This window comes from Halobacterium sp. R2-5 (assembly GCF_011734195.1).
Lineage (GTDB): Archaea > Halobacteriota > Halobacteria > Halobacteriales > Halobacteriaceae > Halobacterium.
Window position 1 is genome coordinate 710871 of record NZ_JAANTH010000001.1, and the last position, 107859, is coordinate 818729.

A 107859-nucleotide genomic window follows, 5' to 3' on the forward strand; every position below is an offset into this window, starting at 1 on the left:
GTACCGGACCGGTCTCCTGAACTCGCGGCGGTCGGCGAACGTCGACGTCCACGACGTCTGGGACGGCTTCGTCGGCACGCAGCGCGAGGTCGCGATGGCCGACCGGCCGGTGGACGTCGAAATCGGGCTCTCGGACACGCCGGACTTCGACGCGAGCGAGTACACGAACCCGGCGGCGAACGCGCCCTCGGGCCCGAACGCCAGCGCCGAGTCCGCGGCGCTCACCGAGAACCCCCACGTGCCGCGGTACGTCGAGAAGACCCTAGAGGACGACGACTGGGCGGCGGAGGGCGCGATGACGTACCTCTACCGCCGCGGGTTCGACGTCTACGACATCAACCGCGTGCTCTCCGTGGGCGCGCTCGGGCAGGCCGACCACCGCCGGCTCGTCCCGACGCGGTGGTCGATCACGGCCGTCGACGACACCGTCGGCCAGTTCCTCCGCGGGAAGATCCGGGACAATCCGAGCGTGAACCAGGTGTCTGTCCACGTCAACGAGTACATGGGCAACCGCTACTGGGTGATTCTGGCGCCGGGCCGCTGGGAGTACGAGCTCGTGGAGATGAAGGCCCCGGGCAGCATCTGGAACCCCGACCCCGCCGGCGACATCTGGATGGCCTCCGCGAGCGAGGGCTACGAGGGCCGCACGGGCTACGTCGACGAGACCGCGGGCGCGTACTACGCCGCCCGCCTCGGCGTGCTCGAACACTTAGACGACGTCGGCCGGCAGGCGAAGGCGCTCGTGCTCCGCGAAGTCAGCGACGACTACTGGGCGCCCGTCGGCGTCTGGCAGGTACGGGAGAGCGTGCGGAACGCCTTCGACGGCGAGCCCGGCGAGGGCGAGACGTTCCACGGCGCCGTCCGGGAAGTCGTCGACCACCTCCCGGTGTCGCTTTCGGACCTCCGCCGGAAGTCGAGCATGGTCGCGGGCGTCCAGAGCGACCTCTCGGAGTTCTCGTAGCCCGCGATTCGGGGGTTCGCTTAAGACGTCGCCGGGTGTAGGCTGCGTGTGATGCTCCCCGCATTCGTCGGCGGCCTCCCCGGCGGCATGGAACTCGCGGTCATGTTCCTGATGCTAGTGTCGTTCGCTGTCGTCGCGTTCGTGGTCGTCGCCCTCGGTAAGATGGCGTTCGGCGGCCGCGACGACGGGCGCGTCGAGGAACTGGAGTCCCGCGTCGCCGACCTCGAAGCCGAACTCGCCGAAGAGCGCCGGAACGACGACCAGTAGGGCGAACTCCGCGCCGTCGACCGCCGCAGTCACGGGTTTTTTCGCGGGTGCCGACGAACCCACTCCCATGAGTGGTACCTCTCCTGACGGGTCGAAGCCGCGCGCCGTGCTCGTCGCGTTCGGCCTCGCCCTCCTCGGCTTCGCGCTCGTCGTCCCCGCTACCATCCTCGTCACGGGCGTCTACGTCGGCGTCACGGGCAACCAGATCGGTGACGTCGCGGGGCTCGGCCTCGGCTTGATAGCCTTGCAGGGAATCGCGTTCCCGACGACGGCGTGGCTGTACATCCGGCGGCGCGGGCTCTCGTGGGACTACGTCTCCGTGGAGTTCCCGGACCTCTCGGACCTGAAGTACGTCGCCGCCGCGTACGTCGCCATCTTCGCCGCCATCTACGCCATCAGCGTCGTGCTCGCGCTCACTTCCACGGAGGCCGCGACGAACACGGGCGCGACCACCGCCCTCGAGAACCCCGGCATCATCCCGTACCTGATTCCGATACAGCTGTTGCTCATCGGTCCCGGCGAGGAGCTGCTGTTCCGCGGCATCATCCAGACGCGACTCCGCGAGCGGTTCGACGTCTGGCCGTCCATCCTGCTGGCGTCCGCGGCGTTCGCGCCGCTGCACATCTTCGCACTCTCCGGCGGGCTCTCCGCGGCGGCGGTCACCATCGGCATCCTGTTCGTGCCGAGCGTCGCGTTCGGCTACATCTACGAGAAGACCGGCAACCTCGTCGTCCCCGCGCTCGCGCACGGCCTCTACAACGCCACGCTGTTCACGCTGATGTACGTCGCCGTGACGTACGCGCCCGAGGCGACGTCCGACACGGCGCTGCTCGGGTTCTAGTCCGCGCTCTCCAGGTTTCCGAACGTCACGGGCGTGCTCGACGGCTTCCTCGTGTGGCCCATCTCCGGAATCGCGCGCTCCTCGCCGTACTCCTCGGGGCCGGTTTCTCACGGGTCGATTGGTAGCGTACCCGACAGTCGAACACCGCGAAGACAAATCCCGGCTGGCCAGCCACTCAGGGTACAGCCGTCACGTGTCCCAGTCGAACGCTCCGCCGTCGGTCGCCGCCGCGCCCCGCCGGGTCCCGCTGTCGGCGTTCGTCTCCGGGTCGACCGTCGCGCCGTCGCCGGCGTCCTCGGGCACGTCGAACTCGTCCAGCAGCGCCGCCAACTCCTCCGTGCGGCCCGCGAGGTCGTCCATGCGGTCCGCGACCTCGTCGGTCGCCTCCGTCTGCTCGGCGGCGCTGTCCGCGACCGTGTCGGCCTCGCTGGCGGTCTCCTCGCTCACGCTCGCTATCTCGTCGACCATCCCGACCGCGTCGGTCACCGACTGGGCGCCCTGTTCGGTCGCCTCCGATATCTCCTGGACGGAGTGGTTGACGTTCGCGACCTCGTCTACGATGGCGTCGAAGTCCCGGAGCACGCCCTCCGCCCGGTCGATCTTGCGCTCGACCTCCGCGTCCACCTCCGCGATGGCCGTCGAGGCGTCCTCCGCGCGCTGCGTGACGGTGTCCACGAGCTCGGAGATGTCGGCGGCCTGCTCGCGGGTCTCCTCCGCGAGGTCCTTGACCTCGTCCGCGACCACGGCGAAGCCATCGCCGTCCTCGCCGGTGCGCGCGGCCTCGATCGACGCGTTCAGCGCGAGCATGTTCGTCTCCTCCGCGATGTCGTCGATGAGCTCCGTGATGCCGTCGATGCGGTCGACCTCCGCGGCGAGCTCCTCGACGGTGTCGGCGACCGCCTGGCTCTGCTCGCGCAGTCCGCGCAGCGCCTCGATGGTGTCCTCGACCTCCGCCCGGCCGTCCTCGCCGCGGTCGGCGGCCGCCTGCGCGGTCTCCGCGACGTCGTCCGCGCTCGCCGCGATCTCCTCGACGGTCGCGGACACCGTGTCCATCTCCGCGGCGATGTCGTTCAGCTGCGTCGTCTGCTGGTTCGCGCCGGCCGCGATCTCGTCGACGCTCGCGCTCACCTCCGCGCTGTGCTCCGCGACCTCGTCGACCCGCGTCTCCGTCTCCGCGGACACCGCGAGGACGTCCTCGGAGAACGACTGGATGTCAGCGATCGTGTTCCCGAGCGTCGTCAGGAGGTCGTTGAAGTCCTCGACGACCGCGCGGTGTTCGGCCGCGACGTCGAGGCTGTCGGGGTCAAGGAGGGCGGTGAGGTCGCCGTTGCGGGCGGCGTCGGTCGCCGCCGACAGCGCGTCGACGAGCCGCTCGAGCTGCTCGGACTGGCGCTCCAGCTCCGCCTGCTTGGCCTCCAGCTCCTCGGTGTGGGATTCGAGGCTGTCGGCCATCGTCGCCATGCTGTCCCCGAACCGGCCGGGGACGTCGGCGTCCAGCGCCGCGTTCTCGAAGTCCTGCCGGGCGAGGGCGTCGGCCTGCCGGGACGCCGTCGCGAGGTTCGCCTGCATCCGTCGGAACGACGCCACCAGGCCCGCGATCTCGTCCTCGCGGTCCGACGACGGGATGTCCGCGCGCTGGAACTCGCCCGCGGCGATGTCGTCGGCGGCGGCTTCCAGTTCCACCAGCGGCTCGACGAAGTCCCGCTCGGCAATGAGGTACGTGTTGTAGAACGCGACGACCGAAAGCACGAGCGTCGCGGCGACTCCCGCGACCTGTACGGTTCCGGACGCGAACAGCGCGAACGCCGCCATCGACGCCGCGCCGGCGAACTGCAGACCGACCGCGGTCAGTATCTTCCGCTCGACCGACTCGGCCGCGCCGGCCAGCGCTATCGACTTCCAGAGTAGGGACTCGTACGTCGACCGAAGGGTCATGCCCGGGGCTTCGCGGAGTCACCTAAAAGCAGCCGGCGGCGATTCCCAGAGTCCGGGAGCTACTCCGTCGACACCGGGCCGACCTCGACGACCTCGCGAACGGCGTCCACGAACGCCTGGCGCTTCTGGAAGTACGTGGAGTCGACGTCCTCGAGGATGGATTCGAGCGTCTGCGGGCCGTCCGGCGTCCGTACGACCGTCTCGCCCTCCTTCCGGATTACCTCGCTCTTCTGCTGGCCCCACGTCAGCCGGGACGCGACGCGCGCCAGCGGCGCCCCCTCGACGGATTCGCCCTCGCCGAGCTCGACGGCGGGTTCCTCGTCCTCCTCGGTGTCGTCAGCCATACCCGGCGCTTCGTGAGGGGCTTGATTCAACCTTTCGAAGAGAGCGTGGGCGAGCGCAGCGAGCCCACGTTATACCGAGCGGTGAACGAAGTGAGCCGCGAGCAGCGTGAGCGAACCGTCCGGACAGCACCCCAACGTGTTCGAGCGAGCCGACTGTACTGCGCGCGGTGAGCGTCTGACGTACTGTTTTTACCCTTCGATAACAAGGGGCAGCCATGACCAGCCTGGGGGAGACCTACGACCGGCGCGCGGGGGAGGCGAGTCAGCGGCGCGTCTACCTCGGCACCGGCTTGTTCGCGGCGGGCGCGCTGCTCGTCGTCGGCGGGATTCTCGCCGGGGCGACGGGGCTCCTCATCAACAACGGCTTCGGGCAGTACGAGAGCCGTGAGATCGCCGTCATTCTCGCGGGCCTGGGCGTCCCCGCGGTGCTCGTCGGCATCTTCACCGTGCTCCCGGCGAACCGCCTGCAACGCGGCGCGGCCGCTGTCGGCGCGGGCTTGAGCGTCCTCGGCGTGATGCTGTTCCGCGCGACGTACCCGTACCTGTACGTGCCGAACTCGGGCGGCGTGCCGACGACGGGGACGCTGGCGTTCATCCTCGTCTACGCCGCCGGCATCATCACGACCTTCTGGTGTCTGTTCACGGCGGTCGCGACGTTCAAGACGCGCAACGACCCCGGCGGGACGGTGACGCTCACCGTCACGAAGGACGGCGAGACGCACACCGTGGAGGTGCCCGCCGACGACGTCGAGAGCGCCCGCGAGAAGCTCTCGTCCGGGAGCTTCGGCGGCGTCGGCGTCTTCGGTGGCGTCGAGGACCCCGACGAGCGAACGCGCGCGAACGCCTCCGAGCCGAAACCCGAACCGACGACGCCCGCTCCGCAGTCCTCGTCGCGGCAGCAGTCCGCGCGCGGCGCGTCGGCCTCCGTCTCGGACGGCGGCGCGACCACCGAGGACATCTCCTCCCCGCTCGACGACAGCGACTCGAAGCCGTCCGCGGGCGGCCCGACGCCGGACAAGTACTGCGGGAACTGCACGCACTTCGAGTACGCCGGCTCGGACGGCATGCAGCCGTACTGCGCGCTCTACGAGGAGGAGATGGACGACATGGAGGCCTGCGAGTGGTGGGAGCGAAACGACCAGTAGCTTAGCGTTCTGCGAGCCGCGCTTCGACGTCTGCCCAGTGGCTGCCCGTCCAGAAGTACTGGCCGCAGTCCCCGCACCGCCACACGGGCGACGCGTCCTCGGGGACGTACTCGGGCAGGTCGCGTTCGGAGTCGACGTCCCGGAGTTCGCCGTTGCACGCGCCGCAGCGCTCGCCCGGCGCCGGCGAGAGGTCGACGCCCGCCGCGCCGAGTTCTTCGAGCTGTTCGTCGACGTCCTTCGACTCGACGAGCAGCCTCTCCGGCGCTCGGTCGGCGAGCTGGCGGTCCCGCGTGACGACTACGCGGTCCTCGCGGGCGGCGAGGTCGAGAATCTCGTCGTCGGCCTCGATTCCCCGGTCCAGGCAGTACGCGGCGTCGTGGCCGCACATCCGCAGGACGCGCGCGAGGCTGCCGAGCATCGCGTCCACCAGTAGTTTCACGAGTCGAGGAACTCGCGGACGCCGTCGGCGTCGCGGGCGTTCAGCACGTCGCCGGCTTCCGCCCAGCCGCGACGCGCGGTGTGGACGCCGTACTCGACGTTCGCGTACTCGTTCGTCGTGTGAGCGTCCGTGTTGATGGAGATCGTCGCGCCGGCCTCCACGGCGGCCTGGACGGCGCTCCCCCAGAGGTCGAGGCGGTGGGGGTTGCCGTTGATCTCGAGCGCGGTGCCGGCGTCCGCGGCGGCCGCCGCGAGCGCGGCCGCGTCGAACTCCATCGCGGGGCGGTCGTTGATGAGCCGGCCCGAGGGGTGGCCGAGCACGTCCACGTGCGGGTGTTCGACCGCCGCGATCAGGCGCTCGGTCTGGTCGCCGCCGTCCTCCCCGAGACCGCTGTGCGGGCTCGCGACGACGATGTCGAGGTCCGCGAGCACGTCGTCGGCGACGTCCACGACGTTCCCCTCGGTGTCGATGTTCGTCTCGACGCCGTGGAACACGTCGATTGCGACGTCCTCGCGGACGGCGTCCACTTCCTCGATCTGCTCGCGGAGGTCGTCCCCGGAGAGCCCGCTGTCGCCGAACACGCCCGGGCCCTCGGCGTGGTCCGTGACGGCGACGAAGTCGTGGCCGAACTCCGCCGCGCCGGTGACCATCTCCGCCACGGGGAGGCTGCCGTCCGACCACTCCGTGTGCGTGTGCAGGTCACCGTTCACGTCGCCGTCCTCGATTAGCTCGGGGAGTTCGCCGCGCTTCGCAGCCTCCACCTCGCCGCGGTCCTCGCGCAGCTCCGGCGGAATCCACGGCAGGCCGAGCGCGTCGTAGACCGCCTCCTCGGTCTCGCTGGCGAGCAGGTCACCGACGCGCTGCCTCTCGTCGGTTCCCTCACCCCCGTCGGGATTCTCGACGTCTGCGGTGTCGAAGACGCCGTACTCGTTGACCTTCTTCCCCTGGTCGAGGGCGTGGTTGCGGACGCGGACGTTGTGGTCCTTGCTGCCCGTGAAGTACTGGAGCGCCGACCCGAACTCCTCGTCGACCACCACGCGGATGTCGACGCGGACGTCGCTCGTGCGCACGCTCGTCTTCGTCGGCCCCAGGTCGATCGTCTCGTCCACGCGGTCCCACTCCGTCAGCGCCTCGCCGACCGCCTCGCCGGCGTCGCTGGCGACGAGCACGTCCACGTCGCCGATGGTCTCCCGCCAGCGCCGCGTCGACCCGGCGACCTCCACGCGGTCGACGGCGTCGACGTCCGCGAGGAACGCCCGCACGTCCTCCGCGATCGGGCGGCCGTCCCCGAGCAGTTCGCGCTCCTGGGCTCGCCGCGCGAACGCGACGTGGTCGAGGATGTTCTGCTCGGTCTTCGGCCCGAACCCGGACACCTCCTGAATCTCGCCGGCCTCCGCCGCGGCCTCCAGGTCGTCGAGGGTCTGCACGCCGAGCGCGTCGTAGAGCTTCTTCACCGTCTTCGGGCCGACGCCCTCCACCGACGTCAGCTCCGTCATCTCCACGGGAAGCTTCTCGCGCTCCGCTTCGACCTCCTCGATATCACCGGTCTCGACGTACTCCACGACCTTCGCGGAGATGGCGTCGCCGACGCCCTCGATTGCCCCGACTGCGTCGGCGCTCTCGGCCGCGAGGTCCTCGATTGGCTCCGGGTAGTCCCGGATGTTCGACGCCGCGCGCCGGTACGTGTTCGGCTTGTAGCTGACGTCCCGGGCTTCGAGGAGGTCCGCGTACTCCTCTAAGACGCTCGCGACCTCGCCGTTCCGGCTCATCGCTTGATACCCCCGTCGTCGTCGTGGCCGAGCGCCTCCTTCAGGAACGAGAACCACCGCTTCTTGTCGGCGCGCTCCTTGGCCTCGATTTCGGCCTCGAGGCTCGTCGTCCCCAGCGACTCCAGGGCGTTCAGCGCGCGCTCGATGCCCACGATGGCGTCTACGAGGCGCTCGCCCTCCTCCCGAGTGATGTCGCCCTCCTCGAGGCGCTCGCGGCGCTCCAGGCGCTCCCGCCGCAGCAGCTTCTTCGCCTCCTCGACGTCCTCGCGGCGCTCTGCGGGCACGCTGTCGAGTTTCTTCACTTCGAAGACGAACTGCTGTAGCTCCAGCTCCTCGCCCTGCACGTCGAGCGTGTCGGGGATGGACGCCCCCACCGTCGCACCCTCCCTGTCGACGCGTTCGAGGAGCTGCTTCCGCTCGAACTCGCGCATACTACAGGTACCGGCGGCTCCCGCAAAAGCCCCCCGGCTGTCCGGACTTCCGTCCGCAGCTCCCGGGAAGACCGCGCCGACCTGCCCAGCAGTCGGGGTTAGTCGCCGAGTACCTTTACCGGCGACCGATCACTCGGAGGTACACGGACGAGACCACATGGCGACGATATACTACGCGTTCGTGGGCGTGTTCCTCGGCGGCTTCCTCGCCTACCTCCACACGCCCCGCCCCGGCGACCTCGACAGGCTCCTCCTCGCTGTGTCCGCGCTCGGCTTCTTCGGTGCCGTCTCGCTCTTGCTCGTTTAGCGCCGGGCCGGCTCGCTCGGCCGGCGGCACGCCGTCTCGAAACGCGGGCCGTCGCCGACCCAAAACGATAACCACGCGCCTGCCCAACCTCCGGCAATGGCGACGTGTGACCGGTGTGGCGAGCAGGAGTCGATGCCGTACCAGTGTCGGCTCTGCGGCGGCACGTACTGTTCGTCCCACAGGCTCCCGGAGAACCACGACTGTCCGGGCCTCGACGAGTGGGACGACCCCGGCGGCGTCTTCGACAGCGGGTTCGACGACAGCGTGAACGACGGCGGCCGCTCCGGCGGCGGGCTCGCGGCGAAAGTCCCCGTGGACACGGGGCCGGGCGGCGTGCTCGGCTACTTCCGCGGGAACGTCTCGTTCGCGCTGCTCGCGCTGATGTGGCTGACGTTCATCCTCCAGTACGCCGTGGCGCCCGTCCTCGACGTGCCGCCGTACAGCCAGCAGTGGTTCAACATCTTCACCATCAACACGACGGCGCCGCTGGCCGTCTGGACGTGGGTGACGTCGGTGTTCTCCCACGGCGGCTTCGGCCACATCGTGCTGAACAGCATCGTGCTGTACTTCTTCGGCCCCGTGGTCGAGAAGCGCATCGGCTCCGCGAAGCTCGTCGGGCTGTTCGTCGTCGCGGGCGCGCTCGCCGGCCTCGCGCAGGTCGGCGCGACGCTCGTGACGAACCCGAGCGTGCTCGGCGAGCCGCTGGCGTTCACGCAGAACGGCTCCGCGGTGCTCGGCGCGAGCGGCGCCATCGCGGCGCTGATGGGCGTGCTCACGGTGCTGAACCCGAACCTCCGCATCTACCTCTACTTCGTCATCCCGATGCCGCTGTGGATCGCGACGCTGCTGTTCGCCGGCTACTCCATCTTCGTCTCGACCGTCGGCGGCGGCATCGGCGCGGGCGGCGTCGCGCAGTTCGCGCACCTCGCCGGCCTCGGTATCGGCCTGCTGTACGGCGTGAAGGTCAAACGCGAGGGCGAGCGCGCGCCGAACCAGCTCCAGCTCGGCGGCGGCCCGGGCGGGCCGGGCGGGCCCGGCCGGCGTCGCTAGCATGGACGTCGTCCGCCCGGGGTTCCTCCCCGGCTCGGACCGCTCTCGGGAGGAGATGGAGGCCCTCCAGCGCGAGATCGCGGCCGCGGCCTCGTTCGGGGACGACTTCGAGTTCGACGTCGCCGACCTGGAACTCGCAGACTCACCGGTGGACGAGCCGACGGCCGCGGACAGCGTGAGCGAGCAGACGGCGCTCACGGCCGGCGACGCGCCCGTCGTCGTCGGTGTCGACCAGGCGTTCGTCGGAGACGACTACTCCGTGAGCGCCGCGGTCGCGATTCGCGGCGGCCGCGTGATCGAGCGCGCCGCCGGCCGCGCGGCGCTGCAGTTCCCGTACGTCCCGGGCTTGCTGTCGTTCCGCGAGGGCGACGCCATCGTGGACGCGCTCGAATCGCTGTCCGTGGAGCCGGACGTACTCGTCCTCGACGGCAGCGGCCGCATCCACTTCCGGCAGGCGGGCATCGCCACTCACGTCGGCGTACTCTTCGACGTTCCCGCCGTCGGCGTCGCGAAGAACCTGCTCTGCGGGACGCCCCGCGACCCCTTCGACGACCCGCTGCCGGAGGGCGCGCGCGTCGCCATCGAAGCCGACGACTCGATGGACGCGCCAGAGGGGACGGTCGTCGGGTACGCCTACCAGTCCCGGCAGTACCCGAACCCCCAGCAGCGCCACGTCAACCCCTTGATCGTGAGCCCCGGCCACCGCGTCAGCGCCGAGACGGCAGTGGACGTCGTCGCGGCGACCTGCACGGGGTACAAGCTCCCGGCGCCGACGCGGCTGGCAGACCGGTACGCGGACGACCTGAAGGACTGACGGCGCGATGCCGCCGACTCAACCCTTAACTGCCGGGCGCGCGACAGTACGCGCATGGAGAAGGTCGCGCTCATCACCGGGTGCTCGTCGGGAATCGGAGCGGCGACGGCGCGCTCGCTGCTCGAGGAGGAGTGGACGGTCGTCGCCACCGCGCGGGACGTCGACGACCTGGCGGCGCTCGCGGCGGAGGGCTGCGAGACCGCCGAGCTGGACGTGACGAAGCCGGCGCAGTGCCGGAACGTCGTCGACGACGTGGTCGCCGAGCACGGCCGGCTGGACTGCCTCGTGAACAACGCGGGGTACGCCCAGCTCGGGCCGCTGGAGGACGTCCCCACCAGGGAGCTCCACCGGCAGTTCGACGTGAACGTCTACGGCCCGCACCGCCTGATTCGCGCGGCGCTCCCGCACATGCGCGAGCGCGAGGACGGCACCATCGTCAACGTCTCCAGCGTCTCCGGGCGCGTCGGGACGCCGGGGATGGGCGCGTACAACGGCTCGAAGTTCGCGCTCGAGGGGATGAGCGACGCGCTCCGCGGAGAAGTGTCATCGTACGGCATCGACGTCGCGGTCGTCGAGCCCGGGCCGGTGGAGACGAAGTTCTCGGACCGCGCGGAGTCCGAGATCCAGGGCCTCGACCGCAGCGGCGCCTACGAGAAGCTCTACTCGTTCTTCGAGGACGCGAGCGCCGTGAACGGCATCGGCGCGGTCGGCCCGGACGAGGTCGCGGAGGTCATCACCGAGGCCGCGGTCAGCCCCGACCCGAAGGCGCGGTACCCCGTCGGGACCGCGGGCCGGGTCGGCGTGCTCGCGCGCTTCCTGCCCGAGTCGTGGCTGGACGCGGGTTACCGGCTGCTCCAGCGATTCTCGTAGGCACTCGTCGAGACGGGCGGCGCGGGACCGCTCGGCGACTGGCGTCCGGCAGTCGTCACAGCGACCGGAATCGTCTTGCCCGCGTGGCCCCGCGTCAGAACTGTCCTGATGATACGGAACCGGGAGGAGCTGGCGACGACAGAGGGCCGGGACACCGCACTCGCGTGTGTCGAGGCGGGGATTCGAGCTGCCCACCCGAAGTCGGTCGTCCGCGAGGCCGTGACTCGTTCTGGAGACACGCTGTCCGTACTCGGCGACGAGTACGACCTGCGCGAGTACACCGAGGTCGTGGTCGTCGGCGGCGGGAACGCCGCCGGCTACGTCGCGGCCGCCCTCGAGGACGTGCTCGGCGACCGGCTCGACCGCGGGGCTGTCGTCACTGACGACCCGACCCCGACCGAGTGCGTCGACGTCCTGCGGGGCGACCATCCGGTGCCGAGCGAGCGCGGGGTCGCGGGAGCGAACACCGTCCTCGACCTCGCCGAGTCCGCGACCGAGGACACGCTCGTGCTGGCGGTGGTCACCGGCGGCGGGAGCGCCCTCCTCCCGGCGCCCGCCGGGGACGTCACGCTCGCGGACCTCCAGGCGACGACCGACGAACTGCTCGCCTCCGGCGCGACCATCCACGAGATAAACGCCGTCCGGAAGCACCTCTCCGCGCTGAAGGGCGGCCAGCTCGCTCGCGCCGCCGCGCCCGGGACGGTGGTGGGGCTGCTGTTGAGCGACGTGAACGGCGACGACCTGAGCGTCATCGGTAGCGGGCCGACTGCACCGGACGACTCGACGTTCGCGGAGGCCGTGGAAGTCCTCGAAGCCTACGACGTGGCGGTCCCCGACCGCGTGGAGTCGCGCCTCCGTCGCGGCGCTGACCGGGACGACCACGCGGCCGACTGTCGAGACACACCGACAGCGACGGACAACTCTGAAATCGCCGCGGAGACGCCGACGAGCGGCGATTCCGTGTTCGACCGCGTCACCAACTACGTCCTGGCGAACGGGTTCACCGCACTCGCCGCCGCCCGCGAGATCGCCGCCGAGCGGGGGTACGAGGCGATGATTCTCTCCGCGAGCGTCCGCGGGGAGGCCCGTGAAGCCGCCAAGACCCACGTCGCGGTCGCCGAGGAGGTGGTCGCGACGGACAACCCCGTGTCGGCGCCGGCAGTCGTCCTCTCGGGCGGTGAGACGACGGTGACAGTCAGCGGCGACGGCGAGGGCGGGCCGAACCAGGAGTTCGCCACGAGCGCCGCCGCAGAACTGGACCTCGACGGCGTGACGCTGGCGGCCGTCGACACCGACGGCATCGACGGTGCGACCGACGCCGCTGGCGCCGTGGTCGACGCCGACACGGTCGACGGGGGCGCCGACGCGGCCCGTGCCGCGCTCGCCGACAACGACGTCACACCGTTCCTCCGGGAGCGGGGCGCACTAGTTCAGACGGGCGCGACCGGCACGAACGTCAACGATCTCCGCGTGCTGGTCGTCGAGGAGAGTCCTAACTCGGCCGACTAGCTGACTATCTGCTGTGTCGCTTCCAGATGGAGCTATCGTCTGGCTGGCTGCCGGCTGTGTGCCGACACGCGTTTGACCCCGTCGGCTGGGGGCGGTCGCACGAATCGCGTGGTGAACGTCGGCTGGGTGGTGGCCGCTACAGCACCAGGCCGACGACGTTCTGGACGACGAGAATCCAGACGATGCTGGCGACGCCGAGAACGAGCGTCCCGAGCGTCCACGCCTGGTAGGCGGTCGCCGCCTCCATGTCCGTGAACTCCGTGATGATCCAGAAGTAGGAGTCGTTCGCGTGACTGACGGTCATGCTCCCTGCGCCGATGGCGAGCACCGCGAAGACCCGTCCCCACTGGGTCGCGAGACCGAGCGGGTCGAGCAGCGACGCGAAGAGGCTGGCGGTCGTCAGGATGGCGACCGTCGAGGAGCCGAGTGCGGTCTTCATCGCGGCCGCGACGACGAACGCGGCGAGCAGGCCGATGCCGAGGCCGCCGAACGTGTCCGTGACGAACTGTTCGAGCGGGAGCGCGCCGAGCACTTCGCCGAACGCGCCACCGGCACCGGTCACGGCGAGGATGACGGCGGCCTTCTTGATGCCCTCGCTCACCCACTCGTCGGTGATGTCGTTCGTGAACTCGGGGACCACCGCGAACGAGATGAACACGCCGATGATGAGCGCGACTGCGGGGTCACCGAGGAACAGCAGCCAGCGCTGGAGCGCGCCGGTGACGAGTTCCGGGTTCTCGGCTTCCGGATACGCCGCGATGCTCCCGAGCGCGATGAGCGCGATGGGGACGACGAGCGGCGCGAACGACGCCGCGGGGGACGGCAGCGAGCCGTACTCCGCCTTGATGTCCTCCATGGTCATCTCGGGCGCCGGGTCGATGTGGTACCGGGACGCGACCCGGTTGGCCCACGCCGACGCGACGAACACGATGGGGGCGCTCACGACGAGTCCCGCGAGCATCACGAGACCGATGTCCGCACCGAGAATCCCCGCCGCTGCGATGGGGCCCGGCGTCGGCGGGACGAACACGTGGGTGACGTAGAGACCGCCGGCGAGCGCGACCCCGAGCGTGGACAGCGAGAGCGAGGAGCGCTCGGCCAGCGAGCGGTTCAGCCCGGAGAGGATGACGAACCCGGAGTCACAGAACACGGGGATGCTGACGATGCTCCCCGTGATCGCCATCACCTCGGTCGTGTACTCCTCGCCGACGACCCCGAGAATCGACTCCGCGATGACGATCGCCGCGCCGGAGCGTTCGAGCGCGGTGCCGATGATGGTCCCCGCGAGAATCACGATGCCGATGTACCCGAGGACGCCGCCGAACCCGTCCGTGACGAGGGAAGCCGCTTCGGCCGGGTCGACGCCCGCGACGAGCGCCGTGCCGTACGCCGCGATGAGCAGCGCGAGAAACGCGTGCAGGTTCAGTTTCGCGGTGGCGACGATGATGAACGCGACTGCCGCCAAGAGCAACAGTACCAGCGGAATTCCTGACAACATGCAACCGGTTTCATACGATTTATACGTATAAAATTGCCTTCAGCGGCATCGTTCAGAAACCGGAGTGGACTGGCGGTCGTCAGTCCAGACACGCCGCGACGACGCGGAGCGGGCGCTCCCCCCTGACTTCGTCGGCGAGCAGCGGTACGCGCTTGACGTCGTACTCGCGGAACAGCTCCTGGGCCTGCGAGAGCGCCGCCTGCTGGACTTCCCAGCGGCGCGCGCAGAACTCGCAGCCCTCGGGGTTCGGGGAGACGAACGCCTCCCCGGGCACGTCGACGGTGTCCGCGAGCGGCTCCATCACGCGGTTGACGACGACGGTCCCCACGGGGACGCCGAACTCCGCGAGCCGGTCGGTGAGCCGCTGGGCTTCGAGGACGCTCATCTCCTCGGGCACCAGGACGACGCGGAAGTCCGTTCTGGTCGGGTCCGTCAGGACTGCGCGGAGGCGTTCGACGCGCTCCTCCACGGCGTCGAGGTTCCCGAGGCCGGCCTGTTCCTCGTCGTCGTCGCCCTGTCCGAACATCCCCGTGAGGCCGTCCATCATCCCGCCGAAGCGCTCGCGGAACTGCATCATGCGGCCGACCATCGAATCCAGCACTTCCGGGAGTTCCAGCAAGCGGAGCGTGTGCCCCGTGGGAGCGGTGTCGACGACGACGCGGTCGAAGCGCTCGTCGTCCATGTACTCCAGGAGGAGCTGGACGGCGGCGGCCTCGTCGGCGCCCGGCATCATCGCGGCGTCGTCGTCGGCGCCGCCCGCCGCGCCGCCGAGCAGCTCGTCGAGTCCGCCCGCGAAGCCGCCGTCCTGCCCGAACATGCCGGCCTGTGAGAGCGCGTCGTCGGGGTCGATTTCGACCGCCCAGAGGGGACTGTCCTCGCGGACCTTCGCGGGGCGGCCGGGCACGTCGAACTCCAGGGTGTCCGACAGCGAGTGCGCGGGGTCCGTCGACACGACGAGCGTGGCGGTGCCGTCGTTCGCGCTCGCGAGCGCGGTCGCCGCCGCCATCGTCGTCTTCCCGACGCCCCCCTTCCCGCCGTACAGCACGTACTCCGCGGTCCCGCTCGCCACGCCGGGGTCGAGGGAGTCGACGGCCTCGACCTCGATTTCGTCCATGGGGGAGCGTCGGCGACCCAGCGGGGTCAAAGCGTCGGTTGGCGTGTCGGGCCGCTCGCGGCCTGTCCGCGAACGTATTGGCCAGAGAAGTTTTCCGATTGAGGTGTGTTATCTCTCTGCATGGAGGGCGTCCTGAACGAGCGCACGGAGACGGTGCACAAGAAGGGGGTGGAGAACCCCTACAGCCGGACGAAGTGCGGCGCCACGACCGACCTCGGCCACGACGAGCTCCGGACCGTCCCCGTCGAGCGCGCGCTCGACGACTTCGACGCCTGCCGCTGCGGCCGGTGTTTCTCCGACGCCGGCGGGTACTGAGCTACCGGTCGGCGAAGTAGTCAGCGAGGCGCTCGGCGGCTTCCTCGACGCGCGGCGTCACGAGCGCGAAGCGCAGCCAGTCCTCGCGAGCGGTGCCGAAGCCGGCGCCCGGCATCCCCGCGACGCCGGCCTCGTCGATCAGCTCGAACGTGTTCTCCAGCGTCCCCGGGAAGTCGGGGAAGCGCGCGAGCACGTAGAAGCCGCCGTCGGGCTTAGTGTACTCCGCGCCCGCGTCGTCGAGCGCGGACGTGAACGTCTCCACGCGCTCGGCGAGGCGCTCGCGGTTCTCCTCGTAGTAGCTCGGGTCGGTCTCCCGGAGCGCGTGCAGCACGGCGGCCTGCGCGGGCCGCGACCCCGCCACGTTCGTCAGCATGTGCCGGGACTTCATCGGCTCCACGTGGGCCTCGGGCGCGATGCAGTAGCCGACGCGGAACCCCGTGATCGCCAGCGACTTCGAGAAGGAGTTCACGACGACGCGGTGCTCGGAGTCGAACTCCAGGGCGGACGTGAACCGCCCGGAGAAGTCGAAGTGGTCGTACACCTCGTCGCTGACCAGAATCGCGTCGTACTCCTCGGCGACGGCGACCAGTTCGCGCATCGTCTCCTCGCCGTACACCGCGCCCGTGGGGTTGTTCGGCGTCGTCGCCATGATGCACGCGGTGTCCTCGCTGGCCGCCGCGCGTACGTCCGCGGGGTCGAGGGCGCCGTCCGCAGCCGTGCCGACGAACACCTGCTCGCCGCCGAGCATGTTCGTCTTCCCCGGGTAGTAGGGGTAGACGGGGTCGGTCATCACGACCTCGTCGCCGGCGCCGCGCTCCAGCGCGCGCCCCATCGCCAGGTAGTTCGCCCCGCCGCCGCCGTTCGTGACGATCACCTGCTCGACGGGCACCTGCCGGCGCGCCGCGATCTCCTCGCGGAGCTCGCGGAGGCCGTCGCTGGGCGGGTACTGGAAGTTCTGGCCGCCCGTGTCGGCGTACTCGTGGAGCCCCTCGGCGAGCGCGGGCGGCGACCCCCAGTCGGGGTTCCCCGACACCATGTTCACCACGTCGCGGTCCGCGTTCACCGCGTACTGTATCACGCGGAAGAACAGCGGCTCCTCGTAGTCCATACCCTCTCCTTCTCGCCGCGACACGTGGCTCTTTCGTCCCCGCGGGAGGCGGCGAACGTTACCGCTACTCCGCGGTTGATTCGGCCGGTCGCCGTGGGTTCGAGTATGGTCGACTACGCCGAACACCTCCGCGAGTACTACGACGCCGTCGACGACGACCGCATCGACGACTTGCTCGACTTGTTCGCCGACGACGTCGTCTACGACCGCCCTGGTCAGCAGTCCATCGAGGGCAAGGACGACCTCGAAACGTTCTACCGCGAGGGCCGCCCGCTGGAGGACGGCAGCCACACCGTCCACGACGTGCTCGTCGACGGGTCTCGTGCGGCCGTCCGCGGCACGTTCTCGGGCGTGCAGGACGGCGAGGACGTCGAGTTCGGGTTCGCGGACGTCCACGTCTTCGAGGACGGCCGCATCGCGAAGCGGTACACGTACACCGACCGCGACACCGTCTGACGCCACCACCTTCTTGCTCGCGCGCTCGGTATCCCGAGCCATGCGCGAGTACGCCGCCGACCCGCCGATAGAGGAGGAACTCAACGACGAACTCCCGGCCGCCGGCCATACCGTCGCGACCGCCGAATCCTGCACTGGCGGGCTCATCGGGTCGCTGCTGACGGACGTCTCCGGGTCCAGTGACTACTTCGACCGGTCGCTGGTGACGTACACGTACGACGCCAAACTCGACCTCGGCGTCTCGCGGGAGGCGCTCGACGAGCACGGCGCCGTCAGCGAGCCGGTCGCCCGGCAGATGGCGCAGGCGACCCGGGACGCCGCCGGCACGACGTGGGGCGTCTCCACGACGGGCATCGCCGGCCCCACGGGCGGCAGCGACGGGAAGCCCGTCGGCACCGTCTACATCGGCGTCGCGTACGCCGGCGACTGGGGGACGCAGACGTCGTACGCGGACGTCGAGCGCCGCGAGTTCGACGGGACGCGGACCGAGATCAAGGAGCAGATCGCGCGCCGCGCGCTCCGCAAGCTCGGCGAGCACGTCGCGGAGGCCCGGCCGTGACCGCGTCCCGTAACTGTGACGTGTCCCCGGACTCTCGGTCCGCGCGATGAACAAAGGCGACCACATCCTCAACGGGCTGCTGCTCGCGGTCGGGCTCGGGTACGTCCTCTACCCCGCCGGCGGCGTCGAGACCCTGCACACGATCGCGGCAGTCCTCATCCCCGTCGTTCTCGGTGCACTCTTCCCGGACGTCGACACGGACTTCGGGAAGCACCGCAAGACTCTCCACAACATCCCCGTGCTCGCGCTGCTGTACGTCTTCCCCGTCTACTTCGGGAACCTCCAGTACGTCTGGATCGGCGTCCTCACCCACTACGTGCTCGACGTCGTCGGGAGCAAGCGCGGCATCGCGCTGTTCTACCCGCTCTCCGACCAGGAGTACGGGCTCCCGGTCGGCGTCACCACGGTGTCGAAGTACGCCAGCACAGTCACGGTCGTCATCACGCTCGTCGAACTCGCGGCCATCGCGGTCGTCGTCCACGTCGCCCCGCAGTACGTCCCCATGGACGCGGTGAGTTCCGTCTTCTAGTAGACGGCGACGTCGTCGAACTTCCCGCCGTACGCGATGTGGCGGGGGTGGGTGGGCTCCATGCCCGAGAGGAGGAGCCGGTCGACTTTCTCCCACGTGTTCTCGTAGCCGAGGTGGAGCTGCTCGGCGAGCTCTCGCGCCCGGAAGCGGGCGTTGCGCTGGTGGTACGTCCGCCGGGACACGCCCGACTGGAGCGCGTCCACGAGGTCCGCCTCCGAGTCGATGTCGGCGTCGAACTCCGTCCAGACGCCGCCGACGGTCTCGGGCCGGTGGGCGTACGAGGACGCGAACGCGGGGATGCCGTAGGCGTCGGCGACCTTCCGCGCGCGCCGGTCGTGGTGCGGGAGGTGTTTCGGGTTGTACGTCTCCACGGCGTCGATTCTGTCGCGGAGCCGCTCGACGTCCGCGGCGGTCAGACTCACCGTGAGGAATCCCGGGTGGGGAGCGAGCACCGCGGCGTCCTGGCGGTCGAACTCCGAGATGGCGCCGTCGAGGGTCACGAAGTCCGGGACGGGGTCGTCGAGCCCGACTGCGAGCACGTGCTTGCGGTCCCGCCACGACCCCGTGAACACCTCGCGGCCGGGCACCACCAGCAGCTCGTCGTCAGAGAACGCGGCGGCGCGCTCGCGGAGCTCCGGCAGCCGCGTGAAGTGCGGCGCGTACACGAGCACGTCCACGCCAGCGGCCTTCGCGCGACGGACCACGTCGTCGTCGAGCACCTTCACGTGGAGGTCGACCCGTGTCGTCGGCACGACACGAACTTCGCGGGCCGAGGTTTAGCGGTTTACGGTTCCGGCCGATAAACTCCGCGTCCGATGTACGGCGTTCGCGGCCGCTTATGCTGGTGGCACCCGAACCACCGGTATGAGCCTGAACCTGCTCTCCGAGGACGTCGTGCCCGAGCACGCCCTCGACGTCAAGCGGGACGCCCGGGAGTTCGCCGAAGAGCACATCGCGCCGAACGCCGAGGAGTACTACCGGACCGGGGACTACCCCTGGGAGATTCTGGAGGCGGGGATGGACGCCGGCCTCGTCGCCCAGGACATCGGCGAGGAGTACGGCGGCCGCGGTCTCGACCTCGAACAGGTCCTGGCCATCGCCGAGGAGTTCTACCGCGCGGACGCCGGCATCGCGCTGACGCTCCAGCTCGCGAGCTTCGGCGCGGAGATGCTCGAACAGTACGGCACCGACGAGCAGAAAGAACGGTACCTCCGCCCGGTCGCTGAGAACGACCAGATCACGGGCCTCGCGGTCTCCGAACCCGACATCGGTTCTGACCTCGCGGGGATGCACACGACCGCCGAGAAGGACACCGCCGAGCAGAGCTCGGCGAGCTCTGAGTCGACTTCGGCGACTCAGAACGGCGACGAGTACGTGCTGAACGGCGAGAAGTACTGGATCGGCAACGGCGTCGAAGCCGACTGGGTGACGGTGTACGCGAAGACCGGGGACACCGACGACCGCTACATGAACTACTCGCTGTTCATCGTCCCCACCGATACGGACGGCTACGAGGCCGAGCACATCCCCGAGAAGATGGGGATGCGCGCCTCCAAGCAGGCCCACATCGTCTTCGACGACTGCCGGATTCCCGAGGAGAACGTCATCGGCAGCGAGGGAGCCGGGTTCATGATGCTCGCGGACTTCTTCAACCACGGCCGCGTCGTCGTCGGCGGGCACGGCCTCGGCCTCGCCGCCGCGGCGCTCGAAGAGGCCTGGGAGTTCGTCCACGAGCGCGAGGAGTTCGGACGCCACGTCGCGGACTTCCAGGCGGTCCAGCACGGCCTCGCGGACATGCGCCTGGAGTTCGAGGCCGCCCGTGCGCTGAACTACCGCGCCGCCCGCAAGGTCGAGAACTACGAGAACCCCGGGCTGTGGGCGGCGATGGCGAAGACGAAGTCCACGGAGGTCGCCGTCGACAACGCCGAACAGGGGATGCAGTTCCACGGCGGCCGCTCGATTCTCACCGACCGCCGCATCGCCCGGGTCTACCGGGACGCCCGCATCCCCGTCATCTACGAGGGGGCCAACGAGATCCAGCGCAACCTCATCTACCGGCAGTCCGGCGAGCAGTAGCGAGGCGGACGACGGACCGATTTTCGTTCCGGCAGACTGGAGGGGGTGACGAACACCCTGGGCCGACGAACCGGCCTCTCGGTGCGTCTATCGCCCGTATCTGGCGCCGGTTGTCGTTCGTTATCTCGTTGCTAACAGCGCTTTCGAGAGTGATAACGCGTCTGACGCGCGACCGACAATCACGGGACGCTCCGGGTTCAGTGGTTGCGAATGCGACACAAGGTTTATCTGCGCGGTCAGGTTACAGCTACCCATGTCTGCGTGGGAGTGCGCGATCGTCGGCTGCGGGTCCACGTTCGAGCGCGTCGAGGCGCTCCTCGCCCACCAGGTCGCCGACCACGACGCTCACGACTGCGAAATCTGCGGGGAGACGGTCCCCGAGGGCTACTTCGCGATCAAGCACGGCCTGCGCGAGCACACGCGCGCCGAGTACGTCCGATTCTACGACGGCGACGCCGAGGCGATCCGCGAGCGCGAACGCGTCCTCGACGACGTCGCGGAGGCGGTCGACCCCGCGGTGCTCGAGGACCTCCTGAGCGACGAGCCGGTGGACGCCGCCGACGCGACCGACGCCGCACACGCGACGACGAGCTGAGTTCTCGCCCGCTCCGTAAGCGATTAGGGGCGGCTCCGCGACCACGCGGTATGCGACTCGCACGACTCCGAACCAGCGATGGCGTCGTCTCCGGGGAGTACGACGACGGCGTCGTCGTCGCGGACGGCACCGAGCACGTCGTCGGCGAGGACGGTACGCTCGCGCCGCCCTGCGACCCGTCGGCGCTGTACTGCGTCGGCCGCAACTACGCGGAGACGCTCGACCAGATGGACTACGAGCGCCCCGACCAGCCGGACTTCTTCATCAAGCCGCCGGTCTCGGTGGTCGGCCACGGCGACGACGTCCCGTACCCGACGTTCACGGACGAACTGACGTACGCCGGCGAGCTCGCGGCGGTCGTCGGCGAGCGCTGCCACCGCGTCGACGAGGCCGACGTGCCGGACGTGCTGCGCGGGTTCACCATCATGAACGACCTCGACGCACTCGACCAGCCCGGGCGCACCGCGCGGAAGGCCTTCGACGCCTCCGGCCCGCTCGGCCCGTGGATCGAGACCGACGTCGACCCGCGCGGCATCGACATGCACACCGACGTCGCGGGCGAGCGACGCCAGGAAGCCAACACGGAGCTGATGCTGTTCGACCCCTACGAGGTCGTCTCGTTCCTCTCCGAGCGATTCACGTTCCAGTCGGGGGACGTCATCGCGTTCGGCAGTCCCGCCAACCCCGGGCTCGTCGAACCCGGCGACACCGTCGAAATCACGTACGAGGGCGTCGGCACCCTGGAGAACACCATCGTCGAACCGAACGGGGACTGAATTGCCTGCGTCTCCGTTCGTCAGGCCAACTGTGCGCCGCCCTCGACGCGGTTGTGGAACACGTCGTCGGTCAGCCGCACGTGCTCGACGACGCGCTCGTGAACTTCCTCGTTGGAGAACTCCCTGTCGTCACTGAGGTACGCGCATCTCGGATCCCACCCACAGGCCGGGCACTCCGAGAACAGGTGTTTGGGCATAGTTAGCACTACTCGCCCAGCAGTCAAGAGTGCTGTTACCAAGTAGTGACACCGCCCGATGAACGAAGAGGACGTGCGGTTAGCGCTCTTCGGAATACGCTCGCGGCTACGCCGCCCACGCTGCTTGAGAAGCGCTTTCAGCGCTCCTCGCTGGTCTCGTGAGCGATAGCGAACGAGACGTCGAAGAACGCGCTAGCGTTCTTCGGAATCGAGCACGCGAATCTGGTCGCCGCGGACCGTCACCGGAATCGGGACGGTCGCCTCGTACAGCTCGACGGTCACCTGGTCCTTGCTCTCGTCGATGCGCTGGACCTGGGCCTTCTCGCCCTTGAACGGGCCGGCGATGAGCTCGACGATGTCGCCCTCCGCGATGCCCTCGACGTCGGGCTTCGGGGAGAGGAAGTGCTCGACCTCGCTGATGCCGGACTCGCCGGGGACGAGGCTGCGCGCGTGCGGAATCTCGTCCATCACGCGCTCGATGATGGCGTGGTCGTCGGCTTCGACCATCACGTAGCTGGTGAGCGCGTCCGGCGCGAGCACCGCGTGAATCTCGTCGGCCTCGCGGTTCGCGATCATGCTGGCGACGGTCTGCTCCTGGCTCGCGGTCGTCTTGACGGCGTACACGCCCATTTTAGATCACCGAGGTGACGACTTCCATCAGCAGGAAGATGACGAAACCGAGCAGGCCGACCAGCAGGATGCCGGCGCCGGCGATCTTCGCAATCTGGGAGAACTCCTCCCACGACGGCGTGCTCGCCAGCCGGAGCACGCGCGTGTATGCGGAAAGCTCTAGGGGAACGTCCATACTCGCGTACACTCGGCGAGCGCTCTTTTATCTATTGATGCCGGGCCGCGCGAGCGGCCCCCTCCTTTATCGTTCTCTCGGGCGTATCTCTACGTACATGCCCGAAGAAGTCATCTTCGAGTCCGAGAGCGACCGGAGCCGCGAGGAGATCGCCGCCTATCTGCGCACCGTCGCGGACAACCTCGAATCCGGCGAGGGAATCACGCTGAAATCGGACGGCGACTCGTTGTCTCTCGACCCGCCGACGCACTCGACGTTCGAGGTGAAGGCCGAACGCGAAGGCCCCGAAGGCGGCCCGAAAGAGCTGAGCGTCGAGTTCGAACTGGAGTGGCCGGAGGACGGCGAAACTGAATCCGAGAGCGGCGAACTGGAAATCGAGTAGGGGAAGTGGTGAAGCCGCGGAAAGCCGTGCGGAGCGGAGCGCATCAGCGCGGCGAAGCCGGGCTGTTCACCGCCGGAGCGGGGCGGAGCCCCGCGGAGGCGGGTCTTTTTAGCGTAGCTTTTTGCGCCGAGCGGTGGGCGAGCGAAGCGAGCGCACCCGAGGCGGAAAAAGGTACTATTCCACGTAGTCGATGTCGTCGATTTCGGAGTCGCCGCCGTCGGGCTCCGGGGCGGGTTCGGGTTCGGGGTCGTCGCCGCGGCCGTAGATCTGGGGGGAGTCGACGCCGGTGACGACGACCATGGTGCGCATCTCGCCGTCGAGTTCCTCGTCGATGCTGGTGCCCCAGATGATGCGGGCGTCGGGGTCGATGCGGTCGTAGAGCTGCTCGACGACGCCTTCGGCCTCCTCGATGCTCATGTCGGGGCCGCCGGTGACGTTGACGAGCGCGGAGTTCGCCGAGGAGATGTCGACGTCGAGCAGCGGGGAGCGCAGCGCGCTCTTGACGGAGTCGGCGGCTTTGGCGTCGGAGTCGGCTTCGCCGAGGCCGATCATGGCGACGCCACCCTTCTCCATGACGGTGCGAACGTCGGCGAAGTCGAGGTTGACGAGGCCGGGCTTGGTGATGAGCTCCGTGATGCCCTTGACCGAGCGCATGAGAACTTCGTCGGAGACCTTGAAGGCCTCGCGGACGGGGAGCTTGCCGACGGAGTCGAGGAGGCGGTCGTTGGGGACGACGATGACGGTGTCGGCGACGTCGCGGAGGCGTTCGAGGCCGGCTTCGGCGTTGGTGCGGCGGACTTCGCCTTCCGCGGTGAACGGCGTGGTGACGATGGCGATGGTGAGCGCGCCGGCTTCGCGGGCGGCCTTCGCGACGACGGGCGCGGAGCCGGTGCCGGTACCGCCGCCGAGGCCGGCGGTGACGAACACCATGTCCGAGCCCTCGATGGAGTCCCGGATCTCGTCCTGGGATTCGAGGGCGGCTTCCTCGCCGACCTGTGGGAGCGAGCCGGCGCCGCGGCCCTGGGTCTTCTGCTGGCCCATGAGAATCTTGGTGTCGGCCTCGATGTCGACGAGGTGCTGGACGTCGGTGTTGGCGGCGACCAGCGACGCGCCGTGGATGCCCTCCTCGAACATGCGGTTGATGGTGTTCGACCCCGCGCCGCCGCAGCCGACGACGGTGATGCTCGTCTGGAGCTCCTGGAGCACGTCTTCGAGCTCGTCGTCGGTCATCTCCCCGGTGGGGACGCTGGCGGACGACCCCTCTGACGGGACGTCACCTGCTTCCGAGGCCGAGTCCTCGTCCTCGGCCTCGTCGATGGCGTCCTGCACAATCGAGTCCATTGTTGGGTAACGGGTAGCGTGTGAGGCTTAATTACCTTTCCCCTCCGCGTCGGACGGGCGGCAGACGCGCTCGCGCGTCCGCTCGCGGAACCCGACCGAAATGGTCGCGGTCTCGGTGCGGGTGACGTCGCCCGGTTCGACTTCGGCGCCGTCGACGGTCACCGGTTCCCCGGACGCGAGTTTGCCGAACTTCGGCCCTTCGGGGACGCCGAGGTCGCTGGCGGCCGCGGGGTCGAAGGCCTCCTGCGTGGCGGTGAGTGTGCCGTTCTCGCGGCCGACGTCGTAGTCGCGTTCGAGGACTCCCACGACGCGGTCGAGGAACGCGTCGTAGGCGGCGTCGTCGGCGAACGCGGCGGGGCCGGCGAGTCGGTTGCCGTTCTCCTCGGTGGCGTACGCGAGCGCCGTCTCGTGGGCGGCGTTCACGGCTGCCTCTGCGTCGGTCGCGTGGACGGCGTCGAGCAGGCCGGCGGGCAGGTCGACGACCGCGTAGCCGTCGTCGTACCCCGCGGCTCGCTCGCCGAACCGCAGGCCATCGTCGACCTGCCGGACGTCGCGTTCGAGACTGTCGACGAGGTCGAGGAGGACGCCGTCGCTCTCGCGGACCCACGTCTCGCTGACGACGCGGTAACCCAACTCGGCGACGACGCGCTCGACGGCAGGCTCGTCGCCGTCGACGACCGCGTGCTCGGCGCCGCTCGCGTCGAATATCCGCCGGACGACGTCTCGGTGGGCTTCGGGGTCGCCGAGGTCGTCGAGACACCAGTCGGCGGCGACGTGGCCGACGCCCCAGCCGGTCTCCTCGACGATGCGAGTGGGGCGGGGCGCGTAGTGCCCGCCGCCGAACGCGACGAGTGCGCGGTCAGAGCGGGCGCCGACGCCGCGCAGGTCGAGGACCGCTTCCGCGACCGCTCGGGCGCCCTCCGGGTCGTCCCACTGCTCGTCGCCGCTGCCGAGTTCCACGAACATCGACGGCGCGCTCACCTCGGTCGGGCCGTGGTGCGTGCACTCCATGCCGACGTCGTAGCCCTCGGGGGCGTGCTCGCGGAGCGCCGCGACGACGTCCCGGTGGGCGTTCGGGCACGTCTCGGCCAGCGAGCGGTCCTCGCCGCCGTACTCGGCGTCGCCGAAGTTCCCGGTGTGGTGGGCGGTCAGCAGCGCGCCGGTGTCGCCGGCGTGCCGCGAGACGACGACCACGTAGTCGGGGTCGTCGAACGCCGCCGCGGGGTCCTCGATGTCGATGTGGAGCTCGTCGAACTCCCGGAGCTCGAAGCCGTCAGCGCGGTAGACACCGCCGCCAACCTCCTCGAAGTCGCCGAGGTCGAGCAGGTGCTCGCCGATGTGTTCGGACGCGCTGTCGGCCCGGCTCACGACGATTCCAATCACGGCCGGGCCTACGCCGCGGCTCCTAAAACGACTGCCGTTCCCCGCCGAGTTCCCGTCAGTCCGCGCTCGCGCCGAACGCCGAGCGCGCGGCCTGCACGGTGGCCCGGAGGAGCCGGGCGACCGCCTCGCGGCGCTTCACGAGGAGGACGGCAGCGAGCGCGAGGTAGACCGCGGTGTACGCGTACAGCACGAGGATGCTGAGCTCGGTCGCGCGCGGCTCGGCGACCGTCCGGATGATGGCGAACTCGGCGAACACCTGCGTGAGGAACAGCACGAGCAGCGTCACGGCCTCCCAGACGGTGATGCGGAGGTTCGAGAGGATGGCGATGGCGAAGAGGCTCTGCGCGGCGGTGATCCAGATCTCGACGGCCTGCTTCTCGTCGAACGGGAGCGTACCGATGCTCCCCGACGCGATGCTGTAGACGACCGCGAGCGTGCCGATGAGCAGCGTCCACTGGTTGAGCTTCGAGGAGATGAGCGCGTTGAAACCCGCGGTCGAACGCGCCTTGTTCACGAGGTAGACGACGACGATGAGCTCCGGGCTCTCGGAGGCCAGCGGCGCGATCCACTGAATCATGAAGAACGGCGGGATGCCGGCGTTCTCGCCGATGACTTCCAGGCCGTGCGCGAACGGGTGGACGGCGGTGTAGATGACCGCGCCGGAGAACGCGAACAGGAAGAGGACGGTGGCGACGCGGGCGGCCTTCCCTAGCTCCTGGAGGTACCCGGGGACGCCGACGTGGTCGGTGTCGTGGGAGACGTCGCCGCGGATGATGATGGCGATGTAGGTGGCGAACAGCCCGACGAGCACGACGGTGTCGAGGACGTCGATGCCGCCGCGGAACGGCACGAGGAACGCGTACGTGGTCGCCGCGAGCAGGAACGTGACTTCGGTGGCGATGGCGGGGTCGAGGTTGACGACGCTGCGGAGGCCGCCGCGCTGGTCGACGGCGGGGTCGCGCGACGAGCGCGCCTTGTAGACGGTGAACAGCGCGACCCCGGACCACCCGATGCCGATGAGGATGCGGTTCGCGCCCGTCATGTTCGCGACCGCGAGGTTCGCGGCCTCGGCGCCCCGGGCCGTGCCGACGTTCGCGCCGGCGGTCCAGGCGTACAGCGCGTCGACGGCGTACTCGGGCGCGACCGCGAGCACCGCGAGCACCGCGATGGCGAACGCCGGCGGCACGTCCTTCTCGGCGGTCTCGGCCCCCCACGCGAGGAGGAACGACGCGCCGAGGACGGCGACGCCGCTGACCGCGACGGTCGTCATCTCGCCGAGCCCGTACGCGTCCGGGCCACCGGTCGCGAAGACGACGACCCACGGTGCGGTCAGCAGCGCTGCCACCACCAGCGCCGCCAGCGGGTGCCGCAACTGCTCTCGCAACATACGTACAGTGACCGCGATGCGCTCCCTAACGCTTGTGGTAGTCCCGGAACGCGCGGGGGTCGGCTACGGCAGCAGGAAGTAGAGGAAGCCGACGTAGCCGGCGAGCAGCGCCCCGCCCTCGATTCGCGTGATGCGCTCGCCGAGGCCCATGATGGCGAGCGCGGCGACGGTGAACGCGAGCATCACGGGGAACTCGTAGCTGACCGTCGCCGGCGTCACCGAGATGGGGACGATGACGGCGACGACGCCGATGACCGCGAGCACGTTGTAGATGTTCGACCCGACGACGTTCCCGATGGAGAACTGGCTCTCGCCGCGGACCGCGCTCACCAGCGAGGTCGCCAACTCGGGAACGGACGTGCCGAACGCGATGACGGTGAGGCCGATGAAGAGGTCGCCGAAGCCCCATGCCTGCAGGACGCCGCGGCCGCCGAGGATGAGCGCCCGCGACCCCACGAGCAGCAGAACGATAGAGCCGACGAGAATCAGGTAGTCCCGGGCGGTGGCGTTCGCGGCATCGTCGCCCATCTCGACGTCCTCTGGGAGCGCGACGTCGTCCTCCTGTTTGGACTTGTAGTAGAGGTAGCCCGTGAACGCGGCGAGCAGCGCGAGCAGGACGGCGCCGTCGAACGCGGCGAGGGTGCCGTCGAGGCCGAGCGCGACGAGCAGGACAGCCGCGGCGAACATGAACGGCCCGTGCTGGTAGAGGGTCTTGTCGTCGACCCGCATCGGCCGGACGACCGCCGAGGCGCCGAGCACGAGGCCGATGTTGGCGATGTTCGACCCGACGATGTTCCCGAGCGCGATGCCGTCGGAGGCGGTGAGCGCGCCGGTCGCGGAGACGAACAGCTCGGGGGCAGTGGTGGCGAACGCGACGATAGTGACCCCGACCGTCGCGGCCTTCACACCGTGGGAGAGCGCGAGCGTAGACGCCGCGGCGACGAGGAGTTCGGCGCCGACGTAGAGCAGCAGGATGCCGACGAGCAGTGTCGCGCCGTCGGCGAGGAGTGTGCCGGCCATATCGCGCCGTCGGCGCTCGCCGGCTAAAACCGTTCGGAGTGAGAACCAGTTATAAGCGACGCCGGAGTTTGTGGAGGCGTGCAGGTATTCGGACTCGTCGGGAACCCGGTCGAACACTCGCTGTCGCCGCCGATGCACGAGGCCGCGTACGACGACCTCGGACTGGACGCCCGGTACGTCACGTTCGAGCCGGACCGCGGCGATATCGAGGCTGCCGTCGAGGGCGCGGACGCGCTCGGCGTCGCCGGCCTGAACGTCACCATCCCGTTCAAGCAGGCCGTCCTCGACGTCGTCGAGCCGGACGACCTCGCGGCCCGCATCGGCGCCGTGAACACGATCGACTTCTCGGGTGACACGATCACTGGACACAACACCGACACGGAGGGCGTGCGCCGCTCGTTCGCCCACCACGACGTCCCGCTAGCCGAACGGGACGCCGTCGTCGTGGGCGCCGGCGGCGCGGGTCGCGCGGCGTCGTTCGCGCTCGCCGACGCGGACGCCGACGTCAGCATCGCGAATCGAACTGTCTCGACGGCGGAATCGCTCGCGGCGGACGTCGGACCGGCGGCGTCCGCGCACTCGCTGGACGCGCTCCCGGAGCTGCTCGCGGACGCCGACGTGCTGGTGAACGCGACCAGCGTGGGGATGGAAGAAGACGTTTCGCCCGTCCCGGCAGACGCGCTCCACGCCGACCTCGCGGTCCTCGACGCCGTCTACGCGCCGCTGGAGACGCGGCTGCTCCGGGACGCCGACGCCGCGGGTGCGACGACCATCGACGGCGCGTGGATGCTGCTGTTCCAGGGTGTCGCCGCCTTCGAGCTCTGGACGGGCCGAGACGCGCCCGTGGACGCGATGAACGACGCGCTCCGGGCGTCCCTCTGAGCGGGCGGCTTTAAGTGAAGTGGGGGAATATAGCCACCCAATGGGACTACTCTCGACACTCAAATCGCTACTCGGGATGGAGGATGAGGGCAACTCCGCCGGTAGTGGGGTGGACGTGACCGTCGAGCGCGAGCCGTCGGCCGAGTCCGAGCGAGCCGTCAAGGAACCGGACGAGGAAGTCGACTCGACGCCCGAGGCGACGGGCGACGAGACGGACTCCGCGGAGACCGAGTGGGAATCCGAGCCGGAAGACGAGCCGGCCGGCGAGTCCGAGGACGAGGAGAGCGAAGACGAGGAAACCGCGGATGAGGCGGCCGGTGGCGACGACGAGCCGGTCGCGACCGAAACGGACGCCAGCGCCTCGACGGAGTCGCTGGTCGACGAGGACCACACGGACGACTCGACGCGCGCCGCCGAGCCGGCCGAGGCCGCGGGCCCGGACGACGACGGCTCCGACGCCGTCGAGGGCGACTCCGTCACCGTCCTGAAGGGCATCGGGCCGGCGTACGCCGACCGGCTCTCGGACGCGGGCGTCGACACGGTCGCGGAGCTCGCCGCGGCCGACGTCGAGGACCTCGCCGAGCGCGTCGACCTCTCGCCGAAGCGCGTCGGCCGCTGGGTGGAGACCGCCCAGGACTACGAGTGATGGGCACAGGTGCCCGGTCCGCCGTCGAGACGTGCAGTACCACGTAGACGGCGAGCTCGTGGCCGCTGAGGACGCGACGGTGAGCGTCCGCAACCGCGGGTTCCAGTACGGCGACGCCGCCTTCGAGACGCTGCGCGCGTACGGCGGACAGGTGTTCGCGTGGGCCGCCCACGCCAGCCGCCTCCGTGCGTCCTGTGATGCGCTCGGTATCGACCACGCGCTCTCGGACCGCGACCTCCGTGGCCGCGTCCACGCGACGCTCGCCGCGAACGACCTCGCGAACGCCTCCGTCCGCCTGACCGTGACCCGCGGCGACCAGTCCGGGTCGTTCGCGCCCGGCGACGACGTCGACCCGACCGTCGTCGTCGTCGCAGACGAACTCCCGCGCGGCGGCGTCGGGGGCGAGCGCGCGTGGCGGTCGCCAGCGTCCGCCGCGACCGTCGCCGTCGAGCGCGTCGCCGACGACGCGCTCCCCGCCGTCGCGAAGACGAACAACTACCTCAACGGCGTCCTCGCGCGCATCGACGCCGGGGACGCCGACGAGGCGATTCTCCTCGACAGCGAGGGCCGTGTCACGGGCGGCGCCACGAGCAACGTCTTCTTCGTCGATGACGGCGTCGTCCACACGCCCAGTCTGGACCTCCCGGTCAACCCCGGCATCACGCGCTGGGCGGTCGTCGAGCTCGCCGAGGACATCGGAATCACCGTCGAGGAAGGCCACTACACGCCCCAGGACCTCCGCGCCGCCGACGAACTCTTCCTCACGAACACCACGTGGGAGGTCCGGCCCGTCTCCGAGTACGACGACACTACCTACTCGACGTGCAAGGTCGGCGCGCGGCTCGCCCGCGCGTTCGCCGAGGAAGTCGAGCAGCGGCACTACTAACGCACTTTTTGCTGCGCTCGCGGCCTCCGTCCGCTCGCTGGCAAAACTTGCGGAAAAAGCACTCCTCCCTCCAGCCGCGGGCTTCGCCCGCGTTAGTCGGTCGTCGGCCTCGCGGCTTCGCCGCGAGTGAACCGCTCGCGCCTCGCGGCGCTCGCGGATGCTCGTGCGTGAACATCCGCGGATTCCGGCACGCTCAAATCCGCGCGCCGAATACGCGGTGCCGATGGGAGACGAGCGCATCGCCGCTGTCGACGAGGTGCCGACGGACGGGACGCTGCTGTACACGCTCGCCGACGACGGCGACGAGCGCGAGGCCATCCTGCTGCAGCTCTCGGACGGCACCGTCACGTCGTTCCTGAACTACTGCATGCACTGGACGGACGTGAAACTCGACACCGGCGACGGCGCGCCCGTGCGGAACGGCGACGTGGTCTGCCGGAAGCACGCGGCGACGTTCGAGAAGGACTCCGGGGTCTGCACGCACGGCCCCTGCGAGGGCGCGCAGCTCGACCGCGTCGAGGTCGCGGTCCGCGACGGCGACGTCTACCTCGCGGACGGCGACTACGAGTTCGTGCGAACGGGCGCCGACGAGGACGACCCCGTGGACCTCTCGACGTCGCCGGGCTCGCGCCTCGGCTTCTAGACGTTCTCGACGACGAACGCGGGCTCCTCGATGCCCTCGTTCTTACATTCGGGACACCGCGACGGCACGTTCACGGGGTCGTCGAAGCCGTCGAACCCACAGTTTCGGCACTCCGGCGGCTTCACGAGCAGTTCCTCGCCGGTGCCGTCGAGGCTCTTCGAGAGGTGTCGGACGTGGGTCAGTGCCGTCCCACGGGAGACGTCGAACGCCTCGGCGAGGCCGCTGGGCGTCTCCGGGCGGTCGCGGAGCGTGTCGAGGATACGCTCGCGGGTGGTCTGGTCGTCCATACCCCACCGTGCGTTCCCCGATGAAAAAGGACTTATCGAACCCTGAAGACTATCGACGTATGAAAGCCGTCGTCCTCGCCGGAGGGTACGCGACGCGTCTGTGGCCCATCACGAAGCACCGGCCGAAGATGTTCCTCCCGGTCGGCGACTCTACCGTCATCGACGAGATCTTCGCGGACCTGGAAGCCGACGACCGCATCGACGAGGTGTTCGTCTCCACGAACGAGCGCTTCGCGGATGACTTCGAGGCGTACCTCGCGGACAGCGAGTTCGAGAAGCCGACGCTCACCGTCGAAGACACATCCGAGGAGGACGAGAAGTTCGGCGTCGTCGGCGCGCTCGCACAGCTCGTCGACCGCGAGAACGTCGACGACGACCTCGTCGTGGTCGCCGGGGACAACCTCATCAGCTTCGACATCGCGGAGTTCGTGGACTTCTTCGAGGCGAAGGGGACGCCCGCGCTGGCGGCCTACGACGTCGGGAGCTACGAGCGCGCGAAGTCCTACGGCCTGGTCGACCTCGACGGCGACGAGGTCGTCGACTTCCAGGAGAAGCCCGACGAGCCCAAGAGCACGCTCGTCTCCATCGCGTGCTACGCGTTCCCCCGGGAGACGCTGCCCGACCTCGACACCTACCTCGCGGAGGGCGAGAACCCCGACGAGCCCGGCTGGTTCATGCAGTGGCTGCAGGCCCGCCAGTCCGTCCACGCGTTCACCTTCGAGGGCGCGTGGTTCGACATCGGCACGCCGGAGTCGTACCTCGACGCCGTCCAGTGGAAGCTCGACGGCGACAACCTCATCAGCGACGACGCCACGGTCGAGAACACGACCATCGGCGAGAACGTCCACGTGATGGGCGACGCCGACCTCCGGAACTCCAGCGTCGACAACTCCATCATCTTCCCGAACGCGACGCTGCGGGACTGCGACGTCCGGGACTCCATCATCGACGAGCAGACGCGCCTGGAGAACATCGACTTCGCGGGCGCGCTCATCGGCGCGCACACCACGATCTCGAACGGGCAGTAGCCTAACAAATCGACTTCGCGTTGATGCCCATTCCTTCTAGGGCGTCGACGTACTCCTCGTAGGCGACGTCTACGACCTCTACAGCCGCCGCGCTCGCGCGCTCCCAGTCGTCGTCACCGTCGGCGACGTCGCCGAGCAGTCCGACTGCGGCCTCGGTGTCCTCGTCAGTCTCCGCCCGGAGAGCGCGGAACAGGTCCGCGCGGCCCTCGTCGGCCTGATTCACGAAGTAGCTCACGAACTGCGCGAGCGTGCGGTCGGCGACGAGCCCGCGGCCGACGACCGCACCCGCGCGCTCCACTGGGTCCTCCAGCTCGCGCAGGTGGTCGTGGACGGCGCCCGGGTCCGCGTCCACGTCGTCGCCGAATTCTGCGGTGACGCGGTCGTAGTGGTCGCGCTCGCGCTTCGCGAACGTGCCGAACGCCTCGGCTGCGTCCCCGGACGCGCTCTCCGCCCAGGCCTCGAACACGTCGGCTGCCGCGGCCTCGCTGGCGGCCGCCGCGCGCAGCACCGTCTCGTCGTCGAGCGTGGCGTCCGTGAGGGCGACGAGGCGCTTCGAGGAGCCGAGGCGGTCGAGTTCGGTCGCCGCGTCGGCCTCGACGGTCGCCCGGAAGTCGTCGTCCATACACTGCGATTCGCGCGCTTCGCACGTGAGCTTTTGCCACGCGAGACCGTACGGCCGGTCGTGACCTCGCCATCAATCACGCCGCGGGAACTGTACGACCGCATCCGGAGCGGGGGCGTCTCCGTGCTGGACGTCCGCGACCGCGACGAGTTCGAGGCGTGGCACGTCGACGGCCCGGACGTAACCGCGGCCCACGTGCCGTACATGCAGTTTGCGGCCGCGCAGGCCTCCGGGAACGCCGCCGACCTCCTCCCAGACGACCTCGACGAGCCGGTCGTGGCGGTCTGTGCAGTCGGTGAGGCCAGCGGGGAGGCTGCCGAGGCGCTCCGCGAGGAGGGGGTCGACGCCGTGAACCTCGACGGCGGGATGGAGGCGTGGGCGGACCTCGTGGTCGCCCGCGACCTCGGCGGTAGCGTCGTGCAGTACGAGCGCCCGTCGTCGGGCTGTCTGTCCTACCTGCTCGCGGACGGCGACGAGGCAGCAATCGTGGACCCACTCGCCGCCGCGAGCGAGCGCTATGTGGTAGACGCCGCCGACCGCGAGGCCAGCATCGAGTACGCCGTCGACACGCACGTCCACGCCGACCACCTCTCGGGAGTCCGCGCGCTCGCCGACGAGACCGGCGCGGAGCGCGTGCTGCCCGCGGGCGCGACCGAGCGCGGCCTCCACTACGACGCGACGCTCGTCGAAGACGGCGACTCGCTCTCGGTCGGCGACCGGGAGGTCGTCGTCCACCACGCGCCCGGCCACACGACCGAACTCGTCGTGCTGGAGTGGGGCGACCGGCTGCTCACCGCGGACTGCCTGTTCCTCGACGGCGTCGGCCGCCCGGACCTCGAAGCCGAAGACCGCGCCCGCGAGCTCGCGGGCCGGCAGTACGACACGCTCCACGACGTGATTCTCTCATTCTCGGCGGAGACCGCGGTGCTCCCGGGGCACGTCGAGGCGACGACACGGATCGCGGGGGACGGCTTCGCTCGCGACCTCGGTGACGTCCGCGACTCGCTGGAGTTCGCCGACCTCTCGCGGGAGGCGTTCGTACAGCGGCTCACGACGGACCTGCCGCCGCGGCCGGCGAACTACGAGGAGATCGTGTCGGCGAACCTCGGCGAGCAGGAGTTAGGAGAGGAGACGCTGGAGCTGGAGCGCGGGCCGAACAACTGCGCGGTGTCCTCGACGTGACTCAGTCGTCGTCCGCGGCGGCGGCGCCCGCAGCGGCGTCCTCCTCGATGCTCGGCGGGTACTTCCCGCGGTCGAGCTTGAGGTCGGACTGCGGGCGCGCCATGCAGGTGAGCGCGTAGTTCTCGGCCTCTTCCTCGGTGAGGCCGCGGGCCGCGGGCTGGGTGACGTCGCCCTCCTCGATTTTCGCGGAGCACGCCAGACACATGCCGACGCGGCAGGAGTACTCCTGCGCGATGCCCTCCTCGAGGCAGGCCGACAGGATGGTCTCCTTGTCGGAGACCCGAATCTCCTCACCGGTCCCGACGAACTCGACGGTGTACTCGGTCATAGCTGGCGGTTGCAGGAGAACGGGTAAAACTCTTCCTTCGCCCGTGTCCTCGCCGAGCGGACAGATTCGGACGTAAAGAGTTTTCCTCGCGGCTACGAACGCGGGTGTATGACAACCCACGAGTCCGATACCGACTCGCACAGCGAGTCGACTCCCCAGACGTGGTCTGGGGACATCGCCGTCGTCGGGGCCGGCACTGCGGGCTGTTACACGGCCGCGACGGCGGCGAACGCCGGCTACGACGTCGCGGTCGTCGAGCGGAAGTCCGCGGAGGAGGCCGGCCACATCGCGTGCGGTGACGCCCTCAAGGGCGCGGACGCGTTCCCCGAGGCCATCCCGAAGGAGCGCCTCGAACCCGCGTTCACGAACACGGGCGTCGACCACGGCCGCTTCGAGATTCCCCAGGAGGACACCGTCCTGGAGATTCCCGTCCCCGGGGAGCTGGCGGTCATCGACCGCTGGGAGTACGGCCGCTGCATCATCGACGCCACGGAGGACGCCGGCGCCGACTTCTTCTACAACGTCGTCGTGCAGGACATCCTCCAGGACGACGACGGTACCGTCACGGGCGTGAAGGGCACGCGGAAGGGCACCGCCCACGAGTTCGACGCGGACGTCGTCATCGACGCCGCGGGGTCGCTCTCGATTCTGCAGGACAAGACCGACTTCTCGGAGGCGACCTTCGACACGAACGTCTCGTACTCGCAGTTCTGCTCGGCGTACCGCGAAATCGTCGACGTCCCCGAGGAGGTCGAGTGGGACGACGCGCTCGTGTTCAAGCCCACCGAGCGAGCGGCGGGCTACCTCTGGTACTTCCCGCGGACGAGCACGGAGATCAACGCGGGGCTGGGCTTCCAGATGAACGAGGAGCCGATGGAACTGGTCGACGACCTGAAGCAGGACCTCCGCCAGCGCGAGGAGTTCGAGGGCGGCGAAGTGAAGGACAAGCTCGGCGCGGCGCTGCCGACGCGGCGGCCGTACGACTCCGCGACGGCGCCCGGCTACATCGCGGTCGGCGACGCCGCGGCGCACGTCAACCCGACGACCGGCGGCGGCATCGCTGGCGCGGCGTACGCCGGCAAGTACGCCGCGGAGGCGGCCATCGACGCCATCGAGTCCGGGGACGTCTCCGAGGACGTGCTCTGGGAGTACAACGAGCGCGTGATGGACCACTTCGGCGCGCGCTACGCCGCGCTGGACGTGTACAACATCCTCTCGACCGCGGTGGACGTCGACGACCTGATGGGGCTGCTCGCGGCGCTCCCCGGCGAGAAGCTCGCGGAGGCGCTGTACGGCGGCAGCACGGAGTTCAGCCTCCGTCTGAAGGTCGTGACGGCGCTGAAGTCGTTCGGCTACTGGTCGAACATCTGGGAGTTCTACCAGACCAAACAGCAGGCCGACCGCCTCCTGGAGCACTACGAGGACTACCCGTCCAGCCCGGCCGCGCTCGCCGACTGGCAGGCCGAGCGCGACGCCATCATGGACGACGTCTACGAGGTCACGGGCGCCGAGCCGAAGTACTGAGCCGCCGGCGCAGCGCTACTCCTCGCCGCCTTCGCCGTAGTCGCCGCCGTACTTCAGCACCGCCCACGTGAACCCGAGAATGCCGAGGAGCGCGGTCACCGCCCAGACCGCCAGCTGTTTGGCCGTCGCCGGGAGCGCCGGGACGTACCCCTCCTGTTCGCCGGCATCGGGCGTGACTTCGAGGGTGGCGACCATGCCGACGGACTCGTGTGGGATGCAGAAGTACTCGTAGGTTCCCTCCACGTCGAACGTGTGCTCGTACGACTCGCCGCCGGCGACGTCCCCCTGCTCGGGGTACGCCTCCCGGGCGGCCTCCTCGGACTCCAGGCCGCCGCTCGCGAAGAACTCAGCGTCCTCGGGGATGTCGTCCTCGTAGGCGGTGACGGAGTGTCCGATCGACCCCACGTTCTCCCAGACGACCGTCGTCCCGGGTTCGACGCCCTCCGAATCCGGCGCGAAGACCAGGTCGTCGGTCATGTCTATCGTCGTCGTCTCGTCTTGAGCGGCGGCTTCTCCGGCTGCTGTCGCGCCGGCCGCGGCGGCCACTGTCGCGAGGAAGCCCCGCCGTGACACTTCACTGTCCATGCAGATTGTTCTGCGGTCGCCCACAAGACGTTTTCTCAGGTTTTCAATAGGTGGGTCCGCCGTAACTCCAGGTGGCGGGTAGCGAGCAATGAACCCCGCAGTCGGTAGCGTGACCTACGGTCGCTCCCGCGCGACCCGCGAAATCGCTTCCGTGAGGCTCTCCACGCCGATCTCCAGCGACCGCTCGTCGACGTCGAACGTGGCCGTGTGGTGGCCGCCGGGGTGGTCGGTGCCGACGCAGACGTAACACGCCAGGCCGCCCTGCTCCTGTACGCGCTTCATCAGGAACGTGGCGTCCTCGCTGCCGCCGAGGTCGTCGCGCTCCGTGACGGTGTCGACGCCAGCCACGTCCGCGGCTTCCGCGGCGAACGCGTCCCGGAGTTCGTCGTCGCTGGTGGCGCTCGGTGCCTCGCCTTCCGTGGAGAGTTCGACCTCGCAGTCGTGCATCTCCGCCGCCGACCGCAGCACGCGGTCGGCCTTCTCTTTCATGTAGCGCATCAGTTCGGTAGTCTCGCCGCGCACCTCGCCCTCCACGAACGCGTCCTCGGGGATGATGTTCGTCGCGGTGCCGCCGCCGGCGCGCCCGGCGTTCACCCGCGTCGCGCCGCCGTCGTGGCGCGGAATCGCGTAGAGGTTCTGGACGGCCGTCGCCATCGCCTGCACCGCGTTCCGGCCCTCTTCGGGGTGAGCGCCGGCGTGTGCGGGCTCGCCGTCGAACTCCGCGAGCAGGTGGCTGACCGCGAGGAAGCCGTCGATGCCCGCGACCACCTCCCCCGTGGGGTGGTCGAGCCCGAGGTGGACCGCGTAGAGGTAGTCGACGTCGTCGAGGTGGCCGCTGTCCGCGACGGCCTTCCCGCCGCCGACGCGCTCCTCTGCGGGCTGGAAGACGACTTTGAACGTGCCCGCGAAGTCGCTGTCCGCGACGGCTTCGAGGACGCCGACGCCGATGGCGGCGTGGCCGTCGTGGCCGCAGGCGTGCATCTGGCCCTCGTGCTCAGAGCGGAATCCCTCGCCCGCGGGGTGGTGGTCGTCGTCCTCGGACTCGGTGATGTGGAGCGCGTCGATGTCCACGCGCAGCGCGACGGTCGGTCCCTCGCCGCGTTCGAGCACTGCGACGGCGCCGGTGTGCCCGCCCTCGAGCCGTTCGAGGACGTCGGGGTCGGCGCCGTCTTCTCGGGCGCGCTCGAACCAGTCCGCGAGCTCGGCGTCGTCCGGGACCGCCATGCGGGCGTCCGGATCGATGGCGTCGCGGCCGACGTGTAGTTCGTCGACCCCGACGCGTCGGCACTCCTCGACGATGCGCGCGGTCGTGTAGAACTCGCACCACGCCGGCTCGGGGTGACGGTGGAGGTCTCGTCGCAGGTCGACGAGCGTCTCGCGGTCCGTGTGGTCCATGTCTCACTTGCCGTTCGGCCACCGCTTAAATGTGCGAGTCCGGCACAGGCCAGCAAGCTATTTCAACGTAGGCAGAAATTGGCAACCGTATCAGCATGAGCACCGACCAGACAGACGGGTTCGCTGACGACTTCGAAGACGACGGCGAACCCGCCATCGAGTTCTACGGCGGCAAGCTGGCGAGCGCGTTCCCGCTCGTCTTCTTCGTCGTCTGGGCGATCGTACAGAGCGGCGTCCTCCGAATCGGGGCCACCACCGGGCTCGTCGTGGGGATGCTCGTCGCACTCATCCTCGGGCTCTTCCTCGTGAAGGGCTCGTGGACGGGCTACGCGAACACTATCTTCGAAGGCATGACGCGCAAAGTCGCCGCGACCGCGGTCGTCGCGTGGCTGTGGGCGGGCATGTTCGCGAACACCATCCAGACGGGCGAGTTCGTCTCCGGACTCGTCTGGGCGGCCGACGCTGCGGGCGTCGGCGCCTCCCTGTTCCCGGCGGTGACGTTCATCCTCGCCGGGCTGCTCGCGACCGGCATCGGCACCGGCTACGGTACCACGGTCGCGTTCAGCGCGCTGTTCTTCCCGGCTGGCGTGCTGCTCGGCGCGAACCCCGCGTTGCTGTTCGGCGCCATCCTCTCCGGGGCGGTCTTCGGGGACAACCTCGCGCCCGTCAGCGACACAACCATCGTGAGCGCCGTCACCCAGGACGCCGACATCGGTGGCGTCGTCGCCTCCCGGTTCAAGTACGCCATCGTCGCCGCGGTACTGGCGTTCGTCGGCTACCTCGTGGCCGGCTCCGCGCTCACGGGGCTCGACATCGCCGGGGACGCCCGCGAGATTCTCGTGTCGAGTGCCGAGCCGCTCGGCCTGCTCCACCTCCTCTCGATGGCGGCCGTCATCGGCACCGCGGTCGCCGGCCGCCACATCGTCGAGGCGATCTCGTGGGGCATCGTCGTCGCGTTCGTCCTCAACCTCGTGTTCGGGCTCGCGGAGTTCTCCGACATGCTCGTCTTCCAGGCGAGCGAGGACCTCGGCATCGCCCAGAACCTCGCGTTCCTGCCGTTCGTCGAGCTCGTGCCGGCCGGCGAGACCGGCGTCGCCGGCAGCCTCTACGCCGGCGCGCAGGGGTTCTTCCCGCTCATCGTGCTCACTCTGCTCATCGTCGCCGGCGCCCAGATCATGATCCGCGGCGGGGGCTTCCGCGCCATCCAGGACTGGCTGCTGAACTCGGTCGCGACCTCCGTGCGCCGCGCCGAGACGACGATGGTGCTGGGCACCGCGTTCGTCAACTCCATGATCACCATCAACACCGCCGCCGAGATCGCGATCGCGCCGTACATCGCGCGGCTCGGCGAGCGCTTCAACATCAACGGCTACCGGCGCGCGAACATCCTCGACGCGAACACGTCAGCGCTCGGCTACATCTTCCCGTGGTCGGGCGGCGTGCTCGTCGGCTACGCCACGCTCCAGACGCTCCCCGGCGAGTACGAGTGGTTCGAGCAGTCGATGGTCGTCAGCCCCATCGACGTCGTGCCGTTCGTCTTCCACGGCTGGCTGCTCGTCACCGTGTTCCTGCTGGCGGCGCTCACCGGGTTCGGGCTGGAGTACACTAGCGACCGCGAGGCAGAGGAGGTGGCTCGCGCATGAGCCTCCTCGAGAAGTACACGAAGGGCTGGTCGTTCCGCACCAAGACGCCGTCCTTCCAGGAGGGCGACGAGATATCCGTCTTCGTGACGGGCGTCGAAGCCGGCACGGCGGTCGCTCGCGTCGGCGACACGAAGCTCCGGCTGCCCGACGCGGACCCGGCGCTCGTCGACAAGCGCGTGCTGTTGCGCGTGACGTCCTTCGACGACGACGAACACGTCGGCGAGGCCGAGTACCTCGAAACCGTCGGCGAGAGCGCGTTCTGAGCGCGCCCGCCGCTACCTGTTTTTCGCGAACCACGCGGACGTTGAGACGAGAGCGGGAGAACCGAAGAGAGCGAGGCTACGAGGAGCCCAGCGGCTTGACCTGTTCGAGTTCGGCTTCGACGTGAACGCTGTCCGGGAAGTTCCGCTCCATGATGTCGCGGGCGAGGTCGTCGTGGCCGTGGAGTTCGATTCGCCGTCGGTAGACCGTGTAGTTCCACGTTCCCGCCTTCTCGTCGTCGCGGCCGCCGAGACAGCGGTACAAGGGGACGGACTGTTCGTCGGGGCTGTCCGAGTGCGGGCCTTTCATCTCCGCGCCCTTCCGACGGCACGTCTCCTTGATGTCGGAGACGACGCTGTCGAGGGCGGTGCGGTCGCCGCTCTTCAGAGAGAGTTTTGTGACGAAGGTCATGGCTGGGTTGTCGTACGAACGCAAGCGCTCCACCGTGAAAAATCGTGTGTTTGGGCGGCTGGCGTGTGCCAGGGCTCCCCACTCCGACATTCTCTTAACTGGCGGTCTTCTATCTGATGGTAATGACGGTCGAAGCGACCAGCGCCGGAGCGATACTGTTCCGCGACACGCGGGACCGGCGCGAATACCTCCTCCTGAAGAGCCGGCCCGGGGACTGGGAATTCCCGAAGGGCGGCGTGGAGGGGGACGAAGAGCTCCAGCAGACGGCGATACGAGAAGTACAGGAGGAAGCCGGCATCGAGGATTTCCGCCTCATCGACGGTTTCCGTGACGACTACGACTACGTGTTCGAGGCCAACGGCACTCGCATCCACAAGACGGTCCACCTGTTCGTCGCGAAGTCCTTCGAGGCGAGCGCGGAACTGTCGAACGAGCACTCGGACCTGCAGTGGCGCGACTACGAGCAGGCCATCAACACGATCACTCAGGACGGCCCGCGGGACATCCTGCGGGACGCCCACGACTTCATCGACCAGCAGCTCGAAGAAGCCTGACCGGCCTCCCACCGGTCGCTGTTCTCCGCCGCGTAGCGACGCTCCTCTCCCGACCGCAGCAGCGAAAGACGTAGGAGGGCGAGCGGCCTCACCCCTCTCGTGGTCGACTCCGAGTTCGCGTTCGAGCTCCGCGTCTGCGCGTGGGCGGAGCGCCACTGGCACCCGGACGGCGAGCGCCCCTGTATCGTCGCACGCCAGCTGGGCACGAAGCGGCGGCGCTGGGACACCGTCGTCGTGGAGGTCGACCCCGACGCGCTCGCAGCGCGCGCGAACTTCGGCGCCGAACGACTGAACTCGGACCTCCTGCACGTCGTCAGCAACGCACCGGAAGACTGGGCGTTCTACCGGGACGCGCTCCCGCACCCGGGCTACCCGTGGCGGTACGTCCGCGAGGCGATTCACGAGGCCGCCGACCGCGGGATCGTCGACACGCGGCGGGACGGGAACAAGATCGAGCTCCGCCGGAAGTGGCCGTACCCGGACTGGGTCGAGCGCATCGTCGCCGTCGAGAACAAGCCCGACCTCGACGCCTCCGCGGCGGACGCGCTCGCCGGTCAACTGGAGCGCGATGTCGCGCTGGGGCTCGCCGACGAGGTGTGGCTCGCGACCGAATCGACGGACGAGCACGGCGTCGAGCGCGCGCTGTTCGCGGAGATGCCCGTCGAGGCCGGGATCCTCACCGTCGTGGACGGCGAGGCCGACGTCGCGTGGCACCCGCGGTCGCTCGATACTCGCTCTACTGGCACCCGCATCACGGAGCGCCCGTCGGACAGCGAGTTCGACAACTCGCCCGCGAGCTTCGAGTACGTCGACGCCGACTGGAAGGCCGGTAAGCGCCTCGAAATCGCCGAGCGAGCGTACGAGCGCGGCTGGCGGTCGTACCTCGACACGATGCGGCCGGACTGCCGGCACTTCGCGGTCCAGCCGGAAGAACACGGCTACGTCCCGTTCTGCACCGCGAAAGGCCGCGAGCAGACTGCCGCGGAGTGCTCGGGGTCGTGTCCGGAGTACGAGCCCGAGCCGCCGACGTGGCGGCAGCGCGACTGGCCGATCGAAGGCGGACCGGGGGCGGCGATTCGACGCGTTCTGGACGAGCGCCGGCAGCGACAGCGGTAGTTCGAACTCTCCGAGAAACGGACTGCGTCAGGCTTCCGAGGCGGCTCCCTGGTCGTCCTCGGGCTCCGCGACGTTCACTTCGTCGCGGGCGACCGCGAGCTTGTACGTCGGGACGGTGCGGTGCTCGACGGTGACGATGCCCTTGCGCTTGAGCGTCTGGAGCGCGCGCCGGACGTCCGCGGCCGCCACGTCCGCGTCGAACTCGTCGCGGACCGCGTGCAGCACGGACACCACGCTCTCGGCGCGCTCGTCGGGGCCCGCGATGACCGCGAACACGCGGCGCTCGTTCTCCGACATGTGGACCGCGGGCGCCTCCCCGCTCTCGGGCGCCATCCCGACGATCTCGGCGGCCTCGGCGGTCGCGCGAATCAGGCTGTTCTCGTCGCGGTAGTAGTAGTCCCGCAGCTCCGACTCGAGGTACTGGTGGACGTCGCTGCCGCTGTCCATGTCCCAGCGATCCTGCAGCACGCCGTTTTTCGTCGGCTGGAGCTCCACGATGTCCGCCAGCCGCTCGCGGTCCGCCTCGGAGAGGGTCATGCGCGTCGGTACTCCGCGGCGGTATTTCGGGCTTGCGAAGACCCCGGCAATTATTGGCTCGGTCCGCGTCCGTCAGGGCATGGCAGACACGGTCCGCTTCGACATCGAGGACGACGTCGCGACCATCACCGTCGACCGCCCGGAGAGCCTGAACGCGCTCAACGTCGAGACGCTCCAGGCGCTCCACGACGCCGTCGACGAGGCCGAAGCCGAGGAGGCCCGCGTGCTCGTGCTCACGGGCGCCGGCGACGACGCGTTCGTCGCGGGCGCGGACATCTCCTACATGGCCGAGATGGATTCTCAGGAAGCCCACGAGTACGCCGAGCTCGGCCACGACCTCGCGGACGCCATCGAGTCGTTCCCCGCGCCCGTCGTCGCCGCCATCAACGGCTACGCGTTCGGCGGCGGGATGGAGCTCGCGCTCGCCTGCGACCTCCGCGTCGCCAGCGAGACCGCCGTCCTCGGGCAGACCGAAATCGACCTCGGCATCATCCCGGGCTGGGGCGCGACCCAGCGGCTCCCGCGGCTCGTCGACGACGAGACCGCGCGCCGGCTCATCTACTTCGGCGACCGCCTCGACGCCACCGACGCTCACGAGGAGGGTATCGTCGGCGACGTCGTCGCCCACGACGAACTCGACGACCACGTCGCGTCCCTCGCCGCCGACCTCGCGGCCAAGTCCCGGACCGCGCTCCGCGCCGCCAAGGACGCTATCAACCAGAGCCACGAGACGCCCCTCGACGCGGGCCTCGACTACGAGCGCCGGACGTGGGCGGGGCTGTTCGGCAGCCACGACCAGCGGGAGGGGATGGCCGCGTTCCTCGAAGACCGCGACCCCGACTTCGAGTGACGGCCCGTTGCGGGGACAACAGTTAGGGCGTTAGGCTTGTTACCTCACACCATGGTAAACGAAGTGAAGCTCAACGAGCTCCACGAAGAACTCGGCTCGCTGTCCTACCCCGCGACCCGAGAGGACGTGCTCGCGGAGTTCGACGACGTCGTCCTCCGGTACGCGGACGGCGAAGAACGCCTCGGCGACGTCGTCGGGCGCGTGACCGAGGACGTGTTCGTCGACTCCGACGACCTCGAAGCCGCCATCTACAACAACCTCCCCACCGAGGCTGTCGGCGAACCCGGCCAATCCGAGGGCGACGGGTGAAACAAGGGGCTTAACTGACAGGGCGGTCTGCACACGGTATGGAGTTCTGCGACGAGTGCGGCTCGATGATGAAAGCCGAGGACGGCCTCTGGGTCTGCGGGAGCTGCGGGAACAAACAGCCGAAGGACCCCGACGCCTCCTACGTCGTCACCGAGGGCCAGGAGGAGACCGAGATCGTCGACGTCAGCGACGCCCAAGACCGCGGCCTCCCGACTACCGAGGTCGTCTGCCCGAACTGCGAGAACGACCGCGCACACTGGTACATGCAGCAGATTCGGTCCGCCGACGAGTCCGAGACGCGCTTCTTCATCTGCACCGAGTGCGAACACCGCTGGCGCGAAGACGACAACTAGAGACGGACCTTTTTCCGCCTCGGGTGTCCTCGCTCACTTCGTTCGCTGCGGGCACCGCTCGGCGCAAAAAGCTACGCTAAAAAGACCTGCCTCCGCGGGGCTGCGCCCCGCTCCGGCAGTGAACCGCTCGCGCCTGCGGCGCTCGCGGATGCTCGTTACCGGCTAATGGGCCTCTGTGTACGCGGACATTCAAATACGAGGACGCGACCAGCACGAGGACGCGACCAGCCGGGGCTATGCAGTGATCGACTGCGGGACGGTGGATGCGGCGAGGCGGCGAGCCGTCCCCGAAGGAGAGCCGCCGGACAGCTAGGGGTTCCGCGCGAACAGCAGGTAGCCGGTGTGGCCGACGCCCGCCGTCGACGGCCGCGAGCCGCGCTCGTCGAGGTCCATCTCGCGCTGAATCGTCTCGATGGTCTCCACGTTCGTCAGCCCCGCCTCCTCGGCGGCGAGCGTGGCGTCGCGGGCGTTCTCGACGAACGGCGAGTACACCGCGGCGTACCCACCTGAGACGAGCAAGTCGTCGGCGTGCTCGACGACTTCGGGCGCGTTCTCCGTGTCCAGCGTCAACAGGTCGAATCCGGAGAGGTCGCCGAGATGGTCCGTGACGTCGCCCGTGCGGACGTCCACGGTATCGGCAACCTCCGCGAGCTCCATGTTGTCCCGGGCGACCTCCGCGAACTCGGCGTCGCGCTCGTAGGTCACCACGTCCGCGCCGAGCCGACCGAGGTAGGCGGCGAGCACCCCGGTGCCCGTGCCCGCGTCGAGCACGCGGTCGCCCGCCGACGCGCCCGTGTGGCCGACGACCAGCCCGATGTCCTTCGGCATCATCGGCGCACCCGTCCGGTCGAGGTGGTTGAACAGGTCCGGGCCGCGTAGCTCGCGGACCGTGAACGGCTCCCCGAGGTGGGTCTCGACGGTGTCGCCGGCGTCGACGGACTCCGGCACGTCGATGACGCCGAGGTCGGTGTGGACTTCGTCCCCGGGTGCGGCGAGGAATTCCCGGTCCTCGCGGACGAGCAGAATCACTCCAGGTCGGCGATGGCCGCGGCGAGGTCGCCGTCGTTCGCTTCGAGCGCTTCGCGAGCTTCGTCCTCGCTGACGCCCGCTCGCTGCACGACGAGGTCGACGTCGTCCTGCGGGATTCCGTCGTCGCCGTCGTCCTCGCTACCGGCGTCGTCGCCGGACTCGACGGCCGGCGTGTCGTCCGCGCTCTCGCGGGTCTCGGGCTCGCCGATGATCTGGTAGGTCTCCTGACCGCGGGCGTCCATCTTCGTGACGTCCGGGTCGTCGAAGACGAGCTCGTCGCCGTCGGCCTGCTTGATGACGACCTCGGTGGCGTCGATCTCGTCGACGTCGATGCCCATCTGTTTCATCATCTGTTCCATCTTCCGTGGGTTCATGCCGCCTCCGCCAAACATGCGCAGAGAGTCGCGTTGCGAGGTGAAAAGGATGGCGAACGCGAAGACGGAGGACGGGTTCGGATGTCGGTCCCCTGTCACTTCTCGGCGCCTTCGCGAACCATCACGGCCATCCCGGTGTCAAACGACCTTTTGCTGCGCTCGGTCGCGCCGCTCTCTCGCTGGCAAAAGCTCGGCCAAAAGCCAGCGTCACTCCCTCCGGACGCTCCTCGGCCCGGACTCGCGCCGCTCGTCCGGGGAACTACTTCTCGACGCCTTCGCGAACCATCACGGCCATCCCGGTGTCGAAATCGAGCATCGACCCGGCGTCGAGCTCCGCGCGGCCGACCGCGAGCAGCGCGCCGCGCTCGTGGACGACCGCGACCTCGTCGCCGGCGCGGACGTCCGGGTCGACGGTCTGGACGAACTTCGCGAAGACGTTCTTCTCCTCGCGGACGAACGGCTCGCTGTCGTCGCCGACGACCACGCGCGCCGCGGGGTGTGCGAGGTCGTCGACGAGCCGGCGGCCGCCCGCCGCGCCGAGCGTGAAGCGGCCGTCCATTCCGACCGAGACGAGGCGGGCGCCGTCGTCGCGGGCGACCTGCTGTGGGCGGCCCGTCGTCGACCGTTCGACCTCGAATCGCTCCTCGGGCGGGAACAGCGCCGCGCCCGCGCCGGCGCCGAACTGGTAGTCGGCGACGGCTCGCAGCGAGTCCACGTCCGCGTCCTGCATGCGTCGACGGTCGGCCGGCCGGCCTAAAGCCACTTCGGGTCGCCGTCGGCGTCCGGGAAGTGGATGCGTTTATGTGGACCGGGCCGAAACTCGGACGCATGAGTGACACTACGAAAATCGGTGCGTCGGCGGTGCTGCTCGCGCTCGGCACCGTGCTGCTGGTGTGGGTGAGTCTGAATCCCACTGGGACCACGCTGCTGCTCGTCGCGCCGGCGGTCGCGACGACGCTGCTGGCGGCGGGCGCGCTGCTGATGGGGTCGACGGGCACCGACGGCCGGATGGTTTAGAGCAGGAACGTCTCCTCTCGCTCGCTGAGGTCGACGAACGCGTCTGCGACCGCGATGAGCTCGTCGGCGGTCGACTCCTCGAACGCCATCACTTCGACGCGGACGCCCTCGTGGCGGAGGTGGTTGCAGAGCCGGGAGAAGTCGCCGTCGCCCGTGCAGAGCACGACGGTGTCGACGTGGTCGGCGAGCGTGACCGCGTCGAGACTCATGCCGACGTCCCAGTCGGCCTTCTTCGAGCCGTCGCCGAACGTCTTGATGTCCTTGATCTTCGCCTCGAAGCCGATGTCCCGCAGCGCCTCGAAGAAGCTGTCCTCGTCCTCGGCCTGTGCGCGGATGACGTACGCGATGGCTCGCGTGAGTTCGCGGTCCTGGACGGCCTTCTCGAGGAGCGCGGAGTAGTCGATGTTCCGGGAGTAGACGCTCTGCGCGGAGTGGTAGAGGTTCTGCGAGTCGGCCAGTACGGCGACTCGCTGCCCCGCGTGGATGGGAGCCATACCGGCCGTATGCACCCGTCCCCTAAAGTAGGTGTGAGAGTGGATTCAGGCGGGCGGCGTGTCGTACCGGGACAGCGACAGCGTCTCCGGGTCGAGCTCGTAGTAGGCCTCCCAGGCGGGCGCCAGGGAGACAACTCGCGTCGGGCCGAACTCGCTCTCGGCGTGCTCGTGGTGGTGGCCGACCAGGCAGAGCTCCGGTTCGAGGGTTTCGAGGATGTCGTCGATGTGCTCGCAGCCGACGTCGTACTCCTCGGTGACGGGGAGGCCGTGGGGGGCTTCGTGCGCGATGAAGACGTCGACGTCGTCGAGCCGTTTGGCGCGTTCGACGTCGTCGCGGACGAAGTGGCGGCGGCGCTCGTCGCTGAGCTCGCTCCGGGAGCGTTCGAAGCGCGAGGGCGCGTAGTTCCCGGAGAGCCCGGCGACGCGAAGCCCGGCGACGGTCTCGACGGTGCTGTGGAGGAGGACCGCGTTCGAGACGTCGTCGCTCTCGACGCGGCCGTGCCGGAGCGCCTCGATGACGTCGAAGTCCTCGTTGTTCCCGCCGATGAAGTACGTCGGCAGCGGGAGGTCGTAGTACATCAGATCCCCGGCCTGGAGCGCGACGTCGGCGTCGGACGCGCGGTACGCGGCGAACAGCGACTGCCGTCTGTCGGCGGTCGTCGCGTGTGCGTCCCCGAGGACTAGCATCTACGGGAGAGTCGCACGGACGCGCGAAAAATCTCCCGATGTGCGCGCGAAGGCGCTCGCGCCGGCAGCGCTTGCGCGCGCCGATAACCATTTACTTCCGGAGTGCCAGGCTTCCACGTATGAGTGGTACTCTCGGGACGCGGGCCGCCGCCGAGAGTGCCGTCTCCTTCTCGGGTAAACGCAAACGCAGCACAGCCGACTCGGACGGCTCGCTGCGGGCGTAGCACTCCCGTGCCGGGCCGACGTGGAACGCACGGCCCGCACACCGAACGACCCGACTCAATCCAGATGGACGACACAACACTCGTGAACGGCGTCTTCCCGGCGATGACGACGCCGTTCACGGCCGACGGCAGCATCGATTTCGACCGACTGCGAGCGCACGCGCGACGGCTCGTCGACAGCGGCGTCGACGGCGTGGTGCCTGTGGGCTCGACCGGCGAGAGCGCGACGCTCACCCACGACGAGCACGTGGAGGTGGTGGAGGAAGTCGTCGACGAGGTCGGCGGCGAGGTGCCGATCATCGCGGGCGCGGGCAGCAACTCCACGCACGAGGCGCTCGGGCTCTCCCAGCGCTCCGTGGACGCTGGCGCGGACGGCATCCTCCTCATCTCGCCGTACTACAACAAGCCCGAGCCGGAGGGCATGGAGGCCCACTACCGGGAGATTGCCGACCGCGTGGACGCACCCCAGATTATCTACAACGTCCCGTCGCGGACCGGCCGGAACATCGCCGTGGAGACCGCGGAGGCGCTGGCGAGCCACGAGAACGTCGTCGGGTACAAGGCGGCGAGCGGCGACGTCGGCCGCATCAGCGAGGTCGCCGAGCGCACGCGCGAGGACGACTTCGCCGTGCTCTCCGGGGACGACGGCCTGACGCTGCCAGTCATCTCGGTGGGCGGCACGGGCACCATCAGCGTCACCGCGAACGTCGAGCCCGAGCGCGTCAGCGACCTCGTGTGGTCGGCGCTGGAGGGCGACTACGAGACCGCCCGGGAGCGCCACCGCGAGCTCGAGCCGCTGAACCGCGCGCTGTTCGCGGAGACGAACCCGATTCCCGTGAAGGCCGCCCAGGAGATTCGCGGCCACGGCCCCGCGAACTACCGGTCGCCGCTGACCGACGCCTCCGAGGAGACCCGCGAGCTGCTCCGGGAGGCGCTCGCCGACCTCGACGAGCGGGAGGTACCCGCATGAGGGTAGGGGTGACCGGCGCGACCGGACGGATGGGCCGCGAGGTCCGCGAGGCGGCCGCCGAGCGCGGGGCCGAGGTGGCGTTCGCGACGACCCGCGACCCCGACGGCGACCTCGACCCCGCGGACGGATTCGCGTCGCTGGTCGAGGCAGAGAATCCTGACGCGGTCGTGGACTTTACCGTGCCGGAGGCGAGCGTGCCGTACGTGACCGCCTGCGCGGACGCCGGCGTCCCGATCGTCGTCGGCACCACGGGCTTCGACGACGAGGAACTCGACACGCTCCGGGAGGCCGGCAGCGACGCGCCCGTGCTGCTCGGCGCGAACTTCTCGCGCGGGGTGCAGGCGCTGCTGGACGCCGTGGAGGCCGCGGTCGGCGCGCTCCCCGAGTACGACGTGGAGGTCACGGAGACCCACCACAACGGGAAGCGCGACGCGCCGAGCGGCACCGCGAACGTGCTGCTGGACCGTATCGACGAAACCCGAGGAGATTCTGACCGCGTCCACGGCCGCGAAGGTGAACAGCCCCGCGAGGACGGCGAAATCGGCGTGCACGCGCGCCGAGCCGGCGACGTCACGGGCGAGCACGAGGCGCTGCTCGCGGGCAACGACGAGGTGCTGGAGCTGACCCACCGGGCCGGCGACCGGTCGGTGTTCGCGGCGGGCGCGCTCGACGCGGCCGCGTGGCTCGCCGACCAGCCCGCGGACTTTTACCGATTCGAGGAGGTTGCTTCCGAACTATGAGCCTAGAGTCTGACGTCAGAGAGCTGTGGCAGCGACACGAAGACGGCGACCTGACCGCGGAGTTCGCCAGCGCGGACGACGCGGACACGCTCGAAGCGTTCCTCGACGCGCTCGAAGCCGGGGACGTGCGGGCCGCCGAGAAGACGAACGGCGAGTGGGAGGCCGTCGAGTGGGTCAAGCGCGGCGTGCTCCTGAACTTCGCGCTCCGGGAGACCGAGCCCCGCGAGTACGGCGACGTCACGTACCACGACGTGCTGCCGCTGCGAGAGACCGGCGACCTCTACGAGCGCGGCACGCGGAACACGCCCGACGGCACGACGCTGCGCCGCGGCTCCCACCTCGGGTCGGACTGCATCGTGATGTCGCCGGCGTTCGTGAACGTCGGCGCGTACGTCGGCGACGGCACGCTCGTCGACTCCTGTGACACCGTCGGCTCCTGCGCGCAGATCGGGGAGGACGTGAAGCTCGGTGCGAACACGCTCATCGGGGGCGTGCTCGAACCCGTCGAGGACGCACCCGTGGTCGTCGAGGACGGCGTCTCGCTGGGCGCGGGCTGCCGGGTCACTTCCGGGTTCGTCGTCGGCGAGGACTCCGTCGTCGGCGAGAACACGCTGCTGACGCCCCGGATTCCGGTCTACGACCTCGTCGAGGAGGAGGTCCTGTACGGCGAGCTGCCGCCGGAGCGGCGCGCGTTCACGCGGTACGTGGAGTCCAGCGTCGGCGAGCACGACCTCTTCGACGGCGGCGCGTTCAAGCCCGCCGTGGTGGCGATGGACCTCGAAGCCGAGACGCTCGACGCCACGCAGCGCGAGGAGGTTCTCCGGTCGTGACGCGCGTCGAGGCCCCCGCAGTGCGGCGGCTCGCGGACTGGTCGGCGAGCGACCTCCGCGACCTCGCTGCCGAGTACGACACGCCGCTGTACGTGCAGGACCTCGACCGCGTCCGAGAGAACTACGACCGACTCGCGACCGCGTTCCCGGACGCGGACGTGCACTACGCGGTGAAGGCCAACGCCGGCCGCGCGGTCCTCGAAGCGCTCCGGGGCGCCGGCGCCGGCGCGGAGTGCGCGTCCGCCGGCGAGGTGTACCGCGCGCTCGACGCCGGCTTCACCCCCGAAGAGATCCACTACACTGCAGTCAATCCGCCCGCCCGCGACCTCGACTACGTGCTCGACGCGGCGCCCGACGCGACGTTCGTGGTGGGCGCCCGCGACACGATCGACCGCCTCGAAGAGCGCGGGTTCGACGGTCGCCTCGCGATCCGCGTCCACCCCGGCGTCGGCGCGGGCCACAGCGAGGACGTGGCGACCGGCGCGGACGCGAAGTTCGGCATCCCGCACGACCGCGCGGCGGACGTGCTCCGGGAGGCGGACGCCCGCGGCTTCGACGTGGTCGGCGTGCACGCCCACGTCGGCAGCGGGATGCTCGACGACGCGGACGTCGACGCCCACCGCGAGGTCGTCGAGCGCCTCGCCGCCGTCGCCCGCGAGGCGCCCGTCGACCTGGAGTTCGTGGACGTCGGCGGCGGCTTCGGCGTCCCGTACCGCCCCGACGAGGACCCGCTCGACCTCGACGCGGTCGCGGACGCCACCCGCGACGCGCTCGCGGACGTGGACGCCGAACTGGTCGTCGAGCCCGGGCGCTTCCTCGTCGCGGACGCCGGCGTCCTGCTGGCGGACGTCAACACGGTCAAGCGCACCGACGGCGCGACGCTCGCTGGCGTCGACGCCGGCATGACGACGCTGCTGCGCCCTGCGCTCTACGGCGCCCACCACGAGGTGCGGTCGCTCGCCCGGGACGGCCACGACCGCCCGGAACGCAGCGTCTCGGTCGTCGGCCCCATCTGCGAGAGCACGGACGTACTCGCGGAGGACCGCCGGCTGCCGCGCCCGGAGCGCGGCGACCTGCTCGCGGTCGGGAACGCGGGCGCGTACGGCGTCGAGATGGCGTCCCAGTACAACTCCCGGCCGCGGCCCGCGGTCGCCGTCGTGGAGGACGACGACCACCGCCTCGCCCGCGAACGCGACTCCCTGTCCGACCTCACTGCCCCCGAACGATGATTTCAGTACATCCGCCTCTACACCGATGATTCCCTACGAACGATACCACGGCACCGGCAACGACTTCGCAATCGTCGACGCGTCCAACTACGTCCCCGACCGCGGGGCGTTCGCCCAGCGGCTCTGCGCCAGCCTCGGCATCGACGGCGTGCTGTTCCTCGCCTTAGAGGAGCGCTTCGAGCCGCCGCGCGCGGTGATGACGCTGCGCCAGCCCGACGGCTCCACGGCGGACATGTGCGGGAACGGCGCGCGCTGCGCCGCGCGCTGGGTCGCCGAGCAGACCGGCTCCGACGCCGTCATGCTGGACACGCAGGCGGGGACGCGGCGCGCGGACCTCGACGGCGAAGTCGTCACCGTGGAGATGGGCGAGCCCTCCTTCGACCCCGCGGACGTACCGGTCGACCGCGACGAGCCGATGGAGCGCGAGGCGCTCGCGGGCTACGAGGTCACCGCCGTGGACACGGGCGTCCCGCACGCCGTGGTGTTCGTCGACGACGTCGACGACGTGGACGTCGAAGCGGACGCTCCGGAGATCCGTCACCACGAGGCGTTCCCCGAGGGCGCGAACGTGACGTTCGCGTCGCCGGACGGCGAGGACGCGTTCCGCCAGCGCACGTTCGAGCGCGGCGTCGAGGGCGAGACCGACTCCTGCGGGACGGGCGCAGTCGCGGTCGCTGCGGTCGCCCACCGCGAGGGCCGCTGCGGCGACCTGGTCTCGGTCAGCCCGCCGGGCGGCGAACTCGTCGTGGACCTCTCCGCGGACCGCGCGACGCTCCGGGGGCCGACCGTCCACGAGGTCGACGGCGAAGCGGAGCCCGTGACGATCCGGCACTCGGATGACTGACTCCTTCGACCTCCTCGGTTTCCACAAGCGCGCTGTCCAGACGCCCTCCCACGAGGACGTCGGGGAGATGCGCGAGCTGCTCGTCGGGACGCTCCGGGAGCACGGCGTCGACCCAGAGGTCGACGACTCCGGGAACGTCCTCGCGTCGAAGGGGCGCGGGCGCCCGCACTTCGTCCTGAACACGCACATCGACACCGTCACGCCGCACGTCGAGTTCTCGCGGGACGGGGACGTGGTCGAAGGACGCGGCGCGTGTGACGCGAAGGGGCCGCTGGCCGCGCTACTCGCGGGCTTCCTCGCCATCGAACCCGAGGAGGGTCGCGTGACGCTCGCAATCACGCCCGACGAGGAGACGGACTCGATGGGTGCGGCCGCCCTCGATCTCGCTGCGGACGGCTACGTCGTGGGCGAGCCGACGGACCTCGGCGCCTGCACGAGCGCCCGCGGCCGCTTCCAGGGCACCGTCGAACTCACCGGGGAGGGCGCGCACGCCGCGGAACCGGGCTCGGGCGCGAACGCCGTCGCCGCCGCCGAGAGCGTCCTCGAAGCGATGCGGACGTACGACGCGGCCCGCGGCGCCGCCGAACACCCCGACCTCGGGCCGCCGACGCTCACGCCCACCCGGATTGCGGGCGGGGACGCCGCGAACCGCGTACCCGACGAGTGCACGATCACGTTCGACCGGCGGACGGTACCGCCGGAGACACAGACCGACTTCTTCGAGGGGTTCGCGGCGCACGTCCGCGAGGGCGTTCCGGCGCACGTCGACGTCGCCGTCGAGCCCGCAGAGCGCGAGACGCCGTTCCTCGAAGCGTTCGACACGCCCGCGGACAGCGCCGTCGCGGAGGCGCTCGTGGACGCGGGCGCGGGCACCCCGCGGCCGTTCGGCGCCGCTACCGAGGCCTCCTACTTCGCCGACGACGCGCCGACGGTCGTCTTCGGGCCGGGCGTGCTCGCGGACGACGAGGGCCCGGTCGCGCACTCACAGCGCGAGTACGTGCGGCGCTCGGACGTCGAGCGCGCCGCCGAAATCGTCACGGACGCGCTCCACTCGCTCGTCTAGCCGAAGAAGACGTCCGCGAGGTCCGCACCGCGGTCGTCGACGTCCGCGTACAGTTCGGTGTACCCGCAGGACGTGCAGGTCACCGTCTGGAAGTTGTTCGTCTGGATGTCGAACATCTTGGAGAGCCCGGAGCCGGTCGTGGAGATGGAGCCGACGTCGACTTCGTCGTGACCGCACTTCGGGCAGCCGTCGCGTTCGCTCTGTGGCGGGGACATGCGTGCCGCTGCGGAGCGACGCGGCATAAGCTTTCAGGAGCGCGGTCAGGCGTCGCGCGCGATGTCGCCGGCGACGCCGGTGTACGAGGCGGGCGTGAGGGCGAGCAGTTCCTCGCGCACGTCCTCGTCGACGTCGAGGTCCGCGAACAGGTCGTGGAAGTCCTCGATGGTGACGCGCTCGCCGCGCGTGAGGTCCTTCACGCGCTCGTAGGCGTCGCCGTGGCCCTCGCGGCGGAGAATCGTCTGGACGGCTTCCCCGATGACCTCGGGGTTGGCTTCGAGGTCTTCGCGCATGACGGCCTCGTTGGGCGCGACCTTCTCGAGGCCGTTCTGGAGCTTCGAGTACGCGAGCAGGCAGTACGACAGGGCCGCGCCGATGTTCCGCTTGACCGTCGAGTCCGAGAGGTCCCGCTGGAGGCGGCTCGTCGCGAGGTACTCCGAGAGGAAGTCGAGGTCGCTGTCGGCCTTCGAGAGGTTGCCCTCGGCGTTCTCGAAGTCGATGGGGTTGACCTTGTGCGGCATCGTCGACGACCCGGTCTCGGACTTGGCGGCCTCCTGGCCGAGGTAGCGCTGGGAGACGTACAGCCAGACGTCCCGCGAGAGGTCCAGCAGGACCCCGTTCACGCCCGTGAGCGCGTCGAACAGCGCGCCGAGGTCGTCGCTCGGGTTCACCTGCGTGGTCGGCTCGACGTACTCCAGGCCGAGCCCTTCGACGAACTCCCGGGAGAACGCGCGCCAGTCGACGTCCGGGAACGCGGCGTGGTGGGCGGCCCACGTGCCCGACGCGCCCGCGAGCTTCCCCGCGAGGTCGCCGCTGGCGTCCTCGACGCGAGCGATCGCGCGACCGAGACGGGCGGCGTAGACGGCCATCTCCTTGCCGAACGTCGTCGGGGTCGCGGGCTGGCCGTGGGTGCGCGCGAGCATCGGGAGGTCGGCGTAGTCGTGCGCGAACTCGACGAGCGCGTCCCGCACCTCGCGGAGTTCCGGGACGAGCACGTCCTCGACGGCGGGCTTGACGAGCAGGCGGTGCGCGAGGTTGTTGACGTCCTCGCTGGTGAGCGCGAAGTGGGTCCAGGGGTGCGCGCGCTCGGGGGCGTGCTCGCGGACGAAGTACTCGACGGCCTTTACGTCGTGGTTGGTGGCGTCGTAGCCGCGCGCGCCCTCCGTCTCGATTGCCTTCACGAGCGCCGCGTCCTCGTCGTCGAACTCCTCGTAGGCCGCGCGGAGGGTCTCGCGCTCCTCGCCGGTGAGGCCGAGCTCGACCGGGTCGAGGTCTGCGAGCGCGAGCAGGTACTCGACTTCGACGCGGACGCGAGCGCGCATCAGCGCGGCCTCGCTGGCGTACTCGCGGAGCGGTTCGGTGCGGCCCGCGTACCGGCCGTCCAGCGGCGTCACGGCGTGGAGGGCGTGGGTGTCGGTCATGATTCGGAGTGGCCGCGCTCGCGGCAAAAGCCTGCCGGTCGAGCGGACCACGAGCGTGCATACTCACGCGGCGACTGCGGCGAAAGCCGCGCATTTCTATGCCAGTTCGTGCATACTTCCCGCCCGAGAACCGCAACCACTTTGCCCGCGGACGCCGCTCGGTGAGACATGACGAACGTAGCCGGCTTGGCCAGCAACCGCGGCCGGAACCTCCTGCACATCGACGACCTGCGGCCCGGCGGCGCCGACCTCGCCGTCGTGCTCACGGACGACGCCGACGCGCCCGTCCTCGACGCGGCCGACGCGCGCGATATCCCCACGGAAGTCGTCGAGCACCGCGACGGCGAGTCCCGGCGCGAGCACGAGCGCCGCGTCGTCGACGCCCTCGACGGCTACGACGTCGACCTCGTCTGCCTCGACGGCTACATGCGCGTGCTCTCGGAGGTGTTCCTCGACGCGACGCCGCTCACGCTGAACGTCCACCCGAGCCTCCTGCCGTCGTTCCCCGGCGCCGACGCCCACGACCAGGTGCTCGACGCGGACGTCTCCGTGACGGGCTGTACGGTCCACGTCGTGACGGACGCGGTCGCGGAAGACGGCAGCGTCCGTGCCGAGGACGTCGACGCCGGGCCCATCGTCACGCAGGAACCGGTCCCGGTCTACGAGGGCGACGACGCGAGCGACCTCAAGGAGCGCGTGCTCTACGACGCCGAGTTCGAGGCGTACCCGCGTGCCGTGCGCTGGGCCGCGAACGGCGACCTCGACGTCACCGGCGACGGCGTCACCGTCGACGCGGACGCGGGCGGCGACTTCCCGGTACGCCGGCTCGTGAGCAACGACCGCGACAGCGACCTCCGGTACGGCGAGAACCCCCACCAGGACGCCGCGCTCTACCGCGACGACACCTGCGAGGAGGCCAGCGTCGTCCACGCCGACCAGCTCAACGAGGGCGCGAAGGCGCTGTCCTACAACAACTACAACGACGCCGACGCCGCGCTCAACCTCATCAAGGAGTTCGACGAGCCCGCGGCCGCCGTCATCAAGCACACCAACCCAGCGGGCGCCGCGGTCGCGGACACGCTCGCGGACGCCTACGCCGACGCGCTCGCGACGGACGCGAAGAGCGCGTTCGGCGGCATCGTCGCGCTCAACCGCGAGTGCGACGAGGCGACCGCGGAACTCGTCGCGGACTCGTTCAAGGAGGTCGTCGTCGCGCCCGGCTACACCGACGGCGCGCTCGACGTGCTCACCGAGAAGGACAACCTCCGCGTCCTCGACGTCGGTGAGCTGGACGAGGTCACCGAGACCACCACGGAGAAGCCGCTGGTCGGCGGCCGCCTCGTGCAGGAGCGCGACCTCTGGGCGCCCGACCGCGACGACCTCGAAGTCGTCACGGAGCGCGAGCCCACCGACGAGGAGATCGAGACGATGCTGTTCGCGTGGCGCGTGCTCAAGCACGTGAAGTCCAACGGCATCCTGTTCGCGGACGGCACCGAGACCGTCGGGCTCGGCGTCGGACAGGTCTCCCGCGTGGACGCCGTCGAGCTCGCCGCGAAGAAGGCCGAGCGCGACGCCGACGGCAAGGACGCGGCGGGCGCCGTGATGGCCTCGGACGCGTTCTTCCCGTTCCCGGACGGCGTCGAGGCCGCCGCCGAGGCGGGCGTCGAGGCCGTGATTCAGCCCGGCGGTTCGGTGAACGACGACGACGTCGTCGAGGCCGCCGACGAGCACGGGATGGCGATGGTGTTCACCGGGCACCGTACCTTCCGGCACGACTGACCGAACGCTCCGCCTCCCGCTCGCCGCTACCGCTTTGGTTCCGCGGCGCGTGCTCCCGCGTATGAGCCTGCTGCCCGAGCGGTTCGAGGCGTGGTTCTGGGCGCGGCACTCGAACCCGAAGAGCGGGTGGACGCGCGTGCCGACCGGCCCGGTCGTCGTGTACGCGCTCTACCGCCGCGACTGGCGGTTGCTGTGCGCCGCGCTGGTCTGGACCGTCGTCAACCCGTTCCTGTTCGCGGCGCCCGGGAACGAGGACGCGTGGATGACGCGCGCGGTGCTCGCCGAGCGGTGGTGGATTCGCGAGGAGGGCAACCGAACGACGGGCTTCGACGGGCCGAACGCGTACAACACGGGTGCGGCGCTCGCGGCCGTCTTCGCGGTGCACGCGGCGTGGCGGCGGCGGCCTGCGGGCGCGACGCTCGGCGCGGCGCTGCTGGTCGGCCTGAAGCTCTGGTGGCTCGAACTGCTGGTGCGGCGCTACGACCGGCGGGCGGCGTGACTCTACTTCGGCCGCCAGTCGAGCTCGATTTCGACGGTCTCGCGGTCCCCGCGGAACATCGCCTGCTTCTCGATCACGTCGATCTGGAAGTCGACGGTGTCCGTCGGCCGGAGCTTGATGTCCTTGTTGTCGACGCGGATCGTGAAGTCGTCCGACCGGAGCGACTCCGCGATCTCTTCGAGTCGAGCCGCGGCCTGGTCGCGTTCGAGGCTCTCCGTGCCCGTGGTTCGTTCGGCCATACCGACACGTGGCCGGCCTCGCGCTTGGTTATGGGGTTCTTACGCGCTCGCGAAAGAGGGGGAGAAGGGGCAGTGGAGCGCCAGCGGGCTGACACAGGTGGGGTGGGTTCGGGGCTTTGGAGGGCCGGTGGCGCTCCACCCGAACGATGTGCCGGACGTATCAAGTCGGTTGGGGAGACTCAAACGGCTCTTTGAGGGACGACCGAGGTGCCGGTCCGACAGTATAAAGCGGGCCGCGGCGCTCGATTCCAGTATGCGATACGACGAGGCGGCGAACTTCCTGCTGGACCTCCGCCGCTACCGGCCCAAGCCCGGGACGGACTCGACGGCGGACCTGCTGGCCGCGCTCGGCGACCCCCACGAGGGCCCGCGGTACGTGCAGGTCGCGGGGTCGAACGGGAAGGGGTCGAGCGCCCGGATGCTGGAGTCCGTGCTCCGGGAGGCCGGACTGGACGTCGGCCGCTACACGTCCCCGCACCTCGACGACGTGCGCGAGCGCGTCACCGTCGACGGCCGCCGGATGTCGAAGGCGGCGCTGACGGCGTTCGTCGAGGCGGTCCGGCCGCGCGTGAACGAGCGCGCGGCGGACGGCGACGCGCCGACGTTCTTCGAGGTGGTGACGGCGATGGCGCTCTGGCAGTTCGGGCGCGAGGACGTCGACGTCGCCGTCCTCGAAGTCGGCATCGGCGGGCACTACGACGCGACGAGTGTCGTCGACCCGGTAGCGAGCGCCGTCACGTCGGTGAGCCTCGAACACACGGGCGTGCTCGGCGACACGGTCGAGGAGATCGCCCGCGACAAGGCCCACGTCGCCGCGGACGCGAACCCGCTCGTGACCGGCGCGACCGGGGACGCGCTCGCCGCGGTGCGCGAGCAGGCGGGCGAGGTCGTGACCGTCGGCGACGACGGCGACGTGCGCGTGACCTACGGGGGCCGCACGAACCACACGGAGGCCGCCGTCTCGATTGCGAGCGACGGCTGGTCGGTGGACGCGGAGATTCCCCTGCTTGGGTCGTTCCAGGCGCAGAACGCGGGCGTCGCGGCGGCGCTCGCGCGGCAGGTCGCGGACGCCGACGAGGCGACGCTCGCGCGCGGCCTGCGGAAGGCGTACTGGCCGGGGCGCTTCGAAGTGATGGGCACGGACCCGATTACGGTGCTAGACGGCGCGCACAACCCCGCGGCGTGCGAGGCGCTCGCGGACACGCTCGCGGAGTTCGACTACGACGACCTCCACTGCGTGTTCGGCGCGATGCACGACAAGGACCACCGCGGGATGGCCGCCGCGCTCCCGACGCCCGACCGGGTGTGGGCGTGCAACCCGGACACGGGCCGCGCGGAGGACGCGGACGTGCTCGCGACCGTCTTCTCGGAGGCGGGCGCGGACGTGACAATCAAGCGCGCGGTGGAGTCCGCGCTCGACGCCGCGCTCGACGCCGCCGGCGAGGACGACCTCGTGCTGCTCACGGGGTCGCTGTTCGCCGTCGCGGAGGGCCGCAAGCGCTGGACGCGCACGAACGTCCAGAAGGACGTCGACACGCTCGACGACTCCCGCGAGGTGCTGGAGGGCGCGCACGTCACGCCGCCGGGCGTCTGGCGGATGCGCGGGAAGGGCGTCCACCGCGTCGTGGAGACGCGCGTCCAGAAGCGCCAGGCCCAGTACCTCAAAGAGGAGATGCTGAGCCTCGGCGCGGAGTGCTCGCTGTCCGGGCTGAACAACCAGCCGCGGGGGTACCTCGACGCCGTGCTGATGGGGACGCTCGCGCAGTTCAAGCGCCTCTGCGAGAAACTGGAGGGGCAGCCGTACGGCCTCTCCGTGTACGCCGACGAGCTCCGGGAGACCCTCGGCATTCAGACGTCGCCGGCGACCCACGGCTACCCGTGGGAGGACGGCACCGCCGTGATGGGCATTCTGAACGTGACGCCGGACAGCTTCCACGACGGCGGCGAGTACGACACCGTCGCAGACGCCGTCGCGCGCGCCGAGGAGATGGTCGACGCGGGCGTCGACATCATCGACGTGGGCGGCGAGTCCACGCGCCCGGGCGCCGACCCCGTCCCCCTCGAAGCAGAACTCGACCGCGTCGTCCCCGTGGTCGAGCGCATCAGCGACTTCGACGCGATGGTCTCCGTGGACACCCGCAAGGCCGAAGTCGGCCGGCAAGCCCTCGAAGCGGGCGCGGACGTACTCAACGACGTGACCGGGCTCGAAGACCCCGAGATGCGCTTCGTCGCCGCCGAGTACGGCGCGCCGCTCGTGGTGATGCACTCCATCAACGCGCCCGTCGAGCCGGGCGAGGACGTCCCCTACGACGACGTCGTCGACGACGTCGTCGACGAACTCACGGAGCGCGTGCTGCTCGCGGAGAAGGCCGGTCTGCCGCGGGAGAAGATCATCGTCGACCCCGGCATCGGCTTCGGGAAGTCCGCCGCGGAGAGCTTCGAGGTGCTGGACCGCACCGACGAGTTCCACGCGCTCGGCTGCCCCGTCCTGATCGGCCACAGCCACAAGTCGATGTTCGGCGCGGTCGACTCGTACCCCGACGACGGCGGCTACGCGACGGTCGCGGGCACGGCGCTCGCGGCGGACCGCGGCGCGGACATCGTGCGCGTCCACGACGTCGAGGAGAACGTCGCCGCCGTGGAGGTCGCGGAGGCGACCCGGGACGGCGTCGAGGATGACTGACGACGGCGCCGCGTTCCGGAACGCTGTCCGGCGGGGGTACGACGCGCTCGCCGCGGACTACGACGCCGTGCGCGACGACGCCGACCCGCCGGCCGTGCTCGTCGACGCGCTCGCGGACACAGCGGGTGGCCGCCTGCTCGACGCGGGCTGCGGCGGCGGCCGTGGCGTGCTCGGGCCGCTCGGCGACAGCTTCGATGGGGTCGGTCTGGACATCTCCCGCGCGCAGCTCGAACTCGCCGGCGAGCGCGCGCCGGCGGCCGCCCGCGTGCAGGGCGACATGACCCGGCTGCCGTTCGCCGAGGACGCCTTCGACGCGGTGACCGCGTTGCACTCCGTCATCCACGTGCCGGCCGCCCAGCACACCGACGTCTACCGGGAGTTCCGGCGCGTGCTCCGGGACGGCGGCGTCGCGGTGGTCACCGCCGGGACGGAGGCGTGGGAGGGCGAGAACGACGACTGGCTGGACAGCGGCGAACACATGCAGTGGTCGTTCCCGGCGCCCGAGGAGACGGAGGCGGCGCTCGCGGACGCCGGCTTCCGCATCGAGGACAGCGAAATGAAGGGAAGCGACGCCGGCGGCAGCTGGCGGTTCTACCGGCTGTCGTAGTCAGAGCAGGCCGGCCTGTTCCTGGGCCTCGCGGTAGACGTCGAGGTACGCTTCCACGAACTGCTCGTCGTCGTACTCGGCGAACGTCTCGTCGACGTCCTTGCGTTCGAGGTCGCCCGCGGCGACCAGACACTCCGTGATCTCCTCGTCGTTGGTCGCGCGGAACCCGCGGTCGTACGTCTCCACGAGCTCGTGGGCGCTGGACTCGGCGTGGTACTCGACGATGCCGACGCAGCCGCAGGCGAGCGCGCGCAGCAGGTCGAGGCCGAAGGAGGTGCGCTCGGCGGTGTGGACGTAGACGTGGGCGTCCTTGAACAGCCGGACGCGCTCGGCGACGGAGCGCTCGCCGACGAAGTCCACGCGGTCGGCGATGCGGAGGTCGCGAGCCTGGCGCTCGTAGCCCTCGCGCGCGGGGCCGTCGCCGACGACGGTGCAGTTCCAGTCGTACTCGCGGAACTCCGCGAGCGCCAGGAAGAGGGATTCGAGGTTGGCGTCCTCGTCGAGGCGCCGGCTGCACACGATATCGCCGGCGTCGCCGGGTTCGGAGCGCCGGATCTCGTCCATGTCGATGCCGGTGGGGACGACGCGGACGTCGGTGCCGTCCGCGCCGCACTCCCGGGCGCTCGTCTTCACGGTCCGCGAGGGTGCGACGACCGCGCTGGGCTTCCGGGCGGCGTACCGGAACGCGCGGCCGCGCATCCCCGTGATGGCGTCGTGGGGGTCGTACCACTCGCAGACCAGCGGCGCGCCAGCGAGCAGCGCGCCCCAGCGCGCGCCGTAGACGTGCGTGGGCGTCCGCGTCGCGGCGTGGACGACGTCCGGGTCGACGGACCTGAGGGTGGCGGCGGCCTTCGGCGAGAACCAGCGGTCGCCGCGCTCGTCGGTGACGGCGTGATACGTCAGGCCCTCGTGTTCGAACGTGTCCGGCCGGCCGTCCCACCACTGCGCACAGCAGACGTGGACGTCGTGGCCGCGGGTCGCGAGCAGGTCCGCGAGCAGTCGCAGGCGGTCGACGTCGTCGGCGTCGGCGTGGTGGGCGGTCGTCTCCGAGACGAACGCCACGCGCATACTCGCCGGGACGCAACACGCCGGTAAAAACGGTTCTGTTCTCCGGGACGCCGCTTCCGCGACCGGAAGGCTATCGACGCCTCGGCGGCTGTCTCCGCTATGGCCTACGACATCGAGCGGTATCTGAACGTCCGGAGCGCGGGCGGCCCGACGTTCGGCCCCGCGGGCGAGCTCGCCTTCCTGCTGGACACCACGGGGTCGAACCAGGTGTGGCGCGTGGACGCCTCCGAGGAGTGGCCAGCCCAGCTGACGTTCCACGACGAGCGCGTGGCGTTCGCGTCGTTCTCGCCGACGCGCGACGAGCTCGTCTACGGGACGGACGCCGGCGGCGACGAGTTCTGGCAGCTCCACCGCCTCGCCGCGGACGGCAGCGAGGACGTGGCGCTCACCGACGACCCGGACGCGAAACACCAGTTCGGCGGCTGGAGCCACGACGGGGACCGGCTCGCGTACGCCGCGAACCGCCGCGACCAGGGCGTCTTCGACGTCTACACCCAGAGCCGCGACGAGACGGGCGCGGACGCCGACCTGCTCGTCGAGGGCGACGACTACGACATGCTGGCGGCCGCGGGCTGGAGCCCGAGCGACGACCGGCTGTTGCTCCACGAGAGTCACTCGAACGTCAGCAACGACCTCTACGTCGCCGACGTCGACACCGGTGAGGTCACGCACGCGACGCCGTTCGACGACGACGACGTGCAGTTCTCCTCGGTGGCGTGGACGCCGGACGGCGACGGCGTCTACGTCTGCACCGACCTCGGCGCAGACACCCACTACCTGGGACTGCTCGACCCCGGCTCCGGAGACGTCGAGGAAGTCGCCAGCGGCGGCGACTGGCCGCTGGAGTCCGTCGCCGTCGACCACGACTCCGGGCGGCTGGCGTACGTCCGGAACGTCGACGGCTACAGCGAACTCACGCTCGCCGAGGCCGACGGCACCAGTCTCGGCGAGTACCCGAAGCCCGACCTCGTCGACGGCGTCGTCTCCGGCGTGAGCTTCGACCCGGACGGCGAGCGCGTCGCGGTGTCGGCCTCTTCCCCGACGGAGAACGGCAACGTCTACGTCGTCGACGTCGAGAGCGGCGACGCGCGCCGCTGGACGGACGCCTCGACGGCGGGCATCCCGAAGCAGACGTTCCGGGAGCCCGAACTAATTCACTACGAGAGCTTCGATGGACTCGACGTTCCGGCGTTCCTCACGCTCCCCGAGGGCGACGGCCCCCACCCCGTCGTCGTCGACTTCCACGGCGGTCCCGAGTCCCAGCGCCGGCCGTGGTTCTCGGGGCTCCGCCAGTACTTCGTCGACAACGGCTACGCCGTCTTCGAGCCGAACGTCCGCGGGTCCTCCGGCTACGGGAAGGAGTACATGAACCTCGACAACGTCCGCAACCGGATGGACTCGGTGAAAGACGGCGAGGCCGGCGTCGAGTGGCTCGCCGCCCGCGACGACGTCGACGAGGACCGCGTCGTCGCGTACGGCGGCTCCTACGGCGGGTTCATGGTGCTGGCGTCGCTCACGGAGTACCCCGACCTGTGGGCGGCGGGCGTCGACGTCGTCGGCATCGCGAACTTCGTCACCTTCCTCGAGAACACCGGCGACTGGCGCCGCGAGCACCGCGAGGCCGAGTACGGCAGCCTCGCCGACGACCGCGAGTTCCTCGAATCCATCAGTCCCGTCCACAGCGCCGACCGCATCCGCGCGCCGCTGCTCGTGCTCCACGGCGCGAACGACCCCCGCGTCCCCGTCGAGGAAGCCGAACAGATCGTCGAGCAGGCCGGCGAACACGTTCCCACGGAGAAACTCGTCTTCGAGGACGAGGGCCACGGCTTCACGAAACTGGAGAACAAGCTCACCGCCTACCGCGCGGTCGTCGACTTCCTCGACGAACACGTCTAGGTACTTCCGTCTCGGGAGAGAGCGCCCCGTATGGAAGTCGACCTGACGAACCCGTGGCTGTTCGGCGCGGGCGTCGTCGCGCTCTGGGTGACGCTGTTCGTGCTCCTCGAGGCCGTCCTGTTCGACGGCGACGTGGCCGGCGCGGCCGCACGCGGGTTCGCCGGCGGCCTCGCGTTCGCCGTCGTGTACGCGTACGTGCAGCGGCAGGGGGAGTGACTCGCGACAACTGTTAGTGGTCGCCGTGGCTACACTCTCGTGATGAACGCCGCCGTCGTGCTCGCCCTCCCGGTGGTCGCGTACGCCGCGAGCAGGCTCGCGGGCGTCGCCGCCGCGCGCGCCGCCGACCGCGTGACCGCCGCGTCCCGGCTGCGGCGCGCGAACCGCGTCCTGCAGGCCGCCGCGGCGCTCACCGGCCTGTTCGTGTTCACGAACTCGCCGCTGGACGACGCGCTCGCAGCCGCGCTGCCCGTCCCGTCGGTCGTCGGCGTGCTCGTCGCGCTCGCCGGCACCGTGCTGGTCGGCGGCGTCGTGCCGGCGCTCGCCGTTCACCTCGGAACGCGGCCCGCGTGGGCGAGCGTCACTGGACACTCACCCGACTACGCGGCGACCGTCCGGCGGTTCCTCGCGCTCGCGTCCGTCCTCGTCGCGCCCGCGTTCTTCGTCGTCAGCGCGTGGCTGGCCGCGCCGTCCGGCCGACCGAGCCTGCTGGCCGTCGCCGGCGCGTCCGCCGTCATCGTCGTCGCGATGCCGCCGCTCGCCGCGAGGTTCGGGCCGCTACGGCCGCCGACCCACGAGGAAGCAGCCGCGATTCCGGCGTGCGCCCACGGCCTCCGGGTGCGCGTCGTCGAGACCGGCCGTCACCCGGTCGCGAACGCCGTCGCCGCGGGCGTGCTCCCCGGCGCCCGGTACGTGTTCGTGACGGACGCGCTGTTCCGGACGCTGGACGCCGACGCCACCGCCGCCGTGGTCGCCCACGAGGTCGGCCACCACCGCCGCGGCCACGTCCCCGCGCGGTTCCTCGCGACGGGCGTGGCGCTCGCGCCGCTGTTCCTCGCGGCGACCGGCGTCCTCGACGCGCTCGTCCCCGCCGTCGCGGCCTCCGTCGCGTTGTTACTCGCTGTCGGCCCGCTCGTCCGGTGGACGGAGTTCGACGCCGACGCGTACGCCGCCGCCCGCGTCGGCAGCCCCGCGATGGAGCGCGCGCTCGCCACGCTCGCTGACCGCGGGCTCGTCCCCGTCGACCGGTCGCGGCTCGCCCGCCTGTTCTCCTTTCACCCCGCCATCGGGCGGCGGGTCGACCGCCTGCGCACCCCAAATCGTTTTTCCTGACGGCTGCGACGTTCGACTGTGGAGCTCGACCGTCGACGCGTCGTCTTCCGGGTGTTCGTCGCCGTCGCCATCGGCGCCCTGCTGGTGACCGGTGTCGGGTGGGACCAGGTAATCGAGAACCTCCGCGACGCCGACCTCGTCTACTACTCGCTCGCACCGGTCGGCTCGGCGTTCGCGCTGCTCGCGGGCGGCGAAGGGATGCGGCTCGCGCTCGGCTTCTCCGTCCTGAGCGTGCGCGGCGCGCTCGCGCGGCGGGCGTTCTACGCCGCCGCCATCGTCCGGAGCTTCCTCCCGGCGGGCACCGTCGGCGCCGGCGGGTTCGTCGCGTACGTGGTCAGCCGCCACGACGAGGTGTCGCTGAGCGAGGCGGCCGCTGGCGTCTCCGCGTGGGAGTTCGTGATGATGCTCGGGTCCGCCGTCGTCGGCCTCTTCGGTGTGCTCGGCGTGCTCGCGCAGGGCCGAGGAACTGGGGGGTTGGCCCGGCTGTTCGTGGGATTCTGCGTGGTGCTCGCGCTCGTCGCCGTCTTCGGCGTCGTCGTCGAACGGTCCCGCGACCACGTCGCCGTCGTACTCGCCCGGATCGGCCGAACCCTCGACCCGCTACTCGTCCGCGTCGTCCCCGGCTACGACGAGCCAATCGAGACTGCGGACATCCGGGCCGGCCTCGACGAGTTCTTCGGCGCGCTCGCCGCGCTGGCCGCCGACCGCTCGCGGTTCGTCTCCGTGCTCGCGGCCGCCCACCTCGCCTGGATCGGGTGGATGATTCCGCTGTACGTGAGCCTGCGCGCGGTCGGCGTCGGCGTCTCTCCCGCGGTCGTCGCCGTCGCAGTGACGGTGTCGGGGTTCGCACGCGCCATTCCGCTGCCGGCCGGCATCGGCCCCGTGGACGCCGCGCTCGGCGGGGTGCTCATCGCGCTCACGCCGCACTCGCTCGGCGAGCTCGCGTCCGCGCTCGTGCTCTACCGCTCGGGCATGCTGCTCGTGCAGGTGATGGCGGGCGGGCTCTCGCTGTGGACGCTGGACGCCGCGGCGACGGGCAGGCTCACCGACTAGATGACGCCGGTCTTCGCGGCGGCCTCGACGGCGGCGTCCTCGCTGATGCCGGAGCCGAGAATCGTGTAGCGGTCCCGGATCTCGTGGGCCGAGGTCATCGCTTCGAGCAGTTCCTCGTCGGTGATGCCGAGTTCCTCGGCGGTCGTCGGCGCGTCGAGCGCGCGCAACGCGTCCCGGACCGAGCGCCACTCGCCCTGCTCGCCGGAGTGGAGGTACTCCGCGAGAATCGAGCCGACGCCGACCTGGTGGCCGTGGAGGGCCTTCCCGGGCGCGATGCGGTCGAGCTGGTGGCTGAACAGGTGCTCGCTACCGGACGCCGGTCGCGAGGAGCCCGCGATGGACATCGCGACCCCCGAGGAGACGAGCGCCTTCATCACGACCCACGCGGACTCCTCCAGTTCGGGCTTGATCGAGCCCGCGTTGTCCACGAGCATCTCCGCGGTCATCTGGCTGAGCGCGCCCGCGTACTCGCTGTACTCGACGTTCTGGAGGCGTTCGGCGAGCCGCCAGTCCTTGACGGCGGTGTAGTTGGAGATGATGTCCGCGCAGCCCGCGGTCGTCAGGTCCCACGGCGCGTCCGCGATGACGCCGGTGTCAGCGACGACTGCGACCGGCGGCGCCGCCGCGACCGAGTGGCGGGTGTCGCCCTCCGGCACCGACCCGCGCCCGGAGACGATGCCGTCGTGGCTCGCCGCAGTCGGAACGCTCACGAACCCGACGTCGAGGTGGTCGCTGGCCATCTTCGCGATGTCGATGGGCTTCCCGCCGCCGACGCCGACGAGGTAGCCGACGTCCATCCCGCGGGCGACGTCGAGGACGTCCTCGACGGCGTCGAACGTCGCCTCCTCGACGACCGCGACCTCGGGGTCGTCGCCCGCTTCCTCGAACTGCGCGACGATGGGGTCGGCCGCCACCTCGCGGGGCGTCGGGCTCGTCACGACGAGCGGCTGGCCCGTGAGGTGGGTCTCGACGACGACCTCCCGCGTCCGAGAGAGCACGTCGTGGCCGAGCACGACGCTGCGCGGGAGGCGGATCCACGTCGACTTCTCGAACATGCCCGACTCTCGCCCGGGGACGAGTAAAAGTCTACTCGTCCCGCAGCCGGCGGCGACGTCGGGACGCCCGCGGCGACGGGACCGCGCTACAGCGTGTCGAGGACGTCGAGCAGACGGTCCTCGTCCTCGCGGTCCGGCCCCTCCGCTTCGCCGGTGCGCCCACGCTCGCGGTGGGCGTCGACGGTCTCCGCCATCGCCTCCTCGACGGGTGTGGACTCCCAGCCCAGCTCCTCGATTTTCGACGTGTCGAGGACGTGCGGGTAGTCGCGGTACAGCGGGAACTCCGTGGGTTCGAGGTCGACGATGGAGAGCTCGCGGGGGCTCGTGTACGCGCGCTCGACGTCCGTGCCCAGCGCGTCCGCAATCAGGTCGAGGGTTCGGTCGAGCGTGACGGCGTTCCGGTCGCCGAGGTTGTACGCCTCGCCCGGCGTCCCCTCCTCGGCGACGAGGCGCATCCCGCGGGCGACGTCCTCGACGTAGACGCGCTGCCAGAGGTTCGTGCCGTCCCCGGGGACGACGACCGCGTCGTGTTCGGCGACCCGGTCCACCCAGTACGCGAGGCGCTCCGTGTAGTCGTGGGGGCCGTAGACGACCGTCGGGCGCACGCTCATCGCGTTCACGCCGCGCTCGGCCGCCTGGAAGACGATGCGGTCGCCGGCGGCCTTCCGCGGGCCGTAGGAGTCCAACGAGTCGTCGGTCGCCTGTTCGGCCGTGCACTCCTCGAGTTCCGTCTCGTCCTCGCGCTTCGGTACGTCGTCGGCGGCGTACGCCGACCCGCTGGAGACGTAGACGTACGCGTCCACGCCGCCGAACACGTCGATGGCGTGCTCGACCTCCCGGGGCTTGTACGCGACGCAGTCGAAGACGGCGTCGGGCTCGACCTCCCGCTTCGCGGTCAGCAGGGCCTTCCGGTCCGTGCGGTCGCCCTGCACGTGGTGGACGCGGTTGTTCTCGGCGAACGGGTCGTCGTGCTTCCCGCGGTTGAACGTCGTGACGCGGTAGTCGTGGGCGAGCAGTTCTTCCACGAGGTGGCGGCCGATGAAGCGCGTGCCGCCGACGACGAGCGCGGAGTCCATACGCCGAGAATCGTCGGCCGCGACAAAAGCGGTGGCTATTCGCGTGCGGCTCAGTCCGCGCGCCCGGCGAGCGAGCCGTCGCGGGGCCCCGTCGGTAGCGAGCGGCGCGCGTCCGCCTCCGGCCGCTCGTCGATGGCGGCGCGGTAGGCGTCCGGCATCACGACCGCGAACTCCGAGACCGCCGCCTCCCAGTCGTCGAGCAGTTCGGCCGCGCGCTCGCTGTCCGTGCGCGCCGCGTGGTTCTCCACGAGCCGGCGGATCGCGGACTCGTCGCGGTCCGAGAGGTCGCGGGAGACTTCCACCATCCCGGTGTTACAGCGCTGTTCGAAGTCGCCGTCCGGGTCGTGGACGTACGCCACGCCGCCGGACATCCCCGCTGCGAAGTTCCGGCCGACGTCGCCGAGCACGACCACGATGCCGCCGGTCATGTACTCGCAGCCGTGGTCGCCGACGCCCTCGACGACTGCGTTCGCGCCCGAGTTCCGGACGGCGAAGCGCTCGCCCGCGACGCCGTTGACGTAGCACTCGCCGTCGGTCGCGCCGTACAGCGCGACGTTCCCGACGAGCGTGTTCTCCGCGGGCTCGAAGCCCGCCTCCGGCGGCGTCCGCACGGCGAGCGTGCCGCCCGAGAGCCCCTTGCCGACGTAGTCGTTGGCGGCGCCGGTCAGCGACATCGTGACGCCCGACGCGAGGAACGCGCCGAACGACTGGCCGGCGTTCCCGTCCAGCGAGACCTGGAGGCTGTCCTCCGGTAGCCCGTCGACGCCGTGCTCGCTGCTGACGGCGTGGGAGACGCGCGCGCCGACCGTGCGGTCGCGGGTCGTGATTTCGCGGGACAGCGACACGGTGTCGCCGTCCTCGATGGCGGCCTGCGCGTCCTCGATGATGCTCTCGTCGAGGGCCATGTCGGGCTTGTCCTGCTCCATCGTGTGCGTGCGACCGTCGCCCTCGGGCTCGGCGAGCACGCCCGAGAGGTCGATGTGGCGGCCCTTCGGGTGGTCGGTGTCGCCCTGCGAGAGGTGCTCGACGCGGCCGACGGCCTCCTCGACGCTCGTGTAGCCGAGTTCCGCGAGGACTTCGCGGACCTCCCGCGCGACGAACGTGAGGTAGTTCGCGACCTTCGTCGGCGTGCCGCGGAAGCGCTCGCGGAGCTCGTCGTCCTGGGTGGCGACGCCGGTCGGGCAGTTGTTCGTGTGGCAGATGCGCGCCATCACGCAGCCCGCCGACACCAGCGACGCGGTGCCGAACGCGAACTCCTCGGCGCCCAGCAGCGCGCCGATTGCGACGTCGCGACCCGTCTTCAGGCCGCCGTCGACGCGCAGCGTGACCCGGGAGCGCAGCCCCGTCTCCACGAGTAGCTGGTTCGCCTCAGCGAGACCGAGCTCCCACGGGAGGCCGGCGTGCTTGATGCTCGTCTTCGGGGACGCGCCCGTCCCGCCGTCGTGGCCGGAGATGTGGATGCAGTCCGCGCCCGCCTTCGCACAGCCCGCCGCGACCGTGCCGATGCCCGCCTCCGAGACGAGTTTCACGTGCACGCGGGCGTCCGGGTTGCCCGCCCGGAGGTCGGAGATGAGTTGCTTGAGGTCCTCGATGCTGTAGATGTCGTGCTGGGGCGGCGGGCTGATGAGGCCGACGCCCGGCGTCGAGCACCGCACGTCCGCGATCATCTCGTTGACCTTCTTCCCCGGGAGGTGGCCGCCCTCGCCGGGCTTCGACCCCTGTGCCATCTTGATCTGGAGGTCGTCGGCCGACGAGAGGTACGTGCTCGTCACGCCGAACCGGCCGGAGGCCACCTGCTTGATGGCGCACTCGCGGTCGGTGTCGAAGCGCTCGGGCGGCTCGCCGCCCTCGCCCGTGTTCGCCTTCGCGCCGAGCTCGTTGGCGGCCTGGGCGTTCGTCTCGTGGGCTTCCGGGCTGAGACTGCCGAGGCTCATCGCGGCCGTCGAGAACCGCTCGACGATGTCCGCCTCGGATTCGACCTCTTCGACGGGGACGCTCTCCCTGTCCTCCGCGTCGACGTCGAGCAGCCCGCGCAGCGTCTGGAGCTGCTCGGTCTGGTCGTTGACCTGCTCGGCGTAGTCCCGGAACGCCCCGTAGTCGCCGTTGTCCACGGCCTCCTGGAGGCTGTGGACGGTCTGGGGGTTCCACTGGTGGAACCGCCCGGAGGTGCGGTTCTCGAACTCGCCGACGCGCTGGACGTCGGGTTCGTCGTCGAACCCCGCCGCGTGGCGCGCCCGGACGTCCGCCTCCAGTTCGTCCAGGCCGATGCCCTCGGTGCGGTTCGGCGTCCCGGAGAAGAACCGGTCGACGACCGAGGAGTCGAGGCCGACCACCTCGAAGATCTGGGCGCCCTGGTAGGACGCGACCGTCGAGATGCCCATCTTCGCCATCACCTTCAGCAGGCCGTCCTCGAGCGCGGTGAGGTACGACGACACCGCCGCCTCGGGGTCGGGGCCGTCCGGCCCGGCGACGATGTCGCGGGCGGACTCGATGGCGAGGTAGGGGTTGACCGCGCCCGCGCCGTAGCCGACCGTCGCCGAGAGCTGGTGGACGGTCCGGACGTCGCCCGCCTCGACCACGAGGCCGACGCGAGCGCGAAGCCCCTCGCGGACGAGGTGGTGGTGGACCGCACCGGTCGCCAGCAGGCTCGGTACCGGCATCGCGTCCTCGCCGGCTTCGCGCTGGGAGAGCACGAGAAGCTCGACGCCGTCCTCGACGGCCTCGGCGGCCTCGCGTTGGACGCGCTCGACGGCGCCCGCCAGCGACTCGTCGGGGGCAAAGGAGAGGTCGACGGTGCGCGTCGGCAGGCCCGCGTTCACCACCGCGTCGAGGTCGCTGTCCGCGAGCACGGGGCTGTCGAGGACGACCTGTTGGGCGTGCTCGCGGGACTCCGCGAGGAGGTTGTCCTGGCTGCCGAGCCGCGTCTCCATGCTCGTCACGAGCTCCTCGCGGATGTAGTCGATCGGCGGGTTCGTGACCTGCGCGAACAGCTGGCGGAAGTACGACGCCAGCGGGTGGTTGAACTCCGAGATGCCGGGCAGCGGCGCGTCGTCGCCCATCGAGCCGACGGGGTCCTTGCCGTCCTGGACCATCGGCGCGACGAGCTCGTCGAGCTCGTCACGGGTGTAGCCGAACATCGCCTGCTCGGAGCGCAGGTCCTCTGTCGGGTCGCTCGGCAGCACGTCCTCGCCGGTCTCCGGGCGGAGCTGCTCGTCCTCGACCCACTCGCCGTACTGCTCGTCGGTGAGCTCGTCGAAGACGTCCTCGTCGTCGACGACGCCCTTCCCGGGTTCGGCGAGGAACAGCTGGCCGGGGCGGAGGCGGCCGCGCTCTTCGACCTCGCTGACGTCGCCCTCTAGGGCGCCCTGCTCGGACGCCATCACGAGCGTGCCGTCCGCGCGCTTCTCGTAGCGGCACGGGCGAAGGCCGTTCCGGTCGAGGACGCCGCCGATGCGGTCGCCGTCCGTACCGATGACCAGCGCGGGGCCGTCCCACGGCTCCACGAGGCTGGCGTGGTAGTCGTAGAACTCTTCGCGCGCGTCGCTCATCTCGTCGTCGCCCTGCCACGCCTCGGGGACGAGCATCCGGAGGGCGTGCGGGAGCGAGCGCCCCGTCTGCATCAGGAGTTCGAGCGCGTTGTCGACGCTCGCGGTGTCGGACTGCTCGGGGTCGTCGATGACCGGGAGGACTTCCTCCAGTTCGTCGTCGGTGAAGCCCTCGGCTTCGAGGTCGGCCTCGCGGGCGCGCATCCAGTTGACGTTCCCGCGGATGGTGTTGAACTCGCCGTTGTGGATGATGGTCCGGTAGGGGTGCGCGAGGTGCCACGCGCCGAGCGTGTTCGTCGAGAAGCGGGCGTGCACGAGCGCGAACCCGGTCTCGACGCGGTCGTCAGTGAGGTCGGGGTAGTAGTCGGCGACCTGGTCGCCCTTCAGGAGGCCCTTGTAGACGACGGTGTCCTGGTCCAGCGAGCAGACGTAGAAGCGGTCGTGGTCGACGGCGGCCTCGACGGCCTGCCGGCCGACGTACAGCGCCTTCTCGAAGTCGTCAGTGTTCTCGGGACGTACTACGGCCTGCGCGACGTGGGGCTCGGAGTCGAGGGCGGTCTGCCCGAGGTCGGCGTTGTCGGTCGGGACGTCGCGCCACGCGTCGACCGCGAGGCCGTACTCGGCGAGCGCGTCCTCGACGGTGTCGACGACCGCGTCGCGTTCGTCGGCGTCCTGCGGGAGAAAGAACGAGCCGACGGCGTAGGTCTCGGGGAGGCCGTCGAAGACGTCGGCGAAGAACTCGTGGGGCGTCTGAATCATGGCGCCGGCGCCGTCGCCGGTGTTCTCCTCGGCGCCCGTGGTGCCGCGGTGTTCGAGGTTCTCCAGTACGTCGAGTGCGTCGGAGAGAACGCGGTGGGACCGACCCCCGTCGAGATCGACGACGACCCCGACCCCGCAGTTCGACCGTTCGTCGGTCGGGTCTGCGAGGAGGTTGTTCGTGCTGTCGGACTGGTGCATGTGCCACCGTGTGCCACGGGCGAGTAAAACCCCTTCCCTGAATCACTAATGGTAATATAACCACCAAAGAGGGAATATAAGGTGTTCGTATGCGCCGCTATGCCGTCCTGCGAACCCCGTCGTGCACCGCCCGAGTGGAGGCCGCTTCGCTACTCGACGGTTCGGCGACCACCCTTATCAAATGAACGACCGTGACAAAAGCGGCGCCGTCAGTACGACTTCGCGAAGAACGCCGTTTCCTCGGCGGGCTCGCCGCAGATGGCGCAGTCCTCGCCCTCGTGGTCGGGCTCGGGGAGGTGTTCGTCCTCGAACTCGGAGGCCGCGCGCGCGGCGCTGTCCTCCGCGAGCGGCACCAGCACGATTTCGGCGTGCACCTGGTCTTTGATTTCGGCCTCGCAGTCCTCGTCGCCGCACCACGGCGCCTTCACGTAGCCGCCGTGCTTGCCGATGGTGCCCAGAATCTCCTCGCGGCTGTCGGCCTCGCGGACGTTCTCGTCGAGGCGCTCGGCGGCCGCGTCGTAGAGCTTCTCGTACACCTCGTCGAGGTGGTCGTGGACCGTCGCCGTGATGTCCGCGCGGTCCTCGACGGCGTCCTCGCCGTCGGGTCGGTGGACGACCGTGACCTCCTCGTCCTCGACCTCGTTCGGGCCGATCTCGAAGCGCACGGGGACGCCCTTCAGCTCCCACTCGTTGAACTTGAACCCGGGGTTGCGTTCGTCGCGGTCGTCGAGGTGGACGCGCACGCCCTGGGACTCCAGCTCGGCCGCGATCTCCGAGGAGTACTGGAGCACCTCGTCTTTGGTGTCCTCCTGCCAGATGGGGACGATGACGACCTGCTTGGGCGCGACCGTCGGCGGGAGCACGAGCCCCTGGTCGTCGCTGTGGCTCATGACGAGCGCGCCGATGGCGCGCCACGACAGTCCCCACGACGTCGTGTACGCGGTGCGCTCGGCCTCGTCCTCGTCGCTGAACGTGATGTCGAACGCCTCCGCGAACGACTGCCCGAGGTGGTGGCTGGTGCCGCCCTGCACGGACTTCCCGTCGGGCATCAGCGCCTCGACGGTCGTCGTGGTGTCCGCGCCCGGGAACTTGTCGTGTTCGGGCTTCCGGCCGCGCAGCACGGGCATCCCGAGGACGTCCTCGTAGAGCCGCTGGTACTGGTCGAGGCGCAGCGTCGTCTCCGCCCACGCCTCCTCGTCGCTCGCGTGCGCGGTGTGGCCCTCCTGCCAGAGGAACTCCTTCGTGCGGAAGAACGGCTTCGTCTCGGTCGCCTCCCAGCGCACGACGGAGTTCCACTGGTTCACGCGCAGCGGGAGGTCGCGGTGCGAGCGCACCCACTGGGCCATGTACGGCGCGATGATGGACTCCGAGGTCGGCCGGACCGCGAGGCGCTCTTCGAGTTCGTCGTGGCCGCCGTGGGTCACCCACGCCACCTCGGGGTCGAACCCCTCCACGATGTCCTTCTCGCGTTCGAGGTACGACTCGGGGATGAACAGCGGGAAGTAGGCGTTGTCCACGCCGGTCTGCTTGAACCAGCCGTCGAGGTTGTCCTGAATCGCCTCCCAGAGTGCGTAGCCGCGGGGCCGGGTGACGATGAACCCGCCCATCGGCGCGTAGTCCGCCAGTTCCGCCTTCTGGACCACTTCGGCGTACCACTCGCCGGGGTTGTGCTCCTTGGACTCGGTGATGCCGAGCTCCTGTTCGTCGCTCATTACCAGCAACGAGGCTTGACTCGCTCTTAAAACCCGTGAAGGTGTGCGGACGCTCCACGAGCGCGAACGCGAATTGCCTATAGACAACCAATTTCCCCGGGGTCGTCGAGTTCAGTGTATAGCGGGCTTAGAATGGGTGTTTAGGATTCATTCGCGGGGCATCGAACGTTAGCAGAAACTAATATTAGTGGTCGGGAGCGTAGCTCCTCGCGTGCGCGAGTTCGAGTTCACCGTGGAGTACGAACCGGGCAGCGACGCCCTCATGGACTGCTTCATCGAGCACGACAGCCTGACGGCGTGGACCTCGGTCTGCTTCACCACCCGCGAGCGGATGTGGCGCATCGACCACGCCACCGGAACGGACGAGGCGCTGGCGGCCTTCGACGGGGTGTTCCTCGACGAGTCGCGGTGCAACGAGTGTCTGGACCTCCCGGACTGCGACACGTACCGGGAGTACCACGTCCTCGACGAGTCCGCGAACTCCCGGACCGTCTACACGTTCCGCGAGGAAGTGCACGACTGCCACTCGGTCCCCCACTACGTCCACGAGCACGTCGGCGACGGCGTCGTCTTCGAGGCCCGCCGCAGCCACAACGAGTACCGGTGGCGGGTCCTCCACCCCGAGGAGCAGTCCGTCGGCGAGCTCTACGACGCCATCGAGGCCCAGCTCCGGGAGGGCCTCTCGCTGTCGCTGTCCCGGCTCTCCAGCGCCGGGAACTGGGACGCCGAGTCGCGCATCGCCGCGGAGCTGACGCCCGAGCACCGCGCGGTCCTCGAGGCCGCCGTCGAGAACGGGTACTACTCGCGGCCCCGCGAGGTCACCGTCAGCGACCTCAGCGACGAGCTCGGCGTGCCGCGCTCGACGGTCCAGTACCGGCTGCGGAGCGCCGAAGACCTCGTCGTCTCCCAGTTCGTCGACGACGCCCTCTGAATCCGGGAGCGTTCCAGCGGCGCTGGAACCGGCGGGAGAGTTAAGTGGTATGGGAACGTCCCGCACAGTATGGGTGACACGAAGCGTGGCCGCGAACGGCAAGGCCAGAAGAAGCGCGAACAACTCCGTCAGCGCGAAGTCGAACGCACCCTCGAGACCGAAATCGACCCGTCCGAGGCGCCGGAACTCCCGGACGAGGACATAGAGATCGGCGACGGCCGGGCGAACTGACCCGCGACCACCTCCGTTCTCCGACGCAGTTACCCGTCAGCCGCGGCGCCGTTCAGTCCTCCCGAGTCCGCGACACCGAGAACGGGCTCGCCGACTCCGTCCACGACCAGCCGGGGAGCCGCGTCTGGACGCCCGCCGCGAGCGCGGCGTCGAGGTCGTCCAGTCCGGCGGCGCTGTCGCCGTCGCCGCTCGTGTGGACGTCCGCGTAGTGGAACGTCGACTCCGCGAGCAGGCGCAGCGGCTGCTCGCCCGCGATCATCGCCGCGAGTTCGCGGCCCAGGAGCTCGTCGACGACGAACCCCGGGTAGTCGTCGGTGACGTCGAGCTCTCGGAGCAGCGCCACGAGCGCCGAGACGTTCACCGCGCGGTCGCCGTCCGCGAACACCTCGGCGACGGCGTTCCGGTACTGCGCGTCGGTCACGGGCGCGACCTCGGTGTCGAAGGCGTCCCCGAGCGCGTTCCGGACGTCGTTGACCAGCGGGACGACGACGTCGGCGCGTTCGAGCACCCACTCGCGCTCGCGGACGACCGCGTCTGGCGTCAGTTCCATGCCCCACCTCGAACGTGAAGAAACACCAACTTTGCGAAGGCTTTTATAACCGGAACCGCTTACTGGCAGACAAGCGGGTTCTCCTGTACTAATCCCCGCGGCCCGGCCACCTCGGCCGGAACCACCGGTCTCCATGCTGGGATGACGATGCTGTGTGACTACTCACAACGTTTTTCGGCGTGCTCGCGACCCCACTCACCGGGGTTCGTGAGCCGCCCCAGCACCGCCGGTCGCCCGGACACAGGAGGGCTCAACCCCCGACTATGAGTACTGTAGACCAGCAACTCGAGGAGTTACAGGACAAGATTACGAACGAGATTCCGCCGGACATCTCGGTGACCGACGTCAAGTACGAGGGCCCCGAGCTCGTCGTCTACACCCGAGACCCCAAGCAGTTCGCCCAGGACGGCGACCTCGTCCGGCAGCTCGCGAGCAAGCTCCGCAAGCGCATCACCGTCCGGCCCGACCCAGCGGTGCTCTCCCGGCCGGAGACCGCCCGCGAGAAGATCCTCGACGTCATTCCGGAGGACGCCGGCATCACCGACCTCGACTTCCACGAGGACACCGGCGAAGTCGTCATCGAGGCCGAGAAGCCCGGGATGGTCATCGGTCGCCACGGCTCCACACTGCGCGAGATTACGGAAGCCGCCGGCTGGACGCCCGAAGTCGTACGCACGCCGCCCATCGAATCCTCCACCGTCTCGAACGTCAGGGACTTCCTCAAGTCCGAGCGCGACGACCGCCGGGACATCCTGGAGAAGGTCGGCCGCCAGATCCACCGCGAGGAGATGAGCGACGACGAGTACGTCCGCATCACCACGCTGGGCTGCTGCCGCGAGGTCGGCCGCGCGAGCTTCATCCTCTCGACGCCCGAGACGCGCATCCTCATCGACTGCGGCGACAAGCCCGGCAGCGAGGACGAGGTCCCCTACCTCCAGGTCCAGGAGGCGCTCGGCGCGGGCGCGAACTCCATCGACGCGGTCGTGCTCACGCACGCGCACCTCGACCACTCCGCGTTCATCCCGCTTTTGTTCAAGTACGGCTACGACGGCCCCATCTACACCACCGAGCCGACGCGGGACCTCATGGGCCTGCTGACGCTGGACTACCTCGACGTCGCCGCGAAGGAGGGCCGGGCGCCCCCGTACGAGTCCGAGATGGTCCGCGAGGCCATCAAGCACACCATCCCCCTGGAGTACGGCGACGTCACCGACATCGCGCCGGACGTCAAGCTCACGTTCCACAACGCGGGCCACATCCTCGGGTCGGCGGTGTCGCACTTCCACATCGGCGACGGCCTCTACAACGTCGCGTTCTCCGGCGACATCCACTACGACGACACGCGGCTGTTCAACGGCGCGGTCAACGACTTCCCGCGCGTGGAGACGCTCGTCCTCGAATCCACGTACGGCGGCCGCAACGACTACCAGACCGACCAGGAGGACTCCGAGCGCAAGCTCAAGCGCGTCATCAACGAGACGTACGAGCAGGGCGGGAAGGTCCTGATTCCGGCGTTCGCGGTCGGCCGCTCCCAGGAGATGATGCTCGTCCTCGAGGAGGCGATGCGGGAGGGCGACATCCCCGAGATGCCTATCCACCTCGACGGCATGATCTGGGAGGCGACCGCCATCCACACCACGTACCCCGAGTACCTCCGCGACGACCTCCGGGACCGCATCTTCCACGAGGACGAGAACCCGTTCCTCGCGCCCCAGTTCAACCACATCGACGGCGGCGAGGAGGAGCGCCAGGAGGTCGCGGACGGCGAGGAGTGCATCATCCTCTCCACGTCCGGGATGGTCGAGGGCGGCCCCATCATGTCCTGGATTCAGCACATCGGCCCGGACCCGGACTCCACGATGACGTTCGTCGGCTACCAGGCCCAGGGGACGCTCGGCCGCCGCATCCAGTCCGGCTGGGACGAGATTCCGATGCCGGACAGCCAGGGAAGCGGCCGTACCGAGCGCCTCGAACTGAAGATGGACACGGAGACCGTCGACGGCTTCTCCGGGCACGCCGACCGCCAGGGCCTCGAGGACTTCGTGCGCACGATGAACCCCCGGCCCGAGAAGGTGCTGTGCGTGCACGGCGACGAGTCCTCGACGCAGGACCTCTCCAGCGCGCTCTACCACGAGTACAACATGCGGACGTTCGCGCCGAAGAACCTCGAGACGTTCCGCTTCGTCTGAACGGACTCCGCTCTCGCGGCGTGCTTCTCAGTCGGTAGCTCTATACTCCGCGTCCCGGAACTACGGGGCGTGAGCCGCACACGAGCAGTCGGCGTCCTCGTCGCGGCGCTGGTCGTCTCCACGGCGTTCGTCGGCACGGTCGGCGCGCAGGTCGAGCGGTCGCCCGTCGAGGGCGACGGCGGCCACCGCTTCGACGTCGGCGGCGACGACCCCCACATCACGTTCTGGCTCCACCTCGACCTGTTCACGAACCTCGGCGCACCCGGCGACTTCGGGTTCAGCGCGGTCGGCACCGCGATGGACACCCGCGTCGTCGCCGTCGACGTCCAGCTGCGGTTCGCTGGCGTCGGCGACCTCTCGGAGTTCCTCTCGAACCCGTTCTCGCGCTTCTCCGTGGTGGCGGAGTGGGAGCTCAACCTCCCGTTCCTCTCGGCGGGGCCGGCCGCCGACGAGGATTTCAGCTACCGGGACAACGAGACGATCAACGCCAGCAGCGGCTCCTGACGGGCAGAACTTTCAACACGCCGGGCTCGTTACCTACTCTCATGCCAGGTGGCGACGAACTCGTCGCGGAGCTCCGGGAGCAGGCGGGCGACGCGCTACGAGTCGTCGCCGAGTACGACAGGGACGGCTACGACCTGCGGTACGTCCGGGACGACGTCGACGAGCGCCTCGACGATGTCGCCGACGATATCCACCGCGACCTCGTGCTCGAAGGCATCAGCCGCGAGCGCCTCGAAGACCTCTTCGACGCGGGCGACCTGCGGTGCTCGATGCACCGCTTCGAGGAGGTGACCGCGTTCCACTTCGCCGAGGCCGAGTACAGGGGCCTGTTCGTCAGCATCGACTCCGGCGTGGACGTGCCGCTGGCGTCGTTCACCGACACCTGCTGGAAGAGCCTCGACTAGTCGCCCGCGGCCTCCGCGGGGTCGACGACGTCCTCCGCGAGTTCGTCGACGCCCACGCGGTCGCAGAGGTCGTACAGCGGGCACGCCTCCGGGCCGTCCAGGCACGCGGGCTTGCGCGCCGAGCAGTACTCGCGGCCGAACTGAATCATCGCCGTGTGCCCGAACCCGCACTTCTCGCCGGGCACCTCGGCTTCGAGGGCTTCGCGGACGCCCTCGTGGTCGGCGTCCGGGGCGGCGAGCCCGAGCCGGCGCGCGATGCGGTGGACGTGCGTGTCCACGGGGAAGACGCCGCCGCGACCGCCCGCGAACAGCAGCACGCAGTCGGCGGTCTTCGGGCCGACGCCCTTCATGTCCAGTAAGGCGTCGCGCACTTCGTCGGGGTCGCCGGTGCGCACGAACTCGTCGAACTCGTCCTCCCCTCCGTACTCCTCGCGGACGCGGCCGGCGATGCGAATCAGCGTCTCGGACTTCTGGTTGTAGAGCCCCGCCGAGGAGATGGTCTCCGCGAGTTCGTCCTGATGGGCGTCCGCGAGCGCCGCCGCCAGGTCGCCGTCTCCCTGTGAGCCCGCCCCGTCCCGGTCGTCGTCGGAGGCGGGGCGGTCGGCGGGGTCGCCGGGGTCGTAGCGCTCCATCAGCGCGTCGTGGGCGGGCTGGCTGGCGACGTCGCTGGTGTTCTGGCTGAGAATCGTGCGAACGAGACACTCGAAGGCGTCGCGGCCACCGTAGGCCTTCTGCCAGTACAGGTCTCCGAGGCGGTCGACGACGGCCTCCGCGCGGCTGGTGCCGTCGCCGGGCTCGAACTCCGTGAATCGGCCCGCGGCGGCCTCGCCGCCGGAGATGTTCTCCGCGGGTTCGTCGTCCATGTTCGGTGGACGGTCGCCGAGCGGGAAAAGCCTACTCGACGCGCAGGGTCGCGGTCAGCTCGGCGCCGTCCGCGAGCGCGGCGACGAGGTCGCGGTCGAGGTCCGCGGCGGCCTTCTCGGCGTCCACGAAGATGGTGCGGTCGTCGACGTACGTGCTCGTGCGGCCGACCATGCTGCGGTCGTTCGCGAACTCGAGGTCGGGGTGGCCGGAGCCGACGACTTCCTCGCGGTGGCCGTCGGCTTCGAGGACGAGCGTGATGGTCGCGTCCTCGTCCCGGCAGGCGGCGACGAACTCGTCGTCGAAGTCGGCAGGCGCGCGGTCGGCCTCGATGCCGACGATGCAGTCGCCGGCGGGCGTGAGGTAGTCGTCGGTCGTCACTTCGAGCGTGGAGGCGTGTTCGGCGGCGACGTGCTCGTGGCCGCGCGCACGCACGACTTCTTCCATGCTCGGCGGTTGCCGGTTGGCGCACTTGTGTGCGGCGTTCCGCCGTCGCTCTTTAAGTTCCCGCACCCGGGGTCGTGTGAGCCGTTACCACCCGCTGCCGGCGGTCTGACAACTGCTTGCACCCCTCCCGCCGTCGGAAATTTTAAGTGCCGTGGTGGACTACTATCTGACACCAGAACGCTGCGTGCGTTCGTGCACAGCCCGAGAGAATGACAGGACGTTCTCCTTCCGACCGGGAAGTAACACGCTCCGAGCGACGGTTGTCTCGAACGCCCAGCGGGTATGGCATCGAGGTTTGAACAATGGCTGAGGAAGAACAAACTATCGAAGTATCGAGCGCAGACGAACTCATTACTGACGAAGAACTCCAGGAGAAATCCAAGGGGCAGCTCATCAAGAACGCCGGCCAGTTCCGGGACCGGCGTAACGAGCTGAACCAGCTCGCGAGCTCCCGCGCCTCCGACCGCGACGAACTCAACGCGAAGACGCGAGAGAAGGTCGACGAGGCACAGGAGCACCGCGAGAAGCGCGACGAGCTCAACGAGCAGGTCCAGGAGCACAAGGAGAAGCGAAACGAGCTCAACGCCAAAGCGAACGAGCTCTTCGACGAGGTCGAGCAGCGCAAACAGGACCTCGAACTCGACGAGGGCAAGGACCTCGAGGAGCTCAAAGAGGAGATCGAGCAGCTCGAGTTCAAGCAGCAGACCGAGGTCCTCTCCACCGAGGACGAGCGCGAGCTCATCGAGAAGATCGAGGACAAGCGCGAGGAGTACCAGGACCGCAAGGAGAAGCTGGACGCCTCGGGCGACCTCGAGGAGCTCGTCGAGGAAGCCGAGGAGGTCCGCGCGGAAGCCTCCGAGCACCACGAGAAGGTGACGGAGCTCGCGGACAAGGCCCAAGAGCACCACAACGAGATGATCGAGGCCTACCGCGAGGCCGACGACATCCGCGACGAGGCCGACGAGATGCACGAGAAGTTCGTGGAAGCGCAGGAAGCCGCCGACGCCCACCACGAAGCGTTCGTGCAGGTCCAGAAGCGCCTCCGCGAGCTCGACAAACAGGAAGAAGAGGAGCGCGAGGACGAGCGCGCCCAGGAGCAGGCCGAGGCCCGCGAGGAGGCCGAGGAGATCTACGAGCGCTTCAAGGAGGGCGAGACCCTCGACACCGAGGACCTCCGCAAGCTCCAGAAGTCCGGTCACCTCTAAGCTGTCTACTGCCGATTTCTCCGATTTTCCCGGCGCGTAGCCGCGGCGTCGTCCCGCGCTGAGCGGAGACGCCGCGGACGGGCGGCGTCACTGCCCCGAGCGCGGGGTTTTTACTGTGGCGGCGTGACCCTCCGGACGATAGATGCGTACGCTGGTCGTCTGCGTGGACCGACCCGGCGACATCCCCCGCCAGACGGGCCTGCGGACGCCGGTCGCGGGCTGGGAAGCGGTGCAGTCGCTGGTCGTCGAGATGGGGATCGCGGACCCCGAGGACTCCGCGGTGAACTGCCTCCTGGAGGCGCTCCGAATCACCCGCGACCTGCGGGACGAGGACGACGACGCGGTGGTCGCGGCGGTCTCCGGGAGCGGCGACGGCGTCTCCGCGGACCGCTCGCTCGCCGAGCAGCTGGACGACCTCATCGAGCGCTACGACCCGGACTCGGCGGTCGTGGTCATCGACAGCGCGGAGGACGAGCGCGTCGTCCCCATCGTGGAGAGCCGCCTGCAGGTCGACGCCGTCGACCGCGTGGTCGTCCGGCAGGCACGCGACCTCGAGTCCACGTACTACCTCCTGAAGCAGTTCCTCGCCGACGAGGAGCTCCGCCAGACGGTGCTCGTGCCGCTGGGCATCGTGCTCCTGGTGTTCCCCGCGCTGATGATGGTGACGGGGAGCCTCGCCGTCGCTGCCGCCGCTATCACCGCGGTCATCGGGCTGTTCGTCCTCTACAAGGGATTGAGCGTCGACGCGTACCTCGCGCAGGTTCCCGCGCAGGCCCGGGACGCGCTGTACTCCGGCCGGGTGTCCATCGTGACGTACGTCGTCGCCGGCGGGCTCGCCGCCATCGGCGTGTTCGCGGGCGCACTCGCGGTCTCGGACCTGCCCGCCGAGCGCGCGCCGCTAGTGACCGTGATGGCGTTCACGTACGACAGCGTGCCGTGGGTGACCATCGGCGGACTCGCGGCCAGCGCCGGCCGGCTGTTCGACGAGCTCATCCGCGGCGACGGCGTCCGCACGTCGTTCCTGAACCTCCCGTTCGGCGTGCTCGCGGTCGGACTCGTCGTCCGCGGGTTCTCGGGGTACTTCATGGAGCTGGCGGGCGAACTCGACGCCTTCTCGGTGCCCGCGATGGAGGTCGGCGCGCTCGCCGTCGAGGGCTTCGCGCTCTCCCCCGAGGAACGCCTCGCCGTGTTCGTCGTGCTGGGCGTGCTCGTCAGCGTCGTCGGAATCCACGTCGCGACCCGGTTCAGCGGCGTCGACGTCGACGACGTCGAAGAGCCCGTCGAGCCGTAGAGAAGTGTATATGAACGGCCGCGCGCAAGCGGACGTATGACCGACGGCCAGTGGGTGAGCCTGTTCTCCGGCGGGAAGGACTCCTCGTGGGCGCTGTACCGCGCGCTCGAAGAGGGGCTGGACGTCGCGCGGCTCGTCACCGTCCACCCGGAGGGCGACTCGTACATGTACCACGTGCCCGCGACCCGGCTCGCGAGCCTCGCGGCCGAGAGCATCGGCATCCCGCTCGTGGACGTCGAGCCCGAGGACTTCGAGGCGGCGGCCGCCACGGAGTCGGGCGCGCAGGGTGACGCGGAGCTCGAACCGCTGGAGGCTGCGCTCCGCGAGCTCTCGGACGACCTCGACGGCGGGCTCGCGGGCGTCACCGCGGGCGCCGTCGAGAGCGAGTACCAGACCTCCCGCATCGAGGCGATGGCCGACCGGCTGGGCTGTGAGGTGTTCGCGCCGCTGTGGCAGCGCGACCCCCGCGAACTCGGCGAGGCGATGCTGGACGCCGGCTTCGAGATCGCGATTCTCCAGGTCGCCGCGTACGGCCTCGACGAGTCGTGGCTCGGGCGCACGCTCGACCGCGACGCCCTCGACGAACTCGCCGAACTGAACGACGAGTACGGCGTCCACGTGCTCGGCGAGGGCGGCGAGTTCGAGACGTTCGTGACCGACGGCCCGCACATGTCCCGTCCCATCGAGTTAGCGTACGAGACCGTCTGGAACGGCGACCGCGGGCACATCGAGGTCACGGACGCACGGCTGGGCGAGTAGCGTCCGGGGCGCCGCCAGATTATTCTACGCTGCCGCTGGAGTCTCCCGCATGGGAACGTCGCAGCCCCCCGGATCCGGGGGGACGAACGAGTCGGGCGAGGCGCCCGTACAGGTCGCACCCCCGACGACGGACGGCGAGACTACCGTCACCGAGGAAGGCTCGGAGCTGGAGCGCTCTATCGGCCTGAAGGGCGGCGTGGCCATCGGCGTCGGCACGATGATCGGCGCGGGCATCTTCGTGTTCCCCGGACTCGCGGCGGGTCGGGCCGGTCCCGCCGCGGCGGGGTCGTTCGCCATCGGCGCCGTCGTCGCGCTGCTGGTCGCGCTGCCGGCGTCCGAGCTGGCGACGGCGATGCCGAAGTCCGGCGGCGGCTACTACTTCATCTCGCGCGCACTGGGCGCGCTCCCTGGCGCCGTCGTCGGCATCAGCATCTGGCTCGGGCTGGTGTTCGCGACCGCGTTCTACCTCGTCGGCTTCGGGAACTACGCCGCCGCGCTGCTCGCCGAGGCGGGCGTCCCGGTCGGCGGTGTTCCGGTCGTCGTGCCGCTCGCGCTCGTGTTCGGCGTGGCGCTCACCGTGCTCAACCTCTTCGGGACGGAGAACGCCGCGAAGCTCCAGAACTACGTCGTCGGCGTGCTGTTGACGATTCTCGTCGCGTTCCTCGGCTACGGCGGTCTTGACGCGGTCGGCGTGTTCGGGAACGCGAGCACGCCCGAGACGTTCTTCCCGCGCGGCGTGATGCCGATGTTCACGACGGCCGCGCTCGTGTTCACCTCCTACCTCGGGTTCGCGCAGGTCGCCACCGTCGCGGGCGACATCAAGGACCCCGGGCGGAGTCTCCCGCTCGCGATGGTCGGGTCGGTCGTCATCGTCGGCGTCCTCTACGTCTCCACCATCTTCGTGGCGACGAGCGCGTTCGGCAGCGAGGCGCTGTCGCGCTTCGGCGAGACCGCCATCGTGGAAGTGGCGCGGGCGTACTTCGGGAACGCGGGCGCGCTCGCCATCCTCGTGGCCGGCCTGCTGGCGACCGTCTCCAGCGCGAACGCCTCGATTCTCTCGACGTCGCGGGCGGTGTTCGCAATCAGTAAGGACGCGCTCGTCCCCCAGTACGCGAGCCGGCTGAACCTCACGTACGGCACGCCGCACGTCGCGCTCGCGATGGCCGGCGGGCCGGTGCTCGTGCTCGTCGCGCTCGGCGAGGTCGAGGTGCTCGCGGAGGTCGCGTCGTTTCTCCACCTCGTGATGTACGGGCTGATGTGCGTCGCGCTCGTCGCGATGCGCCGGGACGAACCCGAGTGGTACGACCCCGACTTCCGCGTGCCCGCGTACTGGCTCGTCGCGGGCGTCGGCGCGGTCGCGAGCTTCGCGCTCATCGGGTTCATGCAGCGCGCCTCCCAGATAATCGGCCTCGCCATCATGGTCGCGGCCGCCGGGTGGTACAAGTACTACGCCAGCGACGTGCGACTCAAGGGGGTCCTCTGATGACGGACGACGAACCCGCCGCCGACTCGACGCCCGAACCGCTGGACGTGCGCGAGCCGCCGCGCGTGCTCGTGCCCGTCGAAGTGCTCGAGGGCGAGTCGCTCTCGGAGTCGCTGGCGGCGTTCCTCGCGCCCTCGGAGGTGGTGGTGCTCGGCTACCACGTCCTCCCCGAGCAGACGCCGACCGAGCAGGCGAGCATGCAGTTCGAGGGCCGCGCGCTGGCGGCCGTCGAGGACATCGCGGAGACGTTCCGCGCGGCGGGCCGGGACGTCGAGACGAGGGTCGCGTTCACGCACGACCGCGACCAGACCGTCGAGCGCGTCGCCGCGGAGGTCGGCGCGACCGCCGTCCTGCTCCCGAACCCGTCGGGTAAAATTCGGGACGTCCTCGTGCCGATCCGTGGCGTCGTCGACACCGGCCGGCTCGCCGACCTCGTCGCGACGCTGCTCGCGGACGGCGACGGCACCGTCGCGCTCTGGGGGGTCGCCGGCAGCGACGGCTTCGACGCCGCGGCGGCCGTCGAGACCGTCCGGGAGACGCTCCGGGACCGCGGGCTCGCCGCCGACCGGATCACCACCGAGACCGCCGCCTCCGAGTCCCCGATTCGGGACGTCGTCGCCCGCTCCGAGGAGTTCGACGTGGTCGTGATGGGCGCGGGCGGCGCGTCGCTGTTCGCCGCGCTGTTCGGCGACGACACCGAGCGCGTCGCCGAGGGCGCCGTCGACCCCGTGCTCGTCGTCCGGGACAGGACAGTCGGAGAGTAGGGCTGCCTACGGGAAGATGCTCTCCGGGAGGTACGCCGTGACCGTCCAGTTCGGCGCGTCCACGACCTGACTCACCTTGAGGTCGACGGCCGCGGAGCAGAGGATGTACGCCTCGGCGCGCGTGAGGTCGCGCTCCTCGTGGAGGTGGGCTATCATGTGCCGGACGGCCTTCTTCGTCGCCTCCATCAGGTCCGAGGCGATGCCCGTGGTGCCGTACATCGGCTCGTCCTTCCCGGTCGCCGTGTAGGGGTGGTCGGACTCGAACTCGGGCTGTTCGACGTCCATCTCCTTCCGCACGTCGAAGCGCGCGGTGACGAACATCGGCGCCTCGATGCCCGTGACGCAGACCTCGCCGTCGCCCTGCGCGGCGTGGCAGTCGCCCGTCGAGAACAGCGCGCCCTCGCACTCCACGGGGAGGTACACCGTCGACCCCTCAGTGAGGTGTTTCACGTCCACGTTGCCCCCGGTGTCCCGCGGGGGGAGCGTGTCGTGCTCGCCGGCCTCCGCGGGCGCGTTCCCTATCGTCCCGGGGAACGGGTCCAGCGGCACCTCGATGTCGTTCACGAAGTGGCCGACGTCGTCGTCGAGGTCCCACGCGTGGTAGCCCGGCTCCTCGAAGTCGTCCGGCAGCAGTCCGAGGCCCATGTCACCGGGCATGAACCCCGTGTACCCCCAGCCCTTGTGCTCGAAGTCCAGCAGTTCGACTTCGAGGACGTCGCCGGGCTCGGCGCCCTCGACGTACACCGGCCCGGTGAGCGGGTGGACGGGATCGAAGCTCACCTGTCCGAACTCCGCGGCTGTCGCGTCCGGGCCGACCTGTCCGTCGACGGCGTCCCTGCACTCGAACTCCACGACGTCCCCGGGTTCGACGGTGAGGACGGGGTCGAGGGAGTTGTCCCACGCGTTGTGGATGTTCTCGCTGTCGTCCGAGAGGTGGTAATCGACGCTGTACTCGCGGCTCCGTTCCGCCTCCGACTCGTCGCGACCGCTCTCTCGCCGTGCCATACGATAACGTGATACACCGAGTCGGCTTAAAATCGAACCTCGCGGTGACTGTGGCCGGCTCCGCGCGGTAGTCGTCGTCGTGTCACGCCGGCGCACGCATCCGGAAGGTACGTGACGCCCGCGAACGCAGAGACGGCCGTGCACGACTACCACGTCCACTCGAACTACTCGGACGGGGCGTTCCTCCAGCGGATGGTCGATGCGGCCGCCAGCGCCGGTCTCGACGGCGTCGGTATCGCCGACCACTGCAACGTCTTCCCCAGCGAGGACGCCCGGCGCCACCGGCGCGCGCTCGGCTTCAACCTCGACCTCACCTACGAGCGCCGACGAGAGGCCATCGAGGACGTCTGCGAACGCGCCGACGTCCGGGTGTTCGACGCCGTCGAGATGGACTACCACCCCGACCACGAGGACGAAATCCGGGAGTTCCTCGACGACACCGGCTTCGACTACGCTGTCGGGAGCGTCCACGACCTCGACGGCGTGAACGTCCACTTCGCGGCGCACTTCGCGGACAAGTCCGAGGAGGAGCGCCGCGCGCTCGTCGACCGGTACTTCGAGAAGCTCGTCGCGCTCGTCGACTCCGAGCTGTTCGCGATCGCCGCCCACCCGGACCTCGTCGAACGCAACCCCCACCTCCGCGGCTTCGCGACCGACGACCACTACGAGCGCGTCGCGGACGCTTTCGAGCGCTCCCGCACCGTCCCCGAAATCAACGCCGGGCGGCTGCTCGACGACTACGGCGAGTTCCACCCCGCGCCCGAATTCCTCGACACGCTCGCCGACCGCGGCGTCGACGTGACCGTCGGTACCGACAGCCACGAGCCCGACGTCATCGCGCCGCGAATCGAGGCTATCGAGGAAGAGCTGACGGAGCGCGGGCTCGAATCGGTCACCGTCGCCGAGTAGGCGCTCGCAGAAAACCGTGGGCCGACGAGTCGCTTCACCCCTCGTCGTACGTAGCGAGACGGTCGCTCACTTCGTTCGCGCTGCGACCCACTTGCACGAGAAGCCATGCTTCGTCGAACGCGGCGTCGCTGTGCGCCGCGTGCTCGACCCGGCCACGCTGGGTCGAACGTCGCTGAGCGAAGCTCAGCGTGCTCGATGAAGCTCACGCTCCATCGAACAGCGTCTCGCCGTCGACCATGTGCTCCTCGACGGCGTCCATGTCGAGCGTGACGCCGAGGCCGGGCTCCTCGGGGATCTCGATGTAGCCGTCCTCGATGACGTCCTCCTCGACTAAGTCGGCCCACCAGCCGAGCTCGTAGGAGTGGTACTCGACGGCCAGCGAGTTCGGGATGGCGGCGCCGACGTGCGCGCTCGCCATCGTCGCGACCGGCGAGGAGACGTTGTGCATCGCGACCGGGACGTAGTACTGGTTCGCGACGTCCGCGACCTTCCGCGTCTCGCGCATGCCGCCGACTTTCGGGAGGTCCGGGGCGACGATGTCGACGGCCTGATTCTCGACGAGCCGGCGCTCCTCGGTGACGCGGTAGCGGTTCTCGCCGACCGCGATGGGGGTCGTCGTGGACTTCGTCACCTCCTCCTGGACTTCGAGGTTCTCTGGCGGGACGGGGTCTTCGAGCCACCAGACGTCGTACTCCTCGAGCTCGCTGGCGAGGCGCTTCGCGGACCCGCCGGAGAACGTCCAGTGGCAGTCGAAGGCGACGTCCGCGCGGTCCTTCACGCGCTCGGTGACTCGCTCGACGATTTCGGCCTTGTGGCGGATCTCGCCCGGGCGGAGGTGGCGGTTCGCGCGGTCCTTCTCCAGCCCGCTGGGCACGTCGAGGTCGAACTTGAGCGCGTCGTAGCCGAGCTCCTCGACGACGCGCTCGGCCTCGTCGGCGCACGCCTCGGGGTCGGCTTCCGCCTCGGTGTGGCAGTCGCAGTAGACCCGTACTTCGTCGCGGTACTTCCCGCCGAGCAGCTGGTAGGCGGGAACCCCCAGCACCTTCCCGGCGAGGTCGTGGAGCGCGACCTCGATGCCGGCGATAGCAGTAACGGTGACGCCCTCGACGGATCCCTCGCCGCTCATCTTCTGGACGAGGTGCTCGAACAGGCGGTCGATGTCGAGGGGGTTCTCCCCGACGACGAACGGCTTCATCCGCTCGATGAGCTCTGGGACGCCGGCGCCCCAGTAGGCTTCGCCGGTACCGACGACGCCCGCGTCCGTGTACACGCGGACGAGCGTCCACGGGAAGTTCCCGTCGACCATCGTCGTCTGTACGTCCGTGATTTCGAGGTCGCGGGGCGCCGGACGTGCGCCGTCCGCGCCCATCGTCTCGGCGGAGAGCTCCCGCATCGTGTACTCCGCGTTCGGGTCGTGGAGGTCGGTGTAGTCGATGCCCATGGTCGGAATTTCACTCGGTCTGGTGTAAATCTATGGTGTCGAGGAGGCCGAGGTCGTCGAGCGCGGCTTCGAGGTCGGCGCGCTGCTCGGCGTCCATCTCGCGCAGCGGCGACCGCAGCGGCCCGGCGTCGAACCCGCGCAGTTCGAGTGCGGTCTTGACGCCGGACATGTACGGCCCCTGCTTGAGCGCGGTGCGGACGTCGTAGACCGTGCTCTGGAGGTCGCGCGCGTGGCCGACGTCGCCGTCGTCGTAGGCCTCGTAGAGGTCCACGACGAGGTCCGGGAACGCGTTCGCGACCGCGGACACCATCCCGGTGCAGCCGAGGTCCAGTCCCGGCACGAGCAGCGAGTCCGACCCCGCGAGGAACGTCCACTCGGGGTGGTCGTCGATGGCCTGCCCGAGCCACGGGACGTCCTTCGAGGAGTCTTTGAGGCCCGCGAGGTTGTCGATGGCCGCGAGGTCCTCCAGCGTGGACAGGGAGAGCTCGTTGCCGGTCTTCGACGGGATGTGGTAGACGTACACCGGGAGGTCGACGGCGGCCGCGACGCGCTCGTAGTGCTCGACGGCGGCCGCCGCGTCCAGCGGGTAGTAGTACGGCGTGACGACGACGACGCCGTCGACGCCCGCCGACTCGGCGTGTTCGGCGTGGGCGACGGTCTGGCGGGTGCTGGGCGCGCCGACGCCCGCGATGACGGGCACCTCGCCGCCGACCTCGTCGACGACGGCTTCGACGACGCGCTGGCGTTCGCCGCCGGTGAGCAGCGGGAACTCGCCGTTCGTCCCGAGCGGGAACACGCCGTCGACGCCGCGGTCGACGACGAAGCGCGCGTGCTCGGCGGTCCGCTCGACGTCCACCGTCTCGTCGTCGTGGAACGCTGTCACAGTCGGCGGGACGACCCCGTGGAGGTCGAGCGGGTCGTCCGCACCTGGGGCTGGTGCGTGGTCTGTCACGTGCGGGGAGTCGCCCGCCGCGAGCATAAGCCCCGGGGTTTCCCTGGCTTCTTTTCCGGACGTGAGTAAACTTTTAGTCACAGGGGTTGTTACAGCGGAACATGGACGTCGAGGTGAAGCTCACTGGAACGCTCGCTGCCCGAACGGGTACCCACCGCGCCCGCGTCGGCGTCGACGACGACGCCACTGTCGCCGACGTCATCGACGCGCTCGCCGACGAGTTCGGCGCGCAGGTGCGCTCGGGAGTGCTCGAGGGGTCGCGGCTCCGCACCGACACGGTCGTCGTCCGCGACTCCACGGACGGCGAGCCGCTGACTGCCGGCAGCCGGCTCCACGAGGGCGACACCGTCCGCTTCAGCCTCGCGAGCTAACTACTGTTCTGCGAGCCGGTTCAGCGCCCACGCGGTCCGCAGAATCTCGTCGGCGGCGCCCTCGTCGAAGACGAGGTTGTCGGTGTCCCACGCGTGTTCGAGTACGCGCGGCGACGCGTGCTCCGGCGCCGCCGCGATGCCCGCGTTCTCCTCCTCGACCCACTGCATCACGCGCAGGTCGCTCTTGCTGTCGCCCATCACGAGCGCGAACGGGTCCCCGACGTCGAGCACGTCCAGCGCCGCCTGCACGCCCACCACCTTGTTCAGCTCGCGGGACGCGATTTCGGCGGCGTCGGCCTCGTAGTACGCCACGTCGACGCGGTCGAGGACCGCGCGCACCTCCTCGGGGACGTCGACGTCCTCGGGGACGTCCTCGACCACGCCAGCGATTTCGGGGTCCCGTTCGGCGTAGAACGCGCGCACGTGGTCGGCGCTCGCGCCCTCGACGCAGTCCGCGAGCAGTTCGAGCTCGTACCGGAGCGCGTCGTCGATGAGCTCGCGCGCGCGCTCGCTGCCCGTCTCGAAGTTCGGCTTGAGCGTGACGTTGAACTCGTTGCCCTGGAGGTGACAGCCCTGCCGGATGCCCTCGGGGGCGTCCGAGAGCACGCGGGCGCGCACCTCGTCGAACACCGACCGGACGTCCTCGTCGAGGCCGTCGTAGAGCAGCTGTTTCGTGTCGGGGCCGTGGCCGGGCGTGAACACGCCCGTGCCCGCCTCGTAGACGATGGAGACGTCCCCGGAGTGGACGAGCGCGTTGCCGAGCCCCTGAATCAGGAACCCCTTGACGTTCTCCAGGGTCTGGCCCGTACAGATGACGATCGGAATCCCCTGCTCGTGGAACTCCGTCAGCAGGTGCAGCGTCTCGCGGGGGATCTCGTTGTCCGTGTGGCCCGCGGAGCGCAGCGTCTCGTCGACGTCGAGGACGAGCACGTTGACGCCGCGGTCGTACTTCGCCTGGAGGTCCAGCGCCGCGAACGCCTGCTCGCGGGACGCCCGAGCAGCTAGCTCGGCGTACGTGTCGCCGTGCTCGAACGCCCCGCGGACGTCGCCTTTCCGCTGGGCGAGCTCGTCGCTGGCTGACTCCCAGTACTCCAGGGCCACCCGCGAGTCGACGGGCGGGAAGAGATCGACGAGGTCCTGGTACGCGCGGAGGCTCTCCGCGTCGAACTCGTCGTACAGCGTGTACAGTCTGTCGTACCGCTCCATACCGGCACGAGACGCGGCACGGGCTTAGGTGTAGGTGGCGGCCGGCCGTGGACACGCGGCGATACGGACGCCGGCCGTACGCGGAGAGGAATTACTCGGTCGACAATAAATATTTTGCCCGTGTGGCCGAGACGTACTCGCATGGACGCAATCGCCGTCACTCGCGACGACCGGACGCCGCGCGTCGTCGACCTGCCGCAGCCCGAACCCGGACCGGGAGAAGCGCTCGTGCGTACACTCCGGGTCGGCGTCGACGGCACCGACCACGAAGTCATCGAAGGCGACCACGGCGGCTTCCCCGACGGCGAGGACCACCTCGTGCTCGGCCACGAGGCCGTCGGCGTCGTCGAGGACCCGAACGGCACCGACTTGGAGACGGGCGACGTCGTCGCGCCGACGGTCCGCCGCCGCCCCAACGGCTCCAACGAGTACTTCGAGCGCGGGGAGCCCGACATGGCACCCGGCGGGAAGTACCACGAGCGCGGCATCGACGGCGCGCACGGCTTCATGGCCGAGTACTTCACCAGCCCCGCGGAGTTCCTCGTCCCGGTCCCCGACGCGCTCGCGGACGTCGGCTTCCTCGTCGAGCCCGCCAGCGTCTCCGAGAAGGCCTTCGAGCACGCGTTCGCTTCGCGCTCGGCGTTCGACTGGCGGCCCGAGTCGGCGCTCGTGCTCGGGAACGGCTCGCTCGGCCTGCTCACGCTCGCGATGCTCGACGCCCGCGGCGACTTCGAGCGCACGTACTGTCTGGGTCGCCGCGACCGCCCCGACCCCACCATCGAGTTCATCGAGAAAGTCGGCGCGACGTACGTCGACTCCCGGGAGACGCCCGTCCCCGAGATCCCCGACGTCCACGAGCCCGTGGACTTCGTCTACGAGGCGACCGGCTACCCGAAACACGCCTTCGAGACCGTCGAGGCGCTCGCGCCCAACGGCGTCGGCGCGCTGCTCGGCGTCCCCGAGGACTGGGACTTCGAGGTCGCCGGCGGGCGAATCCACCGCGAGCTCGTCCTGGAGAACAAGGCCCTGGTCGGCAGCGTCAACTCCGGCGTCGGCCACTTCGAGGCCGCCGTCGACGCCCTGCAGGCGCTCCCCGAGTGGGCGTTCGACGACCTCGTCACGGGTGTCTACGACCTTGACGAGTTCGAGCGGGCGTTCGCCGACGACGAAACGACCATCAAGACGGCGGTGCAATTCGCGGACAGATGAAGAACGTCGACGACCTCATCGACAGCGCCTCGGAGCTCGCGAACCGCGGGCTGTCGCGCGGCGAAATCGCGGACGAACTGAACGTCTCCCGGGAGACGGCGAGCTGGCTCGTCGAGCGCGCCGGCACCGCCGCCCCCGTCGAGTCCGAACCCAGCGGCGGCCCCCAGGACGTCCACGTCGACTGGAGCAACGTCGGCGAGGCGGGCGCGCGCCTCAACGCCGTCGGGATGGCGCTGGCGGACGCGCTCCGCGAGCACAGCCACGACGTCGACCTCATCGTCGGCGTCGAGAAGGCCGGCGTGCCGCTCGCGACCGCCGTCTCGAACGACCTGAAGACCGACCTCGCGACGTACACGCCCCGCAAACACCAGTGGGAGGAAGGCGACATCGACGAGCTCGGCGGGAGCTTCAGCCGGAACTTCGCGGGCGTCGAGGGACGGGAGTGCTTCGTCGTCGACGACACCGTCACCTCCGGCACCACCATCAACGAGACCGTCGACGCCATCCGCGAGGCCGGCGGCACGCCCGTCGCCTGCGGCGTCCTCGTCGACAAGCAGGGAATCTCGGACGTCGACGACGTCCCTCTCGAATCGCTCTTCCAGGTCATCCGCGTCGGCAACGACGAATAACGCCTCGCGAACCACGCGGTCACGCGCTACTCACGGCTCGCGACGCTCCGCGTGCGCTCGTCCCGTGGCGCGCCACGCGGCTCGCGGGTCGTCCCTCCCCGCTCGCGCAGTCCGTGGTCTCACTGCGTTCGACCACGCGGCTCACGCATCGCTGTGCTCCGCGTTCGCCATAGCGTGGCCTCGCTTCGCTCGGCCACGCGTCCCAAGGTCTTTCTCTGTCCTCACCTTAGACCGGGTATGGCCTTCGACCCGATGGACTCCTCGATGGAGCAGGACGCAGTCGACGACATCGTCGAGCAGGCGATCGAGAACAACGAGGTCGTCCTCTTCATGAAGGGGGACGCGCGGATGCCCCAGTGCGGCTTCTCGAAGCGCGCGGTCAACCTCATCTCCCAGTATCGGCCGGACGTCCACACCGTGGACGCGCTCCAGAGCCTCGACGAGTTCCGCGTCGCGCTCGAAGAGCGCAGCGGCTGGGAGACCATCCCGCAGACGTTCGTTGACGGCGAGTTCGTCGGCGGCAGCGACATCCTCGCGGAACTGGAGGAGCGCGGCGAGCTCGCGGACGAGCTGCACGCAGAGAACGCCGAGCCGGTCGACGACGACGCGGGCGCCGACGACGGTATCCAGTCCCCGTTCTGAGCGGCTCGAACCCACTCGTTTTTGCGACGCTCGACGCGCAGCGGCGCCGCCGTTCAGACGGGGACGCCGCGCGTCGCGGTGGCCTTGAAGGAGACGACGACCTCGCGGCCGGCTTCGAGGTCGAGCTTCGCGCGGCTGCGCTCGGTGACGAGCGCGAGCACCGGGTCGTCGGCCCCGACGTCGACGGCGACCCGGGCGACGCGCTCCCCGGTCTCGACGCTACTGACGGTGCCCGAGAAGCGGTTTCGGGCGCTCGTGCTGTCCGGGAGCGGCGTGTCATCGGGGTCGGTGAGGGTGACGGCGTCCGCGCGCAGCGTCAACTGGACGTCGCCGTCGCCCTCGGGGACGAGCGCGCGCACGCGGCCCGCCGCGGTGTCGACGGTCGCGAGCTCGCCGTCGCGCTCGACGACGGTGCCCGCGAGCACCGTCTCCGCGACTTCGGTGATACCCTCGAAGCTCGTCCGCACGCGCTCGAAGGTCGCGAGCAGGTCGACGGCGGTGTCGGTGAGCTCGCTACCGCCGCCGTCCGCGCCGCCGCGCTGGCGCTCGACGAGCGAGCCGAACGCGTCCTCGAGCTCGACGACGCGGCGCTGGGCGTGCGCGTACGAGCGGTCCAGCGACGCCGCGGCGCTGCTCAGCGACCCCTCGCTGTCGATGGCGCGCAGCAGTTCCACGTCCCGCGTGTCGACGGTGACGCCGTCGCTGCCGACGTACGCGTCGAACTCGGGGCGGGCGTCCATGCGTCGCTGTAGCCCGAGCACTCGCAAAAGCGTTGGGTCGCCGCGTCAGTAGATGAGCTCGTCGTCCTTCTCGACCATGTAGAGGGTGCGCGCGGCGACGTTCACCGCGTGGTCGCCGACGCGCTCTAGGTCCCGCACCGTCAGCAGCATCCGGGAGACGTCGCCCATCAGCGCCTCGACGTCCGCCTCGCTGGACTCCGTGTCGACCTCGGTCTCGATGAGGTCCCGCATCACGGTCTCGGAGGCCTGCCGGCAGCGCTCGTCGAGGTCGTCGTCGCGCTCGGCGATCTCGTAGCAGGCGTCGACGTCCTCCTCGGCGTACGCGTCCATCGCGTCCTCGACCATCTCGATGGTCGTGGTGCCGATAGCCTGGATGTCGACCTCGGGGAACATGTCGCGGTCCGCGTCGAGCGTGTACTCCGCGAGGTTCGTCGCGAGGTCGCCGATGCGCTCGAGGTCGGTCGTGATCTTGAACGACGACGCGATGAGCCGGAGGTCGCCGGCGACCGGCTGCTGGAGCGCGAGCAGGTCGATGCAGTCCTTCTCGAGCTCGAGGTAGAGCTGGTTGACCTCGTCGTCGCCCTCGATGACCTCCCACGCGGTCTCCTCGTCTTTCTGCTCCATGGACTCGAGCGCCAGCCGGAGGCGGTCGACGACCAGCTCGCTCATGTAGAGGACGTCGCTGCGGAGCGCCTCGAGTTTCTCCTGGTAGCTGTCTCGTGCCATGGTTGTTACCCGAACTTGCCCGTAATGTAATCTTCGACGCGCTGGTGTTCGGGGTTCTCGAAGATCTGGTCGGTGTCCCCGAACTCCACGAGCTCGCCACCGGTGAGGAAGACGGCGGTCTTGTCGGAGATGCGCGCGGCCTGCTGCATGTTGTGCGTGACGATGACGACGGTGTAGTCCTCGGCGAGCTCCTCGATGAGGTCCTCGACCTGGCTGGTCGCGACCGGGTCGAGGGCTGACGCGGGCTCGTCCATCAGCAGTACCTCGGGGTCGGGCGCGATGGCGCGCGCGATGCAGAGGCGCTGCTGCTGGCCGCCGGAGAGCTCCAGCCCGGAGCTGTCGAGCTGGTGGCTGACCTCGTCCCAGAGCGCCGCCCGCTTCAGGGACTGCTCGACGATCTCGTCGTGGTCGCCCTCGATGTCCTGGATCTCGAGGCCGTACGCGACGTTGTCGTAGATGCTCTTCGGGAACGGGTTCGGCTCCTGGAACACCATACCGACGCGGCGGCGCAGCGCCACCGGGTCGACGTCCGGGTCGTAGACGTTCTTCCCGCGCAGCGTCAGTTCGCCCTCGACGCGAGCCGAGGGGATGCGGTCGTTCATGCGGTTGATGCAGCGCAGGAACGTCGACTTCCCGCAGCCGGACGGGCCGATGATGGCCGTCACGCGGTTCTCCGGGATGTCGATGTCGATGCTGTCGAGGGCCTGTTCCTCGCCGTAGAAGACGTCGAGGTCCCGCGACCGGATGATGGGGTCGGGGGTGGTCGTCGACTCGCTGCCGGACGTCGCGCTCGCGACGTCGGTCTCGATGACCATGTCGTCGGCCGTCGGGTCGGCGGTCTCTCCGCCGTCCGCGTCGGCGCTGAACTCTGATGTGTTGTCGCTCATTGTATTACTCCGTGGACTGGTACTTGTTCCGCAGCACGATAGCGATGGAGTTCATCGCCAGCAGGATGGCGACGAGCACCACGACGCCCGCCGGGACGGCTCGCTGGTAGAATGCCTCGCTGGCGTAGAGGCTCGACCACGCGTACACCTGCAGGGGCATCGCGCTGGCCGCCTCTCCGAGGCCGCCCGGCAGCGAGTACTTGACGTTCGGCGCGCCGATCATGATGAGCGGCGCGGTCTCGCCGATGGCGCGGCCGAGCGCGAGAATCGTCCCGGTGAGGATGCCCGAGAACGACTGGGGCAACACGACGTTCTTGACGGTCTGCCACTTCGTCGCGCCCATCCCGTAGGACGCCGCGCGGGCGTCCTCGGGCACCGCGCGGATGGCCTCCCGCGCGGAGATGATGACGATGGGCAGGATGAGCAGGCCGAGCGTCGCGCCGCCGAGCAGGACCGTCCCCGCGGGCTGGTTCAGGTACGTGACGAACAGGCCGAGGCCGAGGAGGCCGTAGACGACCGACGGCACGCCCGCGAGGTTCGAGATGTTCACGTCGATGACGCGGGTGAACCGGTTGTCGGGGGCGTACTCCTCGAGGTAGACGGCGGCGCCGATGCCCACGGGGAACGCGAGCGCGGCGACGGTCACCATCAGGAGGATGGAACCGCCGATTGCGGGGTAGAAGCCCGCGTTCTCGGCGGTACTGCTGTGTGCGCCCGTGAGGAACGCCCAGTCGACCCACGACTGCGGGCCGGCGAAGCCGACGGCGTCGACGGCGGCGGCGCCGACGAGCGAGCCGACGACGACGGCCGCGGGCACGAGCAGGCCGACGCGCTCGACGGGCCGGTTCGCGGCGATGCCGGCCGCGTACGCGAGCGGCGGGAGGAGACCGACAGTCGCGACGACGACACCGGGAACGGGGTCGACGCCCGCGAACGGTGCGACAGCCCCGCCGGCGACGACGACCGCGAACAGCCCCGCGGCGGCGAGCACGTGGGTGCGGCGGTCGCGGTCCGCGGCGACGTACCGGCTGCCGACGAGCGCTGCGGGGAGCCCGAGCGTCCCCGCCATCATGAGCCACGGCGCGGGTGCCACGGGGACGCCGGCGACGAGGCCGAAGAGGCTCGGGACGATCGCGCCGACACCGGCCAGCGACCCGAGCGGCCCCGGGACGCCGAACAGCGAGAGGTAGAACGCGGCCACGGTGACGACGAACTGTGCTGTGAACGGGATTCGGTGGTCGTAGCTGACCACCGCGGCGGTGATCGCGGTCGGCACCGCGAGCGCGACGAGGAACGCCAGCCACGTCAACGGCTCGACGATGTCGACGAATATCATCGACGCGCCGCCGCTGAACATCAGCGCGACGACGACGAGCCCGATCGAGAACACGCCCGAGCGGAGCGCGTCGACGCTCTCACGGTAGGCGTACGCGCCCGCCGCGAGCGTCGGGACGACCAGCGTCAGGAAGAACGTGAGGTGCCAGCCGGGGTCGGCGGTCAGCGGTTGAATCGCGTCGTTGGCGACGTAGACGAGCAGAATCGTGACGAAGACGAGACCGAACAGCGTCGCCGCCAGCAGCAGGTAGCGGAACACCGTGCCCGCGGTCCGGCTGATCTGTCCGAAGTTTCCGGATTCCGTGTTCGTTGCCATCTCAGTACTCCTCCCGGTAGCGCTGAGCGACGTAGTCGCTGATGACGTTCATGGCTAGCGTGATGACGAAGAGCGTGATGCCGATGGCGAACACGCTCCGGTACGCGAGGCCGCCACCGGTGACGTCACCGCCGACGAGTTTGACCATCGCGGCGGTCATCGGGAGCGCGCGCTCGGTGTACGTCGCGGGGTTGAACGGGTTGAGGAACTGCGCGGTCGACCCGGACGCGATGGTGACCGCCATCGTCTCACCGATAGCTCGCGACAGCGCGAGGATGAACGACGAGAAGATGCCCGAGAGCGCGGACGGGACGACGACGCCGGTCGACACCTCGAACTTCGTCGCGCCCATCCCGTAGCCGGCCTGCCGGAGCTCCTCCGGGACGGCGGACATCGCGTCCTCGCTGATGGACGCGACCATCGGGATGATCATGATGCCGACCACGATACACGCCGACAGCATGTTGAACGTCCCGAGTCCGGGGACGAACGGCTGGAGCATCGGCGTGATGTAGATGATGGCGAAGAACCCGTAGACGACCGTCGGGATGCCTGCGAGAATCTCCAGGCCGGGCTTGAGTATCGACCGCACGCGCGGGCTGGCGTACTCGCTGAGGTAGATGGCCGTGCCGACGCCGAGCGGGAGCGCGATCACCGACGAGCCGATCATCACCATCAGGGTCGCGGACACGAGCGCGAGCACGCCGAACTGTCCGCTCGTCGGCTGCCAGTTGGTACCGGTCAGGAACTCGACGACGGTCGCCGTATCGCCCTCGACGCCGACCAGCGGCGCGGAGAACGTGAAGAACTTCGCCGCTTCGGTGGTCAGGAGGAGGATGAGTCCGATAGTCGTCGCAATCGAGAGCGCGGCACACACGAAGAAGAACGTCCGCGACAGTAACTCGGGTGGCGCGTTCTGGGTCCGACTGGTGAGGTCGTCCTCCAGGCTATCGCCGCTCATTGTGTTGTTCGGGTCATGGAGAACCTATAAGCTCTTTGTTCGGCCGTTCTGGCGTCAGTTCTGGGCGTCCTCGATCGCCGATTCGAGTTTGTCGAGTTGCTCCTGCTGGTCCTCCTCGCTGAGCGGGACGTAGCCGACGTCCTCGGCGACGATTTCCTCGCTGGTCGAGTTCTCCAGCCAGAAGCGCGCGAACTCCGCGATGTGCTCCTCGGACAGCGACGACTTCGCCGGGTACGTGAACAGCGGGCGGGCGAGGGGCGTGTACTCGCCGCTTCGGGCCGTTTCGAGGCTGGGTTCGACCGGTTCGCCGTCGCCGTCGTCGATAGCGAGCGCCTTCACGCGGTCCTTGTTCGTGGAGTAGTACGCGTACCCCATGTACCCCATCGCGTACTGAGAGCCCTCGACGCCCTGGATGATGGTCCGGTCCTGCTCGGTCCCGGAGTAGTCCTGGCGGTGGCCCACCTCCTCGTCGCCGCTGTGGAGGACCGACTCGATGAAGTAGTCGTAGGTGCCGGAGGCGTCGGACGGGCCGTACAGTTCGAGGGGCTCGTCCGGCCAGTCGGAGTTGACGTCGCTCCACTGCTCGGGCTGCTCCTCGGCCGACCAGATGGTCGCGAGCTCGTCGACGGTGATGCTGTCGATGCCGAGGTCGTTGTTGACGATGACGGTGAGTGCGTCCGTCGCGACGGTGAGCTCGACGGGCTCGACGTCGTTGTCGGCGCACTGCTGTTCTTCCTGTTCTCGGATGGGCCGGGAGGCGTTGTTGAAGTCCGTGTTCCCCGGGCAGAAGTGGTTCGCGAACCCGCCCCCGGAGCCAGTCGACTGCATGTTGAAGTCCACGCCGCCGTGTTCGGCGAGGAACTCCTCCGACATCGCCGTCGCGAGGGGGAACACGGTAGAGCTCCCCGCGATGTCGATCGTGCCGGAGAGGCCGTCGTCCGAACCGCCGTCGTCGCCGGTACTCTGACAGCCAGCGAGCGCTGCAGCCCCGGCAGCGCCGACACCAGTCAAGAATTTGCGTCGCGTACTGACAGCCGACTCGTTACGAGTCATCACCTGTGACTGAGGGAGATGTAAATAAATACCCTACTATGTTAACTATATAGACCTACCTATGTAGACGTTCACAGGGGGGTTTCGACAGTATCCTGTGACCCCCCGGACGCCCATATATAGCGCCCTTTCGGACGAAAAGCCGATATTACTGCCGGAGAATAGCTCTCTCGTGGAAACTATATATTAGTAGGAGAATTTATGTTGGAGGCGGCGATAGATTCGGACATGGAACGCAGGAAGGTCCAGGTCACCGGCGGTTCGACGTTCACCGTCTCGATTCCCAAGGACTGGGCGCGCGACCACGACGTCGACGCCGGCGACGAAGTCGGCTTCCACCCCGACAGCGGGTCGCTGCTGCTGACCCCCGTGACCTCCACTGACACCGAGAAGGGGTCTCTCGACATCACCGGCATGGAGGGCGACGAGCTCATGCGCGCGGTGATGACGATGTACGTCAGCGGCTTCGACGTGCTCGCGCTCGAAGCCGACCGTATCACCTCCGAGCAGCGCCGCGTCATCCGGAACGCCACCCAGAGTCTCGTCGGTCTCGAAGTCCTCGAGGAGACGAGCGACCGCGTCGTCGTCCAGGACCTCCTGGACTCCTCGGAGCTCTCGATTCACAACGCCGTCCGCCGCATGCACCTCATCGCCACGTCGATGCTCGGCGACGCCGTCGAGGCGCTCGCGAACCGCGACCTCGACGTCGCCGAGGACGTCATGGGGCGCGACGACGACGTCGACCGCCTCTGGTACGTCGTCTCTCGCATCTTCCGCGGCGCGCTGCGCTCCCCGAAGGTCGCCCAGGAGATCGGCGTCGAACGCGAGGTCGCCTTCGACTACCACTCCAGCGCCCGCCAGCTCGAACGCGTCGCCGACCACGCCACGAAAATCGCCCGCGTCACCCGCGAGCTCGACGGCGACGTCCCACCGGAGGTCGCGGACGCGCTCGGCGACCTCGAAGCCGACGCCACCGACATCATCGCCACCGCGATGGAGGCGCTGTTCACCGACGACCCCGAGGAAGCCACGCGGCTCGCAAACGAAGCGCGCGCGGACGTCCGCGCCATCGACGAACAGACCCGCGCCATCGACGACCTCCTGCACGACCTCGACGCCCAGCACGCCCAGCACCTCGGCCTCGTCGTCGACTCCCTCTCTCGGAGTGCGGACTACGGCGGCAACATCGCCGAGACCGCCCTCCAGAAGGCCGCGCCGACCCCTGGTCCGTGAGCACACGTCACACCCTGAAGTAAGTACTGCCGGCGTCATTGAGCCCTGACAACGCACCTTCCGAACCACAAGCCTATACGTCAGAACGTAGACTGTGGAGTCATGGGTGAGGACTTCCCCGACTATCTCGACGTCGACTACACGGACGGCGAAGGCGAGTCCCCCGCGGACTATCCGACGCTCGAAGACAAGCTCGAGAAGGCCATCGAGGTCACTCGGAAGGGCCTCGAAGAGTACGAGAACCCCGCCATCATGTGGACCGGCGGGAAGGACTCCACGCTCACGCTGTACTTCGTGAAGGAGGTCGCCGAGCGGTTCGACCTCGAAGTCCCGCCGACCATCTTCATCGACCACTTCCAGCACTTCGACGAGCTCCACGACTTCGTCGACCACTGGGCCGAGGAGTGGGACCTCGACGTCGTCTACGCCCGCAACGAGGACGTCGGCGACTACGTCGACGAACACGACCTCGAACCCGGCGACGACATCCCCATCGACGCGCTCAACGAACAGAACCAGCACCACGTCCACGACCTCCTCGAGTACGAGGAGGACTCGTTCCCGTTCCTGCTGGACACCTACGTCGGCAACCACCTCCTGAAGACCGTCGCGCTCAACAACGCCCTCGAAGAGCACGACGTCGACGGCATCCTCTCGGGCATCCGCTGGGACGAACAGGAGGCCCGCGCCGACGAGACGTTCTTCAGCCCGCGCCACGACCCCGACGTCTACCCGCCCCACGACCGCATCCAGCCGATCCTCCAGTTCGACGAGGCCGCCGTCTGGGACGCCTTCTGGTTCTACGTCGTCCCCGAGACCGTCGAGGAGTTCCCGGACGACGGCTACGTCCCGCAGGACTACGACGACCTCCCGAACGGCCTCACGCACGAGGACATCCCGGTCTCCCCCAAGTACTTCAAGGGCTTCCGCTCGCTGGGGAGTGAGGTCTCCACGGACAAGGCCGCCGAAGAGCCCGCGTGGCTCCAGGACTTAGAGAACACGACCGAGCGCGCCGGCCGCGCCCAGGACAAAGAAGACCTCATGGAGCGCCTGCGCGACCTCGGGTACATGTAAAACGTACCTTTTTTCGCCTCGGGTTCGCCGGAGGCGAACCACTCGGCCAAAAAATCTACGCTAAAAAAGCCGCGCTCGTTCGCGTCGCTCACTCGCGCGGTGAACGGCGCGCGAAGCGCGCCGATGCTTGCTGCTGTGGCTCCTCGTTTTCACCAAAGAACAGCCGGTTAGCCCAGTACTCGGTCAGCTCAGTTCCAGGGCGCGAAGCCGGGGTCGACCTGCCGGTCACGGCCGTCGATGCCGTCGATCTGCTCGACGTCCTCGTCGTCGAGGTCGACGTCGAGGCTCGCGAAGTTGTCCGTGATGTGGTCCTCGCCGGTGGCCTTCGGGATGGCGGTGACGCCCTTCTCGCGGACCCACGCGAGGCTGACCTGTGCCTCGCTGACGCCGTGCTTCTCGGCGACGTCCTGGATCTCGGGCTGCTCGAAGACGTCGCCGCGCGCGAGCGGCGAGTACGCGACGAGTTCGAGGTCCCGTCCCGCCGCGTACTCGCGGAGCTCCTCCTGGGGGAGCAGCGGGTGGAGCTCCACCTGGTTCGCGAACGGGTCCTCGCCGAGCACGTCGCGGGCTTCGTCGAGGTGCCGCGGCTCGAAGTTGCTCACGCCGATGCGGTCGACGAGGCCGTCCGCGCGGAGCTGCTGGAACGCCGACAGCGTCTCCTCAGCGTCGTACTCGCGGGCCGGCCAGTGGACGTACAGGAGGTCCACGGAGTCGACGCCGAGCTTCTCCAGGCTCTCCTCGGTCGTCGAAAGCACGTCGTCGTGCGCGAGGTTGTCGATCCAGACCTTCGTCGCGAGGAAGACGTCCTCGCGGGGGACGTCAGCTTCCGCGATGCCGCGCCCGACGGCCTCCTCGTTCCCGTACGCCTGCGCGGTGTCGATGTGGCGGTAGCCCGCTTCGAGTGCGGTGCGGACGCTCTCGGCGCACTGGTCGGCGTCGTCGTTCTGCCACGTGCCGAGGCCGAGCATCGGCATCTCGTTCGCGAGCGGTGCGCGTCGCTGCTCGTTCTGGGACATGGTCGAACGGACGCCTCCCGCGTGGTTAGGACTTTGGGCAGCGGCGAGCGCGTTACTCCGTGAGGCGCTGTTTCGCGAAGCGCGCGAGCAGCGGCAGGTCGTCGAAGTGAATGAGCTCCGAGACCCCGCGCAGGCCGCCCTGGTTGGCCTCGCTGAGCGTGTCCACGTCCATCGCGTTGAGGTCGCTCATGAGGCGGTCGTAGCGCTCGTTCGGCGCGAGGTAGAGCAGTTGGGTCATCGCGAGCCGGCGACGCATGTCGGGTGCGACGCGGTTCCGCCAGAGGTCGTCGTACGTCGACATCGACGCGGCGGACGTGTCCGTCTCCGTTCCCATCAGGCAGCGGTCGGCAGTGATGGCGGCCGCGCGCGCGGACTCCATGCCCTTGTGGATGCCCTCCCCCCACAGCGGGTCGATGGTCGGGACGGTGTCGCCGATGGCCATGAAGTTGTCCGTGCTGAAGCCGTCCGGCATCTGGATGTGCGCGGAGCCGCGGTGCTGCTGTTTGTCCGCGATGCGCTCGGCGTCCGCGAATCGCGGGTCGGTCTCCAGCCAGTGTTCGAGGTGGTCGTCGATGCTCATCGAGTCGTCGCCGAACTGCTGGTAGCGCTCGTTCTGGATGTAACAGAGCCCGACTTTCGCGGTGTCCCCGCCCGTGTGGAAGATCCACGAGTAGCCGCCGGGCGCGAGGTCGTGGTCGAGGCGCAGCATCATCGCGTTCCGCAGGTCTGCGAAGTCCGGGTGGTCGACGTCGACGCCCTCCATCTCCCACTCGATGCCGACCGCCTGGTGTTTCCGCTGGAGGTCGCAGACGTCGAGTTTCTTCGCGAGCGGCGCCGCCGGCCCCGTCGCGTCCACGACGATGTCGCCGTAGACCTCCTCGTCGCCGGCGTACTGCACGCCGACGATCTCGCCGTCCTCCATCACGGGGTTGTTCACGCGCGACCCGAAGCGGTACTCGACGCCGTGCTCGCGGCCCTCCGCGACGAGCCACTGCTTGAAGTCCGCGAACTCCAGGACGGCGCCCGGCTGGGTCTGCACGAAGTGTTCGTTCGGGGATTCGAGGACGACGTCGTCGGTGTACTGCATGACGACGTCGTCGGGAATCCCGAACGCGCCGGTCATCGACGCGAACGTGCCCGCCGTTGACTTGTTCGACTGGCGCGGGAACCCGTCCTCGGGCTCGGCCTCCAGGACGAGAACGTCGTAGTCCCGCTGGGCGAGGTCTCGCGCGCACTGTGCTCCTGCCGGGCCGGCGCCGGCGACGACGACGTCGTAGTGCTCAGACATGGCGTAGAGGGTCGGTGTCGGGGTGCGGCCGTCGGGCCGCGGTGGTCGCGCGGACGCGCCGCTGCGGGCGTCGGCTACCCGTCGTCGGCCGACCGTCTCGAACGGCCGCGTCGGCGTCCGTGCTCACTGTTACTCGACGTAATTCGCGTCGCAGGTAAAAAACACGCGGGAACGTTCCTGACGCCCGCGAAAGGGCGGAATACCCGGCGGACGGGTGCCGCCGGCGACTGCAGTGCGCGGCGTGGAACGGGAAGCGGCGTCGCCGCGGCCGCGCGTGGACGAACTACGGCCCCGAGGCGCCTACTGTCGCCGTTTCTTCTCGTCGGCCGGGAATCGTGATAACGAACTAACTGTTCTCGTACTGTAGGTCGAATCGCACCATGCCAGTAGACGACCTCGCCCGCAGTGACGTCGTCACTGCGGACACGGACACCCCAGTTGCGGAGTTAGCCTCGACGATGGCCGACGAAGGCGTCGGTAGCATCGTCGTCACGGACGGCGACGAACCCGTCGGTATCGTCACAGACCGCGACCTCACTGTGCGCGTGCTCGCCAGCGGCGACGACCCAGACGACCTCGTCGCCGAGGACGTCATGTCCGGTGACCTCGCGACTGTCGACACGCACGCGGGCTTCTACGAGGTCGCCGACCTGATGAGCGAGCACGGCGTGCGCCGCGTCCCGGTCGTCGAGGACGGCGACCTCGCCGGCATCATCACGTTCGACGACATCACCGAACTGCTCGGCGACGAACAACAGCACGTCGCAGACATCGTCCGCGCACAGCGCCCGCCGTACTGACGACGACCGAAGCATCGCTCTCGCGCACACCGATTTCCCCGGTCGTGGGTTCTCGTGAGCGCAGCGAACGAGAGCCCGTCAGAGCGAAGCTCTGACGGTGGCCCGACGGCGCTTGTTAGCGTAGCTTTTTGCCAGCCGAGCGGGACCAACGGTCCAGTTGGCCGTGAGCAGAGAGCGAGGGCGCGTCAGCGCCCGAGTGAGCGCAGCAAAACGGGACTAGTAGAACTCTCGAACGAGGTCCGTCGCGCCGTCGGGGGCGCCGTCGGGAATCTCGGCCATGTTCTCGGTGACGCCGTGGGCTTCGTGGTACGGCGTGGAGTTCTCGTCCTGGTAGAGGACGCCCATGTACTCCTTGTCGGCGTCGAGGATGGCGTCCTTGGCCTGGTCGTAGTCGTGGCGGTCGTAGTCGTCTTCCTCGGAGAGGTCGACGAGGCTGTCGCGGAAGTAGTCGTAGGTGTCGACGTCGTTGAACGTGACACACGGGCTGAACGTGTTGACGAGGCTGAAACCGTCGTGTTCGATGGCCTCCTGGACGATCTCGGTGTGGCGCATCGCGTCAGAGGAGAAGCTCTGGGCGATGAACGACCCGCCGGCGGACATCGCGAGCGCGAGCGGGTTGACCGGCGGCTGCTTCGGGCCCTCCGGAGTGGTGGAGGTCTCGAAGTCGGGCCGGCTGGTCGGCGAGGCCTGGCCCTTGGTGAGGCCGTAGATGCGGTTGTCCATGACGACGTACGTGATGTCGACGTTCCGGCGAACGGCGTGGATGAAGTGGCCCACGCCGATGGAGTAGCCGTCGCCGTCGCCGCCCGCGACCATCACTTCGAGGTCGGGGTTGGCGAGCTTCGCGCCGGTGCCGACCGGGAGCGCGCGGCCGTGGACGCCGTGGAGGGCGTACGACCGCATGTACGTCCCGATCTTGCCGGAGCAGCCGATGCCCGCGACGACGAACGTCTCGTCGGGGCTGTTGCCGGTCTCGGCGAGCGCTTTCATCATGCCGTTCATGGTGCCGAAGTCGCCGCATCCCGGACACCACGTCGGCTGTTTGTCGGACTTGAAGTCGGTGAATCGGACGTTCTCTGAGCTCATTGGTTAGGCCTCCAGGGTCTGCTTGATTTCGTCGGCGAGTTCGTCGGCCTTGAAGTCGACGCCGTCGTACTTGTTGATGCGTTCGACGCGTTCGAGCGTGTCGTGTTCGACGACGTCGGCGAACTGGCCGGTGGCGTTCGCTTCGACGACGACCACGTTCTCGGCGGACTGGACGTCCGCGGTGAGGTCGGGCCGCGGGAAGATGTAGGGGACGGAGAGGACGCGGACGTCCACGTCGTCGAGGTAGCCGAGCGCTTCGACGATGGTCCCTTCGTTCGACCCCCAGGAGATGACGAGGTTGTCGGCGTCGCCGTCGCCGAACTCGCGGTAGTCGAAGTCCTCGCGTTCCTCGGCGGTCTCGACTTTCCGGTTGCGCTTGTCGACCTGTTCGACACGGACCTCGGTGTCCTCGGTGCGGCGCCCGAGCTCGTCGTGCTCGAGACCGGTGGACATGTGGACG

Annotated in this window: 117 protein-coding genes (2 of these 117 running past the window's edge); 64 read left to right on the plus strand and 53 right to left on the minus strand. The window is 69.6% G+C overall.

All coding sequences use genetic code 11. From position 1 onward, the window contains the following. The 3 genes from nreA to G9C83_RS03790 all read left to right on the plus strand — a co-directional run. Window positions 1-961: the 3' portion of a DNA repair protein NreA gene (gene nreA / locus G9C83_RS03780; protein WP_167244774.1), read on the plus strand. It extends 305 nt beyond the left edge of the window; 961 of the gene's 1266 nt are visible here — the last part of the coding sequence; its start codon lies off the left edge, out of view; the stop codon is at window positions 959-961. A 51-nt stretch (window positions 962-1012) separates the two neighbouring features. Further along, window positions 1013-1228 (plus strand): hypothetical protein, encoded by a 216-nt coding sequence (locus tag G9C83_RS03785; protein ID WP_167244775.1) that lies wholly within the window; start codon window positions 1013-1015, stop codon window positions 1226-1228. 67 nt (window positions 1229-1295) lie between these two features. Beyond that, the gene (locus G9C83_RS03790) at window positions 1296-2069 is read left to right on the plus strand and encodes a CPBP family intramembrane glutamic endopeptidase (RefSeq protein WP_167244776.1); all 774 of its coding nucleotides are present in this window, start codon (window positions 1296-1298) and stop codon (window positions 2067-2069) included. A 189-nt stretch (window positions 2070-2258) separates the two neighbouring features. On the opposite strand, the gene G9C83_RS03795 is transcribed toward G9C83_RS03790, so the two are convergent. Both G9C83_RS03795 and G9C83_RS03800 read right to left on the minus strand, forming a co-directional pair. After that, window positions 2259-4004 carry a methyl-accepting chemotaxis protein gene (locus tag G9C83_RS03795; protein WP_167244777.1) on the minus strand — a complete coding sequence of 582 codons (1746 nt, stop codon included), beginning with the start codon at window positions 4002-4004 and terminating at the stop codon, window positions 2259-2261. Window positions 4005-4063: 59 nt separating this feature from the next. Beyond that, window positions 4064-4348 (minus strand): DUF5789 family protein, encoded by a 285-nt coding sequence (locus tag G9C83_RS03800; RefSeq protein ID WP_167244778.1) that lies wholly within the window; start codon window positions 4346-4348, stop codon window positions 4064-4066. Between the two features lie 215 nt (window positions 4349-4563). Between G9C83_RS03800 and G9C83_RS03805 the strand changes: the two genes are divergently transcribed. Continuing rightward, a complete protein-coding gene (locus G9C83_RS03805; RefSeq protein ID WP_167244779.1) occupies window positions 4564-5493 on the plus strand; it encodes a hypothetical protein in 930 nt (309 codons plus the stop codon). Between the two features lies 1 nt (window position 5494). Here the strand turns inward: G9C83_RS03805 and G9C83_RS03810 are convergent, their stop codons facing one another. From G9C83_RS03810 to G9C83_RS03820, 3 genes are read right to left on the minus strand one after another with little or no spacing between them, the layout of a single operon-like run. Then, complete coding sequence (locus tag G9C83_RS03810; protein ID WP_167244780.1) at window positions 5495-5932, minus strand: Mut7-C RNAse domain-containing protein; 438 nt, start codon at window positions 5930-5932, stop codon at window positions 5495-5497. After that, window positions 5929-7701 carry a DNA polymerase/3'-5' exonuclease PolX gene (gene polX / locus G9C83_RS03815; protein ID WP_167244781.1) on the minus strand — a complete coding sequence of 591 codons (1773 nt, stop codon included), beginning with the start codon at window positions 7699-7701 and terminating at the stop codon, window positions 5929-5931. The genes G9C83_RS03810 and polX overlap by 4 nt, the downstream gene beginning before the upstream one ends. After that, complete coding sequence (locus G9C83_RS03820) at window positions 7698-8132, minus strand: DUF5788 family protein (RefSeq protein WP_167244782.1); 435 nt, start codon at window positions 8130-8132, stop codon at window positions 7698-7700. Before G9C83_RS03820 ends, polX begins: the two co-directional genes overlap by 4 nt. 157 nt (window positions 8133-8289) lie before the next feature. Here G9C83_RS03820 and G9C83_RS03825 point away from each other — a divergent pair, with 157 nt between their 5' ends. From G9C83_RS03825 to G9C83_RS03845, 5 genes are all read left to right on the plus strand, one after another. Next, window positions 8290-8439, plus strand: a complete 150-nt coding sequence (locus G9C83_RS03825; protein WP_167244783.1) for a hypothetical protein — start codon at window positions 8290-8292, stop codon at window positions 8437-8439. A 96-nt stretch (window positions 8440-8535) separates the two neighbouring features. Further along, window positions 8536-9489 carry a rhomboid family intramembrane serine protease gene (locus G9C83_RS03830; protein ID WP_167244784.1) on the plus strand — a complete coding sequence of 318 codons (954 nt, stop codon included), beginning with the start codon at window positions 8536-8538 and terminating at the stop codon, window positions 9487-9489. Between the two features lies 1 nt (window position 9490). Further along, window positions 9491-10303 (plus strand): endonuclease V, encoded by an 813-nt coding sequence (locus tag G9C83_RS03835; RefSeq protein WP_167244785.1) that lies wholly within the window; start codon window positions 9491-9493, stop codon window positions 10301-10303. A gap of 54 nt (window positions 10304-10357) precedes the next feature. Next, window positions 10358-11173: an SDR family oxidoreductase gene (locus G9C83_RS03840; protein ID WP_167244786.1), complete on the plus strand. Its 816-nt coding sequence runs from the start codon at window positions 10358-10360 to the stop codon at window positions 11171-11173. A gap of 108 nt (window positions 11174-11281) precedes the next feature. Further along, a complete protein-coding gene (locus G9C83_RS03845) occupies window positions 11282-12682 on the plus strand; it encodes a DUF4147 domain-containing protein (protein ID WP_167244787.1) in 1401 nt (466 codons plus the stop codon). Window positions 12683-12818: 136 nt separating this feature from the next. Here G9C83_RS03845 and G9C83_RS03850 read toward each other — a convergent pair whose 3' ends face one another. Both G9C83_RS03850 and G9C83_RS03855 read right to left on the minus strand, forming a co-directional pair. Next, window positions 12819-14180, minus strand: coding sequence for a GntP family permease (locus tag G9C83_RS03850; RefSeq protein WP_167244788.1), 1362 nt, complete (start codon window positions 14178-14180; stop codon window positions 12819-12821). 79 nt (window positions 14181-14259) lie between these two features. Next, entirely contained in the window at window positions 14260-15294 is a 1035-nt protein-coding gene (locus G9C83_RS03855) for a TRC40/GET3/ArsA family transport-energizing ATPase (RefSeq protein WP_167244789.1), read from the minus strand. A 120-nt stretch (window positions 15295-15414) separates the two neighbouring features. On the opposite strand from G9C83_RS03855, the gene G9C83_RS03860 reads away from it, so the two are divergent. Beyond that, window positions 15415-15609 carry a hypothetical protein gene (locus tag G9C83_RS03860; protein WP_167245677.1) on the plus strand — a complete coding sequence of 65 codons (195 nt, stop codon included), beginning with the start codon at window positions 15415-15417 and terminating at the stop codon, window positions 15607-15609. Window position 15610: 1 nt separating this feature from the next. On the opposite strand, the gene G9C83_RS03865 is transcribed toward G9C83_RS03860, so the two are convergent. Further along, on the minus strand, window positions 15611-16717 hold the full coding sequence (locus G9C83_RS03865; RefSeq protein ID WP_167244790.1) for a pyridoxal phosphate-dependent aminotransferase: 1107 nt from the start codon (window positions 16715-16717) through the stop codon (window positions 15611-15613). A 105-nt stretch (window positions 16718-16822) separates the two neighbouring features. On the opposite strand from G9C83_RS03865, the gene G9C83_RS03870 reads away from it, so the two are divergent. From G9C83_RS03870 to G9C83_RS03880, 3 genes are read left to right on the plus strand one after another with little or no spacing between them, the layout of a single operon-like run. Then, window positions 16823-17173, plus strand: coding sequence for a nuclear transport factor 2 family protein (locus G9C83_RS03870; protein WP_167244791.1), 351 nt, complete (start codon window positions 16823-16825; stop codon window positions 17171-17173). A gap of 40 nt (window positions 17174-17213) precedes the next feature. Beyond that, complete coding sequence (locus G9C83_RS03875; RefSeq protein ID WP_167244792.1) at window positions 17214-17732, plus strand: CinA family protein; 519 nt, start codon at window positions 17214-17216, stop codon at window positions 17730-17732. 46 nt (window positions 17733-17778) lie between these two features. After that, window positions 17779-18261 (plus strand): metal-dependent hydrolase, encoded by a 483-nt coding sequence (locus G9C83_RS03880; protein WP_167244793.1) that lies wholly within the window; start codon window positions 17779-17781, stop codon window positions 18259-18261. Here G9C83_RS03880 and G9C83_RS03885 read toward each other — a convergent pair. Further along, window positions 18258-19013 carry a PHP domain-containing protein gene (locus G9C83_RS03885; RefSeq protein ID WP_167244794.1) on the minus strand — a complete coding sequence of 252 codons (756 nt, stop codon included), beginning with the start codon at window positions 19011-19013 and terminating at the stop codon, window positions 18258-18260. The genes G9C83_RS03880 and G9C83_RS03885 overlap by 4 nt on opposite strands. 118 nt (window positions 19014-19131) lie before the next feature. Between G9C83_RS03885 and G9C83_RS03890 the strand changes: the two genes are divergently transcribed. The 3 genes from G9C83_RS03890 to G9C83_RS03900 all read left to right on the plus strand — a co-directional run bounded on the left by G9C83_RS03890 (window position 19132) and on the right by G9C83_RS03900 (window position 21708). Then, on the plus strand, window positions 19132-20337 hold the full coding sequence (locus G9C83_RS03890) for an acyl-CoA dehydrogenase family protein (RefSeq protein WP_167245678.1): 1206 nt from the start codon (window positions 19132-19134) through the stop codon (window positions 20335-20337). A 253-nt stretch (window positions 20338-20590) separates the two neighbouring features. Further along, window positions 20591-20932, plus strand: coding sequence for a hypothetical protein (locus tag G9C83_RS03895; protein ID WP_167244795.1), 342 nt, complete (start codon window positions 20591-20593; stop codon window positions 20930-20932). A gap of 50 nt (window positions 20933-20982) precedes the next feature. Continuing rightward, on the plus strand, window positions 20983-21708 hold the full coding sequence (locus G9C83_RS03900; protein ID WP_167244796.1) for a fumarylacetoacetate hydrolase family protein: 726 nt from the start codon (window positions 20983-20985) through the stop codon (window positions 21706-21708). A gap of 20 nt (window positions 21709-21728) precedes the next feature. Here G9C83_RS03900 and G9C83_RS03905 read toward each other — a convergent pair whose 3' ends face one another. From G9C83_RS03905 to G9C83_RS03915, 3 genes are all read right to left on the minus strand, one after another. Next, window positions 21729-21905, minus strand: a complete 177-nt coding sequence (locus tag G9C83_RS03905) for a hypothetical protein (RefSeq protein WP_167244797.1) — start codon at window positions 21903-21905, stop codon at window positions 21729-21731. 192 nt (window positions 21906-22097) lie between these two features. Further along, a complete protein-coding gene (locus tag G9C83_RS03910; RefSeq protein WP_167244798.1) occupies window positions 22098-22535 on the minus strand; it encodes a transcription elongation factor Spt5 in 438 nt (145 codons plus the stop codon). Between the two features lies 1 nt (window position 22536). Further along, a complete protein-coding gene (locus G9C83_RS03915; protein ID WP_167244799.1) occupies window positions 22537-22710 on the minus strand; it encodes a protein translocase SEC61 complex subunit gamma in 174 nt (57 codons plus the stop codon). Between the two features lie 97 nt (window positions 22711-22807). Between G9C83_RS03915 and G9C83_RS03920 the strand changes: the two genes are divergently transcribed. Then, complete coding sequence (locus G9C83_RS03920; protein WP_167244800.1) at window positions 22808-23092, plus strand: amphi-Trp domain-containing protein; 285 nt, start codon at window positions 22808-22810, stop codon at window positions 23090-23092. 174 nt (window positions 23093-23266) lie between these two features. On the opposite strand, the gene ftsZ is transcribed toward G9C83_RS03920, so the two are convergent. The 4 genes from ftsZ to G9C83_RS03940 all read right to left on the minus strand — a co-directional run bounded on the left by ftsZ (window position 23267) and on the right by G9C83_RS03940 (window position 28223). Then, on the minus strand, window positions 23267-24433 hold the full coding sequence (gene ftsZ / locus G9C83_RS03925; protein WP_167244801.1) for a cell division protein FtsZ: 1167 nt from the start codon (window positions 24431-24433) through the stop codon (window positions 23267-23269). 27 nt (window positions 24434-24460) lie between these two features. Continuing rightward, window positions 24461-25816, minus strand: coding sequence for a D-aminoacyl-tRNA deacylase (locus G9C83_RS03930; protein ID WP_167244802.1), 1356 nt, complete (start codon window positions 25814-25816; stop codon window positions 24461-24463). Between the two features lie 55 nt (window positions 25817-25871). Continuing rightward, on the minus strand, window positions 25872-27200 hold the full coding sequence (locus G9C83_RS03935) for a sodium:calcium antiporter (RefSeq protein WP_167245679.1): 1329 nt from the start codon (window positions 27198-27200) through the stop codon (window positions 25872-25874). Window positions 27201-27266: 66 nt separating this feature from the next. Continuing rightward, on the minus strand, window positions 27267-28223 hold the full coding sequence (locus G9C83_RS03940; protein ID WP_167244803.1) for a calcium/sodium antiporter: 957 nt from the start codon (window positions 28221-28223) through the stop codon (window positions 27267-27269). A gap of 78 nt (window positions 28224-28301) precedes the next feature. Between G9C83_RS03940 and G9C83_RS03945 the strand changes: the two genes are divergently transcribed. From G9C83_RS03945 to G9C83_RS03960, 4 genes are all read left to right on the plus strand, one after another. Further along, complete coding sequence (locus tag G9C83_RS03945) at window positions 28302-29105, plus strand: shikimate dehydrogenase (RefSeq protein ID WP_167244804.1); 804 nt, start codon at window positions 28302-28304, stop codon at window positions 29103-29105. A gap of 40 nt (window positions 29106-29145) precedes the next feature. Further along, window positions 29146-29751, plus strand: coding sequence for a helix-hairpin-helix domain-containing protein (locus G9C83_RS03950; protein WP_167244805.1), 606 nt, complete (start codon window positions 29146-29148; stop codon window positions 29749-29751). A gap of 31 nt (window positions 29752-29782) precedes the next feature. Continuing rightward, a complete protein-coding gene (locus G9C83_RS03955; RefSeq protein WP_167244806.1) occupies window positions 29783-30637 on the plus strand; it encodes an aminotransferase class IV in 855 nt (284 codons plus the stop codon). 223 nt (window positions 30638-30860) lie between these two features. Next, window positions 30861-31280 (plus strand): Rieske 2Fe-2S domain-containing protein, encoded by a 420-nt coding sequence (locus G9C83_RS03960; protein ID WP_167244807.1) that lies wholly within the window; start codon window positions 30861-30863, stop codon window positions 31278-31280. Here G9C83_RS03960 and G9C83_RS03965 read toward each other — a convergent pair. Next, window positions 31277-31567, minus strand: coding sequence for an ArsR family transcriptional regulator (locus G9C83_RS03965; protein WP_167244808.1), 291 nt, complete (start codon window positions 31565-31567; stop codon window positions 31277-31279). The two genes, G9C83_RS03960 and G9C83_RS03965, sit on opposite strands and share 4 nt — an antisense overlap. 59 nt (window positions 31568-31626) lie before the next feature. Here G9C83_RS03965 and G9C83_RS03970 point away from each other — a divergent pair, with 59 nt between their 5' ends. Beyond that, window positions 31627-32595 carry an NDP-sugar synthase gene (locus G9C83_RS03970; protein WP_167244809.1) on the plus strand — a complete coding sequence of 323 codons (969 nt, stop codon included), beginning with the start codon at window positions 31627-31629 and terminating at the stop codon, window positions 32593-32595. Window position 32596: 1 nt separating this feature from the next. Here the strand turns inward: G9C83_RS03970 and G9C83_RS03975 are convergent, their stop codons facing one another. After that, a complete protein-coding gene (locus G9C83_RS03975) occupies window positions 32597-33217 on the minus strand; it encodes a rubrerythrin family protein (RefSeq protein ID WP_167244810.1) in 621 nt (206 codons plus the stop codon). Between the two features lie 60 nt (window positions 33218-33277). On the opposite strand from G9C83_RS03975, the gene G9C83_RS03980 reads away from it, so the two are divergent. Further along, complete coding sequence (locus tag G9C83_RS03980; RefSeq protein WP_167244811.1) at window positions 33278-34399, plus strand: rhodanese-like domain-containing protein; 1122 nt, start codon at window positions 33278-33280, stop codon at window positions 34397-34399. 1 nt (window position 34400) lies between these two features. On the opposite strand, the gene G9C83_RS03985 is transcribed toward G9C83_RS03980, so the two are convergent. Further along, window positions 34401-34727: a 2Fe-2S iron-sulfur cluster binding domain-containing protein gene (locus G9C83_RS03985; RefSeq protein ID WP_167244812.1), complete on the minus strand. Its 327-nt coding sequence runs from the start codon at window positions 34725-34727 to the stop codon at window positions 34401-34403. Between the two features lie 108 nt (window positions 34728-34835). On the opposite strand from G9C83_RS03985, the gene G9C83_RS03990 reads away from it, so the two are divergent. Next, complete coding sequence (locus G9C83_RS03990) at window positions 34836-36251, plus strand: geranylgeranyl reductase family protein (protein ID WP_167244813.1); 1416 nt, start codon at window positions 34836-34838, stop codon at window positions 36249-36251. A 15-nt stretch (window positions 36252-36266) separates the two neighbouring features. Here the strand turns inward: G9C83_RS03990 and G9C83_RS03995 are convergent, their stop codons facing one another. Next, entirely contained in the window at window positions 36267-36836 is a 570-nt protein-coding gene (locus tag G9C83_RS03995) for a plastocyanin/azurin family copper-binding protein (RefSeq protein WP_167244814.1), read from the minus strand. A gap of 114 nt (window positions 36837-36950) precedes the next feature. Next, window positions 36951-38231 carry an amidohydrolase gene (locus G9C83_RS04000; RefSeq protein ID WP_167244815.1) on the minus strand — a complete coding sequence of 427 codons (1281 nt, stop codon included), beginning with the start codon at window positions 38229-38231 and terminating at the stop codon, window positions 36951-36953. Window positions 38232-38326: 95 nt separating this feature from the next. On the opposite strand from G9C83_RS04000, the gene G9C83_RS04005 reads away from it, so the two are divergent. Together G9C83_RS04005 and G9C83_RS04010 are read left to right on the plus strand one after the other, a co-directional pair. Then, a complete protein-coding gene (locus tag G9C83_RS04005) occupies window positions 38327-39874 on the plus strand; it encodes a Na+/H+ antiporter NhaC family protein (RefSeq protein WP_167244816.1) in 1548 nt (515 codons plus the stop codon). Further along, window positions 39871-40137 carry a hypothetical protein gene (locus G9C83_RS04010; RefSeq protein ID WP_167244817.1) on the plus strand — a complete coding sequence of 89 codons (267 nt, stop codon included), beginning with the start codon at window positions 39871-39873 and terminating at the stop codon, window positions 40135-40137. The genes G9C83_RS04005 and G9C83_RS04010 overlap by 4 nt, the downstream gene beginning before the upstream one ends. Before the next feature lie 76 nt (window positions 40138-40213). Here the strand turns inward: G9C83_RS04010 and G9C83_RS04015 are convergent, their stop codons facing one another. After that, window positions 40214-40546, minus strand: coding sequence for an uS10/mL48 family ribosomal protein (locus G9C83_RS04015; RefSeq protein ID WP_167244818.1), 333 nt, complete (start codon window positions 40544-40546; stop codon window positions 40214-40216). Between the two features lie 122 nt (window positions 40547-40668). Here G9C83_RS04015 and G9C83_RS04020 point away from each other — a divergent pair, with 122 nt between their 5' ends. Next, window positions 40669-41100, plus strand: coding sequence for a bis(5'-nucleosyl)-tetraphosphatase (locus G9C83_RS04020; protein ID WP_167244819.1), 432 nt, complete (start codon window positions 40669-40671; stop codon window positions 41098-41100). Between the two features lie 99 nt (window positions 41101-41199). Further along, on the plus strand, window positions 41200-42216 hold the full coding sequence (locus G9C83_RS04025; RefSeq protein ID WP_167244820.1) for a DUF5787 family protein: 1017 nt from the start codon (window positions 41200-41202) through the stop codon (window positions 42214-42216). 27 nt (window positions 42217-42243) lie between these two features. Here G9C83_RS04025 and G9C83_RS04030 read toward each other — a convergent pair whose 3' ends face one another. After that, window positions 42244-42753, minus strand: a complete 510-nt coding sequence (locus tag G9C83_RS04030) for a DUF5797 family protein (protein ID WP_167244821.1) — start codon at window positions 42751-42753, stop codon at window positions 42244-42246. 79 nt (window positions 42754-42832) lie between these two features. Here G9C83_RS04030 and G9C83_RS04035 point away from each other — a divergent pair, with 79 nt between their 5' ends. From G9C83_RS04035 to G9C83_RS04045, 3 genes are read left to right on the plus strand one after another with little or no spacing between them, the layout of a single operon-like run. Beyond that, the gene (locus G9C83_RS04035; protein ID WP_167244822.1) at window positions 42833-43603 is read left to right on the plus strand and encodes an enoyl-CoA hydratase-related protein; all 771 of its coding nucleotides are present in this window, start codon (window positions 42833-42835) and stop codon (window positions 43601-43603) included. Between the two features lie 51 nt (window positions 43604-43654). Beyond that, window positions 43655-43912, plus strand: a complete 258-nt coding sequence (locus G9C83_RS04040; protein ID WP_167244823.1) for a hypothetical protein — start codon at window positions 43655-43657, stop codon at window positions 43910-43912. A gap of 38 nt (window positions 43913-43950) precedes the next feature. Further along, a complete protein-coding gene (locus G9C83_RS04045) occupies window positions 43951-44265 on the plus strand; it encodes a transcription factor S (protein ID WP_167244824.1) in 315 nt (104 codons plus the stop codon). Window positions 44266-44574: 309 nt separating this feature from the next. Here the strand turns inward: G9C83_RS04045 and G9C83_RS04050 are convergent, their stop codons facing one another. The 3 genes from G9C83_RS04050 to G9C83_RS04060 all read right to left on the minus strand — a co-directional run bounded on the left by G9C83_RS04050 (window position 44575) and on the right by G9C83_RS04060 (window position 46398). Continuing rightward, window positions 44575-45294 (minus strand): tRNA (adenine-N1)-methyltransferase, encoded by a 720-nt coding sequence (locus G9C83_RS04050; RefSeq protein ID WP_167244825.1) that lies wholly within the window; start codon window positions 45292-45294, stop codon window positions 44575-44577. Further along, window positions 45291-45686: a nascent polypeptide-associated complex protein gene (locus G9C83_RS04055; protein WP_167244826.1), complete on the minus strand. Its 396-nt coding sequence runs from the start codon at window positions 45684-45686 to the stop codon at window positions 45291-45293. The genes G9C83_RS04050 and G9C83_RS04055 overlap by 4 nt, the downstream gene beginning before the upstream one ends. Window positions 45687-45927: 241 nt before the next feature. After that, window positions 45928-46398, minus strand: a complete 471-nt coding sequence (locus G9C83_RS04060; protein ID WP_167244827.1) for a PUA domain-containing protein — start codon at window positions 46396-46398, stop codon at window positions 45928-45930. 98 nt (window positions 46399-46496) lie between these two features. Between G9C83_RS04060 and G9C83_RS04065 the strand changes: the two genes are divergently transcribed. Further along, window positions 46497-46685 carry a hypothetical protein gene (locus G9C83_RS04065; protein WP_167244828.1) on the plus strand — a complete coding sequence of 63 codons (189 nt, stop codon included), beginning with the start codon at window positions 46497-46499 and terminating at the stop codon, window positions 46683-46685. Here the strand turns inward: G9C83_RS04065 and G9C83_RS04070 are convergent. Both G9C83_RS04070 and G9C83_RS04075 read right to left on the minus strand, forming a co-directional pair. Continuing rightward, window positions 46682-47179: an NYN domain-containing protein gene (locus G9C83_RS04070; RefSeq protein WP_167244829.1), complete on the minus strand. Its 498-nt coding sequence runs from the start codon at window positions 47177-47179 to the stop codon at window positions 46682-46684. The genes G9C83_RS04065 and G9C83_RS04070 overlap by 4 nt on opposite strands. Window positions 47180-47224: 45 nt before the next feature. Next, entirely contained in the window at window positions 47225-47866 is a 642-nt protein-coding gene (locus tag G9C83_RS04075; RefSeq protein ID WP_167244830.1) for a metallophosphoesterase, read from the minus strand. A gap of 288 nt (window positions 47867-48154) precedes the next feature. Here G9C83_RS04075 and dapA point away from each other — a divergent pair, with 288 nt between their 5' ends. From dapA to G9C83_RS04105, 6 genes are read left to right on the plus strand one after another with little or no spacing between them, the layout of a single operon-like run. Then, on the plus strand, window positions 48155-49060 hold the full coding sequence (dapA, locus tag G9C83_RS04080; RefSeq protein WP_167244831.1) for a 4-hydroxy-tetrahydrodipicolinate synthase: 906 nt from the start codon (window positions 48155-48157) through the stop codon (window positions 49058-49060). Beyond that, window positions 49057-49800, plus strand: coding sequence for a 4-hydroxy-tetrahydrodipicolinate reductase (gene dapB, locus G9C83_RS04085; protein ID WP_167244832.1), 744 nt, complete (start codon window positions 49057-49059; stop codon window positions 49798-49800). The genes dapA and dapB overlap by 4 nt, the downstream gene beginning before the upstream one ends. Continuing rightward, entirely contained in the window at window positions 49797-50630 is an 834-nt protein-coding gene (locus G9C83_RS04090; protein WP_167244833.1) for a 2,3,4,5-tetrahydropyridine-2,6-dicarboxylate N-succinyltransferase, read from the plus strand. The genes dapB and G9C83_RS04090 overlap by 4 nt, the downstream gene beginning before the upstream one ends. Further along, window positions 50627-51859, plus strand: a complete 1233-nt coding sequence (gene lysA, locus G9C83_RS04095; RefSeq protein ID WP_167244834.1) for a diaminopimelate decarboxylase — start codon at window positions 50627-50629, stop codon at window positions 51857-51859. Before G9C83_RS04090 ends, lysA begins: the two co-directional genes overlap by 4 nt. Window positions 51860-51884: 25 nt before the next feature. Beyond that, on the plus strand, window positions 51885-52703 hold the full coding sequence (dapF, locus tag G9C83_RS04100; protein WP_167244835.1) for a diaminopimelate epimerase: 819 nt from the start codon (window positions 51885-51887) through the stop codon (window positions 52701-52703). Continuing rightward, complete coding sequence (locus G9C83_RS04105) at window positions 52696-53766, plus strand: M20/M25/M40 family metallo-hydrolase (protein ID WP_167244836.1); 1071 nt, start codon at window positions 52696-52698, stop codon at window positions 53764-53766. Before dapF ends, G9C83_RS04105 begins: the two co-directional genes overlap by 8 nt. Here the strand turns inward: G9C83_RS04105 and G9C83_RS04110 are convergent. Both G9C83_RS04110 and purB read right to left on the minus strand, forming a co-directional pair. After that, a complete protein-coding gene (locus G9C83_RS04110; protein ID WP_167244837.1) occupies window positions 53763-53981 on the minus strand; it encodes a zinc ribbon domain-containing protein in 219 nt (72 codons plus the stop codon). The two genes, G9C83_RS04105 and G9C83_RS04110, sit on opposite strands and share 4 nt — an antisense overlap. A 45-nt stretch (window positions 53982-54026) precedes the next feature. Continuing rightward, complete coding sequence (gene purB, locus G9C83_RS04115) at window positions 54027-55403, minus strand: adenylosuccinate lyase (protein WP_167244838.1); 1377 nt, start codon at window positions 55401-55403, stop codon at window positions 54027-54029. A 168-nt stretch (window positions 55404-55571) separates the two neighbouring features. Here purB and purH point away from each other — a divergent pair, with 168 nt between their 5' ends. Together purH and G9C83_RS04125 are read left to right on the plus strand one after the other, a co-directional pair. Then, complete coding sequence (gene purH, locus G9C83_RS04120; protein WP_167244839.1) at window positions 55572-57182, plus strand: bifunctional phosphoribosylaminoimidazolecarboxamide formyltransferase/IMP cyclohydrolase; 1611 nt, start codon at window positions 55572-55574, stop codon at window positions 57180-57182. Window positions 57183-57243: 61 nt separating this feature from the next. After that, entirely contained in the window at window positions 57244-57681 is a 438-nt protein-coding gene (locus G9C83_RS04125; RefSeq protein WP_167244840.1) for a DUF6653 family protein, read from the plus strand. A gap of 2 nt (window positions 57682-57683) precedes the next feature. Here G9C83_RS04125 and G9C83_RS04130 read toward each other — a convergent pair whose 3' ends face one another. Continuing rightward, a complete protein-coding gene (locus G9C83_RS04130) occupies window positions 57684-57920 on the minus strand; it encodes an amphi-Trp domain-containing protein (RefSeq protein WP_167244841.1) in 237 nt (78 codons plus the stop codon). Window positions 57921-58173: 253 nt separating this feature from the next. Between G9C83_RS04130 and folP the strand changes: the two genes are divergently transcribed. Further along, on the plus strand, window positions 58174-60603 hold the full coding sequence (gene folP / locus G9C83_RS04135) for a dihydropteroate synthase (RefSeq protein WP_167244842.1): 2430 nt from the start codon (window positions 58174-58176) through the stop codon (window positions 60601-60603). Next, entirely contained in the window at window positions 60596-61210 is a 615-nt protein-coding gene (locus G9C83_RS04140; RefSeq protein ID WP_167244843.1) for a class I SAM-dependent methyltransferase, read from the plus strand. Before folP ends, G9C83_RS04140 begins: the two co-directional genes overlap by 8 nt. Here G9C83_RS04140 and G9C83_RS04145 read toward each other — a convergent pair whose 3' ends face one another. Then, window positions 61211-62278, minus strand: a complete 1068-nt coding sequence (locus tag G9C83_RS04145; protein ID WP_167244844.1) for a glycosyltransferase — start codon at window positions 62276-62278, stop codon at window positions 61211-61213. A 99-nt stretch (window positions 62279-62377) separates the two neighbouring features. Between G9C83_RS04145 and G9C83_RS04150 the strand changes: the two genes are divergently transcribed. The 4 genes from G9C83_RS04150 to G9C83_RS04165 are packed head-to-tail and all read left to right on the plus strand — an operon-like array spanning window position 62378 to window position 66556. Continuing rightward, complete coding sequence (locus tag G9C83_RS04150) at window positions 62378-64174, plus strand: S9 family peptidase (RefSeq protein WP_167244845.1); 1797 nt, start codon at window positions 62378-62380, stop codon at window positions 64172-64174. A 30-nt stretch (window positions 64175-64204) separates the two neighbouring features. Then, on the plus strand, window positions 64205-64390 hold the full coding sequence (locus G9C83_RS04155) for a hypothetical protein (protein ID WP_167244846.1): 186 nt from the start codon (window positions 64205-64207) through the stop codon (window positions 64388-64390). Window positions 64391-64432: 42 nt separating this feature from the next. Beyond that, a complete protein-coding gene (locus tag G9C83_RS04160) occupies window positions 64433-65503 on the plus strand; it encodes a M48 family metalloprotease (protein ID WP_167244847.1) in 1071 nt (356 codons plus the stop codon). Window positions 65504-65521: 18 nt separating this feature from the next. After that, complete coding sequence (locus G9C83_RS04165) at window positions 65522-66556, plus strand: lysylphosphatidylglycerol synthase domain-containing protein (RefSeq protein ID WP_167244848.1); 1035 nt, start codon at window positions 65522-65524, stop codon at window positions 66554-66556. On the opposite strand, the gene G9C83_RS04170 is transcribed toward G9C83_RS04165, so the two are convergent. From G9C83_RS04170 to proS, 4 genes are all read right to left on the minus strand, one after another. Further along, a complete protein-coding gene (locus G9C83_RS04170) occupies window positions 66553-67611 on the minus strand; it encodes an NAD(P)-dependent glycerol-1-phosphate dehydrogenase (protein WP_167244849.1) in 1059 nt (352 codons plus the stop codon). The two genes, G9C83_RS04165 and G9C83_RS04170, sit on opposite strands and share 4 nt — an antisense overlap. Before the next feature lie 86 nt (window positions 67612-67697). After that, window positions 67698-68687, minus strand: coding sequence for an SDR family oxidoreductase (locus tag G9C83_RS04175; RefSeq protein ID WP_167244850.1), 990 nt, complete (start codon window positions 68685-68687; stop codon window positions 67698-67700). 50 nt (window positions 68688-68737) lie between these two features. Next, a complete protein-coding gene (gltB, locus tag G9C83_RS04180; RefSeq protein WP_167244851.1) occupies window positions 68738-73189 on the minus strand; it encodes a glutamate synthase large subunit in 4452 nt (1483 codons plus the stop codon). 209 nt (window positions 73190-73398) lie between these two features. Then, window positions 73399-74901, minus strand: a complete 1503-nt coding sequence (gene proS, locus G9C83_RS04185; RefSeq protein WP_167244852.1) for a proline--tRNA ligase — start codon at window positions 74899-74901, stop codon at window positions 73399-73401. A 211-nt stretch (window positions 74902-75112) separates the two neighbouring features. Between proS and G9C83_RS04190 the strand changes: the two genes are divergently transcribed. Both G9C83_RS04190 and G9C83_RS04195 read left to right on the plus strand, forming a co-directional pair. Continuing rightward, window positions 75113-75832 (plus strand): helix-turn-helix domain-containing protein, encoded by a 720-nt coding sequence (locus G9C83_RS04190; RefSeq protein ID WP_167244853.1) that lies wholly within the window; start codon window positions 75113-75115, stop codon window positions 75830-75832. Between the two features lie 69 nt (window positions 75833-75901). Further along, window positions 75902-76063: a hypothetical protein gene (locus G9C83_RS04195; protein ID WP_167244854.1), complete on the plus strand. Its 162-nt coding sequence runs from the start codon at window positions 75902-75904 to the stop codon at window positions 76061-76063. 52 nt (window positions 76064-76115) lie between these two features. On the opposite strand, the gene G9C83_RS04200 is transcribed toward G9C83_RS04195, so the two are convergent. Beyond that, window positions 76116-76613 carry a hypothetical protein gene (locus G9C83_RS04200; RefSeq protein WP_167244855.1) on the minus strand — a complete coding sequence of 166 codons (498 nt, stop codon included), beginning with the start codon at window positions 76611-76613 and terminating at the stop codon, window positions 76116-76118. A 263-nt stretch (window positions 76614-76876) separates the two neighbouring features. Between G9C83_RS04200 and G9C83_RS04205 the strand changes: the two genes are divergently transcribed. From G9C83_RS04205 to G9C83_RS04215, 3 genes are all read left to right on the plus strand, one after another. Then, entirely contained in the window at window positions 76877-78802 is a 1926-nt protein-coding gene (locus G9C83_RS04205) for a beta-CASP ribonuclease aCPSF1 (protein ID WP_167244856.1), read from the plus strand. A 69-nt stretch (window positions 78803-78871) separates the two neighbouring features. Continuing rightward, window positions 78872-79306, plus strand: coding sequence for a hypothetical protein (locus G9C83_RS04210; protein WP_347877771.1), 435 nt, complete (start codon window positions 78872-78874; stop codon window positions 79304-79306). A gap of 41 nt (window positions 79307-79347) precedes the next feature. Beyond that, complete coding sequence (locus G9C83_RS04215; RefSeq protein WP_167244857.1) at window positions 79348-79710, plus strand: hypothetical protein; 363 nt, start codon at window positions 79348-79350, stop codon at window positions 79708-79710. Here G9C83_RS04215 and nth read toward each other — a convergent pair. Together nth and G9C83_RS04225 are read right to left on the minus strand one after the other, a co-directional pair. Then, complete coding sequence (gene nth, locus G9C83_RS04220) at window positions 79707-80573, minus strand: endonuclease III (RefSeq protein WP_167244858.1); 867 nt, start codon at window positions 80571-80573, stop codon at window positions 79707-79709. The two genes, G9C83_RS04215 and nth, sit on opposite strands and share 4 nt — an antisense overlap. 31 nt (window positions 80574-80604) lie before the next feature. Next, window positions 80605-81018, minus strand: coding sequence for a DUF371 domain-containing protein (locus tag G9C83_RS04225; RefSeq protein WP_167244859.1), 414 nt, complete (start codon window positions 81016-81018; stop codon window positions 80605-80607). 302 nt (window positions 81019-81320) lie between these two features. Between G9C83_RS04225 and G9C83_RS04230 the strand changes: the two genes are divergently transcribed. From G9C83_RS04230 to G9C83_RS04250, 5 genes are all read left to right on the plus strand, one after another. Beyond that, on the plus strand, window positions 81321-82223 hold the full coding sequence (locus tag G9C83_RS04230; protein WP_167244860.1) for a coiled-coil protein: 903 nt from the start codon (window positions 81321-81323) through the stop codon (window positions 82221-82223). Between the two features lie 142 nt (window positions 82224-82365). Beyond that, window positions 82366-83514, plus strand: a complete 1149-nt coding sequence (locus G9C83_RS04235; RefSeq protein WP_167244861.1) for a DUF373 family protein — start codon at window positions 82366-82368, stop codon at window positions 83512-83514. Between the two features lie 36 nt (window positions 83515-83550). Beyond that, window positions 83551-84273, plus strand: coding sequence for a diphthine--ammonia ligase (locus tag G9C83_RS04240; protein WP_167244862.1), 723 nt, complete (start codon window positions 83551-83553; stop codon window positions 84271-84273). Window positions 84274-84322: 49 nt separating this feature from the next. Next, window positions 84323-85756, plus strand: a complete 1434-nt coding sequence (locus G9C83_RS04245) for an APC family permease (RefSeq protein WP_167244863.1) — start codon at window positions 84323-84325, stop codon at window positions 85754-85756. Further along, the gene (locus G9C83_RS04250; protein ID WP_167244864.1) at window positions 85756-86520 is read left to right on the plus strand and encodes a universal stress protein; all 765 of its coding nucleotides are present in this window, start codon (window positions 85756-85758) and stop codon (window positions 86518-86520) included. The genes G9C83_RS04245 and G9C83_RS04250 overlap by 1 nt, the downstream gene beginning before the upstream one ends. 6 nt (window positions 86521-86526) lie before the next feature. On the opposite strand, the gene G9C83_RS04255 is transcribed toward G9C83_RS04250, so the two are convergent. After that, window positions 86527-87525, minus strand: coding sequence for an acetamidase/formamidase family protein (locus G9C83_RS04255; protein WP_167244865.1), 999 nt, complete (start codon window positions 87523-87525; stop codon window positions 86527-86529). Between the two features lie 138 nt (window positions 87526-87663). On the opposite strand from G9C83_RS04255, the gene G9C83_RS04260 reads away from it, so the two are divergent. Next, window positions 87664-88434 carry a PHP domain-containing protein gene (locus tag G9C83_RS04260; protein ID WP_167244866.1) on the plus strand — a complete coding sequence of 257 codons (771 nt, stop codon included), beginning with the start codon at window positions 87664-87666 and terminating at the stop codon, window positions 88432-88434. Window positions 88435-88636: 202 nt separating this feature from the next. On the opposite strand, the gene G9C83_RS04265 is transcribed toward G9C83_RS04260, so the two are convergent. Together G9C83_RS04265 and G9C83_RS04270 are read right to left on the minus strand one after the other, a co-directional pair. After that, window positions 88637-89875 (minus strand): mandelate racemase/muconate lactonizing enzyme family protein, encoded by a 1239-nt coding sequence (locus G9C83_RS04265; protein WP_167244867.1) that lies wholly within the window; start codon window positions 89873-89875, stop codon window positions 88637-88639. 10 nt (window positions 89876-89885) lie between these two features. Then, complete coding sequence (locus G9C83_RS04270) at window positions 89886-90827, minus strand: dihydrodipicolinate synthase family protein (RefSeq protein ID WP_347877772.1); 942 nt, start codon at window positions 90825-90827, stop codon at window positions 89886-89888. Between the two features lie 101 nt (window positions 90828-90928). On the opposite strand from G9C83_RS04270, the gene G9C83_RS04275 reads away from it, so the two are divergent. Then, the gene (locus tag G9C83_RS04275) at window positions 90929-91198 is read left to right on the plus strand and encodes a MoaD/ThiS family protein (RefSeq protein ID WP_167244869.1); all 270 of its coding nucleotides are present in this window, start codon (window positions 90929-90931) and stop codon (window positions 91196-91198) included. Here G9C83_RS04275 and G9C83_RS04280 read toward each other — a convergent pair whose 3' ends face one another. Next, complete coding sequence (locus G9C83_RS04280) at window positions 91199-92404, minus strand: HAD hydrolase family protein (protein WP_167244870.1); 1206 nt, start codon at window positions 92402-92404, stop codon at window positions 91199-91201. Between the two features lie 141 nt (window positions 92405-92545). Between G9C83_RS04280 and G9C83_RS04285 the strand changes: the two genes are divergently transcribed. From G9C83_RS04285 to G9C83_RS04295, 3 genes are all read left to right on the plus strand, one after another. Continuing rightward, window positions 92546-93613: a glucose 1-dehydrogenase gene (locus G9C83_RS04285; RefSeq protein WP_167244871.1), complete on the plus strand. Its 1068-nt coding sequence runs from the start codon at window positions 92546-92548 to the stop codon at window positions 93611-93613. After that, window positions 93610-94242 carry a transcriptional regulator GfcR gene (gene gfcR / locus G9C83_RS04290; RefSeq protein ID WP_167244872.1) on the plus strand — a complete coding sequence of 211 codons (633 nt, stop codon included), beginning with the start codon at window positions 93610-93612 and terminating at the stop codon, window positions 94240-94242. The genes G9C83_RS04285 and gfcR overlap by 4 nt, the downstream gene beginning before the upstream one ends. A gap of 237 nt (window positions 94243-94479) precedes the next feature. Continuing rightward, window positions 94480-94884, plus strand: coding sequence for a glutaredoxin family protein (locus tag G9C83_RS04295; protein WP_167244873.1), 405 nt, complete (start codon window positions 94480-94482; stop codon window positions 94882-94884). 53 nt (window positions 94885-94937) lie between these two features. On the opposite strand, the gene G9C83_RS04300 is transcribed toward G9C83_RS04295, so the two are convergent. From G9C83_RS04300 to G9C83_RS04325, 6 genes are read right to left on the minus strand one after another with little or no spacing between them, the layout of a single operon-like run. Then, window positions 94938-95624 (minus strand): TOBE domain-containing protein, encoded by a 687-nt coding sequence (locus tag G9C83_RS04300; RefSeq protein ID WP_167244874.1) that lies wholly within the window; start codon window positions 95622-95624, stop codon window positions 94938-94940. 45 nt (window positions 95625-95669) lie between these two features. Further along, window positions 95670-96350 carry a phosphate signaling complex protein PhoU gene (phoU, locus tag G9C83_RS04305; RefSeq protein WP_167244875.1) on the minus strand — a complete coding sequence of 227 codons (681 nt, stop codon included), beginning with the start codon at window positions 96348-96350 and terminating at the stop codon, window positions 95670-95672. 5 nt (window positions 96351-96355) lie between these two features. Beyond that, window positions 96356-97237: a phosphate ABC transporter ATP-binding protein PstB gene (gene pstB, locus G9C83_RS04310; protein WP_167244876.1), complete on the minus strand. Its 882-nt coding sequence runs from the start codon at window positions 97235-97237 to the stop codon at window positions 96356-96358. A gap of 4 nt (window positions 97238-97241) precedes the next feature. Then, window positions 97242-98888, minus strand: a complete 1647-nt coding sequence (gene pstA, locus G9C83_RS04315) for a phosphate ABC transporter permease PstA (protein ID WP_167244877.1) — start codon at window positions 98886-98888, stop codon at window positions 97242-97244. 1 nt (window position 98889) lies between these two features. Continuing rightward, a complete protein-coding gene (gene pstC, locus G9C83_RS04320; RefSeq protein ID WP_167244878.1) occupies window positions 98890-99849 on the minus strand; it encodes a phosphate ABC transporter permease subunit PstC in 960 nt (319 codons plus the stop codon). 54 nt (window positions 99850-99903) lie between these two features. Further along, a complete protein-coding gene (locus G9C83_RS04325) occupies window positions 99904-100902 on the minus strand; it encodes a PstS family phosphate ABC transporter substrate-binding protein (protein ID WP_167244879.1) in 999 nt (332 codons plus the stop codon). Window positions 100903-101130: 228 nt separating this feature from the next. Here G9C83_RS04325 and G9C83_RS04330 point away from each other — a divergent pair, with 228 nt between their 5' ends. Beyond that, the gene (locus G9C83_RS04330) at window positions 101131-102135 is read left to right on the plus strand and encodes a phosphate uptake regulator PhoU (protein ID WP_167244880.1); all 1005 of its coding nucleotides are present in this window, start codon (window positions 101131-101133) and stop codon (window positions 102133-102135) included. A gap of 102 nt (window positions 102136-102237) precedes the next feature. Next, window positions 102238-103209, plus strand: a complete 972-nt coding sequence (locus G9C83_RS04335) for a phosphoadenosine phosphosulfate reductase family protein (RefSeq protein ID WP_167244881.1) — start codon at window positions 102238-102240, stop codon at window positions 103207-103209. 188 nt (window positions 103210-103397) lie between these two features. On the opposite strand, the gene G9C83_RS04340 is transcribed toward G9C83_RS04335, so the two are convergent. Both G9C83_RS04340 and G9C83_RS04345 read right to left on the minus strand, forming a co-directional pair. Beyond that, window positions 103398-104225 (minus strand): aldo/keto reductase, encoded by an 828-nt coding sequence (locus G9C83_RS04340; RefSeq protein ID WP_167244882.1) that lies wholly within the window; start codon window positions 104223-104225, stop codon window positions 103398-103400. A 52-nt stretch (window positions 104226-104277) separates the two neighbouring features. Beyond that, window positions 104278-105513, minus strand: a complete 1236-nt coding sequence (locus tag G9C83_RS04345) for a digeranylgeranylglycerophospholipid reductase (RefSeq protein ID WP_167244883.1) — start codon at window positions 105511-105513, stop codon at window positions 104278-104280. Between the two features lie 380 nt (window positions 105514-105893). Between G9C83_RS04345 and G9C83_RS04350 the strand changes: the two genes are divergently transcribed. Beyond that, window positions 105894-106313, plus strand: coding sequence for a CBS domain-containing protein (locus tag G9C83_RS04350; RefSeq protein WP_167244884.1), 420 nt, complete (start codon window positions 105894-105896; stop codon window positions 106311-106313). A 216-nt stretch (window positions 106314-106529) separates the two neighbouring features. On the opposite strand, the gene G9C83_RS04355 is transcribed toward G9C83_RS04350, so the two are convergent. Next, window positions 106530-107399 carry a 2-oxoacid:ferredoxin oxidoreductase subunit beta gene (locus G9C83_RS04355; protein ID WP_167244885.1) on the minus strand — a complete coding sequence of 290 codons (870 nt, stop codon included), beginning with the start codon at window positions 107397-107399 and terminating at the stop codon, window positions 106530-106532. Between the two features lie 3 nt (window positions 107400-107402). Further along, a protein-coding gene (locus tag G9C83_RS04360; protein ID WP_167244886.1) for a 2-oxoacid:acceptor oxidoreductase subunit alpha crosses the window boundary here: on the minus strand, window positions 107403-107859 show its final stretch. 1286 nt of this gene lie beyond the right edge of the window; only the last 457 of its 1743 coding nucleotides appear in the window; its start codon lies off the right edge, out of view; the stop codon is at window positions 107403-107405.

Excerpts from the sequence above, each read along its gene's own strand:
- G9C83_RS04340 (WP_167244882.1), bottom strand. The coding sequence starts at position 104,225 with ATGTCCCAGAACGAGCAGCGACGCGCACCGCTCGCGAACGAGATGCCG.
- G9C83_RS04020 (WP_167244819.1), top strand. The coding sequence starts at position 40,669 with ATGACGGTCGAAGCGACCAGCGCCGGAGCGATACTGTTCCGCGACACG.
- G9C83_RS03875 (WP_167244792.1), top strand. The coding sequence starts at position 17,214 with ATGCGCGAGTACGCCGCCGACCCGCCGATAGAGGAGGAACTCAACGAC.
- G9C83_RS04035 (WP_167244822.1), top strand. The coding sequence starts at position 42,833 with ATGGCAGACACGGTCCGCTTCGACATCGAGGACGACGTCGCGACCATC.
- G9C83_RS03825 (WP_167244783.1), top strand. The coding sequence starts at position 8,290 with ATGGCGACGATATACTACGCGTTCGTGGGCGTGTTCCTCGGCGGCTTC.
- G9C83_RS04295 (WP_167244873.1), top strand. The coding sequence starts at position 94,480 with ATGGCCTTCGACCCGATGGACTCCTCGATGGAGCAGGACGCAGTCGAC.
- G9C83_RS04240 (WP_167244862.1), top strand. The coding sequence starts at position 83,551 with ATGACCGACGGCCAGTGGGTGAGCCTGTTCTCCGGCGGGAAGGACTCC.
- G9C83_RS03840 (WP_167244786.1), top strand. The coding sequence starts at position 10,358 with ATGGAGAAGGTCGCGCTCATCACCGGGTGCTCGTCGGGAATCGGAGCG.
- G9C83_RS04345 (WP_167244883.1), bottom strand. The coding sequence starts at position 105,513 with ATGTCTGAGCACTACGACGTCGTCGTCGCCGGCGCCGGCCCGGCAGGA.
- G9C83_RS04045 (WP_167244824.1), top strand. The coding sequence starts at position 43,951 with ATGGAGTTCTGCGACGAGTGCGGCTCGATGATGAAAGCCGAGGACGGC.
- G9C83_RS04160 (WP_167244847.1), top strand. The coding sequence starts at position 64,433 with ATGAACGCCGCCGTCGTGCTCGCCCTCCCGGTGGTCGCGTACGCCGCG.
- dapB (WP_167244832.1), top strand. The coding sequence starts at position 49,057 with ATGAGGGTAGGGGTGACCGGCGCGACCGGACGGATGGGCCGCGAGGTC.
- G9C83_RS04285 (WP_167244871.1), top strand. The coding sequence starts at position 92,546 with ATGGACGCAATCGCCGTCACTCGCGACGACCGGACGCCGCGCGTCGTC.
- G9C83_RS04255 (WP_167244865.1), bottom strand. The coding sequence starts at position 87,525 with ATGGCACGGCGAGAGAGCGGTCGCGACGAGTCGGAGGCGGAACGGAGC.
- dapA (WP_167244831.1), top strand. The coding sequence starts at position 48,155 with ATGGACGACACAACACTCGTGAACGGCGTCTTCCCGGCGATGACGACG.
- G9C83_RS04055 (WP_167244826.1), bottom strand. The coding sequence starts at position 45,686 with ATGTTTGGCGGAGGCGGCATGAACCCACGGAAGATGGAACAGATGATG.
- G9C83_RS03965 (WP_167244808.1), bottom strand. The coding sequence starts at position 31,567 with ATGGACGACCAGACCACCCGCGAGCGTATCCTCGACACGCTCCGCGAC.
- G9C83_RS04155 (WP_167244846.1), top strand. The coding sequence starts at position 64,205 with ATGGAAGTCGACCTGACGAACCCGTGGCTGTTCGGCGCGGGCGTCGTC.
- G9C83_RS04140 (WP_167244843.1), top strand. The coding sequence starts at position 60,596 with ATGACTGACGACGGCGCCGCGTTCCGGAACGCTGTCCGGCGGGGGTAC.
- G9C83_RS03975 (WP_167244810.1), bottom strand. The coding sequence starts at position 33,217 with ATGGACGACGACTTCCGGGCGACCGTCGAGGCCGACGCGGCGACCGAA.
- G9C83_RS04150 (WP_167244845.1), top strand. The coding sequence starts at position 62,378 with ATGGCCTACGACATCGAGCGGTATCTGAACGTCCGGAGCGCGGGCGGC.
- G9C83_RS03795 (WP_167244777.1), bottom strand. The coding sequence starts at position 4,004 with ATGACCCTTCGGTCGACGTACGAGTCCCTACTCTGGAAGTCGATAGCG.
- G9C83_RS04130 (WP_167244841.1), bottom strand. The coding sequence starts at position 57,920 with ATGGCCGAACGAACCACGGGCACGGAGAGCCTCGAACGCGACCAGGCC.
- G9C83_RS03835 (WP_167244785.1), top strand. The coding sequence starts at position 9,491 with ATGGACGTCGTCCGCCCGGGGTTCCTCCCCGGCTCGGACCGCTCTCGG.
- G9C83_RS03900 (WP_167244796.1), top strand. The coding sequence starts at position 20,983 with ATGCGACTCGCACGACTCCGAACCAGCGATGGCGTCGTCTCCGGGGAG.
- folP (WP_167244842.1), top strand. The coding sequence starts at position 58,174 with ATGCGATACGACGAGGCGGCGAACTTCCTGCTGGACCTCCGCCGCTAC.
- G9C83_RS03920 (WP_167244800.1), top strand. The coding sequence starts at position 22,808 with ATGCCCGAAGAAGTCATCTTCGAGTCCGAGAGCGACCGGAGCCGCGAG.
- G9C83_RS03895 (WP_167244795.1), top strand. The coding sequence starts at position 20,591 with ATGTCTGCGTGGGAGTGCGCGATCGTCGGCTGCGGGTCCACGTTCGAG.
- G9C83_RS03865 (WP_167244790.1), bottom strand. The coding sequence starts at position 16,717 with ATGGACTACGAGGAGCCGCTGTTCTTCCGCGTGATACAGTACGCGGTG.
- pstC (WP_167244878.1), bottom strand. The coding sequence starts at position 99,849 with ATGAGCGGCGATAGCCTGGAGGACGACCTCACCAGTCGGACCCAGAAC.
- nth (WP_167244858.1), bottom strand. The coding sequence starts at position 80,573 with ATGGACGACGAACCCGCGGAGAACATCTCCGGCGGCGAGGCCGCCGCG.
- G9C83_RS04125 (WP_167244840.1), top strand. The coding sequence starts at position 57,244 with ATGAGCCTGCTGCCCGAGCGGTTCGAGGCGTGGTTCTGGGCGCGGCAC.
- proS (WP_167244852.1), bottom strand. The coding sequence starts at position 74,901 with ATGAGCGACGAACAGGAGCTCGGCATCACCGAGTCCAAGGAGCACAAC.
- purH (WP_167244839.1), top strand. The coding sequence starts at position 55,572 with ATGACGAACGTAGCCGGCTTGGCCAGCAACCGCGGCCGGAACCTCCTG.
- G9C83_RS03860 (WP_167245677.1), top strand. The coding sequence starts at position 15,415 with ATGGAGGGCGTCCTGAACGAGCGCACGGAGACGGTGCACAAGAAGGGG.
- G9C83_RS03850 (WP_167244788.1), bottom strand. The coding sequence starts at position 14,180 with ATGTTGTCAGGAATTCCGCTGGTACTGTTGCTCTTGGCGGCAGTCGCG.
- G9C83_RS03950 (WP_167244805.1), top strand. The coding sequence starts at position 29,146 with ATGGGACTACTCTCGACACTCAAATCGCTACTCGGGATGGAGGATGAG.
- G9C83_RS04330 (WP_167244880.1), top strand. The coding sequence starts at position 101,131 with ATGGAACGCAGGAAGGTCCAGGTCACCGGCGGTTCGACGTTCACCGTC.
- G9C83_RS04005 (WP_167244816.1), top strand. The coding sequence starts at position 38,327 with ATGAGCACCGACCAGACAGACGGGTTCGCTGACGACTTCGAAGACGAC.
- G9C83_RS03905 (WP_167244797.1), bottom strand. The coding sequence starts at position 21,905 with ATGCCCAAACACCTGTTCTCGGAGTGCCCGGCCTGTGGGTGGGATCCG.
- G9C83_RS03940 (WP_167244803.1), bottom strand. The coding sequence starts at position 28,223 with ATGGCCGGCACACTCCTCGCCGACGGCGCGACACTGCTCGTCGGCATC.
- G9C83_RS03820 (WP_167244782.1), bottom strand. The coding sequence starts at position 8,132 with ATGCGCGAGTTCGAGCGGAAGCAGCTCCTCGAACGCGTCGACAGGGAG.
- G9C83_RS04105 (WP_167244836.1), top strand. The coding sequence starts at position 52,696 with ATGACTGACTCCTTCGACCTCCTCGGTTTCCACAAGCGCGCTGTCCAG.
- G9C83_RS04065 (WP_167244828.1), top strand. The coding sequence starts at position 46,497 with ATGAGTGACACTACGAAAATCGGTGCGTCGGCGGTGCTGCTCGCGCTC.
- G9C83_RS03960 (WP_167244807.1), top strand. The coding sequence starts at position 30,861 with ATGGGAGACGAGCGCATCGCCGCTGTCGACGAGGTGCCGACGGACGGG.
- G9C83_RS03995 (WP_167244814.1), bottom strand. The coding sequence starts at position 36,836 with ATGGACAGTGAAGTGTCACGGCGGGGCTTCCTCGCGACAGTGGCCGCC.
- G9C83_RS03845 (WP_167244787.1), top strand. The coding sequence starts at position 11,282 with ATGATACGGAACCGGGAGGAGCTGGCGACGACAGAGGGCCGGGACACC.
- G9C83_RS03915 (WP_167244799.1), bottom strand. The coding sequence starts at position 22,710 with ATGGACGTTCCCCTAGAGCTTTCCGCATACACGCGCGTGCTCCGGCTG.
- G9C83_RS03830 (WP_167244784.1), top strand. The coding sequence starts at position 8,536 with ATGGCGACGTGTGACCGGTGTGGCGAGCAGGAGTCGATGCCGTACCAG.
- G9C83_RS03880 (WP_167244793.1), top strand. The coding sequence starts at position 17,779 with ATGAACAAAGGCGACCACATCCTCAACGGGCTGCTGCTCGCGGTCGGG.
- G9C83_RS04030 (WP_167244821.1), bottom strand. The coding sequence starts at position 42,753 with ATGACCCTCTCCGAGGCGGACCGCGAGCGGCTGGCGGACATCGTGGAG.
- purB (WP_167244838.1), bottom strand. The coding sequence starts at position 55,403 with ATGACCGACACCCACGCCCTCCACGCCGTGACGCCGCTGGACGGCCGG.
- G9C83_RS03855 (WP_167244789.1), bottom strand. The coding sequence starts at position 15,294 with ATGGACGAAATCGAGGTCGAGGCCGTCGACTCCCTCGACCCCGGCGTG.
- G9C83_RS04175 (WP_167244850.1), bottom strand. The coding sequence starts at position 68,687 with ATGGACTCCGCGCTCGTCGTCGGCGGCACGCGCTTCATCGGCCGCCAC.
- gfcR (WP_167244872.1), top strand. The coding sequence starts at position 93,610 with ATGAAGAACGTCGACGACCTCATCGACAGCGCCTCGGAGCTCGCGAAC.
- G9C83_RS04275 (WP_167244869.1), top strand. The coding sequence starts at position 90,929 with ATGGACGTCGAGGTGAAGCTCACTGGAACGCTCGCTGCCCGAACGGGT.
- G9C83_RS03800 (WP_167244778.1), bottom strand. The coding sequence starts at position 4,348 with ATGGCTGACGACACCGAGGAGGACGAGGAACCCGCCGTCGAGCTCGGC.
- G9C83_RS04145 (WP_167244844.1), bottom strand. The coding sequence starts at position 62,278 with ATGCGCGTGGCGTTCGTCTCGGAGACGACCGCCCACCACGCCGACGCC.
- G9C83_RS03785 (WP_167244775.1), top strand. The coding sequence starts at position 1,013 with ATGCTCCCCGCATTCGTCGGCGGCCTCCCCGGCGGCATGGAACTCGCG.
- G9C83_RS04060 (WP_167244827.1), bottom strand. The coding sequence starts at position 46,398 with ATGCAGGACGCGGACGTGGACTCGCTGCGAGCCGTCGCCGACTACCAG.
- G9C83_RS03910 (WP_167244798.1), bottom strand. The coding sequence starts at position 22,535 with ATGGGCGTGTACGCCGTCAAGACGACCGCGAGCCAGGAGCAGACCGTC.
- G9C83_RS04010 (WP_167244817.1), top strand. The coding sequence starts at position 39,871 with ATGAGCCTCCTCGAGAAGTACACGAAGGGCTGGTCGTTCCGCACCAAG.
- G9C83_RS03870 (WP_167244791.1), top strand. The coding sequence starts at position 16,823 with ATGGTCGACTACGCCGAACACCTCCGCGAGTACTACGACGCCGTCGAC.
- G9C83_RS03990 (WP_167244813.1), top strand. The coding sequence starts at position 34,836 with ATGACAACCCACGAGTCCGATACCGACTCGCACAGCGAGTCGACTCCC.
- gltB (WP_167244851.1), bottom strand. The coding sequence starts at position 73,189 with ATGCACCAGTCCGACAGCACGAACAACCTCCTCGCAGACCCGACCGAC.
- G9C83_RS04235 (WP_167244861.1), top strand. The coding sequence starts at position 82,366 with ATGCGTACGCTGGTCGTCTGCGTGGACCGACCCGGCGACATCCCCCGC.
- G9C83_RS04200 (WP_167244855.1), bottom strand. The coding sequence starts at position 76,613 with ATGGAACTGACGCCAGACGCGGTCGTCCGCGAGCGCGAGTGGGTGCTC.
- G9C83_RS04015 (WP_167244818.1), bottom strand. The coding sequence starts at position 40,546 with ATGACCTTCGTCACAAAACTCTCTCTGAAGAGCGGCGACCGCACCGCC.
- G9C83_RS03985 (WP_167244812.1), bottom strand. The coding sequence starts at position 34,727 with ATGACCGAGTACACCGTCGAGTTCGTCGGGACCGGTGAGGAGATTCGG.
- G9C83_RS03970 (WP_167244809.1), top strand. The coding sequence starts at position 31,627 with ATGAAAGCCGTCGTCCTCGCCGGAGGGTACGCGACGCGTCTGTGGCCC.
- G9C83_RS04205 (WP_167244856.1), top strand. The coding sequence starts at position 76,877 with ATGAGTACTGTAGACCAGCAACTCGAGGAGTTACAGGACAAGATTACG.
- G9C83_RS04075 (WP_167244830.1), bottom strand. The coding sequence starts at position 47,866 with ATGCTAGTCCTCGGGGACGCACACGCGACGACCGCCGACAGACGGCAG.
- G9C83_RS04265 (WP_167244867.1), bottom strand. The coding sequence starts at position 89,875 with ATGGGCATCGACTACACCGACCTCCACGACCCGAACGCGGAGTACACG.
- G9C83_RS04110 (WP_167244837.1), bottom strand. The coding sequence starts at position 53,981 with ATGTCCCCGCCACAGAGCGAACGCGACGGCTGCCCGAAGTGCGGTCAC.
- G9C83_RS03790 (WP_167244776.1), top strand. The coding sequence starts at position 1,296 with ATGAGTGGTACCTCTCCTGACGGGTCGAAGCCGCGCGCCGTGCTCGTC.
- G9C83_RS03805 (WP_167244779.1), top strand. The coding sequence starts at position 4,564 with ATGACCAGCCTGGGGGAGACCTACGACCGGCGCGCGGGGGAGGCGAGT.
- polX (WP_167244781.1), bottom strand. The coding sequence starts at position 7,701 with ATGAGCCGGAACGGCGAGGTCGCGAGCGTCTTAGAGGAGTACGCGGAC.
- G9C83_RS04250 (WP_167244864.1), top strand. The coding sequence starts at position 85,756 with ATGACGGACGACGAACCCGCCGCCGACTCGACGCCCGAACCGCTGGAC.
- dapF (WP_167244835.1), top strand. The coding sequence starts at position 51,885 with ATGATTCCCTACGAACGATACCACGGCACCGGCAACGACTTCGCAATC.
- G9C83_RS04070 (WP_167244829.1), bottom strand. The coding sequence starts at position 47,179 with ATGGCTCCCATCCACGCGGGGCAGCGAGTCGCCGTACTGGCCGACTCG.
- pstB (WP_167244876.1), bottom strand. The coding sequence starts at position 97,237 with ATGAGCGACAACACATCAGAGTTCAGCGCCGACGCGGACGGCGGAGAG.
- pstA (WP_167244877.1), bottom strand. The coding sequence starts at position 98,888 with ATGGCAACGAACACGGAATCCGGAAACTTCGGACAGATCAGCCGGACC.
- ftsZ (WP_167244801.1), bottom strand. The coding sequence starts at position 24,433 with ATGGACTCGATTGTGCAGGACGCCATCGACGAGGCCGAGGACGAGGAC.
- phoU (WP_167244875.1), bottom strand. The coding sequence starts at position 96,350 with ATGGCACGAGACAGCTACCAGGAGAAACTCGAGGCGCTCCGCAGCGAC.
- G9C83_RS04170 (WP_167244849.1), bottom strand. The coding sequence starts at position 67,611 with ATGTTCGAGAAGTCGACGTGGATCCGCCTCCCGCGCAGCGTCGTGCTC.
- G9C83_RS04090 (WP_167244833.1), top strand. The coding sequence starts at position 49,797 with ATGAGCCTAGAGTCTGACGTCAGAGAGCTGTGGCAGCGACACGAAGAC.
- G9C83_RS04230 (WP_167244860.1), top strand. The coding sequence starts at position 81,321 with ATGGCTGAGGAAGAACAAACTATCGAAGTATCGAGCGCAGACGAACTC.
- G9C83_RS04335 (WP_167244881.1), top strand. The coding sequence starts at position 102,238 with ATGGGTGAGGACTTCCCCGACTATCTCGACGTCGACTACACGGACGGC.
- G9C83_RS04355 (WP_167244885.1), bottom strand. The coding sequence starts at position 107,399 with ATGAGCTCAGAGAACGTCCGATTCACCGACTTCAAGTCCGACAAACAG.
- G9C83_RS04325 (WP_167244879.1), bottom strand. The coding sequence starts at position 100,902 with ATGACTCGTAACGAGTCGGCTGTCAGTACGCGACGCAAATTCTTGACT.
- G9C83_RS04280 (WP_167244870.1), bottom strand. The coding sequence starts at position 92,404 with ATGGAGCGGTACGACAGACTGTACACGCTGTACGACGAGTTCGACGCG.
- G9C83_RS04225 (WP_167244859.1), bottom strand. The coding sequence starts at position 81,018 with ATGGAAGAAGTCGTGCGTGCGCGCGGCCACGAGCACGTCGCCGCCGAA.
- G9C83_RS04300 (WP_167244874.1), bottom strand. The coding sequence starts at position 95,624 with ATGGACGCCCGCCCCGAGTTCGACGCGTACGTCGGCAGCGACGGCGTC.
- G9C83_RS04000 (WP_167244815.1), bottom strand. The coding sequence starts at position 38,231 with ATGGACCACACGGACCGCGAGACGCTCGTCGACCTGCGACGAGACCTC.
- G9C83_RS04245 (WP_167244863.1), top strand. The coding sequence starts at position 84,323 with ATGGGAACGTCGCAGCCCCCCGGATCCGGGGGGACGAACGAGTCGGGC.
- G9C83_RS04195 (WP_167244854.1), top strand. The coding sequence starts at position 75,902 with ATGGGTGACACGAAGCGTGGCCGCGAACGGCAAGGCCAGAAGAAGCGC.
- G9C83_RS04350 (WP_167244884.1), top strand. The coding sequence starts at position 105,894 with ATGCCAGTAGACGACCTCGCCCGCAGTGACGTCGTCACTGCGGACACG.
- G9C83_RS04215 (WP_167244857.1), top strand. The coding sequence starts at position 79,348 with ATGCCAGGTGGCGACGAACTCGTCGCGGAGCTCCGGGAGCAGGCGGGC.
- G9C83_RS04040 (WP_167244823.1), top strand. The coding sequence starts at position 43,655 with ATGGTAAACGAAGTGAAGCTCAACGAGCTCCACGAAGAACTCGGCTCG.